This window comes from Tunturibacter empetritectus (assembly GCF_040358985.1).
Lineage (GTDB): Bacteria > Acidobacteriota > Terriglobia > Terriglobales > Acidobacteriaceae > Edaphobacter > Edaphobacter empetritectus.
In genome coordinates this window covers 2,989,948-3,101,828 of record NZ_CP132932.1, presented here as the reverse complement: position 1 = coordinate 3,101,828, position 111,881 = coordinate 2,989,948, and the positions used below count along the sequence as shown (strand labels likewise).

113 protein-coding genes (1 of these 113 running past the window's edge) are annotated in these 111,881 nt (G+C 57.9%); 53 read left to right on the top strand and 60 right to left on the bottom strand.

All coding sequences use genetic code 11. The annotated features are described in order from the left end of the window. On the top strand, positions 1 to 1,462 hold the 3' portion of the coding sequence (locus RBB75_RS12845; RefSeq protein ID WP_353068295.1) for a M13 family metallopeptidase. The gene continues 656 nt to the left of window position 1, outside the view; only the last 1,462 of its 2,118 coding nucleotides appear in the window; its start codon lies off the left edge, out of view; it ends in the stop codon at positions 1,460 to 1,462. A 93-nt stretch (positions 1,463 to 1,555) separates the two neighbouring features. Continuing rightward, positions 1,556 to 2,479, top strand: a complete 924-nt coding sequence (locus tag RBB75_RS12840; RefSeq protein ID WP_179637149.1) for a DMT family transporter — start codon at positions 1,556 to 1,558, stop codon at positions 2,477 to 2,479. Here RBB75_RS12840 and RBB75_RS12835 read toward each other — a convergent pair. Continuing rightward, positions 2,476 to 3,855, bottom strand: coding sequence for an MATE family efflux transporter (locus RBB75_RS12835; protein WP_179637148.1), 1,380 nt, complete (start codon positions 3,853 to 3,855; stop codon positions 2,476 to 2,478). The genes RBB75_RS12840 and RBB75_RS12835 overlap by 4 nt on opposite strands. Before the next feature lie 137 nt (positions 3,856 to 3,992). Here RBB75_RS12835 and RBB75_RS12830 point away from each other — a divergent pair, with 137 nt between their 5' ends. The 4 genes from RBB75_RS12830 to RBB75_RS12815 all read left to right on the top strand — a co-directional run bounded on the left by RBB75_RS12830 (position 3,993) and on the right by RBB75_RS12815 (position 8,203). Further along, positions 3,993 to 4,970, top strand: coding sequence for an IS1595 family transposase (locus RBB75_RS12830; protein WP_353068294.1), 978 nt, complete (start codon positions 3,993 to 3,995; stop codon positions 4,968 to 4,970). A gap of 189 nt (positions 4,971 to 5,159) precedes the next feature. After that, positions 5,160 to 5,993, top strand: coding sequence for a hypothetical protein (locus RBB75_RS12825; protein WP_353068293.1), 834 nt, complete (start codon positions 5,160 to 5,162; stop codon positions 5,991 to 5,993). A 753-nt stretch (positions 5,994 to 6,746) separates the two neighbouring features. Beyond that, positions 6,747 to 7,640, top strand: coding sequence for a zinc-dependent alcohol dehydrogenase family protein (locus tag RBB75_RS12820; RefSeq protein ID WP_353068292.1), 894 nt, complete (start codon positions 6,747 to 6,749; stop codon positions 7,638 to 7,640). Positions 7,641 to 7,801: 161 nt separating this feature from the next. After that, positions 7,802 to 8,203, top strand: coding sequence for an STAS domain-containing protein (locus RBB75_RS12815; protein WP_257030853.1), 402 nt, complete (start codon positions 7,802 to 7,804; stop codon positions 8,201 to 8,203). Positions 8,204 to 8,347: 144 nt separating this feature from the next. Here RBB75_RS12815 and RBB75_RS12810 read toward each other — a convergent pair whose 3' ends face one another. Both RBB75_RS12810 and RBB75_RS12805 read right to left on the bottom strand, forming a co-directional pair. Continuing rightward, the gene (locus RBB75_RS12810; protein ID WP_353068291.1) at positions 8,348 to 9,616 is read right to left on the bottom strand and encodes a threonine synthase; all 1,269 of its coding nucleotides are present in this window, start codon (positions 9,614 to 9,616) and stop codon (positions 8,348 to 8,350) included. 248 nt (positions 9,617 to 9,864) lie between these two features. Continuing rightward, entirely contained in the window at positions 9,865 to 10,218 is a 354-nt protein-coding gene (locus RBB75_RS12805; protein WP_353068290.1) for a hypothetical protein, read from the bottom strand. Positions 10,219 to 10,365: 147 nt separating this feature from the next. Here RBB75_RS12805 and RBB75_RS12800 point away from each other — a divergent pair, with 147 nt between their 5' ends. From RBB75_RS12800 to RBB75_RS12750, 11 genes are all read left to right on the top strand, one after another. Beyond that, entirely contained in the window at positions 10,366 to 11,349 is a 984-nt protein-coding gene (locus RBB75_RS12800; protein ID WP_353068289.1) for an HAD family hydrolase, read from the top strand. A gap of 50 nt (positions 11,350 to 11,399) precedes the next feature. Further along, entirely contained in the window at positions 11,400 to 12,125 is a 726-nt protein-coding gene (locus RBB75_RS12795) for a lytic transglycosylase domain-containing protein (RefSeq protein ID WP_353068288.1), read from the top strand. Positions 12,126 to 12,155: 30 nt separating this feature from the next. Continuing rightward, positions 12,156 to 13,199 (top strand): lysylphosphatidylglycerol synthase transmembrane domain-containing protein, encoded by a 1,044-nt coding sequence (locus RBB75_RS12790; RefSeq protein WP_179637089.1) that lies wholly within the window; start codon positions 12,156 to 12,158, stop codon positions 13,197 to 13,199. 231 nt (positions 13,200 to 13,430) lie between these two features. After that, positions 13,431 to 13,910: a transcriptional regulator NrdR gene (gene nrdR, locus RBB75_RS12785; protein ID WP_179637087.1), complete on the top strand. Its 480-nt coding sequence runs from the start codon at positions 13,431 to 13,433 to the stop codon at positions 13,908 to 13,910. A gap of 160 nt (positions 13,911 to 14,070) precedes the next feature. Beyond that, positions 14,071 to 15,117 (top strand): isocitrate/isopropylmalate dehydrogenase family protein, encoded by a 1,047-nt coding sequence (locus tag RBB75_RS12780; RefSeq protein ID WP_353068287.1) that lies wholly within the window; start codon positions 14,071 to 14,073, stop codon positions 15,115 to 15,117. A 61-nt stretch (positions 15,118 to 15,178) separates the two neighbouring features. Continuing rightward, positions 15,179 to 15,988, top strand: a complete 810-nt coding sequence (locus tag RBB75_RS12775) for a carboxypeptidase regulatory-like domain-containing protein (protein ID WP_353068286.1) — start codon at positions 15,179 to 15,181, stop codon at positions 15,986 to 15,988. Between the two features lie 40 nt (positions 15,989 to 16,028). Continuing rightward, complete coding sequence (locus RBB75_RS12770) at positions 16,029 to 16,388, top strand: hypothetical protein (RefSeq protein ID WP_353068285.1); 360 nt, start codon at positions 16,029 to 16,031, stop codon at positions 16,386 to 16,388. A 181-nt stretch (positions 16,389 to 16,569) separates the two neighbouring features. Then, on the top strand, positions 16,570 to 17,691 hold the full coding sequence (asd, locus tag RBB75_RS12765) for an aspartate-semialdehyde dehydrogenase (RefSeq protein ID WP_353068284.1): 1,122 nt from the start codon (positions 16,570 to 16,572) through the stop codon (positions 17,689 to 17,691). 26 nt (positions 17,692 to 17,717) lie between these two features. After that, a complete protein-coding gene (gene lysC / locus RBB75_RS12760) occupies positions 17,718 to 19,124 on the top strand; it encodes a lysine-sensitive aspartokinase 3 (RefSeq protein ID WP_353070391.1) in 1,407 nt (468 codons plus the stop codon). Between the two features lie 21 nt (positions 19,125 to 19,145). Beyond that, positions 19,146 to 19,832 carry a 4-hydroxy-tetrahydrodipicolinate reductase gene (locus tag RBB75_RS12755; RefSeq protein ID WP_353068283.1) on the top strand — a complete coding sequence of 229 codons (687 nt, stop codon included), beginning with the start codon at positions 19,146 to 19,148 and terminating at the stop codon, positions 19,830 to 19,832. A 100-nt stretch (positions 19,833 to 19,932) separates the two neighbouring features. Further along, the gene (locus RBB75_RS12750; protein ID WP_353068282.1) at positions 19,933 to 21,207 is read left to right on the top strand and encodes an aminopeptidase; all 1,275 of its coding nucleotides are present in this window, start codon (positions 19,933 to 19,935) and stop codon (positions 21,205 to 21,207) included. 29 nt (positions 21,208 to 21,236) lie between these two features. Here RBB75_RS12750 and RBB75_RS12745 read toward each other — a convergent pair whose 3' ends face one another. Both RBB75_RS12745 and RBB75_RS12740 read right to left on the bottom strand, forming a co-directional pair. Then, a complete protein-coding gene (locus RBB75_RS12745; RefSeq protein WP_353068281.1) occupies positions 21,237 to 21,677 on the bottom strand; it encodes a hypothetical protein in 441 nt (146 codons plus the stop codon). Positions 21,678 to 21,715: 38 nt separating this feature from the next. Then, on the bottom strand, positions 21,716 to 22,129 hold the full coding sequence (locus RBB75_RS12740) for a hypothetical protein (protein ID WP_353068280.1): 414 nt from the start codon (positions 22,127 to 22,129) through the stop codon (positions 21,716 to 21,718). Positions 22,130 to 22,458: 329 nt separating this feature from the next. On the opposite strand from RBB75_RS12740, the gene RBB75_RS12735 reads away from it, so the two are divergent. The 4 genes from RBB75_RS12735 (at position 22,459) to RBB75_RS12720 (ending at position 26,211) form a co-directional block, all read left to right on the top strand. Beyond that, on the top strand, positions 22,459 to 23,709 hold the full coding sequence (locus RBB75_RS12735) for a pyridoxal phosphate-dependent aminotransferase (protein ID WP_353068279.1): 1,251 nt from the start codon (positions 22,459 to 22,461) through the stop codon (positions 23,707 to 23,709). A gap of 119 nt (positions 23,710 to 23,828) precedes the next feature. Further along, on the top strand, positions 23,829 to 24,749 hold the full coding sequence (gene dapA / locus RBB75_RS12730) for a 4-hydroxy-tetrahydrodipicolinate synthase (RefSeq protein WP_353068278.1): 921 nt from the start codon (positions 23,829 to 23,831) through the stop codon (positions 24,747 to 24,749). Continuing rightward, on the top strand, positions 24,746 to 25,345 hold the full coding sequence (locus tag RBB75_RS12725; RefSeq protein ID WP_353068277.1) for a hypothetical protein: 600 nt from the start codon (positions 24,746 to 24,748) through the stop codon (positions 25,343 to 25,345). The genes dapA and RBB75_RS12725 overlap by 4 nt, the downstream gene beginning before the upstream one ends. 23 nt (positions 25,346 to 25,368) lie before the next feature. Continuing rightward, the gene (locus RBB75_RS12720) at positions 25,369 to 26,211 is read left to right on the top strand and encodes a 2,3,4,5-tetrahydropyridine-2,6-dicarboxylate N-succinyltransferase (protein ID WP_353068276.1); all 843 of its coding nucleotides are present in this window, start codon (positions 25,369 to 25,371) and stop codon (positions 26,209 to 26,211) included. 245 nt (positions 26,212 to 26,456) lie between these two features. Here RBB75_RS12720 and RBB75_RS12715 read toward each other — a convergent pair whose 3' ends face one another. Beyond that, a complete protein-coding gene (locus RBB75_RS12715) occupies positions 26,457 to 27,857 on the bottom strand; it encodes a dihydrolipoyl dehydrogenase family protein (RefSeq protein ID WP_353068275.1) in 1,401 nt (466 codons plus the stop codon). 269 nt (positions 27,858 to 28,126) lie between these two features. Here RBB75_RS12715 and RBB75_RS12710 point away from each other — a divergent pair, with 269 nt between their 5' ends. The 4 genes from RBB75_RS12710 to rpiA all read left to right on the top strand — a co-directional run bounded on the left by RBB75_RS12710 (position 28,127) and on the right by rpiA (position 31,596). Beyond that, positions 28,127 to 29,380 carry an RNA polymerase sigma factor gene (locus RBB75_RS12710; protein ID WP_353068274.1) on the top strand — a complete coding sequence of 418 codons (1,254 nt, stop codon included), beginning with the start codon at positions 28,127 to 28,129 and terminating at the stop codon, positions 29,378 to 29,380. Positions 29,381 to 29,477: 97 nt separating this feature from the next. Then, positions 29,478 to 29,879 (top strand): YciI family protein, encoded by a 402-nt coding sequence (locus tag RBB75_RS12705; protein WP_353068273.1) that lies wholly within the window; start codon positions 29,478 to 29,480, stop codon positions 29,877 to 29,879. Between the two features lie 191 nt (positions 29,880 to 30,070). Beyond that, positions 30,071 to 30,721, top strand: a complete 651-nt coding sequence (locus RBB75_RS12700; RefSeq protein ID WP_179637058.1) for a dihydrofolate reductase family protein — start codon at positions 30,071 to 30,073, stop codon at positions 30,719 to 30,721. A 176-nt stretch (positions 30,722 to 30,897) separates the two neighbouring features. Next, complete coding sequence (gene rpiA / locus RBB75_RS12695; protein ID WP_353068271.1) at positions 30,898 to 31,596, top strand: ribose 5-phosphate isomerase A; 699 nt, start codon at positions 30,898 to 30,900, stop codon at positions 31,594 to 31,596. Positions 31,597 to 31,613: 17 nt separating this feature from the next. On the opposite strand, the gene RBB75_RS12690 is transcribed toward rpiA, so the two are convergent. Beyond that, positions 31,614 to 31,997, bottom strand: a complete 384-nt coding sequence (locus RBB75_RS12690; RefSeq protein WP_179637054.1) for a hypothetical protein — start codon at positions 31,995 to 31,997, stop codon at positions 31,614 to 31,616. Positions 31,998 to 32,402: 405 nt separating this feature from the next. Here RBB75_RS12690 and RBB75_RS12685 point away from each other — a divergent pair, with 405 nt between their 5' ends. From RBB75_RS12685 to RBB75_RS12675, 3 genes are all read left to right on the top strand, one after another. Then, positions 32,403 to 34,070, top strand: a complete 1,668-nt coding sequence (locus RBB75_RS12685; protein WP_179637052.1) for a ribonuclease J — start codon at positions 32,403 to 32,405, stop codon at positions 34,068 to 34,070. Between the two features lie 229 nt (positions 34,071 to 34,299). Continuing rightward, positions 34,300 to 36,543 (top strand): patatin-like phospholipase family protein, encoded by a 2,244-nt coding sequence (locus RBB75_RS12680; protein WP_353068270.1) that lies wholly within the window; start codon positions 34,300 to 34,302, stop codon positions 36,541 to 36,543. A gap of 90 nt (positions 36,544 to 36,633) precedes the next feature. Next, positions 36,634 to 37,656, top strand: a complete 1,023-nt coding sequence (locus RBB75_RS12675) for a threonine ammonia-lyase (protein ID WP_353068269.1) — start codon at positions 36,634 to 36,636, stop codon at positions 37,654 to 37,656. Positions 37,657 to 37,889: 233 nt separating this feature from the next. Here the strand turns inward: RBB75_RS12675 and RBB75_RS12670 are convergent, their stop codons facing one another. After that, positions 37,890 to 39,683 carry a chloride channel protein gene (locus tag RBB75_RS12670; protein ID WP_353068268.1) on the bottom strand — a complete coding sequence of 598 codons (1,794 nt, stop codon included), beginning with the start codon at positions 39,681 to 39,683 and terminating at the stop codon, positions 37,890 to 37,892. A 6-nt stretch (positions 39,684 to 39,689) separates the two neighbouring features. Further along, a complete protein-coding gene (locus RBB75_RS12665) occupies positions 39,690 to 40,877 on the bottom strand; it encodes a tetratricopeptide repeat protein (RefSeq protein WP_353068267.1) in 1,188 nt (395 codons plus the stop codon). A 199-nt stretch (positions 40,878 to 41,076) separates the two neighbouring features. Between RBB75_RS12665 and RBB75_RS12660 the strand changes: the two genes are divergently transcribed. After that, complete coding sequence (locus tag RBB75_RS12660; RefSeq protein WP_353068266.1) at positions 41,077 to 42,099, top strand: SH3 domain-containing protein; 1,023 nt, start codon at positions 41,077 to 41,079, stop codon at positions 42,097 to 42,099. A gap of 231 nt (positions 42,100 to 42,330) precedes the next feature. Then, complete coding sequence (locus RBB75_RS12655; protein ID WP_179637042.1) at positions 42,331 to 43,215, top strand: undecaprenyl-diphosphate phosphatase; 885 nt, start codon at positions 42,331 to 42,333, stop codon at positions 43,213 to 43,215. 13 nt (positions 43,216 to 43,228) lie between these two features. On the opposite strand, the gene RBB75_RS12650 is transcribed toward RBB75_RS12655, so the two are convergent. Both RBB75_RS12650 and RBB75_RS12645 read right to left on the bottom strand, forming a co-directional pair. Then, positions 43,229 to 43,585, bottom strand: coding sequence for a DoxX family protein (locus tag RBB75_RS12650; RefSeq protein WP_179637040.1), 357 nt, complete (start codon positions 43,583 to 43,585; stop codon positions 43,229 to 43,231). Positions 43,586 to 43,694: 109 nt separating this feature from the next. Further along, a complete protein-coding gene (locus RBB75_RS12645) occupies positions 43,695 to 44,159 on the bottom strand; it encodes a PA2169 family four-helix-bundle protein (RefSeq protein ID WP_179637038.1) in 465 nt (154 codons plus the stop codon). A gap of 372 nt (positions 44,160 to 44,531) precedes the next feature. Here RBB75_RS12645 and RBB75_RS12640 point away from each other — a divergent pair, with 372 nt between their 5' ends. Next, on the top strand, positions 44,532 to 47,213 hold the full coding sequence (locus tag RBB75_RS12640) for a DNA translocase FtsK (RefSeq protein WP_179637037.1): 2,682 nt from the start codon (positions 44,532 to 44,534) through the stop codon (positions 47,211 to 47,213). Positions 47,214 to 47,339: 126 nt separating this feature from the next. Here the strand turns inward: RBB75_RS12640 and RBB75_RS12635 are convergent, their stop codons facing one another. Then, entirely contained in the window at positions 47,340 to 48,632 is a 1,293-nt protein-coding gene (locus tag RBB75_RS12635; RefSeq protein WP_179637035.1) for a DUF3999 family protein, read from the bottom strand. Further along, positions 48,629 to 50,536, bottom strand: a complete 1,908-nt coding sequence (locus tag RBB75_RS12630; protein WP_218884482.1) for a DUF2339 domain-containing protein — start codon at positions 50,534 to 50,536, stop codon at positions 48,629 to 48,631. Before RBB75_RS12630 ends, RBB75_RS12635 begins: the two co-directional genes overlap by 4 nt. Positions 50,537 to 50,621: 85 nt before the next feature. On the opposite strand from RBB75_RS12630, the gene RBB75_RS12625 reads away from it, so the two are divergent. The 6 genes from RBB75_RS12625 (at position 50,622) to RBB75_RS12600 (ending at position 57,471) form a co-directional block, all read left to right on the top strand. Next, positions 50,622 to 51,338: a response regulator gene (locus tag RBB75_RS12625; protein ID WP_179637031.1), complete on the top strand. Its 717-nt coding sequence runs from the start codon at positions 50,622 to 50,624 to the stop codon at positions 51,336 to 51,338. A gap of 35 nt (positions 51,339 to 51,373) precedes the next feature. After that, the gene (locus RBB75_RS12620) at positions 51,374 to 52,081 is read left to right on the top strand and encodes a response regulator (RefSeq protein WP_179637029.1); all 708 of its coding nucleotides are present in this window, start codon (positions 51,374 to 51,376) and stop codon (positions 52,079 to 52,081) included. A gap of 42 nt (positions 52,082 to 52,123) precedes the next feature. Beyond that, the gene (locus RBB75_RS12615; protein ID WP_353068265.1) at positions 52,124 to 53,131 is read left to right on the top strand and encodes a YpdA family putative bacillithiol disulfide reductase; all 1,008 of its coding nucleotides are present in this window, start codon (positions 52,124 to 52,126) and stop codon (positions 53,129 to 53,131) included. A 206-nt stretch (positions 53,132 to 53,337) separates the two neighbouring features. After that, a complete protein-coding gene (locus RBB75_RS12610) occupies positions 53,338 to 54,642 on the top strand; it encodes an NAD(P)/FAD-dependent oxidoreductase (protein ID WP_179638747.1) in 1,305 nt (434 codons plus the stop codon). A gap of 126 nt (positions 54,643 to 54,768) precedes the next feature. Next, entirely contained in the window at positions 54,769 to 55,815 is a 1,047-nt protein-coding gene (locus RBB75_RS12605; RefSeq protein ID WP_179637025.1) for an acyltransferase family protein, read from the top strand. A 27-nt stretch (positions 55,816 to 55,842) separates the two neighbouring features. Continuing rightward, on the top strand, positions 55,843 to 57,471 hold the full coding sequence (locus RBB75_RS12600; RefSeq protein WP_179637023.1) for a glycosyltransferase family 39 protein: 1,629 nt from the start codon (positions 55,843 to 55,845) through the stop codon (positions 57,469 to 57,471). On the opposite strand, the gene RBB75_RS12595 is transcribed toward RBB75_RS12600, so the two are convergent. The 3 genes from RBB75_RS12595 to RBB75_RS12585 all read right to left on the bottom strand — a co-directional run bounded on the left by RBB75_RS12595 (position 57,468) and on the right by RBB75_RS12585 (position 60,490). Further along, positions 57,468 to 58,352 carry an ABC transporter permease gene (locus RBB75_RS12595; RefSeq protein WP_179637021.1) on the bottom strand — a complete coding sequence of 295 codons (885 nt, stop codon included), beginning with the start codon at positions 58,350 to 58,352 and terminating at the stop codon, positions 57,468 to 57,470. The genes RBB75_RS12600 and RBB75_RS12595 overlap by 4 nt on opposite strands. Before the next feature lie 44 nt (positions 58,353 to 58,396). Beyond that, positions 58,397 to 59,338, bottom strand: coding sequence for an ABC transporter ATP-binding protein (locus RBB75_RS12590; protein ID WP_179637019.1), 942 nt, complete (start codon positions 59,336 to 59,338; stop codon positions 58,397 to 58,399). Between the two features lie 123 nt (positions 59,339 to 59,461). Continuing rightward, on the bottom strand, positions 59,462 to 60,490 hold the full coding sequence (locus RBB75_RS12585; protein ID WP_353068264.1) for a zinc-dependent alcohol dehydrogenase family protein: 1,029 nt from the start codon (positions 60,488 to 60,490) through the stop codon (positions 59,462 to 59,464). Positions 60,491 to 60,531: 41 nt separating this feature from the next. Between RBB75_RS12585 and RBB75_RS12580 the strand changes: the two genes are divergently transcribed. Further along, positions 60,532 to 60,846 (top strand): hypothetical protein, encoded by a 315-nt coding sequence (locus tag RBB75_RS12580; protein ID WP_257030851.1) that lies wholly within the window; start codon positions 60,532 to 60,534, stop codon positions 60,844 to 60,846. Positions 60,847 to 61,046: 200 nt separating this feature from the next. Here RBB75_RS12580 and RBB75_RS12575 read toward each other — a convergent pair whose 3' ends face one another. Both RBB75_RS12575 and RBB75_RS12570 read right to left on the bottom strand, forming a co-directional pair. Then, positions 61,047 to 62,639 (bottom strand): OmpA family protein, encoded by a 1,593-nt coding sequence (locus RBB75_RS12575; RefSeq protein WP_353068263.1) that lies wholly within the window; start codon positions 62,637 to 62,639, stop codon positions 61,047 to 61,049. Between the two features lie 249 nt (positions 62,640 to 62,888). Further along, on the bottom strand, positions 62,889 to 63,626 hold the full coding sequence (locus tag RBB75_RS12570; protein ID WP_179637013.1) for a GvpL/GvpF family gas vesicle protein: 738 nt from the start codon (positions 63,624 to 63,626) through the stop codon (positions 62,889 to 62,891). A gap of 528 nt (positions 63,627 to 64,154) precedes the next feature. Between RBB75_RS12570 and RBB75_RS12565 the strand changes: the two genes are divergently transcribed. Beyond that, positions 64,155 to 65,351, top strand: coding sequence for a DUF481 domain-containing protein (locus RBB75_RS12565; RefSeq protein ID WP_179637011.1), 1,197 nt, complete (start codon positions 64,155 to 64,157; stop codon positions 65,349 to 65,351). Between the two features lie 73 nt (positions 65,352 to 65,424). On the opposite strand, the gene RBB75_RS12560 is transcribed toward RBB75_RS12565, so the two are convergent. Beyond that, positions 65,425 to 65,982, bottom strand: a complete 558-nt coding sequence (locus tag RBB75_RS12560; protein ID WP_179637009.1) for a c-type cytochrome — start codon at positions 65,980 to 65,982, stop codon at positions 65,425 to 65,427. Positions 65,983 to 66,122: 140 nt separating this feature from the next. On the opposite strand from RBB75_RS12560, the gene RBB75_RS12555 reads away from it, so the two are divergent. Continuing rightward, positions 66,123 to 66,854: an outer membrane beta-barrel protein gene (locus RBB75_RS12555; RefSeq protein ID WP_179637007.1), complete on the top strand. Its 732-nt coding sequence runs from the start codon at positions 66,123 to 66,125 to the stop codon at positions 66,852 to 66,854. 167 nt (positions 66,855 to 67,021) lie between these two features. Next, positions 67,022 to 68,545 carry a fumarate hydratase gene (locus RBB75_RS12550; protein WP_179637005.1) on the top strand — a complete coding sequence of 508 codons (1,524 nt, stop codon included), beginning with the start codon at positions 67,022 to 67,024 and terminating at the stop codon, positions 68,543 to 68,545. Between the two features lie 7 nt (positions 68,546 to 68,552). On the opposite strand, the gene RBB75_RS12545 is transcribed toward RBB75_RS12550, so the two are convergent. Further along, positions 68,553 to 69,083, bottom strand: a complete 531-nt coding sequence (locus RBB75_RS12545; RefSeq protein WP_353068262.1) for an FkbM family methyltransferase — start codon at positions 69,081 to 69,083, stop codon at positions 68,553 to 68,555. A 401-nt stretch (positions 69,084 to 69,484) separates the two neighbouring features. Between RBB75_RS12545 and RBB75_RS12540 the strand changes: the two genes are divergently transcribed. After that, positions 69,485 to 70,198, top strand: a complete 714-nt coding sequence (locus RBB75_RS12540; RefSeq protein ID WP_179637001.1) for an energy transducer TonB — start codon at positions 69,485 to 69,487, stop codon at positions 70,196 to 70,198. Positions 70,199 to 70,222: 24 nt separating this feature from the next. Here RBB75_RS12540 and pgsA read toward each other — a convergent pair whose 3' ends face one another. Continuing rightward, positions 70,223 to 70,930, bottom strand: coding sequence for a CDP-diacylglycerol--glycerol-3-phosphate 3-phosphatidyltransferase (gene pgsA / locus RBB75_RS12535; protein ID WP_353070390.1), 708 nt, complete (start codon positions 70,928 to 70,930; stop codon positions 70,223 to 70,225). A 282-nt stretch (positions 70,931 to 71,212) separates the two neighbouring features. On the opposite strand from pgsA, the gene RBB75_RS12530 reads away from it, so the two are divergent. Beyond that, entirely contained in the window at positions 71,213 to 73,921 is a 2,709-nt protein-coding gene (locus RBB75_RS12530) for an FG-GAP-like repeat-containing protein (RefSeq protein WP_353068261.1), read from the top strand. 82 nt (positions 73,922 to 74,003) lie between these two features. Here the strand turns inward: RBB75_RS12530 and RBB75_RS12525 are convergent, their stop codons facing one another. Beyond that, the gene (locus tag RBB75_RS12525; RefSeq protein WP_353068260.1) at positions 74,004 to 75,269 is read right to left on the bottom strand and encodes a Glu/Leu/Phe/Val family dehydrogenase; all 1,266 of its coding nucleotides are present in this window, start codon (positions 75,267 to 75,269) and stop codon (positions 74,004 to 74,006) included. A gap of 213 nt (positions 75,270 to 75,482) precedes the next feature. Between RBB75_RS12525 and trpE the strand changes: the two genes are divergently transcribed. The 8 genes from trpE to RBB75_RS12485 all read left to right on the top strand — a co-directional run bounded on the left by trpE (position 75,483) and on the right by RBB75_RS12485 (position 82,834). Continuing rightward, the gene (gene trpE, locus RBB75_RS12520) at positions 75,483 to 77,069 is read left to right on the top strand and encodes an anthranilate synthase component I (protein WP_434557134.1); all 1,587 of its coding nucleotides are present in this window, start codon (positions 75,483 to 75,485) and stop codon (positions 77,067 to 77,069) included. Between the two features lie 109 nt (positions 77,070 to 77,178). Next, entirely contained in the window at positions 77,179 to 78,015 is an 837-nt protein-coding gene (lepB, locus tag RBB75_RS12515) for a signal peptidase I (protein ID WP_373563108.1), read from the top strand. A gap of 507 nt (positions 78,016 to 78,522) precedes the next feature. Next, positions 78,523 to 79,122: an anthranilate synthase component II gene (locus RBB75_RS12510; protein WP_179636992.1), complete on the top strand. Its 600-nt coding sequence runs from the start codon at positions 78,523 to 78,525 to the stop codon at positions 79,120 to 79,122. Position 79,123: 1 nt separating this feature from the next. Then, positions 79,124 to 80,086, top strand: coding sequence for a nuclease (locus RBB75_RS12505; protein WP_179636990.1), 963 nt, complete (start codon positions 79,124 to 79,126; stop codon positions 80,084 to 80,086). A gap of 150 nt (positions 80,087 to 80,236) precedes the next feature. Further along, positions 80,237 to 80,794, top strand: coding sequence for an elongation factor P (gene efp / locus RBB75_RS12500; protein WP_179636988.1), 558 nt, complete (start codon positions 80,237 to 80,239; stop codon positions 80,792 to 80,794). Between the two features lie 99 nt (positions 80,795 to 80,893). Then, the gene (locus tag RBB75_RS12495; RefSeq protein ID WP_179585594.1) at positions 80,894 to 81,175 is read left to right on the top strand and encodes an acylphosphatase; all 282 of its coding nucleotides are present in this window, start codon (positions 80,894 to 80,896) and stop codon (positions 81,173 to 81,175) included. Positions 81,176 to 81,181: 6 nt separating this feature from the next. Next, the gene (locus tag RBB75_RS12490) at positions 81,182 to 81,721 is read left to right on the top strand and encodes an adenine phosphoribosyltransferase (RefSeq protein ID WP_179636986.1); all 540 of its coding nucleotides are present in this window, start codon (positions 81,182 to 81,184) and stop codon (positions 81,719 to 81,721) included. Between the two features lie 66 nt (positions 81,722 to 81,787). Then, positions 81,788 to 82,834 (top strand): NAD(P)-dependent alcohol dehydrogenase, encoded by a 1,047-nt coding sequence (locus tag RBB75_RS12485; RefSeq protein ID WP_179636984.1) that lies wholly within the window; start codon positions 81,788 to 81,790, stop codon positions 82,832 to 82,834. 21 nt (positions 82,835 to 82,855) lie between these two features. Here RBB75_RS12485 and RBB75_RS12480 read toward each other — a convergent pair whose 3' ends face one another. Then, complete coding sequence (locus RBB75_RS12480; protein ID WP_179636982.1) at positions 82,856 to 84,061, bottom strand: lactonase family protein; 1,206 nt, start codon at positions 84,059 to 84,061, stop codon at positions 82,856 to 82,858. Between the two features lie 19 nt (positions 84,062 to 84,080). After that, positions 84,081 to 84,512: a hypothetical protein gene (locus tag RBB75_RS12475; protein ID WP_179636980.1), complete on the bottom strand. Its 432-nt coding sequence runs from the start codon at positions 84,510 to 84,512 to the stop codon at positions 84,081 to 84,083. Positions 84,513 to 84,725: 213 nt separating this feature from the next. On the opposite strand from RBB75_RS12475, the gene RBB75_RS12470 reads away from it, so the two are divergent. Beyond that, on the top strand, positions 84,726 to 86,174 hold the full coding sequence (locus RBB75_RS12470) for a GGDEF domain-containing protein (protein ID WP_179636978.1): 1,449 nt from the start codon (positions 84,726 to 84,728) through the stop codon (positions 86,172 to 86,174). Positions 86,175 to 86,249: 75 nt separating this feature from the next. On the opposite strand, the gene rplQ is transcribed toward RBB75_RS12470, so the two are convergent. The 36 genes from rplQ to rpsL all read right to left on the bottom strand — a co-directional run bounded on the left by rplQ (position 86,250) and on the right by rpsL (position 109,142). Continuing rightward, positions 86,250 to 86,729, bottom strand: coding sequence for a 50S ribosomal protein L17 (gene rplQ, locus RBB75_RS12465; protein ID WP_020715205.1), 480 nt, complete (start codon positions 86,727 to 86,729; stop codon positions 86,250 to 86,252). Between the two features lie 181 nt (positions 86,730 to 86,910). Then, positions 86,911 to 88,014, bottom strand: a complete 1,104-nt coding sequence (locus RBB75_RS12460; RefSeq protein ID WP_179585606.1) for a DNA-directed RNA polymerase subunit alpha — start codon at positions 88,012 to 88,014, stop codon at positions 86,911 to 86,913. Between the two features lie 166 nt (positions 88,015 to 88,180). Further along, positions 88,181 to 88,813, bottom strand: coding sequence for a 30S ribosomal protein S4 (gene rpsD / locus RBB75_RS12455; protein WP_179585608.1), 633 nt, complete (start codon positions 88,811 to 88,813; stop codon positions 88,181 to 88,183). Between the two features lie 54 nt (positions 88,814 to 88,867). After that, complete coding sequence (locus tag RBB75_RS12450) at positions 88,868 to 89,053, bottom strand: DUF1272 domain-containing protein (protein WP_353070388.1); 186 nt, start codon at positions 89,051 to 89,053, stop codon at positions 88,868 to 88,870. Positions 89,054 to 89,068: 15 nt separating this feature from the next. Beyond that, a complete protein-coding gene (gene rpsK / locus RBB75_RS12445) occupies positions 89,069 to 89,491 on the bottom strand; it encodes a 30S ribosomal protein S11 (protein WP_179585612.1) in 423 nt (140 codons plus the stop codon). A gap of 3 nt (positions 89,492 to 89,494) precedes the next feature. Next, positions 89,495 to 89,875, bottom strand: a complete 381-nt coding sequence (gene rpsM / locus RBB75_RS12440; protein ID WP_179636974.1) for a 30S ribosomal protein S13 — start codon at positions 89,873 to 89,875, stop codon at positions 89,495 to 89,497. A 137-nt stretch (positions 89,876 to 90,012) separates the two neighbouring features. Continuing rightward, a complete protein-coding gene (gene rpmJ, locus RBB75_RS12435; RefSeq protein ID WP_158790629.1) occupies positions 90,013 to 90,126 on the bottom strand; it encodes a 50S ribosomal protein L36 in 114 nt (37 codons plus the stop codon). Between the two features lie 180 nt (positions 90,127 to 90,306). Then, positions 90,307 to 90,525, bottom strand: a complete 219-nt coding sequence (gene infA / locus RBB75_RS12430) for a translation initiation factor IF-1 (RefSeq protein ID WP_013581270.1) — start codon at positions 90,523 to 90,525, stop codon at positions 90,307 to 90,309. A gap of 146 nt (positions 90,526 to 90,671) precedes the next feature. Beyond that, on the bottom strand, positions 90,672 to 91,421 hold the full coding sequence (map, locus tag RBB75_RS12425) for a type I methionyl aminopeptidase (RefSeq protein WP_179636972.1): 750 nt from the start codon (positions 91,419 to 91,421) through the stop codon (positions 90,672 to 90,674). A gap of 9 nt (positions 91,422 to 91,430) precedes the next feature. Beyond that, on the bottom strand, positions 91,431 to 92,138 hold the full coding sequence (locus RBB75_RS12420) for an adenylate kinase (RefSeq protein ID WP_179636971.1): 708 nt from the start codon (positions 92,136 to 92,138) through the stop codon (positions 91,431 to 91,433). Positions 92,139 to 92,165: 27 nt separating this feature from the next. Continuing rightward, positions 92,166 to 93,575 (bottom strand): preprotein translocase subunit SecY, encoded by a 1,410-nt coding sequence (secY, locus tag RBB75_RS12415; RefSeq protein WP_179636970.1) that lies wholly within the window; start codon positions 93,573 to 93,575, stop codon positions 92,166 to 92,168. A gap of 92 nt (positions 93,576 to 93,667) precedes the next feature. After that, positions 93,668 to 94,129 (bottom strand): 50S ribosomal protein L15, encoded by a 462-nt coding sequence (gene rplO, locus RBB75_RS12410; RefSeq protein WP_179585620.1) that lies wholly within the window; start codon positions 94,127 to 94,129, stop codon positions 93,668 to 93,670. A 98-nt stretch (positions 94,130 to 94,227) separates the two neighbouring features. Continuing rightward, a complete protein-coding gene (gene rpmD, locus RBB75_RS12405) occupies positions 94,228 to 94,422 on the bottom strand; it encodes a 50S ribosomal protein L30 (protein WP_158943424.1) in 195 nt (64 codons plus the stop codon). A 40-nt stretch (positions 94,423 to 94,462) separates the two neighbouring features. Continuing rightward, the gene (gene rpsE, locus RBB75_RS12400; protein WP_218884479.1) at positions 94,463 to 94,969 is read right to left on the bottom strand and encodes a 30S ribosomal protein S5; all 507 of its coding nucleotides are present in this window, start codon (positions 94,967 to 94,969) and stop codon (positions 94,463 to 94,465) included. Positions 94,970 to 95,033: 64 nt separating this feature from the next. Further along, complete coding sequence (gene rplR, locus RBB75_RS12395; protein WP_179636966.1) at positions 95,034 to 95,399, bottom strand: 50S ribosomal protein L18; 366 nt, start codon at positions 95,397 to 95,399, stop codon at positions 95,034 to 95,036. A gap of 117 nt (positions 95,400 to 95,516) precedes the next feature. Next, positions 95,517 to 96,062, bottom strand: a complete 546-nt coding sequence (rplF, locus tag RBB75_RS12390; RefSeq protein WP_183768697.1) for a 50S ribosomal protein L6 — start codon at positions 96,060 to 96,062, stop codon at positions 95,517 to 95,519. A 125-nt stretch (positions 96,063 to 96,187) separates the two neighbouring features. Continuing rightward, complete coding sequence (rpsH, locus tag RBB75_RS12385) at positions 96,188 to 96,586, bottom strand: 30S ribosomal protein S8 (RefSeq protein WP_158790620.1); 399 nt, start codon at positions 96,584 to 96,586, stop codon at positions 96,188 to 96,190. A gap of 156 nt (positions 96,587 to 96,742) precedes the next feature. Further along, positions 96,743 to 96,928 carry a type Z 30S ribosomal protein S14 gene (locus tag RBB75_RS12380; protein WP_020715220.1) on the bottom strand — a complete coding sequence of 62 codons (186 nt, stop codon included), beginning with the start codon at positions 96,926 to 96,928 and terminating at the stop codon, positions 96,743 to 96,745. Positions 96,929 to 96,985: 57 nt separating this feature from the next. Further along, a complete protein-coding gene (rplE, locus tag RBB75_RS12375; RefSeq protein ID WP_179636962.1) occupies positions 96,986 to 97,534 on the bottom strand; it encodes a 50S ribosomal protein L5 in 549 nt (182 codons plus the stop codon). A 120-nt stretch (positions 97,535 to 97,654) separates the two neighbouring features. After that, a complete protein-coding gene (rplX, locus tag RBB75_RS12370) occupies positions 97,655 to 97,984 on the bottom strand; it encodes a 50S ribosomal protein L24 (RefSeq protein WP_353068259.1) in 330 nt (109 codons plus the stop codon). Positions 97,985 to 98,073: 89 nt separating this feature from the next. After that, positions 98,074 to 98,445, bottom strand: a complete 372-nt coding sequence (gene rplN, locus RBB75_RS12365) for a 50S ribosomal protein L14 (protein ID WP_158790617.1) — start codon at positions 98,443 to 98,445, stop codon at positions 98,074 to 98,076. A gap of 76 nt (positions 98,446 to 98,521) precedes the next feature. Then, positions 98,522 to 98,881 (bottom strand): 30S ribosomal protein S17, encoded by a 360-nt coding sequence (gene rpsQ, locus RBB75_RS12360; RefSeq protein ID WP_353068258.1) that lies wholly within the window; start codon positions 98,879 to 98,881, stop codon positions 98,522 to 98,524. 2 nt (positions 98,882 to 98,883) lie between these two features. Next, entirely contained in the window at positions 98,884 to 99,159 is a 276-nt protein-coding gene (gene rpmC, locus RBB75_RS12355; protein WP_179636958.1) for a 50S ribosomal protein L29, read from the bottom strand. A 23-nt stretch (positions 99,160 to 99,182) separates the two neighbouring features. Further along, positions 99,183 to 99,617, bottom strand: a complete 435-nt coding sequence (rplP, locus tag RBB75_RS12350; RefSeq protein ID WP_179636956.1) for a 50S ribosomal protein L16 — start codon at positions 99,615 to 99,617, stop codon at positions 99,183 to 99,185. Between the two features lie 72 nt (positions 99,618 to 99,689). Beyond that, on the bottom strand, positions 99,690 to 100,364 hold the full coding sequence (rpsC, locus tag RBB75_RS12345; protein ID WP_158943402.1) for a 30S ribosomal protein S3: 675 nt from the start codon (positions 100,362 to 100,364) through the stop codon (positions 99,690 to 99,692). A 79-nt stretch (positions 100,365 to 100,443) separates the two neighbouring features. After that, positions 100,444 to 100,968, bottom strand: coding sequence for a 50S ribosomal protein L22 (gene rplV, locus RBB75_RS12340; RefSeq protein WP_353068257.1), 525 nt, complete (start codon positions 100,966 to 100,968; stop codon positions 100,444 to 100,446). Positions 100,969 to 101,058: 90 nt separating this feature from the next. Continuing rightward, the gene (gene rpsS, locus RBB75_RS12335; RefSeq protein ID WP_158943398.1) at positions 101,059 to 101,346 is read right to left on the bottom strand and encodes a 30S ribosomal protein S19; all 288 of its coding nucleotides are present in this window, start codon (positions 101,344 to 101,346) and stop codon (positions 101,059 to 101,061) included. A gap of 129 nt (positions 101,347 to 101,475) precedes the next feature. Continuing rightward, positions 101,476 to 102,300, bottom strand: coding sequence for a 50S ribosomal protein L2 (gene rplB, locus RBB75_RS12330; RefSeq protein ID WP_353068256.1), 825 nt, complete (start codon positions 102,298 to 102,300; stop codon positions 101,476 to 101,478). Between the two features lie 81 nt (positions 102,301 to 102,381). Continuing rightward, on the bottom strand, positions 102,382 to 102,675 hold the full coding sequence (locus RBB75_RS12325; protein WP_179636950.1) for a 50S ribosomal protein L23: 294 nt from the start codon (positions 102,673 to 102,675) through the stop codon (positions 102,382 to 102,384). Then, entirely contained in the window at positions 102,675 to 103,370 is a 696-nt protein-coding gene (rplD, locus tag RBB75_RS12320; RefSeq protein WP_179636948.1) for a 50S ribosomal protein L4, read from the bottom strand. Before rplD ends, RBB75_RS12325 begins: the two co-directional genes overlap by 1 nt. Positions 103,371 to 103,457: 87 nt before the next feature. Then, on the bottom strand, positions 103,458 to 104,198 hold the full coding sequence (gene rplC, locus RBB75_RS12315; protein WP_179636946.1) for a 50S ribosomal protein L3: 741 nt from the start codon (positions 104,196 to 104,198) through the stop codon (positions 103,458 to 103,460). A 97-nt stretch (positions 104,199 to 104,295) separates the two neighbouring features. Next, on the bottom strand, positions 104,296 to 104,613 hold the full coding sequence (gene rpsJ, locus RBB75_RS12310) for a 30S ribosomal protein S10 (protein WP_013581294.1): 318 nt from the start codon (positions 104,611 to 104,613) through the stop codon (positions 104,296 to 104,298). A gap of 119 nt (positions 104,614 to 104,732) precedes the next feature. After that, entirely contained in the window at positions 104,733 to 105,920 is a 1,188-nt protein-coding gene (gene tuf / locus RBB75_RS12305) for an elongation factor Tu (protein WP_179636944.1), read from the bottom strand. Between the two features lie 64 nt (positions 105,921 to 105,984). Further along, positions 105,985 to 108,084: an elongation factor G gene (gene fusA, locus RBB75_RS12300; RefSeq protein ID WP_353068255.1), complete on the bottom strand. Its 2,100-nt coding sequence runs from the start codon at positions 108,082 to 108,084 to the stop codon at positions 105,985 to 105,987. A gap of 83 nt (positions 108,085 to 108,167) precedes the next feature. Next, on the bottom strand, positions 108,168 to 108,638 hold the full coding sequence (rpsG, locus tag RBB75_RS12295; protein ID WP_158943903.1) for a 30S ribosomal protein S7: 471 nt from the start codon (positions 108,636 to 108,638) through the stop codon (positions 108,168 to 108,170). A 117-nt stretch (positions 108,639 to 108,755) separates the two neighbouring features. Next, positions 108,756 to 109,142 carry a 30S ribosomal protein S12 gene (rpsL, locus tag RBB75_RS12290; protein WP_123489299.1) on the bottom strand — a complete coding sequence of 129 codons (387 nt, stop codon included), beginning with the start codon at positions 109,140 to 109,142 and terminating at the stop codon, positions 108,756 to 108,758. A 2,215-nt stretch (positions 109,143 to 111,357) separates the two neighbouring features. On the opposite strand from rpsL, the gene RBB75_RS12285 reads away from it, so the two are divergent. Further along, on the top strand, positions 111,358 to 111,837 hold the full coding sequence (locus RBB75_RS12285; protein ID WP_353068254.1) for an alpha/beta hydrolase family protein: 480 nt from the start codon (positions 111,358 to 111,360) through the stop codon (positions 111,835 to 111,837). Positions 111,838 to 111,881: the final 44 nt, after the last annotated feature.

Here is a 111,881-nt window from a genome sequence, read left to right as displayed (position 1 = left end):
AGATGTTGAGCTTCGGGATCAGTATGTCGCACACGTCGCGAAGATGCTTGAGCTGGCGGGGAGCTCGCCGGAAAAGGCGACAAAGGATGCTCATTCGATTCTGACGTTCGAGACGGCACTGGCCAAGGCATCAATGGGTGTGACCGAGATGCGCGACCCGGAGAAGACTTATCATCTACAACCTATTGCCAAGTTTGAAGCGACAGTGCCGGGGCTGAACTTTGGAGAGTTTCAAGACGCAATCCATTCGCCGAGGGTGAGCGAGATCAATAATGCGACGCCGGAGTTCTTCCCTGCGCTGACTAAGGAGATTGATGCGACGAACCTGGAGACGCTGAAGGCTTACCTGCGATACCAGGTGTTGACGACTTATGCGGGCAGATTGCCGAAGAGATTCGATGCCGAGAATTTTGACTTTTACGGACGCAAGTTGAACGGGCAGCCGGAGCAGGCCGCGCGTTGGAAGCGTTGTTCGAACTCGGTGAATGGCGCGCTGGGAGAGGCTTTGGGTAAGGTGTATGTGGAGCAGTACTTCGCCGGAGACAGTAAGGCGAAGATGATGGAGATGGTCGCTGACATTGAAACGGCCATGGGACACGATATCGATCAACTCGACTGGATGTCGGCTACGACGAAGACGCGGGCGAAAGAGAAGCTGCACCAGGTTACAAATAAGATCGGCTATCCGGATAAGTGGCGAGACTACACCAAGCTGGAGATCAAGCCGGACGATGCGCTGGGGAATGCACGACGTGCGGATGCATTCGAGAATGATCGGCAACTGGCGAAGATCGGGCAGCCTGTCAACATCTTCGAATGGGATATGACGCCACCGACGGTGAATGCGGACTACGACGATAGCCAGAATACGATCAACTTTCCTGCAGGAATTCTGCAGCCTTCGTTCTACGACCCGAAGCAGGATGACGCCGTGAACTATGGGCATATTGGCGCAGTGATTGGTCATGAACTAACGCATGGGTTCGATGATCAAGGCAAGAAGTTTGATGGGAAAGGCAACCTGAGCGACTGGTGGACGGCGGAGGATACGAAGAACTTCGTGGCTCGGACGGACTGCCTGGCGGATGAGTATGGCAGCTTCGTTGCCGTCGATGATGTGAAGGTGAATGGCAGGCTGACGCTAGGCGAAAATACCGCGGACAACGGCGGTTTGCTGCTGGCTTATATGGCTTACCTCGATCGCGCAAAGAAGGAGGGCGTCGATCTGACAGCGAAGAAGGACGGATACACGGCCCCGCAGAGGTTCTACATCGGTTACGCGCAGAACTGGTGCGAGAATCCGCGGCCGGAGCAGGTGCGGACGCAGGTGCTGACCGATCCTCACTCGCCGGACCACTTCCGTGCGAATGGTGCGATTGTGAATCAGCCTGGATTTGCGGCGGCGTTTGGCTGCAAGAAGGGCGCGCCAATGGTGCCGGTGAAGAGTTGCCGCGTCTGGTAAGCAAGTTGGCATAACCTTTCCGGTTCGGATTGCTGCGGGAGAGAGGCTTCGGCTTTCTCTCCCGTTCGCTTTTAATTGTGCGAGAGTGGAAGGATGGTGGTTTTAGAGAAACGACGGGCACTGGGGTTTGCGGCTTGTGCGCTGGCTAGTTCGCTGTGGGGGTGCGGGTTCTTCTTCGGGAAGATTGCGCTGGCGGAGATGAGCTTCGCGCATATGGTGCTGTACCGGTTTCTGTTTGCGATGGTGGTGCTGCTGCCGTTGCTGGTGACCCATCGCCCGGGGTTGAACCGGCGGGAGTGGGGAATGCTGCTGGCTGCCTCGTTTCTTGGGGTGCCGCTGCAGTTTCTGATTCAGTTCTATGGGTTGTCGATTACTACGGTGAGCCATGCCTCGCTGATGGTGGGGACGATGCCGGTGATTCTTGCGGTAGGGGCGGCGGCGTATGCGCATGAGCGGATGGACTGGGTGGGGTGGGTGGCTCTGGCGGGATCTACCTGCGGGGCGGCTCTGATTGCGCTGGGTGGTGGATTGCACGCCAAGGGGGGCGCTACGCTGGCTGGGGATGCGCTGGTGGTGGTGTCGTTGCTGATTGCGCTGTTCTGGATTCTCTTCAACAAGCAGTTGATGGGGCGGCACTCGCATATTGTGGTGACGGCGTATGGGTTGCTGCTTGGGACCTTGATGCTGATGGTGTGGGTCCCGGTGCGGTATGGGATGCCGCCGATGGCGGGGGTGTCGGTGAAGGCTTGGCTGGCGCTGGCTGCGAGTGGGGTGCTGTGTACGGCTACGACTACCCTGTTGTGGAACTGGGGGATGACGCAGGTTCCGGCTTCGCAGGCGGGGGTGTTGCTGAATATGGAGCCGCTGATTGGGAGTTTGTTGGGAGTGATTGTGCTGGGGGAGCGGCTGGGGCCGAGCGCCTGGGTTGGGGGCGGGTTGATTCTTGCTTCGGCGGTTACGTTGACGACGCGGTCGAAGACCAGGGTGCGCGAGGAGACGGTGGCTTTTAGCCTTTAGCTTCTAGCTAAAGGCTGAGAGCTAAGGGCTAAAAGCTGTTTTTTGGTGGTGTGGCGCCAGATGAGGGTGAGGGTGGTGCCCGCTACGATGAGGCCCGCACACAGGCCCATCCAGAGGCCGACGGCTCCGTAGTGGAGGCGGAAGCCGAAGAGGTAGCCGATGGGGAGACCGATGATCCAGTAGCCGACGATCTGGACGATGAGGCCGGCGTGGGTGTTCCCTGCGCCGCGGAGCGAACCGGTGGCGGTGATCTGGAGGCCGTCGAAGAACTGGAAGATAGCGGCTACGAAGAGCAGGGGGATGGTGGCAGCGATGACGTCGCGATCGGCGGTGAAGCTGCTCGCGATTGCGTGGGGCATAAGAAGCAGAACAGCGGAGAAGCAGGCCATGACGCCTGCGCCGAGTAGGATTGCGGCCCAACCTGCGGAGGCCGCTTCGCTGGGAGCTTTGCGGCCGATGGCCTGGCCGACGCGCACTGCGGCTGCGGCGGAGATGGCGAAGGGGACCATGAAGGTGAAGCTGGCGCAGTTGAGGGCGATCTCGTGTCCAGCGAGGGGAAGCCGCCCCATGACTCCGATTAGAAAGGTGACCATGCCGAAGATGGAGATTTCGACGAAGATCTGACCGCCGGCGGGTGCTCCGAGGAGGGCGAGGCGGCGGAGGCGGCGGGGCTCGAAGTGGCGGGCCATGCTGCGGAGGCCGTAGTGGTGGCGGCGTTCGATGCGCCAGAGGGCGATGACCATGAAGAGGGCGAGATAGCAGCGGGAAAAGGAGGTCGCGAGGCCTGAGCCCGTGACCCCGAGGGCCGGGATGTGGAGGGGACCGAAGGAGTGCCCGTAGATAAGGAACCAGTTGCCGACGACGTTGACGAGGTTTGCGGTGACCAGAGCTGCGGCGATGGGCCGGACGTGGTTGAAGGCCTGAAGGTAGCGGCGGAGGGTGAAGTAGAGGAAGAGGGCCGGGGTGCCGTAGTTGAGCGCGTCGAGGAAGGCGACTGAGCCGGTGAGGACGGCGTGGTCGATGGGGAGGCGGAGCATGAAGGACGGTGCGCAGAGGATGATGAGGATGAGCGTGAGGGCGAGGCCGGCGGCGAGGAGGAGGCCGTGGAGGAGCCAGCGGTTGGCCTCGTCGAAGCGGCCGGCCCCGTGAGACTGGGAGAGGTAGGTGTCGAGGCCGAGGAGGACTCCGGCGATGCCGAAGGCGATGGTGTTGTAGAGGACCTGGCCGAGAGCGGCAGCGGAGATGGCGAGTGCCGGATTGGCCATGTGGCCGACCATGATGGTGTCGACGATGCCCATGGACATCCAGCCGAGTTCGGCAAGGATGAGTGGGAGGGCTAGGGTGAGCACGGGCTGGATCTGCTGGCGGATGGACATCGTGCTATCTGGTACCCCCCTCCCCCCTCTCGGGGTATCTTGTACGCAAGTTCAATCGAATCTGCGGGTTAGAAGGACAATTATCCACTTGACACAGAAAAGCTTTAGGCGAATACTCTTTTCAGCGAGGTAAGTGTATGAACCTAATAGACATTACCAAGAAATTCCAGTCCGATGTTGAATGCTTTGAATTCCTCGAACAGCAGCGTTGGCCTGATGGAGTCGTTAGGTGCGTAACTTGTGGCAATGACAAGATCAGCCGCATTACCCGTAAGACCTCAGCTACCACTAAGAACAAACGCGCTCAGATATTCCAATGCCTAGAGAAGACCTGCAAGCAACAGTTCTCTTGCACCTCTGGCACCCTCTACAACGACACTCGCCTACCTATTCTGACTTGGTTCATGGCTGTAGAGATGGTTATGACCGCAAAGAAAGGCATGAGTGCAGTACAGGTACAGCGTCATCTAGGTATTAAGTCTTACCAGACGGCGTGGCACATGGTTCACCGCATCCGTGAGGCTATGGATATGAAGGGTAGCTCTCCCATGACCGGAATCGTGGAGATTGACGAAACCTATATCGGGGGCAGAACAAAGCGCAGATTCAATCGGGCAAGTGAGCCTAAAGCACCGAAGGACGTTGTTGTGGCGATGCGTGAGCGCACCTATAAGAGCACCAAGACCACTGGTCGCGTTCGCTACTTTCATGTCAAGGATGCCAAAGCAAGTTCGATTGGTCCGATTCTAGAGGCCAACCTTGCCGACAACGTAGCTCGTATCTACACAGACAATGCGGCGGTCTATGACTTCGCAATGAATGAAACCTTGAGCAAGAAACACCGCTCGGTCAATCACTCTATCCAGTGGGTTGTTCCCGGATCACGCATCCACACTAATACGGTAGAGTCATCATTCTCGCTATTGAAGCGTGGTTTGATTGGTAGCTTCCACCGTGTTTCTACCAAACATCTACAACGCTACCTCAATGAGTTTGAGTATCGCTTCAATGAGCGCAACTCTACCCAACAGTTTGAGAACTGTGTAGCTGAGATGTGTGCAACCAAGCCACTCACTTTTCGCAAACTGGTTTCGAAGCCTGATCTACCTTTTTAGGAGGTATGATCTTGCCTGTCGTCTTTTTCTTACCCAGTTTTGAATCAGCGTGCTTCTTGGGTGGCATCTTCAGCATGTTGCCGATGACACGTTTAAATTCATCTTCATCTACTGGCATCAAGACTCCCTAGTACAGAAAATTTTATATTGATATCAAGGTCTAAAACGTGGCGTCGCATAGCGGAGATATTGATCTCTTTGGTGGTGGTGTTTGGCATTGGCTTTGTAGTGGGCATTCAATACTCAAACTCCCTTCCAGAACTCACCCCACAGACCAGCAGCGCGAACGAGAATGGAACAGTAACAAATGAAAAAGAGAATGAGTCCTATTGGGACAAGATAGGCAAACCCGAAGTTCTTCCTGTTTGGCTTGCCATGCTTATCACGGGGGCAGTCGGGTACATAGCTCTGCGTACTTTGGGAGACATCAAGAAGCAAACTAGGATAGGTTTGAGGTCTTCCAAAGCAGCCACAATCGCTGCTAATGCTTCCCTGAAGAGTGTCGATATCGCCGCTGTGAGTGGTCGCGCTTGGGTTGCCGATGCCATCAGAGACATGGAATGTCTCCCCGAAGTAAACGGAAAAATCAGAACGTATATCACCCTGAAAAACTGGGGGAAGGTTCCTGCTCTCGTGGTTGATTTGAAAATTAGGTTCCACACTTTCGGAATTGAGGGTCTGTCCCCTAACCCAGTTGTCCTTTTGCCAGCCAATCCGACGTATGACGCAAAGCAGGTAATCCTTGAGTTGGGGAGTCACGGTGTCATATTGGCTCCCGATCAGGAGGTTACCGTTGCCCAAGATTTTGAAGAGGACTCGGGAAAACTGACAGTCGGTAATGCGCTTCTTATCAACTCCAATCTGAAGCGTTTGGTTTGTTATGGTCTCGTCACATATGAAGACGGATTTGGGCAGACTAGATTCACGCAGTTTTGCCACATGTGGGATAAGGGATACGACCCTGAAGGCGTAATCCCGAACTTCCGCAGACTCGGGCCGGACTATTACAATCAAGCAACATAACAAGAAGACTGTAATGTGGGTTTTTCTCATCTCAGACCATCCAATTTCTGGACAAATCTGAAGTCCTTAGTATTTCTGTGTGAACTGTATAGTTGTCGTTAGAAGCCTATGGTGTCTGCAAAATATTCATTTCAAATGGCTTACGGCTAAAATACTTGTTTTGTGCAGTTTAGCGTGTGATTACATGGAAAAGATAAAACCCCGGAGTTGCGCCGGGGTCTTTTTGAAGCCTGTTACCAGTATAGCTGGTTGAGTGAAACTAATACGCCACGCGAATCTCCTTGTCTGGCGCGGGGATTAGTGAGTTTGGGGGTTGACAAAGAAAGAGCGGTACTGCCAGCTCAGGGCTATATAGATTCTTGTAAGGGGAATGGGCTGAAAGGGACGAGCCCGGTTAAGATGGTTTCGAGTTTGTCGGGATCCTTCGCTCCGCTCAGGATGACGGCAGAGGCTTGAGCGTTTAGGGTGATGGCAGGCTTGAGGCTCAGGATGACGGCAAAGCTTGAGCGCTCGGGATAATGGCGATGGCTTGAGACTAGACATGACGGCAAAGGATTGAAAGCTCGGGATGACGTTGGTGGACGCATTTTGGAAGCGGGGAATCAAACGTTTGTGAGCTTCCGATGGTTGGGACAGGTCAGCTGCAAAATTGCTTACAGGATAGGGAACTGAATGCGCGCTTATGTTGTGGAAGGTCCCGATGCAGGGTTTACGTAGGGCGAGCTTCCCCGCCCTGTTCCGTTGGCAGGCCAGGTGTTGGTTCGGGTGCATGCGAGCGGGGTGAATCCGCTGGATACCAAGGTTCGGGCTGGGAAGGCGGCTCATGCGAAGCAGCCGCTGCCTGCGGTGCTGGGACTTGATATGGCTGGCGTGGTGGAAGAGGCCGGTGAGGGCGTGACGACGCTGCGGTCCGGCGATGAGGTGTATGGCATGGTGGGCGGCGTGGGGGGATTGCAGGGGACACTGGCGGAGTTTGTGGTCGCCAGCGCGGATCTGGTCGCACTGAAGCCGAAGTTGCTCTCGATGCGCGAGGCTGCGGCGCTTCCGCTGATAACGATCACGGCGTGGGAGGGGATGGTCGATCGCGCGAAGGTGCATGAGGGCCAGAGGGTGCTGGTGCACGCCGGGGCGGGCGGAGTGGGGCATATTGCAGTGCAGCTGGCAAAGGCGTTTGGGGCGGAGGCCTTCGCTACGGTCTCGGCGGAGAAGCAACACTACGTGGAGGAGTTTGGTGCAGTGCCTATCGACTACCGCACGCTTTCAACTGAGCAGTATGTCGCGCAGTACTCCGATGGGGAGGGCTTCGATGTGGTGTATGACACGGTGGGAGGAGCGACGATTGACGCATCTTTCGTTGCGGTGAAGCGGTATACCGGCCATGTGGTGAGTTGCCTGGGGTGGAGTACGCACTCACTGGCTCCGCTCTCGTTTCGCGGGGCGACGTACTCTGGTGTGTTTACGCTGATGCCTCTGCTGACCGGGCGAGGACAGGCGCATCATGGGGAGATTCTTCGCGAGGCGGCGGCGCTGGTGGATAGCGGCAAGCTGCGGCCGTTGATGAATGAACGGCGCTTTAGTGGGGCAGATCTAGATGCTGCGTATGCGCTGGTGGAGTCTGGTGCTGTGGGCAAGGTGGTGGAGCTTTAGTGCAGTATTTGCTGCTGGTGTGGTGAAAGGCAAACCGCAGATTCCCTTCGGGAATGACAACCAAAAGGACACGCAGACTCTACGCCAACTGCTCTTTTGCTTTAGTTTCTTCTGGCGTCGCGCCGTGGGTGCATTTGGGCAGGTGAGGATCGGCAGGAGGGATGCAGGATTTACATGCTTGTAATCTTCAGCGTTGGGGGCTTGCTACACTTTCAAATATGCTCGAGCAACCTTTGACTCATAGCTTTACGGATGGAAAGAGCGCGGGAACGACGATCCTGAAGCTCGTTGGGCCGCTGACTTTATCTACGATGTTCGGGTTTCAGAATGAGTTTCGCGCGAAGACGCCGCAGGTGATGATCGTGGATCTGAGCGAGTCGCCGTATATGGATTCTGCCGGGCTGGGGCTGCTGATGAACTACTACGTGTCGGCGGAGAGCCATGGGCGGAAGCTGCTGCTGGCGGGTGCGAATGAACGGATTACGGCGGTGATGCAGATGACCAAGGTCGATAAGATCTTGAAGAACTTTCCTGCTGTGGATGCGGCTGAGGCTAGTTTGTAAACTCCGCTTCGCTGCTCGTGAAAGGCTAACAAACAACTGTCCTGCCGGACGGGCTCCCTGCGCGGGAGGCGGTCACTTCGTGACTTGTATACCTTGTCTTGGTTGGTCAGATGCCTGGGGCCTCCCTTCGGTCGGCGTGTGGGCTTATTGTGGCGTGATGATGCCTCCTACTGGCATGCTCTTTGGGAGAGCGGCTTTCTTCTCGTTTGGTCGCTTCAGATGCATGGCTTCGGCGGTCATGTCGGTGTACTTTAGGCCGGCGCCGGTGTTGAAGAGGACGACCTTGTCGGTTGGCTTGAGCTCGCCGGTGGCGAGAAGCGCGTCGTAGGCTGCGGTGGCGGCGGCGCCTTCGGGCGAGAGGAAGATCCCTTCGTGTTTGGCCCAGTCTAAAATGCTGCTTAATATCTCCTCGTCTGAAAAAGCCAAGGCTTTGCCTCCGGATTGGCGGACGATGTCGAGGATGATGGCGTCGCCGTAGGGCTTGGGAACGCGGAGGCCGGCGGCGAAGGTGGCGGCGTTCTGAAAGAACTCGCTGGCGGGCTTGTTCTCTGCGAAAGCTTTAGCTACGGGGGCGCAGCCGGAGGCCTGGAGGGCGTACATCTTTGGTCTTTTTCCTGACACCCACCCCAGGGCTTCCATCTCTTCGAAGGCCTTCCACATGCCGATGAGGCCTACGCCGCCGCCCGTGGGATAGAAGACGGCGTCGGGATACTGCCAGCCTAGCTGCTCAACTAGTTCGTAGCCCATGGTTTTTTTGCCTTCGACGCGGAAGGGCTCCTTGAGGGTGGAGATGTCGAACCAGACCTGGTGGGCGGGGGTGTTGGCTTCGCGCTGAGCCTTGATGTTTTCGGCAACCATGCGGGCGCAGTCGGAGATGAGGCCGTCGACCATGGTGACGTCGGCTCCGTAGAGAATGCCTTCGAGGTAGTTGGCGAAGGGGACGTCCTGAGGCATGAAGATGTGCGAGGCGATGTCGGCGGCGGCGGCGTAGGCTGCGAGTGCTCCGGCGGCGTTGCCTGCGGAGGGGACGGCGAGGTGCTGGAGGCCGTAGTGTTTGGCCATGGTGACGGCGAGCGAGAGGCCACGGGCTTTGAAGGTGCCGGTGGGATTTGCTCCCTCTTCTTTGATGTAGAGGCCGGGGTAGCGCTTGCTGTGGAGCATGGGGGTCCAGCCCTCGCCGAGGGTGACGGGGGTTACGTCGGGCAGGACGCTCGAGTAGCGCCACATGCCGAGGCTGGCTGGGGAGGCTGCGGCGCGGGTGGCGATGTCATCGCGGCTGGCGGTCTGGCGGAGCTTGTCCATGTCGTAGCGGACGTAGAGAGAGCCGGCGCAGAGGGGGCATAGAGTTTGCGGCGTTTCAGCGGAGACGTGGTGGTGGCAGCGGGAACACTCGAGCGATGCAATGACGGCCATATATTAGATGCTAACGGATTTTGGTTACAAATAGGGTGGCGCTATCTGCTGGCGAGCGCTGCGCGGTTGGCCTTCCGGCCGGGATCGCTACGCGCGGCGCGGTCACTTCGTGACAGGTATACCCCTTTGGGTGGCGCTCCCGTTGGTCGCGAGGAATATCTTTGCTCCGACCCTCGGGAGGCTTTGCGAAGCCGGTATGTCACGAAGTGACCGCTGCCCGCGTAGGGCGAGCCTGAGGCAGTTCAGCGTCAATGGCGCTGGAGCCAGCGGCGGGAGGTGAACTCCGTGACGATGCTGGCGACCAGAAGCGCGATGCTGATGGCGAAGGCGCTGATGACCCAGTTGAGCTCCATGCGGCCCTTGAGCATGAACCTGTCGAGCAGGGCCAGGACCAGGACGAGGACCGCCGCCTCTGCGAAGAACGACGAACAGCGCGGTGCTGCGATGGCGATCAGGTCGAGGATCGGGGAGGGTCTCTTGTGGGGCGGAGCTTCGCCTCCAGGTGGAACCAGCGCGATTCGGTGGGTGGACTGAGGACTAGAAGCTGGAATTTGCTGCGGTGAGATGCTCCCGAGGGAGGTTAGTACATTTTTGTGAAACATAAACAAGCCTTTGTGGTGCCTAATTCAAGTGTCTCCCGGGTGGTGCGTGAATGTCACGTGAATTTCCGGTAAATCAAAGAAAATGAACGGTTTATGGATATATATGCGTTGCAGATGAGAGAATATGCAGGGAAATCGAGGTTTGGAATGCGTTTGATCGCGGTGGATATGGACGGGACGCTGGTGGGGCCGGATGGGCGGGTGAGTGTGCGGAATCTGGCTGCGATGAAGTCGGCTGAGGCGGCCGGGTTGACGGTGGTGGTGGCAACGGGGCGGCGGCACTCGTATGCGATGAAGGTGTTGCGGGGGTTAGGGCTGCGGGAGGAGGATGCGCTGATCAGCTCGAATGGGACGGTGACACGGACGATTGGGGCGCAGTTGCTGGAGAGGACGTTGCTTCCGGTGGAGACGGCGCGGTGGCTTTGTGGTCATGTGGCGGAGTTTCGCGATGCGCTGGTGGTGACCTTCGATAAGGTGGGGGAGGATGGGGAGGATGTGCGCGGGGCGCTGGTGGTGGAGCATCTGGCGGAGCTGAACGCGAGTATCGGCAGGTGGGTGGCGGCGAATGAGCCCTATATCGAGTGCGTGGTGCCGATTGAGAAGGCACTGGAAGGAGACGCGCCGATCCAGATGATGCTGTGCGGGACGGTGGAGAGGATGCGGAGGGCAGAGGCGCGGCTGCTGGAGCATCCGGGGGTGTCGGCTGTGGGGATGACGCCGCTGCGGAGGGATGAGGTGCGGCGGCTGGAGAATATTGGGTTGGCGAAGGGCGGGATTGCGCCTCAGGAGAGGGCCGCAGGAGCGGAGGCGGCGCTGCATCGGACGGAGTATCCGGAGCGAGATTTGAGCATCGTGGACATTCTGCCGGCGGGGTGCAGCAAGGGGTCGGCGCTGCTGCGGCTGGCGGAGACGCATGGAGTGAAGGCGGAGGATATTCTGGCGATCGGGGATAACTGGAATGACGTTTCGATGCTGGAGGTTGCGGGGCAGGCGGTGTTGATGGGGAACGCTCCGGAGGATTTGAAGTCGATGGCTGCGGAGAGAGGGTGGGTGATGGGGCGGCGTCATGATGAGGATGGGGTGGCGGAGGCGATTGAAGCGGTGTTGAACGGTCTGCCAGTGACACGATAGTGGGAGTTTTGACTGAGCGGACAGCGGGCGGGGGATGGTAGGCTTTAGGGGTGGCATTCTGTCTTAAAGCGTTGGCGTTTGGGCTGGCGGTAGTGGCGGTGTGTCCGCTAGCGCGTGCGGCCGAGCATGTGACGCTGAAGAACGGGTTTGAGGTGGACTGCGTTCGGCGGGAGGCGGTTGGGGATAAGGTACGTCTCTACTTCGTTGAAAAGGGTAAGCCGGCTTCCGATGAGAACTATATGGAGGTTGCGGCGGACGCGGTGGTTCGGGTTGAGACTGTGGCCGATGTGCCGGAGCCGGTTGCCGAGGTGAAGGTGCCGGATGTGAAGGCACCGACTGCAGTCACCCTGATGACTGCGCCGACGAAGGAAGAGATGCATGAGATGTTGTCGCATGCGGGTACAGCGCACAATATCGATGAGGATCTGCTGGCGAGCGTGGTGCGGGCGGAGAGCGGTGGGCAGGTGCGAGCAGTTTCGCGGACGGGCGCGCAGGGGCTGATGCAGCTGATGCCGGGCACTGCGAGTGCGATGGGGGTTGAGGATTCGTTTCGTCCGGAGCAGAACATCTCGGGCGGAACGGCTTATTTGGATATGCTGCTGACGCGATACCACGACAATGTGGCGCTGGCGTTGGCGGCCTACAACGCTGGACCTGGCGCGGTGGATCGGTATCATGGGGTGCCTCCGTATCGCGAGACCCGGGCGTATGTGGCGCGGGTGATCCGCGAGTTCAATCGGCGGAAGCAGATAGCAATGGTCGCGCAGGCCCGATAGAGCACGATCTACAGACCAAGAGAGAGATGAATGACCAAGCGTAATGGAGTGGTGTGGGGAGTGGGCGCGGTTGCGCTGGTGTTGCTGGTCTGGTTGTTTCGGACGAAGGTGCAATTTGACTGGGCCAACTTCTGGCAACAGCTTCGGTATGTGAGCCTGGGGCATATTGCTGCGGGAATTGTGCTGATCTACGTTACGTTCTATCTGCGGTCGGTGCGGTGGGCGGTATTTCTGTCGCCAACGAAGAAGGTTGCGGCCACTTCCCTGCTGGGTTCGCAGTTCATCGGGTTTACCGCGGTGGCATTATTTGGGCGGCTGGCCGACTTCACACGGCCTTACCTGATCTCGCGGCGAGTCAACCTGTCGTTGAGCTCCCAGATAGCGGTGTGGACGATTGAACGGATGTTCGATCTGGGAGCGGCAGCGCTGATCTTTTCCAGTGCGCTGGCGTTTACTCCAAGGGGGCTTCCTCACCACGAGGTGTTTGTGAAGGCGGGCGTTTTGAGTATGGGAGCTACGCTGGCGATTGCGATCTTTGCTGGTGTGGTGCGGGCGGCGGGTGGTACGGTGGCCTCGTTTGCGCGAGGGACGGTGGGGCTGGTTTCGAAGGCCGCTGGCGAGAGCATTGCGACGAAGATTCTTGGGTTTCGCGATGGGTTGAATGCGTTGTCATCTGCACGGGACTTTGGTGTGGTGACGGTGCTTTCGCTGACGATGTGGGTGATGATCGGGTTTGCGTATCTGGAGACGGCGCATGCGTTTGTGCATACGCCTGAGTTGGCCGGGGTGACCTTCTCCAGGACGATGCTGCTGATGGCGGCTAGTATTGGCGGGTCGTTGCTGCAGCTTCCGATTATTGGATGGTTTACGCAGATTGCGATTACGGCTGCGGCGATGCATACGTTTTATGGTGCGCCGCTTGAGGCTGCTACGGCTTGCGGGGCTTTGTTGCTGGTGGTGACTTTTCTCTGCATCATTCCTGCTGGATTGATCTACTCGCGGGTAGAGCATGTTAGCTTGAAGAAGGTCGCCGAGGAGAGCGAGGCGGCTGGGGCGGCGGTGGATTTGGGGTAAGGATGGATGTCCTGCCGGACGGGCCTCCTACGCGGAGGGCGGTCACTTCGTGACTTGTGTACCTTGTTTCGGCGAGAGAGAGGGTATGGGTCCTCGCGATGCTCGGGCCGACCAGCGGGAGGACCTTGGTTGATGACGATGCCACGACCGGTAGACGCGTCACGAAGTGACCGCCCTCCGCGTAGGAGGCCCGTCCGGCAGGACACGCGCTGCTAGAATCGATGTATTCCGATGAAGTGCCCCTACTGTGGTTTTGCCCAAGACCGAGTTGTCGATTCACGCGAGAGCAAAGACGCAGACTCGATACGCCGGCGACGGGAGTGCGAAGGCTGTAACAAGCGATTTACGACGTATGAGCGGATCGACGAGATCCCCTACATGGTGGTGAAAAAAGATGGACGACGGGAGAAGTTCGACCGGCAGAAAGTGCTGAGCGGGCTGCTGCATGCGTGCGAGAAGAGGCCTGTTGCCGCGGTGAATCTGGAAAAGATTGTGGATGAGACCGAGGCGTATGTGGTCGACTCGCCAGAGCGCGAACGGACGACCAACGAGGTTGGCGAGCTGATTATGTCGCGGCTGAAAGATATCGATACGGTTGCATATATTCGGTTTGCTAGTGTGTATCGGGACTTCAAGGATGTGCGGGAGTTCAAAGAAGAGCTGGAAGAGTTGTTGAATGGAAAAGATGCGAGGAGAGTGTCGAAGCGCTGAGATGACCGCGGATCTTCGCGGATAGGACGGATCTTTGCAGAACAGACAACGACGAATATGGGGATTCTTCACTGCGTTCAGGATGACAACCAAAACAAACCAATCTGAAGACAATCTTTCAATGACGGTCTTTGAGGTACTCCAGAAAAGGCGGTAGTGGATGATGGCAGCGAAGAAGACGCACAGGATTACTTTGATTCCGGGGGATGGGATTGGCCCGGAGGTCTCTGGCGCGGTGGTGAAGATTCTCGAGGCGGCGGGTGCGGCGACGGGTGTGGCGTTTGACTGGCATCCCTATGATGCGGGGGCGAATGCGTTCGAGAAGACGGGCGAGTACATTCCGAAGGCGCTGTATGACTCGATCGAGAAGAATCGTGTTGCGTTGAAGGGTCCGGTGACGACGCCGGTTGGCGGAGGGTTCACTTCGATCAACGTTACGCTGCGAAAGAAGTTTGAGCTGTTTGCGAACTTTCGCCCAGTGAAGAATCTGCCGGGTTTGAAGACGAAGTATCCGGGGCTCGATCTCGTGATTGTGCGCGAGAACATGGAGGATCTGTACGCCGGGCTGGAGCATGAGGTGGTGCCGGGGGTGGTGCAGGCTCTGAAGATTATTACCGAGAAGGGTTCGACGCGGATCGCGAAGTTCGCGTTCGACTATGCGCGGAAGCATGGGCGGAAGAAGATTCATGCTATCCATAAAGCGAACATCATGAAACTGTCGGATGGTTTGTTTTTGCGCTGTTGCCAGACGGTGGGGAAGGATTTTCCGGAGATCGCGTATCACGAGCACATCGTGGATAACACCTGCATGCAGCTGGTGATGAATCCTTATCAGTACGATATTTTGCTGACTGAGAATTTGTATGGGGATATTCTGAGCGACCTTTGCAGTGCGTTTGTGGGTGGGCTGGGATTGGTTCCGGGGGCGAACCTTGGGACCGAGTGCGCGATCTTCGAGGCGGTGCATGGGTCAGCGCCTGACATCGCCGGGAAGGATATGGCGAATCCTACTGCGTTGCTGCAGAGTGCGGTGCTGATGCTGCATCACATTGATGAACCGGCGACGGCGGAGCGCGTGCAGGCCGGGCTGGAGCAGGTCTATCGCGAAGGTAAGACGCTGACGAAGGATGTCGGCGGTACCAGTGGAACGAAGGCGTTTGCGGATGCGGTGGTGGCGGCGATGGAAGCTCCGTTGGCAGCGGCTTAGCGCATGTTTTGTTTTGTGCAATGCTGAAGTTATCAGTCGATGGTTCGTTGTGTGAGGTGGTATGAGGCGGATTTGTGGTTGGTTGATGGCGGCGATTGCCAGTGCGGCGTTGAGCGGGCTGAGCGGATGTAAGCCGAGCGATGCAGTGAAGCATAGCGATGATGCGAGTACGGCGACGGTGCCGGCGGCTCCGCCGGCTTCGACGGTGCAGCTGGATAAGGCGACGCTGGGGATGGTGACGGGGACGATCCGTTTTGTGGGGAAGGCGCCGGAGCCGGTGAAGATCGATATGTCGATGGATCCGGTCTGCTCGATGATGGCGGGAGACAACTTTGCCGAGCAGTATGCGGTGAAAGATGGGAAGCTTGGGAATGTGTATGTGTATCTCAAGAGCGGGCCACCGGCGGCGATGTTGTCGGGTGGGCCGACGCCTGCTCCGGTGGTTCTGGACCAGGTGGGATGCAGGTATGTGCCGCATGTGATTGCGTTGGTGCGGGGAGGAGCGGTGGAGTTCAGGAACTCGGACTCGACGATGCACAACATCCATACGATGCCGACGGTGGCGGGGAGTCAGGCAATCGATATCTCGCAGGGACCGAAGGGCGCGGCGCAGGTGAAGCAGTTCAATCAGCCGGAGGTGATGATTCCGGTGCGGTGTAACAACCATCCGTGGATGAATGCGTTTATTAACGTGTCGGCTACGCCGTTCTTTGCGGTGACGGATGCGGATGGGCATTTTGGGATTAGCGGATTGCCGGCGGGGACGTATACTTTGGCGGCAGTGCACGAGAAGCTTGGCGAGCAGACGATGACGGTGACGGTTGAGCCGAAGGGAACGTCGAAGGTGGACTTCAGCTTCAGCGTGAAGTAGATTCGTCGCGAGACAAATACAGGGCAGCCACGGAGGCGGGATGATTGCAGGATTGGCAATGTTGCAGCATACGGCGCAGTTCACGGTGGATTTGGCGTTTGTGGTTCATGCGCTGCCGCTTTGGTTCCTGGTGTTTGCTTTGTTTCTGCCGCGGATAGCGATGCTGGTGGCGTGGTTTCAGGGTTTGCTGGGGCCGTTTCACTTCGATCTGACGCCGCCGCACTTTCAGGGTGTGCTTCCGCTGCTGTTCTGGCTGCTGCTGCCGCGGGCGCTGGTGCTTTATCTGATCTATCAGGATCAGGGGATTCACTTCTGGTTTCTGCTTCATCTGCTGGTGGCGTTGCTGGTGTGGGCGGGCGGTGGGCACCGGATGACGCGGTCACGGCGGCGGGATAACTAGTAGCGTCCTGCCGGACGGGCCCACTACGCGTGGGGCGGTCACTTCGTGACGCGTATACCTTCTAGTAGTTAGTGAACGATACTGGTCCTCCCGTTGGTCGGCGTTGAGGTGCGTCGCCTTTTTAGGCACTTCTCGTTTGTCTGGACGTGCGGGTGTTCGGCTGGCGCGTTATTCTTAGTGGATGGAACGACGCAGGGTTGGCATTCTTGGCGCGACCGGGATGGTCGGGCAGCGATTCATTCAACTTTTGAGCAATCATCCGTGGTTTGAGATTGCGTGGCTGGCAGCGAGCGATCGCAGCGCCGGGAAGACGTACGCCGAGGCTTGCAGGTGGAAGCTGGATACTCCGCTGCCGAAGCGGATTGCGGCGATGACGTTGCAGCCGAATGTTCCTGAGGGGTCGGCGATTGAGTTGCCGAAGATTATTTTTGCGGCACTGGATGCGGATATCGCTCGAGAGCTGGAGCCGAAGTTTGCGGCGGCGGGATGCGCGGTGATCTCGAATTCGAGTGCGTTCCGTATGACGGCGAACGTGCCGCTGGTGGTGCCGGAGGTGAATGCCGATCATCTTGCGCTGCTGGAGACGCAGAGCTCGAGGAAAGAGCATGGCGGGCGCGGCGGATATATCGTCACGAATCCGAACTGCAGCGCCATTGGGCTGGTGCTGGCGCTGAAGCCGTTGGAAGAGAAGTTTGGGATTGAGAGCCTGTTCGTGTCGACGATGCAGGCGGTGAGCGGCGCGGGGTATCCGGGGGTGGCATCGCTCGACATTCTGGGGAACGTGGTGCCGTTCATCAAGAATGAAGAGGAGAAGCTGCAGGAGGAGGTCGGCAAGCTGCTCGGACGCCTTAGCGGCGCGAAGGTCGAGATTTTAGATGCGAAGGTGAGTGCGCATTGCAACCGGGTCGCGGTGGAGGATGGGCATACGGAGTGCGTGAGTATCAAGCTGAAGAAGAAAGCTACGCGCGAGGAGATTCTGGCGGCTTGGAGAGAGTTTCTCCCGTTGGAGGGACAGCATCTGCCGACGGCTCCCGAGCAGCCTGTCGAGTATGACGAGGGAGTGGATCGGCCGCAGCCCCGGCTGGACAGGATGCGCGGGCATGGGATGGCGGCGACGGTGGGGCGGCTGCGCGAGTGCCCGCTGCTGGACTGGAAGTTTGTAGTGCTATCGCACAATACGATTCGCGGCGCGGCTGGAGCGGCGGTGTTGAATGCGGAGGTGCTGGCGCTGCTGGGCAAGCTCGATAAGCTGGGTGTGCCGCTGGAGAAGTTTTCGGCCAGGGCTGTGGCGGTGACGGCTTGAGTGTAGCGCGAGAGAAGCTGGTAGTGATGAAGTTTGGCGGCACGTCGGTGGAGGATGCGCCGGCGATGAAGCGGACTGCGTCGATCGTTCGGGGACGACGGGAGAAGGGTCTGGAGGCTGTCGTTGTGGTGTCGGCGATGGCGAAGGTGACGGATCTGTTGTTGTCGGCTGCGGCTGCGGCTGGGCGCGGGGATAAGGCTGGGTCGCTGGCGATTGGTGCTCGGCTGAGACATCGGCATATCGATACGTCGACCGCGTTGCTTGAGGGGGAGCGGTGCGTTCGAGTTCAGCAGGTGTTGCATCAGGAGTTCGATGCGCTGGATGATCTGCTGCGCGGGATTGCGGCTGTGGGCGAGTTGACTCCGCGTACAAATGATCTGGTGGTGAGCTTTGGCGAGAGGCTGTCGAGCAAGATGATGGCTGAGGCGCTGGAGCAGCATGGCTTGCAGGGTGCGCATGTGGATGCTCGAAGCTGCATCATTACGGATGCGAGCTACGGCAAGGCGGTGCCGCAGGATGCTGCGATTGAAGCGAAGCTGGCGGAGATTGTGCTGCCACTGATTGAAGCTGGGAAGACGCCGGTGATGGGCGGGTTTATTGGATCGTCGACGGAGGGTGTGACGACTACGCTGGGGCGCGGTGGCAGCGACTTTACCGCTGCGCTGGTGGGCGGCGGGATGCATGCGGGCGCGATTGAGATCTGGACGGACGTGAATGGGATTATGACGACCGATCCGCGGATATGCCCGGATGCACTGCGGGTGAAGACGATCAGCTTTGAAGAGGCTGCGGAGTTGGCTTACTTCGGCGCGAAGGTGCTGCATCCGGCAACGATATTGCCTGCAGTGCAAAAGAGCATTCCAGTGTGGGTGCTGAACTCGCGCAATGCGGAGAATGAAGGCACGAAGATTACGGCGATGGCGGCGAAGTGCGCTAGTCCATTCAAGAGCATCGCGGCGAAGAAGCGGTTGACGATTATTGACGTGGTTGCAAGCCGGATGCTGATGTCGCATGGGTATCTGAAGGCGGTGTTCGATGTCTTTGACAAGTGGAAGTGCGCCATTGATATGGTTTCGACGAGTGAGGTGAGTATCTCGCTGACGGTGGACAGCAATCAGCAGTTGCCGGAGATCTGTGCGGAACTGGCGAAGATTGCGGATGTGAAGATGGAGGGGCATAAGGCTCTGGTATGCCTGGTGGGCGAGGATATCCGTGGACACAACGGCATTGCGGGACAGGTGTTTTCGGCGATCAGCCATGTGAATGTGCGGATGATCTCGCAGGGGGCGAGCGAGATCAATATGAGCTTCATGATTGATGAAGAGGATGTAGAGGAGGCGGTGCGCAGTCTGCACAACCACTTCTTTGCGAACCCGGATGAGACGGTGTTCGATGTTGCGAACCGGGTTCAGCTCGAGAGCAAGGCTGGATAGTAGAGGCGGAGAAAGGGAGACATGCGGGTTCTGGTTTTGGGGATGGGGAAGACGGGCAAGCTGGTGGCATCGGTTGCAGCGGAGCATGGGCATAGCGTTCATGTGCTGGATGCGAAGGAGAATGCGGGGGCTTCGGCGCTGACGCCGCCGTTTGTCTCGGGGTTCGATGTGGTGATTGATTTCACTACGCCAGAGGCGGCGGTTCAGAATATGCGGGCGTGCCTGGCGACGGGCGCGAAGATGGTGATTGGTACGACGGGGTGGTATGACAAGCTGCCCGATATGCGGGCACTGGCTGAGCGGAGGCAGGCAGGGTTGTTGTATGGGACGAACTTTTCGGTGGGTGTGCAGGTGATGCTGAAGCTGGCTGCGGCGATGGGGAGCGAGTTGAAGAAGGCCGGGTATGCGTTTTCGATTGCGGAGACGCATCATGCGAGTAAGCTGGATTCGCCCTCCGGCACCGCGATAAGTCTGGCTAAAGTTGTGGAGGCGGCAGCTGGTGCGACTGCGGTGCCGGTTGAGTCGAAGCGTGACGGGGATGTGATGGGAGTGCATTCGCTGACCGCTGCGAGCAACGCGGACCAGCTGGTGCTGACGCATGAGGCGTTTTCGCGGAGAGGGTTTGCCGAAGGCGCGGTGAGGGCGGCGGAGTGGTTGTCGTCGCGGACGGGATGCTACGACTTTCAGAGTGTTTACACCGAGGTTTAGCGAACGGAACCAACGAAATATGGGGTCTCTCCACTGCGGCGGCAAAAGCGCCGCCTTCGGTCGAGATGACACTTCTTAGTGAAAGCATGAGGAATCGACAATGAGCGTTGCGGAAGCAGTAGCGAAGACAAAGTTTGCGGATCTTACGTTTGAGGAGAAGCTGGACCGACTGGCTGAGGTTGCGGTGAAGGTTGGGCTGGGGTTGCGTGCTGGACAGGAGCTGATCATGTCCGCTCCGATGGAGGCGTTGCCGCTGGTGCGGCGGATCACGGAGCACGCGTACAAGGCGGGGGCGTTGCTGGTGACGACATTCTACGCGGACGATCCGAGCGTGCTGGCGCGGTTTGAGTATGGAGCGGATGCAAGCTTCGACTATGCGCCGAAGTGGCTTCAGGATGGGATTGCAGAGGGTTTCCGGAGTGGCGCGGCGAGACTGGCGATTGCGGGGACGAATCCTGCGCTGCTGGCGAAGCAGGATCCGGCGAAGGTGGCGCGGGCCAATGTTGCGGCGTCGAAGGCGGGGAAACCGGCGATGGAGTTGATTACGCGGCATGAGATCAACTGGACGATTGTGGCGTGCGCGACGCCGGAGTGGGCGAAGCTGGTGTTCCCGGGAGAGCCGGTGGAGATCGCGGTAGCGAAGCTCTGGGAGGCGATCTTTGTGGCGTCGCGGGTTGCGGTGGACGATCCGGTGGTCGAGTGGCAGGAGCATGGAGCGCGGCTGAAGAAGCGAGTGGACATGTTGAATGCGAAGCGGTTTTCGGCGCTGCACTTCAAATCGCAGGATGGGGCTACAGATTTGAAGGTGGGATTGGCGGATGATCATCTGTGGGCCGGTGGTGGGACGACTGCGGGGAATGGAGTGTATTGCCAGCCGAATATTCCGACCGAGGAGTGCTTTACGACTCCGCATAAGGACCGCGTGGATGGGACGGTGAGGGCGTCGAAGCCGCTGTCGCACCAGGGGACGCTGATTGAGAATATTGCGGTGCGGTTTGAAGGCGGGAAGATCGTTGAGGCTACGGCGACGGCTGGAGAGGATGTGCTGAATCGGTTGATCAGCACGGATGATGGGGCGCGGCGGTTGGGGGAGGTGGCGCTGGTGCCGCACTCGTCGCCGATTGCGCAGAGTGGGGTGCTGTTCTGGAGTACGCTGTTCGATGAGAATGCGGCGAGCCATATTGCGCTGGGGCAGGCTTATTCGACGTGTCTAATTGGCGGCGAGAAGATGGATGCGGAGCAACTTGCGGCTTTGGGTGCGAATACGAGTTTGATCCATGTAGACTGGATGATTGGGTCGGGCGAGATGGATGTGGATGGCGTGGCTGCGGATGGGACTGCTGAGCCGTTGATGCGTAGGGGTGAGTGGGTCTAGGGGGATTGCCCGGTGATCGGCTCGATGGCTCACCGGGCTACTCGGCGGCCTGATTGCACTGCTTTCGTATCAAGCCGCATAAGGTAGGCTCCGCGTCCTGCATAGGCTGAAAGCGATAGAACCGCATACGATAGCCAGATCCATGGCGACTGGTCTAGAAAGAAGGTCCAATTCAAAGCTCTATGGCTCGTCATCGGAATCACCACGATGTAGGTTATGGCATCGAGGGAGAAGGAGAGGACGATCCACACTGCAACGAGAATAGATGCCTCGCGAAACGTGGCGTCGCGGCTGACTTTCAGCCTCTGTAAATAGGCGTAGATCAAGCCAGCACTAACGATCGGCATGAGAGTGAAGACACAGATCCACATAGCACGAACGCTCAGAAGGAAATAAGTGGCGAAGCCCACTATGGTCGCTATGAGATACATCGCCGCGAAAGTTCCGACCATCCACATGATTCTCTTCATAGAATTTTTCTCATTTTGGCGACGAGCTAGAGGTTGGGTTAGTGGTTTTTGCCAATTAGAAACTCCGCTAGAGACGGGATGTAGAAGGGGAATGGCATGTAGTCGTGCCATCTGACGAGCAGCGAGAAGACGATGTGAATTGCCGGCGCCATGAGGAATGCCATGGGAATGTATTGGGCAAGCTCGGTGCGGGACATTCGTAAGACGAGCGGCGCCAGTGTGAGTGTGAGCAGGGCTGGGAGGCCGTAGTAGATCTGCCAGGGAAGTGTGGGAATCCAGAGGTGGGAGTATCTCGCGAAGATCATTCCTACTATTACGACGATGGTCGCAAGGACCAGAAGTAATGCAGGGTTAGGGATTGCCGTTCGTTTGCGCGTGACGAACAGCAGGACGGCGATAAAGAGAAGAAATGCCGCAATCATGAAGACAAAGAACCGGGCGATGTCTGGCATCTAAACTCCAAATTTCAATTTACGAACCTTCGAAGGGCGCAGCTCGACTGTTGGTCGTGCAGGATTACGAAGGAGACAGTGGAGAAGTTCCTCACAGTTTTTTTGTATCGATCTCGGAAATTTTCCTCGCATTTGCAGGAAATTCGCTGTAGATTGATGTTCAACCGTACTGCGGTTCGTTCAAACATCCAAGTTCTCAAGAGTAGTTCCAGCAAGGCGATCTGGTTTTGCAGGAAACCTTTAGCTGATCTTCCCTTCCCTCAGTGGGCTTATTCCTTCTGTTGCCGCGGCGTTGCATCTCTACTAATCGACTTTCGAGGAGAACTTCTATGAATTCCGATATGACGCAAAGCGTTTCCCGCAGATCGTTTCTGCGCATTGTTGGCGCGGCCTCGGCGGCAGCCACCACGTTTCCGGCGTTGGCTGCGATGACACCAGCTGCTGCTCCTGCTGGACAGGCTGGACGACGAAGCGGAACGCGTACGATGCATCCGCTGTCGGCTGACACGGTGGTGATCAGCTCGAATGAGAATCCGCTGGGGCCGGCGCAGTCTGCACTGACGGCGATATGTAGCATGGGCGTGCAGGGCGGCCGGTATCACTGGGATGAGTATGTGAAGACGATCGATGTCTTCAATGGGGAGTTTGGGTTGAAGAAGGACTACTCGGCTTTATTCCCTGGGTCGAGCGGGCCGCTGGATCTGGCGCTGATGTCGAACCTTGGCCCGGATAAGCCGCTGGTGTATGGCGACCCTAGCTATGAACAGGGGCCTCGCGCGGCGGAGGTGATGAAGGCTCCGAAGTATCCTGTGCCGCTGACTGCGACCTATGCGCATGATGTGAAGGCTATGTTGAAGGCGCATCCTTCGCCGGGGGCTTACTACATTGTGAATCCGAATAACCCTACGGGGACGATTACTCCCAAGGAAGACATTGTCTGGCTGGTAAAGAACAAGCCCGCGGGTTCGGTTGTGATCATCGATGAGGCGTACACCCATTTTTCCGACAATGAGTCGTGCATCGATCTGGTGAACCAGGATAAAGATGTGATTGTGATGCGGACGTTCTCGAAGATCTATGGGATGGCTGGGTTGCGTGCTGGATTCGCTGTGGCGCGGCCGGATCTGATTGAGCGGTTCAACAATGTCGGTGGCCCTAGTCAGAGCCTGGCGAGCATCTCGATTACGAGCGCTGCTGCTGCTCGTGCGAGTCTACAGGATAAGGATCTGGTGCCTCTGCGCAAGAAGATCAATGCAGATATTCGGACGGAGACTGTGGAGTTTCTGACTAAGAATGGCTACAAGGTCATTCCGGGATCGCAGGGCAATATGTTCATGGTGGATGTGAAGCGGCCTGGGAAGGAGTTTCAGAACGCCATGCTGAAGGAGAACGTTGCGATTGGCCGGACGTGGTCGGCGATGCCGAACTATGTGCGCGTGACGGTGGGGACGAAGGGAGAGATGGAGAAGTTCCAGACGGCCTTTGTGAAGTGCATGGATATGCCGGCGGGGTCGGCGAATGGGGCCGCGGAGCTGCATATGCCGGAGTTCCATGTGCCGTCGGAGCTCTATCGAGGCTAGCGGAGCAAAGTGCTTTTGAGGCCCTGGCGAGAGATCGCTGGGGCTTTTTTTGTTTTGCGGAGTTGCGGGGACGGTTGTTCTGAAATCAAGGCCGCCGGCGCGGTAAACTTGCAGACACTATGGAATTGATGGGTTGTGGAACGGCGCTGGTGACTCCCTTTCGCAGGGACGGCAGCGTTGACGAGCCTGCGCTGCGTGCGTTGGTGTTGTGGCAGATCGAGAGCGGCATCGATTTTCTTGTGCCTTGCGGGACTACTGGCGAGGCTTCGACTCTGACGGAAGTCGAGTGGCTGCGGGCGATTGAGGTGGTGGTTGCTGCTGCTTCGGGACGGGTGCCGGTGTTTGCGGGGTGCACGCATAACTCGACGCATAAGGGGGTGGCGCGGGTGCAGAAGCTGTCGCAGGTGCATGGGCTGACGGGCGTTCTGTCGGCGAATCCTTACTACAATCGGCCGGGGCAGGAGGGGCAGTATCAGCACTTTCGCGCGATCGCCGAGGCGACGGAGCTGCCTGTGCTGCTGTACAACATTCCTTCGCGGACGGGGGTGAACCTGGAGCCGGCGACGGTGCTTCGGCTGGCGGAGCTGAAGAATGTTATTGGAGTGAAGGAGTCGAGCGGGAATATCGCTCAGATTACCGAACTGCTGACGACGGCGCCGCGGAGTTTCAAGGTGTTTGCCGGAGACGACGGGCTGGCGTTGCCGGTGCTGGCGCTGGGCGGGGCTGGGTTGGTTTCGGTGGCTTCGAATGTGATTCCGGGGCAGATGGCGCGGATGGTGGGGGCTGCGCTCGAGAACGACTGGGTGCATGCGAGGCGGATCAACCGGCAGTTCTTCCGGCTGATGCAGGCGCACTTCTGGGAGGCTAGTCCTGCTCCGGTGAAGGCGGTGCTGCATATGCTGGGGAGGGGCGAGGACGTGCTGCGGCTGCCGATGGTGCCGGTGTCGGATGCGACGCGGAGGCGGCTGGAGCGGATGGTGGGGGAGTTGGGGATGCTGGTGGGGGTTCCGTCTAAGGGCGAAGATATGAGGATGTTTTGAGTAAAGATTATTTTCGTCCCGGATGCGGTTGGTTGTTTGTATTGATCGTTTGCTGCGTGACCGCGCTACATGCCCAAGATGAGGGGTTGTGGCGAGATTTTCGGTTCGATGATCTTCACGCCAAAACAAACGCTGCGCGGCTGGGAAAAAGTCAGATCAACTCGATATGGAGACTTTTGCGCGAACAGATCAAAAATGACACTTGCACTCCGGAGGATACTCAGGCGGTACTGAAGGGATTGACCTTTGATGAAGTTCCTTTGAAGGAGAACTCACATGTAGTGAGGGCAACTGCCGGGATCGGGTGTGAACGCGGTGGGCAGGGTGCGAATGGTGGAATGTGGCTCTTCCAAGTTGAAGGCGGAAAGGTTCAATTCCTTGGTGGATTGAGTGGATGGGGAATGGCCGTTCAGCGAGCAGAGATAAGCGGATTTCATGACTTTGTGACGGGATGGCATATGTCTGGGCGTGAGACTGGTCTTAGCTACTATCGCTTTGATGGCAAAGTTTACAAGTCGATTGGGGGAACGTCCGCCTTCGGAGACGATAATGGCGTGTGGCGTTTGGAGACGCAGGAGAAAAGCACCCCGAAGTAGTAACTACAAAATTGGAGAGAAGATTGAATACGTTAGAAACAGCGATTGAGCATTGGTTTGCGCAGGGTGCTGCGGCGATTGGTGATGCTGAGGCGGAGGCTTGTTTTCTTGAGCTGCGCGGAAAGCTGGAGGTGGGCGAGTTGCGGGCTGCGGAGCCGGATGCTTCGGTGGCGCTGGGCTGGCGCGTGAATGGGTGGGTGAAACGCGGGATTCTGCTGGGGTTTCGCATTGGGACGATGATGGAGATGGGCGGGGAGACCCTGCGGTTTATTGATAAACATACCTATCCGGTGCGGCGATTTGTGGTTGCCGATGGGGTGCGCGTGGTGCCGGGTGGGGTGAGTGCGCGGAGTGGGGCGTATGTGGCTAAGGGAGTTGCGTTGATTCCGCCTTCTTATGTGAATGTTGGGGCCTATGTGGAGGAGGGGACGATGGTGGACTCGCATGCGCTGGTGGGGAGTTGCGCGCAGGTGGGGAAGCGGGTGCATCTGAGTGCGGCAGCGCAGATTGGCGGGGTGCTGGAGCCGGTGAATGCCTCGCCTGTGATTATTGAAGATGATTGTTTAATTGGCGGAAACACTGGAGTTTATGAGGGGACCGTGGTGCGAAGGCGCGCGGTGTTGGCGGCTGGAACCGTGTTGACGCGAGGGACGCCGGTGTATGACCTGGTGAAAGGCGAGATCTACAAAGCTACGGCGGAGATGCCACTGGTGATTCCTGAGGGTGCGGTGGTGGTGCCGGGGTCTCGGGCGGTTTCCAAAGGCAAGGGCGCGGAGTGGGGGCTAAGTTTGGCGGCTCCGGTGATCGTTAAATATCGGGACGAGAAAACTGAGCTTTCTTTGGTGTTAGAGGAGATTTTGCGCTGATTTGTGGTGGTAGATCGTGGTGAGTTTGTGGTTAGTTGTGTGGCTGATGTGGTGTTTTAGATGCTGCTTTTTGGGTGTCTAAAAATACGCCACGATTTTGAAGTTTATTTTTGAGGGCCTTGTCCTGCCGGACGGGCCCACTGCGCGTGGGGCGGTCACTTCGTGACTTGTATACCTTTTTTCGTGACAACTTTCTGCGGAGGCCCTCCCGTTGGTTGGGATGGGCTACGACTGCGGCTTCGTGTTTATGCTTGCTGCTTTGGGATGGTGTTGAAGAGGTTGATGAAGCCCTCGGAGAGGGTGGGGTGGGTGAGGATGAGGTTGTGGACAGCGGTGTAGGGCAGGTTGGCGGACATGGCTAGCTGGATGACGGGGAGGAGTTCGCCAACGCCAGGGCCGATGGCGGTGAAGCCGAGGATGCGATCGCCGGAGCCGATCAGGACTTTCATGAAGCCGCGGGTTTCATCGAGGGTGCGGGTGCGGAGCGCGGCGGCCATGGGGATTTTGCCGAGACGGTAGGCGATTCCCTGCTTCTTCGCGTCGTTTTCGGTGAGGCCTACGTGGGCTAGCTCGGGATCGGTGAAGGTAACGGAGGGGATCTGTCGGTTCGTCGTGGTGCGGCTGGCTCCGGCCGCGTTGGGTTCGGCTAGGTTGTCGCGGATGATGCGGAAGTCGTCGAAGGAGATGTGGGTGAAGTGGGGGGAGCCGGCGCAGTCGCCCATGGCCCAGACCCCGGGGGCGGTGGTTTCGAGGCGATCGTTGACCTGGAAGTGTCCGGAGGGGGTGGTCTTGATGCCGGCGAGATCGAGGCCCATATTTTGCGTATTGGGGGTACGGCCAGTGGCGACGAGGAGATGAGTGCCTTCGAGGCTGGCTCCGTCGCTCAGGTGCACGATGACGGATTTTCCGGACGTGCCTTCGACGTGGGTGACGCTGGCGTTCGTAACGATGTCGATGCCTTCATCTGTGAAGAGTTGATGAAGGGCTTCGGTGACGTCGGAATCTTCGCGGTGGACGAGGGTGGGGTTGCGCTCGATGATGGTGACGTTGGAGCCGAAGCGGCGCATGGCCTGGGCTAGCTCGAGACCGATGAAGCCGCCGCCGAGGATGAGGAGATGCTCGGGGAGGGTGGGGAGCTCGAGGAGTTCGATGTGGGTCATTGGGGCGGATTCGGCCAAGCCGGGGACGGGGTCGATGGTGGCGCGGGAGCCGGTGTCGAGGAAGATGTAGTCGGAGCGGAGGGTGCGGGTGCCACCGGCGTTGAGGGCGACTTCGACGGTCTGGGGGGCGACGAAGCGGCCGAAGCCCATTACGACCTCGGCTTTGGATTTGGCGTAGTTGGCGAGGTGCGTGTCGCGGAGGCCGTCGATCATGCGCTGGCGGCGGGCGCTGACGGCTTCCATGTTGACGTGCCAGTCGCCGTGGACGATGCCGAACTCGGCTCCGCGTTGGAAGAAGGAGGCGACCTTGGCGGAGTGGATGACGTTTTTGCTGGGGAGGCAGGCGACGTTGGGGCAGGCTCCGCCTAACCGCTTGTCTTCGATGTTGGCGACCTTCTTGCCTTGCGCGCCGAGGTGCCAGGCTAGATATTTGCCAGCTTCTCCGCTGCCGATGATGATTGCGTCGTACTGTTCGGGGGTGGACATAGGAGTTCTCCGTGGCGAGTGGACTATGCGAGTGGGTTTTCAAGGCCCACGTCTCAGATGCCGTGACGGGCAAAGATGGCTCATGGTTATCGCCGCTTATATAAGCCGACTGTCGGCACCTCTCTACGATCGATGAGTGCTTTGGAGATTTGCGGGAACCGAGGAAGCAGTCTTGTGCGCCAATTTCCAGAGGTCACGACCTGAGTTCTTGCGTTGATCTGCTGGTTGCCAAATTGATTCGGGCTAACTGGTTTGCTAAAGTCGTCGTCATGTCTGAGCGTTCTTCGGAGCCAATACGCGAACTGCTCGACGCCCTTTATCGCGCGGATTCGCGACAGATACTGGCAACCCTGATCCGCTTGCTCGGTGATTTTGATCTTGCCGAGGAGGCGATGCACGAAGCCTTTGCGGCGGCGTTGAGCGGGTGGCCGAGCAGCGGAGTACCCGATAACCCGCGACCATGGTTGATCTCAACAGCCCGATTCAAAGCCATTGATACTTTGCGTCGACGGGCACGATTTGATGCGTCTCAAGACGAGCTCGTGCGATATCTCGAAGCACAAGGGAGCGCGGCGGAAATATCCGATGAAGAGGATAGCTTTGAGGATGATCGTCTACGCCTGATCTTTACCTGCTGTCATCCTTCTCTGCCGTCGGAGGCGCACGTTGCGCTCACCTTGCGTGAGGTGTGCGGGCTGACCACCGAGGAGATTGCCAAGGCCTTCCTTATCACTCCGAGTTCTCTGGCGCAGCGCATTGTGCGCGCAAAGGCAAAGATCCGAGACGCACGGATTCCATACCAGGTGCCATCGCCGCAGGAACTGCCAAGGCGACTGGACGCGGTGCTTCAGGTCATCTATCTCGTCTTTAACGAGGGCTATTCGGCTGCGGCAGGGGCGGAGGTAATGCGTGCCGAGCTAACCGCCGAGGCGATTCGACTGGGCCGCTTGCTAAGCGAACTCCTGCCAGAGCCGGAGGTCCTTGGGCTGCTTTCCCTGATGCTGCTTCAGGAATCTCGTCACGCCGCGAGAACATCGCCGATCGGAGAGCTGGTTTTGCTGGAGAATCAAGACCGCTCGCTCTGGAACCGAGAGCAGATCGCGGAGGGAGTGGCCTTGGTGGAGAGAGCCCTGAAGTCTCACCGCTTTGGGTCTTACACACTGCAGGCTGCGATTGCGGCCGTTCATGCGGAGGCGGAATCGGCCGCTGCGACCGACTGGCGGCAGATTGTTGCGCTTTATAACCGGCTGGTACGAATTCAACCTTCGCCAGTTGTAGAGCTAAATCGTGCCGTAGCAATTGCAATGCGCGATGGTCCAGAGGTTGGGCTGACGCATATCGACGCGGTTTTGGAAGATGGCGAATTGGAAGATTATTACCTGGCGCATTCAGCCCGAGCGGATATGTACCGCAGGCTCGGCAGGACATCTGAGGCGCGGTCCTCCTATGAGAAAGCCCTTGCGCTGACCCAACAGGAACCGGAACGGCATTTCCTACAGGAGCGGATTCGCCAGTTGAAATAAAGATTGTAGTGGCTGTCGATTTTCGGTCTCTCGAACGACTATCTAATAACAGAACAATGAGCTACGGCTCTTTGAGTACAGAAATGAGGAGAAATTTATGAAATACATCTGTTTTGGCTACTACGACAAAAGCAAATTCGATGGGATGCCGGAGAGCGAGCGAAACGCCATGTTCGACAAATGCTTTGACTATGACGACCATCTTCGCGCCAGCGGGCACTGGGCCGGTGGAGAAGCGCTCCAGGGTACGGAGACCGCCCTGACCCTATATTGGAAGAACGGCAAAGTAGCAACGACCGACGGCCCCTATGCCGAAACCAAAGAACAACTCGGCGGCATTCTCATCCTTGAGGCGCGGGATATGAATCAAGCTGCACAGCTCATGGCGCAGCATCCGGCGATGACGTATGGCAACATCTTCGAGATTCGGCCAGCCGGAGACATGAACGAAATCATCAAGGCAAGTGAGCAGCGACGGCGAAAGGACACCGCGCGATGAGGTCAGCCCCGGCCATGATCTTGATGGTGGGGGGCTGACGTGGTGGTAATCATGCTTTTCAGCTGGCTTGGGCAAATCACGCTGGTGCAGCCGTGAGGTCAATGGATAATTCCGTCAGGTCAACGTTCGCTCAAAACCTGATGGCGTCACCGAGCGCGGGGCTAATTGAATTTCGAAAGCGAGGAGCATACATGTCAAAGGTTCGTGTCGCGGGATTTGGTATTTCGTTGGACGGTTTTAGCGCAGGGATAGAACAGAGACTGGACGACCCGCTGGGCAAGCGCGGTCCAGAGCTCTTTCAGTGGTTCTTTCATACCAAAACATTCTGTGCCATGCACGGTAAAGAGGGCGGATCTATCGATGTGGACGACGCGTTCGCACGGCAGGCGATGGAAAACTTCGGCGCCTTCATCCTTGGCCGCAACATGTTTGGTCCGGTCCGTGGCCCGTGGCAGGACGACTCGTGGAAGGGATGGTGGGGTCCCAATCCGCCATACCATGCTCCGACCTTCGTTCTGACGCACTACGAGCGTGAGCCGCTCGTGATGGAAGGCGGGACGACCTTCTACTTTGTCAGCGGCGGAATCGAAGAGGCGCTGAGGCTCGCGAAAAAAGCAGCGAGTGATAAGGACGTCAAGATTGGAGGCGGTGTTTCCACCGTGCGGCAGTATCTGCAGGCTGGGTTGATCGATTCCCTCCACTTTGCACTTGCACCTGTTGCCCTCGGTCAAGGTGAGGCATTGCTTGCCGGTCTTGACCTGCCCGCGATGGGGTTCTCTGTGGCAGAGCATAAGGCTACGGAGCACGCGACACACGTTGTGCTGGAAAAGCTGCGAATTTGAACGCGATGATAGAGGAGAGCGAGCAGCGGCGGCGAAAGGACATCCTGAGGTAAGGCGATGGTGATTGGCACGCTCTCAGTTAGCGGTAACAGGCCAATGCGCTCGTCCAACTGGCCTAAGCCTGATCGCGTGGCGGTGTCGTGCAGATTTTTGCTTCCCGTGATATCAAGGAAGGCATGAGTTCTCCTGAGAGCAATGCAACCGATGCAGCCAAGCGCCTGGCTGCGGTGTGGGCGGCAGCGCAGATTGAAGATGGGATGGCGGTGGGCCTGGGGTCGGGGTCTACTTCGGCGCTGGTGATTGAAGAGGTGGGGCGAAGGGTGGCGGAGGGGTTGCGGATCAAGGCGATCGCGACGTCTGAGGCCTCGCAGAAGCTGGCGCTGGAGTTGAAGATTCCGATGAGCGACTTTGCGCATCTGACGCACCTGGATCTGACGATCGATGGCGCGGATGAGGTGCAGGAGGGAACGCTTTATCTGATCAAGGGGCATGGCGGGGCACTGCTGCGGGAGAAGATTGTGGCGATGGCGAGTGGGAGGCTGCTGATTGCGGTGGACCCACGGAAGCTGGTGAAGACGTTGGGGTCGGTGTTTACGCTGCCGGTGGAGGTTGTGCCGTTTGGCTTTGAGACGACGGTGAAGCGGCTGCGGGATCTGGGGTTTGAGTCGGAGCTGCGGATGACGGATGACGGCAAGCCTTATGTGACCGATGGGCAGCACTATATTGTGCATTGCAAGCTGCCGCAGGTTGGGTTTGATGCGGTTGCGGGGGGGGAGGAGTTGAAAGGGACAGTGGGGGTGGTGGAGCATGGGCTGTTTCTGGGGATGACGAGTAAGGTTGTGATTGGCAGGCCTGAGGGGATCGAGGTTTTGTAGGCGGCGGGGTAGTCAAACTAAATTTCGCGCTTTTCACGCCGAACACTACGTAGCAGCAAGATACCTAAGAGACCAGGAATTGCAGCCATGAAAAGTGCGAACCCTAAATCTCGCGGCAGCGATCGGTACTCTTTTGCCGGGCCAGCTTCCTCAAGTATTTGGTAGATAAATCCAAATACGCTGATAAAAGCTAAAGCGATAAGCCATATGGCTGTCGGCTTTCTATACCAAATTGCCAAAATGCACGCGGGTAGAAGAGTGAATCCATACAGAACGAGCCCTACGATCTCGGGAGCGGTGTCATTGGCTCCAATCGTGAACGAACCGATGACGGTTGCTCCGAGGGCATAAAGCCCCCAAATAGAGCCGAGACCTATAATCACTTTGGTCGAGTCACGCATACGCCAGAGTCTACATTGTGCTTAGTCGACGCCGGAGAGTGTCGCATTTCGTGGAAAGAGCTGTTTGCCATGAGAATAGGCAAAGGCAAAGGCGGGGGCCTCTCCGCTGCGGCGGCAAAAGCGCCGTCTTCGGTCGAGATGACGCTTTTTTGGCTTGAGGAACGAACGACAGTAAAGGCAACGACGAAATAGGGGGATCCTTCGCTGCGCTCAGGATGACAGCAGTGGGGAGGCAATGACGATGGCAGTGGGGGGCAATGACGATAGCCCTGGGTGGATGACAGTAGGGTGTGGATGACGGCAGATGGTGAGGCAGCGACAACGCAGCGACATTCTCGTGCCGAGGACGCTGTGTTTGCCTCGTTCCAAGGGCAGTTGGGCTTGCGATGGTAAACTTAAGAGTTGATGGCACAAGATAAATTGAAGATGATTCCGCTGGGTGGCCTTGGTGAGTTCGGTATGAACTGCATGGCGATCCGCTGGCAGGATGACATTATTGTCATCGACGCCGGTCTGATGTTTCCTGAAGAAGAGTTGCTGGGTGTGGACATTGTTGTCCCTGATATCAGCTATTTGACTGAAAACCGCGAGAAGGTTCGCGCGATCCTTTTGACGCATGGGCATGAAGACCACATTGGCGGACTGCCGTGGATTCTGTCTGAGTTGAACGTTCCGGTATATGGGACGGAGTTTACGCTGGCGTATGTTGAGGGCAAGCTGGAAGAGCACCGGCTGCTGGATGACGCGGATTTGAACGAGATGATTCCCGGGCATCGGATTACGCTGGGGCCGTTTTCGATCATGCCGATCCGGGTGACGCACTCGCTGGTGGACTGCGTGGCACTGGCGATTCATACGCCGGTGGGCGTGGTGCTGCATACGGGCGACTTCAAGATTGATCTTTCGCCACCGGATAACAAGCCGTTCGATCTGCATGCGTTTGCCGAGCTGGGCAAGCAGGGCGTGCTGGCGCTGTTGCAGGACTCGACCAACGTGGACCGCAATGGGTATACGCCGAGTGAGCGGGCTGTGCGGCCGAAGCTGGATGAGATTTTTTCGCAGACGAAGAAGAAGCTTTTCTTCAGCTGCTTTTCGTCTTCGATTCATCGGATTCGGCTGGCGATGGAGCTGGCGCATGAGCATGGGCGCAAGGTTGCGGTGATAGGGCGGTCGCTGGATAACTCGACTGAGATTGCGCAGGATCTTGGGTATCTCGATCTGCCGCAGGGTCTGGTGATCAATCCAGGGCAGATTCGTGATTTTCCTGCGAATAAATTGCTGATCATGATCAGCGGCACGCAGGGTGAGCCGATGAGTGCGTTGAGCCGGGCGGCGGTAAATAATCACAAGTTCGCGCATATCGATGCGGGTGATACGGTGCTGCTGAGTTCGCGGGTGATTCCGGGGAATGAGAAGTCTATCTACCGGATGATCGATCACCTGGAGCGGCGCGATGCGAAGGTGATTCATGACGATGGGCAGTCGGGTCTGATCCACGTGAGCGGACATGGGAGCCAGGAGGAGCTGAGGTTGATGATTAATCTCGTTCGTCCGAAATTCTTCATTCCGATCCATGGAGACTATCGCCATCTGAAGCGTCATGCGGAGCTGGCAGGGTCGATGGGCGTGGTGGAGAAGACGATTCTGATGGAGGACGGCGACGTTCTGGAGCTGGATAAGGGCTCGGCTACGAAGACCGGGAAGGTTACGGTTGGGCGAGTTTGCATCGATTCGGGTGGAACCTCGACCGACGTGGTGGAAGACATCGTCATTCGCGACCGGAAACATTTGAGCGAGGATGGGATTGTGCTGCCGATTATCGCGATCAACAAGCAGACGGGATTGCTCGAGAATCCGCCTGAGATTGTGATTCGCGGTATGGCGATCGCGACCGAAGAGGGTTTGATCACTGAAGCGCGACAGGTGGTGCAGCGGACTCTTGAGGGATCTTCCGCGGAAGAGAAGGCCGACTACGGCGTGATCAAGGAGAAGATTCGCAACGATCTGAAGCGGTATATCCAGAAGAGCACGAGTCGGCGGCCTTTGATCATGCCGGTGATTCTGGAGATTTGACGAACGAACGAGAAGAAGAAAGAGCGCTCCTGATGGGGCGCTCTTTTTTTTTGCTCTGGAGTTGAGGGTGTCGGAAGAGCTGCTGCTACTGCCTGGGACCTACTTTTAGGGATTTGATTCTGCGCTGTTGATGCGGGTTAGGGAGGTGGTTACCCCTTTGAGTTAGCGGTCGAGATGAGGGTATGGGGATAGTAGGCTGGAGATTGAGCGAAGCCTCTCAGGGAGTGGTATGCGCAGTTTCGGGCCGGCGGTTTTTTTGCTGGAAGTCGCTTTTTCTCGACGTGCTGTTGCGGCGGTGTCGATCGCGATGGTGTGGGCAGCGGGGGCGGCTTGCGCCCAGAAGCCGGTGATTGCGCCTCCGACCCGGCAGAGGATTGGGTTGGTGCTGGAGGGTGGCGGGGCGCTGGGGTTTGCGCATGTCGGCGTGATTGAGTGGATGGAAGATCACCACATTCCGGTCGATGAGGTTGCCGGGACGAGCATGGGCGGCCTGATCGGCGGGCTGTATGCGTCTGGGAACAGCCCGCAGGATATCGAGGAGTTTGTCGGTGGGATTAATTGGTCGTCGGTGTTGAGCGGGCAGGTGCCGTTTCCTGCGTTGAGTTATCGCCGGAAGGAAGACAAGGTGGCGTTTCCGAATCGGCTGGAGTTTGGGTTGAAGCATGGGCTGAGTCTGCCGAATGGGTTGAACTCGGGGTCGGCGGTGGGGTTGCTGCTGGATAGGGAGATGCTTCCTTACTACGATTTGAAGAACTTCGACGATCTGCCGATTCCCTTCCGATGCGTGGCGACCGATATAACGACGGGAAGGGAGCATGTGTTCAAGGACGGATCGCTGGCCCGGGCGATGCGATCGACGATGTCGATTCCGGGTGTCTTTGCGCCGGTGGTGTATGGGGATCAGATCTACTCGGATGGCGGTGCGGTGAATAATCTGCCGGTAGATGTGGCGCGGGGGATGGGCGCGGATATTGTGATTGCGGTGTACCTGGATACGGGGCCGGTGGATAAGATGAGCTTGAACTCGCTGGTGGGCGTGGCGGGGAGGAATGTTGCGATCATGGTCTCGGCGAATGAACTGCTGAGCATGAAGAACGCCAATATTCTGCTCAAAGCAGATGTGAGCAAGTTCAGCTCGAGCGAGTTTGAAAAGAGCGCGGAGATTATTCCGCAGGGTGTGAAGGTGGCAGAGGAGCACTCGGCTGAGCTGATGAAGTATGCCTTGAACGATGCGGACTGGCAGGCGTATGTAGCGCAGCGAGATGCGCGGCGAAGGACACAGATTCCAAATCCACAGTTTGTGAGTGTGCGCGGGGTGAAGGGCGCGCAGCGTGCAGAGATTGCGAATGAGTTTACGAAGTATGTCGGTAAGCCGGTGGATTCGAAGAAGATTGAGGAGACGATTGCGGATCTACAGGGCACGGGAACTTACTCGAGCATCGGCTATAACCTGGTCGATGAGAAGGACAAGACCGGGTTGCTGGTGCGACCGCAGATCAAAGACTATGGGCCGCCGTTTTTGGATGTTGGACTGACGCTTGCTTCGAATGATTCGAACGATATTCAACTGGGACTGGGCGGACGGGTGACGTTCTTTGGGCTGACGGGGCCGGCGTCTGAGGTAAGGGTCGATGCCTCGGTGGGGCAGGTAGCTGGGATTACTGGGGAGTTGTATCAGCCGCTGGTTGCGGCGAAGCGGTACTTTGCTGCGCCGCGAGCTTACTACACTCATACGATTACGTCGTTCTATTCGGGAAGTCAGGAGCTCTCGCAGTACACGGAGGAGCGTAATGGATTTGGGTTGGATCTGGGGTATCGGTTCAGCTCAAAGGCGGAGTTGAGAGTGGGCGAGGACTACCAGTGGTATGGCGAGACGCTGCGCGTGGGACAGCCGATTGAACAGATCTTTCACCTGACGCCTTTTGTGAGCAATGTGCGGTTTCAGTACCTGGGACAGGACAATGTACAGGTGCCGACGAAGGGTTCGGAGCTGCTGACGAAGTTTACGCATTCGACGCAGAGCCCGTTTGAGCAGGGAGGGTATTCGCAGTGGGATACGCGCGTGGCGCACTTTCTTCCGACGGGGCAGAAGGGGATTATCTTCGGCACGATGGAGGGAGGAACGAGCTTTGGAGCGAAGAACCTTGGGCTGGCGGGATTTTCGCTGGGAGGCGCGCTGCGATTGAGTGCTTACGATCGTGGAGAGCTGCTGGGAAGTGATTATTTTCTGGGGCAGGTGGGTTATCTTTACCGGCTGACGAAGCTGAATCCTGTGATCGGGGATTCAATCTATGCGGCTGGATTTTATGAGATTGGGAAGGTTTGGAATGCGGCTGCGGGGACGCCGACGTTGCCGAACGATATCTCGGGTGCGGTGGTGGTGAAGACTATCTTTGGGCCGTTTTATGGTGGGGGAAGTATCGGGGATAGCGACCACCGGAAATGGTTCTTTGGGTTGGGGCGGGTGTTTTAGTGGCGTTGCTTAGGGTGATTCTGATTTAGCTGACGTGTGGGTGGACGGATACTATTATCTCTGCGGCGATCGGTCTAGGAGATGAAGTAGATGAGTGAGTTTGTGACGTTGGAGGAGATTCGGGCGGCGAAGGAGCGGATCGCCGGGGTTGCGGTGAGGACGCCGCTTTATCGAGTGGAACGGGCTCGTTTGCGGATGGGGAAGTTTCCGGAGCCTGAGTTCGATCTCTACGTCAAAGCGGAGAGTGAGCAGCCGATTGGGAGCTTCAAGCTGCGCGGAGCTTACAACATGGTGGCGCAGTTGCGACCGGAGGCGCTGCGGCGTGGGGTGATTACGTATTCGAGTGGAAACCATGCGCAGGGTGTGGCGTATGCGGCGCGGGCGCTGGGGGCGAAGGCGGTTATTGTGATGCCTTCGAATGCTCCTGAGGTGAAGAAGGCGGCTACGAGGGCGCTGGGCGCTGAGATTGTGGAGGTGGGGCCGGCTTCGTCGGAACGGAGGCTGAAGGCTGAGGAGCTTGTAGCGGAGTTTGGGTATGCGATGATTCCGCCTTATGACGCTCCGGAGATTATTGCCGGGCAGGCTACTTGTGGATTGGAGATTGTGGAACAGCTGCCGGGAGTGGAGATGGTGATCTCGCCGGTGAGCGGCGGTGGGTTGCTGAGTGGAACGGCTACGTCGGTGAAGCTGGCAGCGCAGGCTGGGCTGGTGAGTGCCGGGGTGCAGGTGTGGGGCGCGGAGCCGGAGCTGGCGGCAGATGCGAAGGAGAGCTTTTACTCGAAGACGCTGGTGGAGTGGCCTGCGGCGAAGACTACGCGGACGATTGGGGATGGGCTGCGGACGCAGAGCATGGGCGTGTTGAACTTTGCGCATGTTATGAAGTTTGTGGATGGGATTGTTACGGTGTCGGAGGAGGAGATACTGGCGGCGATGCGAGTGATGTTGCGCGCAACGACGCTGGTGCCGGAGCCTAGTGGGGCGGTGACGCTGGCGGCGGCGCTGTTTCATGCGGAGGAGCTGCCTAAGGTGAAAAAGGTAGCGGTGATTTTGAGTGGGGGAAATCTGGAGCCGGCGCTGCGAGAGCAGTTGGAGGGGGAGTTGGCTGCGCGGTAGCGGGTAGGAACACAAAGACTGGCTGGAGATTTGTACATTCCCACTCATCGCATACGACAAAGACGCGATGAATGGGGCACCCAATCATCTGTGGCTGGGTAGGTAGAACAAGCAGCGGCAGAGACAAATGCGGGGGTTTCTTCACTACGCGGCCCACGATGAAACCGTGGGCCGCTTCGGTCGAAATGACGAGTCCTTTATCTTGGTTAAGAGAAACGAAACAGCTCGTCTGTTTAGTGTTTTTGGTAGCGGGCCAGGACGTCATGAAGGGAGACTACGCCTTCCAGGGAGCCTCGCATGGCTCGGTTGGTGATGGGGAGCAGAGGCCAGCGCTGGAAGTGCGGGAGGGCACTGGAGAGGGGCTGATCCGGAAACAGAATCGGTGTGCGCTCGGGACCTAGATGCTCGGCTAGTGTTGCGGCTGGGTGCGAAGGTACGCTTGCGTTTTGACCTTCTGGCTGATTTGCAGTTAGGGCTTCGAGCTCTTCTCTTCTGGCGGCGTACCAGAGGCCGTCGCTGCAGTGGATGAGGAAGACTGGGATGGATTTTAAATCTTCGTATTGGGTTAGGGATCGGAGAGTGTCGGGGATGGTTTCGCTGCCTTGCAGGACGGGGACGGTGACGGGCTGCATGGCGTCTTCGAGGTGGAGGTTGCTCTCTTCGCGGAGTTCTTCCATGGAGGGGAGGTCGAGGCCGTCCTGGTGGGTGAACTGCTCGAGGATGGGGACGGGCTGGAGGACGCGGGAGATGAGGTAGGCGATGGTGTTGGAGAGGATGACGGGCAGGACGATGGAGTAGTTGCCGCTGACCTCGAGCACCATGAAGACGGATGTGAGCGGGGCGCGGAGGAAGGCGGCGAAGAGGACGCCCATGCCGACCAGCGCGTAGGAGCCGATGGAGCCGGTGAGGTGGGGGAAGTAGATTTTTTCGAAGGTGCCTACGGCGGCGCCGAGCATGGCTCCGATGAAGAGGGTGGGCGCGAACATTCCACCGGGGGTGCCGCTGGAGAAGGAGAGCGTGGTGGCGATGATCTTGAAGAGGGCGAGGAGGAGGAGCATCTTCCAGGCGAACTGCGCGTGCATGGCCTGGTCGATGGCCTGGTAGCCAGCGCCCATGACCTGGACGAGGCCGAAGTAGCCGATGGCTCCTACGAGAAGGCCCGCGGCGGCGGGTTGGAGGAGTTGCGACCACTGGGGTTGGCTACGGAGTTTTGGGCGGAGGTAGCTGAGGGCTTTTGCGAAGACGAGAGAGGCAAAACCGCCGGTGACTCCGAGTGCGGCGTAGGCTAGGAGCTCGCGGGAGTCGCGTAGGTCGATGACCGGGATGCGGAACATCGGCTGCGCTCCCCAGAAGGAGCGGGCGACGACAACGCTGGCGATTGCGGAGAGGACGATGGAGCCGAGGACGGCGGCGCTCCACTGGCCGATGACCTCTTCAATGACGAAGAGGATGGCGGAGATGGGTGCGTTGAAGGCTGCGGCGAGGCCTGCGGCGGCTCCGATGGGAGCGAAGATGCGGAGTTTTTCCTTCGACATGCCGAAGCGGCGGCTGATGAGGGAGGCTACTCCGGCGCCGATCTGGAGGGATGGGTCTTCGGGGCCGAGGGAGTGGCCGCTGCCGATGGCGAGTGCGGAGAGAAGAAATTTTCCGATGACGGTGCGGAAGGAGATGTAGCCGTTGCTGATGTAGAGGGCGGCTTTGGTCTGGTTGATTCCGCTGCCGCGGACCTTGGGGAAGACGTAGCGGGTGAGGACGGCGATGACTAGGCCTGCCGCGGCGGGAATGTAGAGCAGGCGCGGCTGGTGCGGGTTTGGCGAGGAGCCGAGGAGGAGGACGCTGAGCCACTCGATCGCCATGCGGAAGGAGACGACGAGAAGGCCGGAGACGACGCCGATGAAGATGGAGAGGAGAAGAAAGACGCGCTCTTCGCGGCCGGGGGCGATGCGGGCGATCATGTCGTCGCGCAGAGTACTCGGTGTACTCGGTGCGACTGGCTCCGTCTCCGCCATTGCTGTTTGATCTTTCATTCTGGCTTAGGGCTCCATCGCTTTGGGAAACTTGGCGAGCTGCAGGAGGAGGGCGTCGTCGCCTGTGGGAGGGCCGCAGATCTTGCTGGTCTGGGTCTCGGTGTCGAAGACGAGCTGCATGGTGGCGTCCTGCTGGGTGGGATCGTTGAGGAGAGCGGCGCGGTTGCTGGTTGCGTCTTGGGTCAACCATTTTGCGGCGAGATCCTGAAGCGGAGAAGACATGCCACTGGCGACGGGGAGTTGTGTGCTGCAGGCGTCAAAGCGCTTCTTTGCCAGGGTGCGAGCTTCGAGGATGCGGGTTACGCGTTCGTTGTTCGGGAGTTTTTTGAGGGGAGCGAGCTCGAGGATGCGCGCGGAGTCTTCGAGCATCTCTTTGTCGCTGGGCGTGATTGTCTCGTGCGTGGCTGCGGAGGCTTCCTGCTGGTGTATGGACTGCTCCATGAGCCGGTGGGCTTCGTCGAAGTGGCCGGAGTCGTATTCGAGGCGGGCAGCGGATTGGAGGGCGAGCTGGTTTTTTGGCTCGTGCGCGAGAACTTTGCGGTAGTAGGTCAAGGCGTCGCGAGGAGCCTGGGCCTGCTCGAGAAGCTGCGCAAGGGTGAGAGAGAGGGGAATGTCTTCGGGTGCGTTGCCACCGGCGATGAGGAGTTCGGTGCGGGCGATGCTGAGGTCTTGATGCGCGATGAGGTACTGCGAGAGCTCGAGGCGAACCTCGCGGCGGCGAAGAGTTCCATCTCCCTCCCATGTGCCGTAGATGGAGGCGCGGTAGTAGTTGATCGCGGCCTGCACATCGTTCTTCTTTGCGGCGAGGCGGGCGAGGCTTAGGTTGATGAAGCCGTCGCCGGGTTGGGTCTCCCAGAGGCCGAGGAAGTAGTTGAAAGACTCCTCGGTGTGGCCGGCGTCGCCGAGGGCCTGGGCGAGGAGAAGCTCATAGGAGCGCTGGCCGGGGGCGTAGGAGAGGGCGGTGCGGAGGGCGACGATGGCCTGGTCGGGGTGACCAGCGTTGATGGCGGCCTGGCCTCGGGCGGACCAGCGCTGGGCAAGCTCTTCGCGGTGGGAGGTGAAGGAGCGAAAGAGGAAGAACGTCATGAGGAACAGCACGATGGTGACGAGCAGCAGACTGAAAAAGGTCAGGGAGTCGCGGAGGATCAACTTCCGCTTGAGGCTCGAATAGTCTTCTGTTTGCAGGGTCATCATGCGATTTTGTGCGTTTTTATCTTGCCGCAGGGTCTTTCTCTAGTCTATGGATTTGATGCGCTTAGAGATAGTGGCGGAAGTCTGAGGAGTCATATGGGGAGTCGTGGATGATATTGGTTCGTTTCGTTGAGGAGCGAAAGTTTAGACTGGACGCTATCTTTGCTGCCGCGCGGATTGTGGCGGCGTCTAAATGAGGTCTATGCGGATTTTTTCTATGCGGAATGCGGCGATGGGTGTTGGGGCGGTGCTGCTGGTAGCGAGCGTCGCTGCGATGGGGCAGAAGAAGGGAAAGGACTACGACAGGACGGCCATTGCGACGGTGCTGCATGATGCGAATGTGTATGTGGCGTCGGATGCGGATGCGCAGAAGATCTCGCTGGTTACGCCGGGACATGAGGTGCAAATTGTTGAGCGGAGTGGGCCCTGGGTGAAGGTGTTTGCGAATACCGATATCAACGATGATGCGAATGAGGACGATCGCAATAAGCCTGAGTTTGGCGAGGACGCTAATGTGACTCCGGCTTCGGGGTGGATTCGGGATAAGGGAATTCTGGGGCCGGCGACGGCTGGTGGGGATGTGATTCTGTTTGGGTCGGCGGCGAACTTTGAGGATGAGGCGGAGCGGCCGCATGCGCCTAAGGGTGCGGCGGGAGAGGCTCATCTGCTTTATAAGCGCGTGGCAGAGTATTTTCCGGATTCGCCGCTGGCGGCTGAGGCGGCGTGGAGGGCGGCGGATATTCGCTGGCAACTGGATAAGGTCGATATCAGTACGCTGCCGAGTGCTAAAGAGCAGGAGGCTTATTTGCGGCCTCAGATCTACGAGGGCGAGCTAAAGAAAGTGATGAAGACGTATCCGGGGAGTGAGTTTGCGGCGCGGGCTGCGTTCGATCTGCTGGACAACAAGATGTGCGGGGACTGGCAAGGGTTGCCGAAGTGTCCGGAGATGGAGACTGGGCTGTATGTGAAATATGCGCAGCAGTATGGGGATGGGCCTAAGGCCGCGGAGGCGCTTTACAACGCGGTGTATCGGCAGGGCGTGGTGGTGACGATGTACCTGGTGCAGGAGGATAAGAAGCGGTCGGAGGAGGCGGCGAAGAGGACGCAGGCGCTGGCGATGGATTTGAAGGCACGGTATCCGAAGTCGGAGTTTGCGGCGCGGGGGGCTAGTATTGCGTTTCGAGTTTCGCAGGGGATTGCGATCTATGGGAGTGATCGGGATTAGGGGCAATGTCCTGCCGGACGGGCCCACTACGCGTGGGGCGGGCGTTCGCACGCCTTTTTAGAGCTTCGCGTGGTCCTCCCGTTGGTCGGGATAATCATAATTCGCGACCATCGGGAGCGCCATGCGAAGCGGTATACACGTCACGAAGTGACCGGCGCCCGCGTAGGGCGCCCGTCCGGCAGGACATATCTTGTTTACCGATTACACATACGGACGCTTTAGGATAGAAGCATGTCGATTCTTCATGTCATCATCCTTGCCATTGTGCAGGGTCTTGCTGAGCTGTTGCCTGTCTCAAGTTCCGCTCACGTTGTAGTCGCCGAAAAGCTGTTGGGGCTGGACCCGACGACGCCGCAGATGACGCTGCTGCTGGTGATGCTGCATACAGGCACAATGTTCGCCGTGATTGTCTACTTCTGGAATCAGTGGAAGAAGACCTATTTTTCCAGCGGCGATGCGTTCAAACGATTTTTGATCCGGGTCGTATGGGCTTCACTGCTGACGGCTGTGATTGGCGAAGTGATCATCAAGCTGATCGAGAAGACAGCGTTCAAAGGGGCTTCGAAGGGTGAGATTGAGCTGCTGTTTGGGCGGCTGGATCTGATTGCTCCTGCGTTGTTCGCTGCCGGTCTGTTGATTCTGCTTGCGGGGCTGATGGAGAAGCGGCGCATGGGCGCGCATGAGCAAGTCTATGGCGACAGCGTGACGATGCGGCAGGCGGGTTGGATCGGCGCGATTCAGGGACTGTGTCTGCCGTTCCGCGGATTTTCGCGGTCCGGCGCTACGATCTCGACGGGAATGTTGGCAGGTGCGAGCAAGGAGCGGGCTGAGCGGTTCAGCTTTGCGCTGGCCGTGGTGCTGACACCTCCGGCGGTTGGGCGCGAGGTGATGCGGCTGGTGAAGGCATCCCATGAGGCGACGGCGGCGGGTGTGCCGATTGATCTGCACGGAAGCGTGGTGATGGGGTTGCTGGGTGCGGTGTTTGCGTTTCTGGCAGGACTGTTGGCTTTGAGGTGGTTGAGCAGCTGGCTGGAGGAGGGACGCTGGTATCTGTTTGGGATCTATTGCCTGGTGGCCTCGGTGGTGGTGTTTGGGCTGTATCACGCGGGGTACTAGATTGCGCAGTTAGTTATCGGTGGGTGTAGAGCCAGGCCCAGTAGATAAGTGGGATCTGCAGGGGGACGCGCAGCCACTGCGCCCAGCTTTGTCCCATGATGCCGGGCAGGCGCAGATGTGACGTTGCCATGTAGATGTTGGCCGGCAGAACGGCGATCAGCAGAAGGACCAGACCCCAGGCCGCAGCTTGGCGCGTGGTGGGGATTAGCAGGCCGATGGCGCCGAGTAGCTCTGCTGCGCCGCTGATGTGGACGAGGAGTGTGTGTGCAGGGAGGTAAGGCGGCATGATGCGGAGGTAGACGCCTGGAGCGAGAAAGTGAAGGACACCAGAGATGAGGAAGATTGCGGCGAGAAGAATGCGTCCGATCATACTGAATCACTTCCTTGTTTTCGCATGCTTCACGCTAACAAAAAAAATCGGGCAGCGAGGTCAAACTCGCTGCCCGTCGTCGAATTGGTACGCCCTTGGTTACTTCTGACTATTTGGATACGAGTGCGTCGCGGTGGCTCTTCACGTAGTCGTGGGAGGTGATGACGTGGGCCTGTTGCTCTGCGACGAGCTGGCGAACGGGAAGCGGAAGATCCTGGTTGAGGGCGTCTGCGTAGGCCTTCTTGGCCTCGTCTTCACCTTGTTCGGCAGTCTCGAGAAGAGTGTGGTCTCCGCCGCCTAGCTTCGCTTTCAGGTCTCCCCATACGCGGTGGATAGCGCCGGCGGTCGTGCCGGACTCTTTGATGTCGTGTACGCCATTCTGGTGGAGGATCTCTTCTAGGTCGCCGCGGAAGCTGGCGCGCTTGAGAGATTCGGCGAGGAAGTAGCGCTTCAGGGTGTCGTCTTTCAGATGTTCGCCGATGTCGGCAAAGCCTTTCTGGCTGTCGAGAAGGGTGCTGATGAGGGAATTTAGAGCGCGCTGCATTTCGTTCTGCTTACCTGTATCTGTTGGCATGATGACCTCAATCCTGGGTAAAGTGTGGGTCCGGTTGGAGCAGGGTCCGTCGGCTGTGCGCGATTCTCCTCTGCCGACGGCAAGCAGGAGAAATCGCGAAAATCCCGCTCCCCTGCCAACCGGTTCTAAGGACCGCCGAGTGAAATTTGGCTCGGCGGTGAATATGAAAGAGTAGATGCGGAGAGTGCCCGTGGGTTTGTATGTGGGTACCCCGAAGTGAGGTTTTTCGACATTTGTGCAGGGGGGAGGGAAGGGTCTGGGATAATCGAAGGTGCTCTGGTGATTTGCGGGCTCGGTTTGGATCGGACGGCGTGAGGTTGTGCGCACCGTGACGAATGGGCCCGCGCGTCCCCCTCACATGAAGGCTCCCCAATGAAAACTCTGAGACTTGTTTCGACCCCGACGCGCAACCGCCGCCTGAATGAGATTCTTGGGATGGTCGTACTGGTGAGCGCGGGCCTGCTGATGCTGGCGCTGGCGAGTTACACGCCGACCGATCCGTCGTTCGATACGGTGGGACAGTACGTGAAGGGGCGGCCGGCGCATAATTGGACGGGGATGGTTGGGGCTTATCTCGCGGATGCGATGCTGCAGCTGATTGGGGTGGCTGCGTTCTTTTTGCCGCTGGTGTTGGGACGGCTTGGAATCTGCTGGATGCGTTCGCGGCCGGCTGGGTCTCCGCTGGCAAAGATGATTGGGCTGGGGATGTGGGTGGTGTTTGGGCCGGCGGCGATTGCTTTGTTGCCGGGGGAGATGATGTGGCGTGGTTCGCTGCCTATCGAGGGGACGACGGGGCGACTGCTGACGGATCTGCTGGTGCACTATTTGAATTTGCCGGGCGCGGCCATTGTGCTGTCGCTGATGGTGGCGGTGTCGCTGTATCTGGCGACGACGTTTACCTTTAATACGGCGCGTGAGTGGGCGACGATCCGGTTTGGATTCTTGCAGCGGCTGTGGGAGTGGTGGTCGCAGCGGCGAAGTCGTCGTGCTGGCGCCGAGGTTGATCTTGAGGAAGGCTATGGAAGCAAGCGGGAGCAGGCTGATGCGAGGGCGCGGCGTGCTCGTGAGCTTGCGGAGGCGGCAGAGCGTAGAAGGCTAGAGCCTGAGCCGGAACCAACGACACTGCTGGGTGGTTTGTTCGGCTGGTTAAGTAAGAAGAAGAAGGTGCAGCCTATCTCGATTGTGCCTGAGGAGGTTGTTGCGGGTGGCCATCATTCTTCGATCTTCGAGGCGATGCCGCGGACTCTGGTGGATGCTCCTCCGGTGACGGCGTTTGGCACAGCGGCTGCGGCGGTTGCGCCGTTTGCTGAGGTGCTGGCGAAGGCTGCGGCCCCGGTGCATGGGCTGGATGATGAGTCGAATTTTAGAGAGTTTGGCGGTGCTGAGGAGTGGCGTGAGCCGGCTTCGATGAAGGCTGCGGCTCCAACACGTGCGCCGAAGAAGGTGATGGAAGAGCCGCGAGCTTCGTATGCTGCTCCGGGCGCTCCGGCATCGCAGCAGTCGCATACGCTGCCGGATGGCATCTCGTTCGGTAAACGTGCGGATGCGGATATCAAACCTGTGACGATTGTGCCGAAGAGTGTGCGGGGGTATAAGCTTCCGCCTTCGTCGCTGCTTTATCGGAGTGAAGAGCATGCTGTGGTTCGCGAGGATGCGCTGCGTGAAGAGGCGCGCGTACTGGTGGAGAAGTCAGCTGAGTTTGGCGTCGATGGGCAGGTGACCCAGATCAATCCCGGGCCTGTGGTGACGACGTTCGAGTTCAAGCCGGAGGCTGGCGTGAAGGTCGCCCGGATCACGGGGCTGGCAGATGATCTTTGCCTGGCGATGGCGGCTGAGTCGATCTTGATTGAGCGGATGCCGGGCAAGAGCACGGTTGGGATTCAGGTGCCGAACCATGAGCGGGAGACGATCTGGCTGAGGGATGTGGTCGAGTGTGAGAGCTTTGCGCAGAGTAAGAGCAGGCTGGCGATTGCACTTGGCAAGGACATCAACGGGCGCATCGTCACTGCGGATCTGGCGAGTATGCCGCACGTTCTGATTGCGGGTTCGACTGGCTCGGGTAAATCGGTTGCGATCAACGCGATGATCATGAGTGTGCTGTTCAAGTCGACTCCGGAGCAGGTTCGCATGATACTTGTGGACCCGAAGCGGGTGGAGCTTGGGATGTATGAGGGAATCCCGCATCTGTTTACGCCGATCATCACGGAGGCGAAGCTGGCGGCGAATGCACTGCGGAATGCTGTGCGTGAGATGGAACGAAGGCTGAAGCTGCTGGCTGCGAATCATGTGAGGAATATCGATCAGTTCAACAAGCTGTTCGACCATGGCAGCGAGTACTTGTTTGAGGATGTGAACCAGGAGCCGCTGCCTTACATCATCATCATCATTGATGAGTTGGCTGACTTGATGATGCTGGATCGGGCGAATGTCGAGGAGTCGATTACGCGGCTGGCGCAGATGGCGCGCGCGGTGGGCATTCATCTTGTGCTGGCGACGCAACGGCCTTCGGTGGATGTGATTACGGGATTGATCAAGGCGAATGTGCCGACTCGTATGAGCTTCCGGTTGGCGACGAAGGTGGACTCGCGGACGATCATCGATTCGAATGGCGCGGAGAGTTTGTTGGGGCGCGGCGATATGCTGTATCTGCCGCCGGGGACCAGCCGGGTGCAGCGGGTGCATGCGCCGTTTGTGACGGAGAAAGAGATCTCGGCTGTGACTGAGTTCTGGAAGGCGCAGGGCGAGGCTGAGTATGTGCATGGCTTCCTGGAAGGACCGAAGGAAGATACCGGTACCGGCAAGGATGGCGATGGCGGCGTCGATGGGGACAATAACGACGAGCTGTATGACGATGCGGTTCGGCTGGTGTTTGAGTTTGGGAAGGCGAGCACTTCCCTGCTGCAGCGCAGGCTTCGGATCGGTTATGGACGGGCCGCTCACCTGATCGACATGATGTACAACGATGGTCTGGTGGGGCCTGCGGATGGGTCGAAGCCGCGTGAGATTCTGAAGTCGGCGAATTGGATCAGTGAAGTGGATGCGGCGATTCGGTAAGCTCAAAACCTTCTGTCCTGCCGGACGGGCCCACTGCGCGTGGGGCGGTCACTTCGTGACGCGTATACCTTTTCCGGGTGGGATGAGCGGCGTTGATCCTCCCTTTGGTCGGAAGATATGCGACAGCTAGTGGTGGACTGTCTTCGACGAGCGGATGGCAACGATCGCTAGGATGCAGATCACGATCAGAAGAGCGATCCAGAGCAGATGGGGATGGCGGTCTGTGAGTGGGCGCGCATCGGGGCGGTCGCGATAGGCGGGATTGAACTGCTCTGGGCCTAAGTTTGCTGCGTGGAACTCGGCTGAAGAGAAGAAGAGGCGCGTGTAGTCATACTGCGGCGCGGTGAGGGCGGCGTCTCCATAGAAGAGGGTGAGAGGCTGAGCCGTGGGGGCGTCGAAGCAGATCTTGCGCTGACGCATCTCGAGGCGAATGGCGGTGATGGGAAGCGGGGCGTCGTCCCCGTTGTTGACTGCGACTTCGACTGTAGCTGCGCTCTGCATGTTGGAGCCGAGCGTGGCGGGAACGCTGAGTTGCTCCTGACGGATCTCGCGGCCAGCCTGGGTGAGGTGGACGCGGAGAATGGTGCCGGCGAGGGTTTCGCTGAGTGCGTCGGCCGGGTTGGGGGCGGTGGGGTGGTCCGTAATGCTGATGTCGCGGCTGAAGTTCGCTTTGAAGGTGGGCGAGATGGAGAAGGAGACACGCTCGATAGGGATGCGTTGCGGCAGGGCGAAGGTCGCGACGGTTTTGCGGCCGCGCGGAGTGATCGTGGCAGTCTGGACTGCTGTGGTGTAGAGGGACTGAGCTTCACGGCTGGGAGGGACCGTGATGCCCTGCACCATCTTTTGCAGGGCCTGGGGAGAGGTGTCTAAAGTGTGCGTGCCGGTGGCCGGGGAGACGGCTAGTTCGATGTGGAGATAGGGGAGGCTGGTCTCCTGCAGGTGGATCGTCGTGCTGCGCGAGAGATGCTGGCTGGTGAGGTCGAAGATCGTGAACTCGCCGAGATCGGTCTGGTTTGCGTAGTTGGGGTCGCGGGTGCCGGAGACGGTGGCGGTGGCGATGAAGTCGTGTCCAGCCAGATCGAGGGTAAGCTCGGTGTAGGGCCGGTTCGGCATCTCGAGATCGAAGACGATGTTGCGACCGCGGAGGCCGAGGTTGCGGATGGTGGCAGAATCGCTGTCAGGCTGCTGCGGCTCGCTCAGCGTGATGGCGTAGGGAATCTCGCGGTTGTCCTGGAAGAGGCGGAGATCTTTGAGCGATGGGCCGGCGTGCGGAAAGAGGGATGGGTCGATGATGGCGCAGCTTTGACCTGCACCTGACGCAGTGATGGTTCGTTCATAGCGTAGGTAATGCGGGTCGGTGGGCTCCGGAGTTGCGGCTGCCTGCCAGAGAATAAGGGTCAGAAGGATCGCAGACTTCACTGATCGCCTCCGTCGTGTTTAGGCAGTTGAGGTTCGGATGTTGGGTTGGGGAGGCGGAGGGCCAGCCAGTCTTTCTGGTAGGCGAAGCTGATGGCCATCAGCAGGGCTCCTAGTCCGAGAAAGCTTAGAACTCGGTAGCCCTGGCTAAGGTTGCGCAGGTCGTAAAGGAAGGCCTTGCCGATGGTGAAGACCAACAGCAAGAGCGCCTGCCAGCGGATGAAGGCGGAACGCTTCCAGAACCCGATGGCGAGCAGGCCGGCGCCGTAGAGCATGAGGAAGGCGGAGATGGCGAGAGCCTTTTGCAGGTCGGCTTCGGGATTGCCCGCATTGACGCTCCATGCGGAGTCAAGCTCGCGGAGGCAGGCGAGGATGGCTATGAAGTTGAACGCGACGATGGAGGATCCCGCGATGGTGAGCCAGTTGGGGAAGGCTTTGTTCTGCTGACCGGAGTAGCGAATGGGGCCATGCGCGAAGAACGCGGAGAGGCCTAGAGCGGCGAGTCCGAAGAGGGCGGTGGCGAAGCGGAGATTGAGGAATGCGGTGTCGATTCGTTCGTTGAGCCAGAAGGGTTCGACCAGGAGGCCGCAGATGCCAAGGATGAGAGCAGCGGCGGCGAGGCGGCGAAGGATGAGCGGGGCTGGCTCAGGAGTTTTATCAGGTGCGGGGCTGGACAGACGGGCTGCGATCCATAGCAGGGCTGCGCCCTCAGCGAGCCAGCCGACGATGATCCAGCGGCCACTGGCCTTGAGGGGGATGGCGATGGTGAGGAAGACGATTGCGAGAGAGAGATGAACGGCGGAGGTGACGCGGGGTTGGGGCAGGCGCATGAGGCCTAGATAGAGTGCGGCAAATAAGACCGCGAGCCATGGGAGCAGATCGTGATTGCCGGTGTCCTGGAGGACGGAGTAAAACGCGAGTGCCGCGAAGGCTGCGTTCGCTAGCGGGAGGAGGATTTCGGTAATTGGAGTCGATGGGTGCTCTTCGTTTTGCCGAGTGCGAAGGGATGGGGCCAGGAACGTCAGGAAGAAGAGGCCGATAAAGATTTCGGTGACTACAAGAGGTTTCGCGGTGTTGTAGACATCGAACCATTCGATGTACCAGCCGATGAAGAAGGCTACGGTGAGGGGGAAGGCTCCGAAGAGGAGGCGCGGCCAGGGCTTGAGGCGGACGAGTAGGACGGTTGCTACATCGATTGCGAGGATGTAGGTGAAGAGAAAGACTTCATGGTTGCCGCCGGTGGAGAGGAGCAGAGGAGTTGCAAAGGCTCCGGCGAGGGCGTAGGCGGCGAGGATCTGGCTGTTCTGCGACCAGGCCATGTAGGCGTTCCACGCAGTGACCAGGATCATGGCAGAGAGAGCGACGCCGGCGGGTAGCAGATGGTAGAGCTGGAAGGCCGCCCAAAGGGACAGGTAAAGTGTTCCGCTGCCGATGGCCTTGAGGGCGTAGGAAAAGGCGTTGAAGCCCTGGCGGCGAAAGCGCTCGGACCAGACGACGACTGCGACTCCTGCGATCAGGCCTGCGAGGATGCGGCCTGTGGGGCCGATCCAATGGTTGTCGATGGCCCACTTGAGAAAGAGAGTGGTGGCAATGAGAAGCGCGACGATCCCGATACGGCTGAAGAGTTGGGAGCCGATGCGGTCTTCGAGTGAACCGCTGGCTTTGGGAAGATTGCGGGATAGGTTTGGTGGGGTGGGCTCTGGAAATGGGGGTGGCGGAGGGGAGGAGAGTTTGCGTGCTCGCAAGGATGGGGTGGAGCGCAGCTCTGCCAGTTGCTGCTCGAGGCTTTCGATACGGGCGGAGAAGGCTGCGAGGGTCGCGGCCAGCTGGGCTTGCTCGTTGGGCTTCGGCCGGTCCTGATTCTGCTCGTCCTGATTCTGCCCGTCCTGCAGATCCCCTGAAGCCATGGCAACTACTTTACCGCTATCGTGCGTCGGAGTGGTACTGAAGACTGTCAGTTGATAGTCTTTGCGGTAAGGATGAGTGAAATACATGCCGGTTCGGGTTTTGATTGTGGATGACGATGAGTTGAGCCGCGAGGTGCTTACGCTGCTGGCAGAGGGGGCAGGATACGAGGTGGAGGCGGCGGAGTCAGGCGATGCGGCGTTGGTGCATGTGCAGCGAGTACGTCCGTTGCCAGAGGTGGTGTTGACGGATATGCAGATGCCCGGGATTGCGGGGGATGAGCTTGCCCGGCGGCTGCGCGGATTGTGCAGGGCGGAGACTTTGCTGCTGGCGATGAGCGGGAGCGAGTTAGAGGATGGGATGGGGCGGGAGTTCGATGGGTTCCTGTTAAAACCGTTTACGATGGAGGCCCTGGCGCGCGCGATTTCTGGGGGTTCGGCTCGGGGTGAAGGGAGAGCAAGCGGCGCGAGTGGAGCGGTGTTGGATGAGGTCGTGTACGCGAAACTGCAGGAGTCGATGCGGCACTCGCGTTTAGAGGAGCTGTATGCGCTCTGCCTGAAGGATACGGAGGCGAGGGTCGTGAGGATGCGGCGAGCAACATCCGAGGGCGACGATGCAGCGTATACAAAGGAGGCCCATGCGATCAAGGGAGGATGCGGGATGGTGGGTGCTGTTGAGCTGCAAAGACTTGCAACGTCAATGGAGGAGCGGGGTTTGTGTGATGACGATGTAGCTACACTGAATGAATTCATGGTGGCGTGCGAACGGCTGCGGCGTATTCTGGTCGCACGCGAAAGCAACTAGTGTCGGATCAACGAGTTGTCGGGAGATGAGGCACGATGAAGGAATCGATAAAGAAATCTAACGATGCAGTTGTTGCGGCGACACCGATCCGTATCGTTGTTGCCGATGATCATCCTGTGGTGCGCTTCGGCGTGAAGAACATGCTGGAGAATGAGGCCGGCTTCGAAGTGGTAGGCGAGGCCGAAGACGGCGATGTGGCGATTACGCAGACGCTGGAGCTGGAGCCAGATATTCTACTGCTCGACCTGCAGATGCCGCGCCTGCCTGGGCTTGAGGCTCTGCGTGCAATTATGAGCAAGTCGCCACGCGTGAAGATCATCATGCTGACGAGTACGATCTCGACGCAGCAGATTATCGAAGCGCTGCAGATCGGAGCTCGCGGCATTGTGCTGAAGGATGCTGTTGCTGGCGATCTCTCACGTTCGCTGCGGGCTGTGCTCTCCGGGGACTACTGGATCGGCGGCGAGCGTGTCGTAAATCTGGTGACGGCGCTGAATGAGTTGATGAAGAAGGCTGCGGCGGTGCCGGAGCGGAAGACCTATGGGTTGACACCGCGTGAGCTCGAAGTTGTGACCTGCATTGTGGAAGGGTGCAGCAATAAGGATGTAGCGAAGCAGTTCACCATCAGTGAGGAGACGGTGAAGCGGCATCTTTCAAATATCTTCGATAAGACCGGCGTTTCGACGCGACTGGAGCTGGCGCTGTTTGCGATTGCCCATAAGCTGGTGGCGCTGGATAACTAACTGTTGGAATCTGACGCTCCGAACCTTCAGTAGAATGAAGGGATGAGTGAGGGTGCGACTTCAGAGATTGTAGATTTACTGGTGATTGGCGCGGGCCCGACCGGCATGGCCTGCGCGATTGAGGCCCAACGGGCTGGCTTTAGCACGATGCTGGTCGATAAAGGCTGCCTTTGCAATTCGCTGTTTCATTATCCGGCACATATGACGTTTTTTACGACGCCGGAGCTGCTGGAGATCGGGGACATGCCCTTCTCCAGTCCGAATCAAAAGCCCAATCGAAGCGAGGCGCTTGAGTACTATCGCAAGGTAGCGGAGTTCTACAGGCTCGACGTTCGACAGTATGAGAATGTCGAGCGGGTGGATGGCGGGGACGGAAACTTTACCGTTCATACGATGGATCGCTTTGGGCGGGCGGTTCAGCATCGTGCGCGGAAGCTGGTGATCGCCACCGGGTACTACGACCTGCCGAACTACCTTGGAATTCCGGGGGAAGATCTCAGCAAGGTGAAGCACTACTATCATGAGCCGCATCCGTATTATGGGCTCGAGGTGCTTGTGATCGGAGGCAAGAACTCCGCGGCGATTGCTGCGTTGGACCTTTGGCGGCATGGGGCGAAGGTAACGCTGGTGCATCGCGGTAAAGAGATTCAGAAGAGCGTGAAGTACTGGATTCTTCCCGACATCAATAACCGGATCAAGAACCATGAGATCGAAGCCTACTTCGATAGCGTCGTCACAAATATTACGGAGGACAATGTGACGCTCGCGACTCGGAGAGGAAAGGTGACGATTGCGAACCAGTTTGTCTTTGCGCTGACGGGATATCATCCGGACTTTGAGTTCATTGAACGGCTGGGGGTGAAGCTGGATAAGGCGAATGACCGCTGCCCAGTATGCAATCCGGCTACGCTTGAGAGCAATGTGCCAGGGATCTATGCGGCTGGGGTTATTGTTGCGGGCGAACGGACAAGTGAGATTTTTATTGAAAATGGGCGCTTCCATGGGAAGTTGATTGCGGAAGACCTGCGGAGGAAGGGAGTTGCGGCTTAAGCATTGCGGGAATCGGCCGGAGCAACAACTCCGCGCAGCCTGTCCTATTGTTTGACTCGTGACGGATGGTAGTCTGGAACCGACATTAGGCGATTCAGGGAACGCGTGCTAAGCCCGGAAGTTCACAGCTCCCTGTTGTTGCGAACTGTCCGTAGCAAAATCATTTCGACTTCGCGCTTTGCGCAGACTTCAGGAGAAGGTGCCTTATCGCTCACGTTGTAGTCATTGGATCAGGGGCAATGGGTCTTTCCGCAGCGTTCCACGCCACTAAGGCAGGACACACAGTGGAAGTGCTGGAGGTGGCGCCGGAGCCCGGTGGCATGGCGGCTCACTTTGACATGGGAGGGCTTTCAATTGAGCGCTTTTACCACTTCGTCTGTAAGAGCGATGTGCCGACGATGGAACTACTGGAAGAACTTGGCCTCCGCGATCAGTTGAAATGGAGGACAACCACCATGGGCATCTTTACTGGCAACAGGATGCACGAGTGGGGAACTCCCTTTGCGCTGCTGAAATTTCCCGAGATCAGCCTACTCTCCCGGCTTAGATATGGCCTGTTTGCGTTCTTGTCTGTGCGCAGGGAACGGTGGGACGCGATTGAGACTGAGGCAGCACACTCCTGGATTACACGATGGTGTGGACCGGAGGTGTTTGATCGCCTCTGGAGGCCGCTGTTCGCGCTGAAATTTTATCAATATGCGGATAACGTTTCGGCGGCCTGGATATGGACTCGGATCAAGCGGATTGGTCGCTCCCGCAAGTCATTCCTGCAGGAGGAACTCGGCTACATTGAAGGCGGAAGCCAGACACTGGTGAATGCTCTGTGCTCGTCGATTGAGAAGAGCGGTGGCAGTATTCACACGCGTTGCGGCGCGAAGAAAGTAGTAGTGGAAGGCGGGAGGGTAACGGGTGTAATGACGCCTGATAAGTTCGTGCGGGCGGATGCGGTTATTTGTACGGTTCCAACACCGCTGGTTGCAACGATGATCCCCGACCTTCCCGACGATTGGAAGGCGCGTTACGAATCGATCATAAATATGGGCATCTGTTGTCTAGTCTTCAAACTCAGGCGATCGGTAAGTCCGCACTTCTGGGTCAATATCAGTGAACCCGACATCTCGGTTCCAGGGATCATTGAGTTTTCAAATCTTAGACCTGTCGGCGGCGACACTGTAGTGTATGTGCCTTATTACATGCCAAACGACAATATCAAATTTACCTGGACCGACGAAGAGCTCCTTAACGAGTCCTTTGGCTATCTCCAGAGGTTGAATCCGCAGCTTACACGAGACGACATCATCTCTCAGCATGTGGCCCGTCTTCGTTATGCGCAGCCTGTCTGCGAACCTGGATTCGCAGCGAAGATTCCACCGATTCAAACCCCGATTCGAGGGCTTCAGGTTGCCGACACTTGTTTTTACTATCCCGAAGACAGAGGAATCTCCGAGAGCGTTCGACTCGGCCGTCAAATGGCGGAGCATCTTTCGACGGTTGAATCGCCATCAGCCTGATCGAGATGAACGTCCTTTTGTCACAATTTTATTTCAGGTGCAGGCAACGCTCTTCCTGGTTTATGTCGGTGACCGGTGCCGCGGTCGGCACGGAATAACGCCCTTTTGATAATAGAATAGATCCTCATGCGGATTCACAGTCTTGATGGTCTTCGGGCAGTCGCAGTGCTGGCGGTGATCCTGCATCATCATGAGATTCTGCGAGGCGGATGGGTTGGAGTCGATCTTTTCTTTGTGCTCTCTGGTTATCTGATCACACAGATCCTTCGCCGAGACCGGCTGTTGCCCCATTACTGGAAGCGTTTTTACATTAAACGCGCGACACGAATTCTTCCGCCAGTCCTGCTTCTGATTGCGTATGTTGCGATGGCCTTCAAACCGCGAACGCTTTCCGTTCTGGCGTACCTGGGGTTTATGGGCAATTTTGCCAGCGCTTCCAACTGGGTCATCCCAAACCTGATTATGTTGTGGTCGCTGGCGGTGGAGGAGCATTTTTACCTAATGTTTCCAATAGCGGTTCGCTACATGCAGCGGAGACATCTGAAGATTTTGTTACTGGGACTGCTACTGATTGAGCCGATGCTGCGGTTTCTTGCAACTCCTCACGTACGGGATTACGAGCAAATTTATTTCTTGACTCCATTTCACCTTGATGGCTTGGCTATGGGCTGCCTGCTGGCGATCTGGAGCGAGACGGAACGGGGAAAAGCGCTTCTGACTCGATGGTCAGGTACTACCCTTCTTGTCTCGTGGGCTTGGTTCACGTTGATGTCGCGGGCGTGGCCCCATGTCTTTGATCGCGAAGCGAATACGCAGATCTTCAATACCCTTGGCTACAGCCTTCTCGGTGTTTGTTGCGCCAGCCTGGTGGCTTACGTCCTGACGCATCCTGATGGCGCACTAAACCGCGCGCTATCGTGGAAGCCGCTCACCTTTATCGGCATCATCAGCTACGGCTTGTACCTCTGCCATCAGCCCGTCCGAAGCGCTTTTACAGGAGCGACCGGGTTGAGTTCCAGAGTGGCGTTCCCTATTACGCTATCACTCGCTATTCTCGTAAGTTGGATATCGTTCCGGTGGTTTGAAGCCCCTCTGATACGATGGGGCCACAAGCTTGCATCGGTATGGCGTGCCGACAGACTGGACACAACGGTGACGGTTGTGGATGCGTAGACGCGCAGCTATTTCCTAGATCGCACGATGATCATGCAGCGGGGGACTGCTTTCTTGCCAAAGAGAGAAGACGGATTTCTGAAACGAACTAACTGGCGTTGGGTGGTGTTAGTGGCTGTGCTGCTGAGTGGTGTAGTAGCGCGTACTTATCGACCCATTGCTGTTCCTGCCGGCTTTGATCAGGACGAAATATCAGAAGCGTACGAAAGCTATTCTCTGCTTAAGACGGGCGCCGACCGTTGGGGGTACCATCTTCCCGTTTATTTTGTTGGCTGGGGCTCAGGTCAAAACGTGCTTCAGGCCTACGCCACGGTGCCAGTCATTGCGCTTTTTGGGCTCTCGGGGTTTTCCGTACGCTTTTTCGATCTAGCGTGCGGACTTCTGACACTGCCTCTTTTCTACGCTGTGTGCCGCAGGAACTTTGGAGCACCATCCGCATTGCTAAGCACTATTTTCTTAGCGCTGTCCCCATGGCACATCATGGTTTCGAGGTGGGCGGTCGAATGTAACAGCTTGCCTTTCTTTGTTTTGCTCGGGATTTTCTGTTTTCAGGAGGCCCTTGAAAGAAGATCTGCCCTGCTGACCGCTATCTGTCTAATTCCGTTCGCGATTGCGTTCTACGTTTATGGAATCTCGCTAGTGGTTGTGCCAACTCTAATGCTCTTACTACTGGCTAAAGAGTTTCGACGAATAAAGGCTGATTGGCATATTTGGACAATTGGAGCTGCGGTGTTCCTCGCAATCTCTAGCCCTTTTATCTTCTTCGTGTGGAAAAACTATCTGGTAAAGAGAAGCTACGACTTTGAGAGGTATCTTCCGGTCTCCGTTCCATTAATTCCTGTGAATCGGTTGCATCAGTTATTGAAGCAGGAGAGCGTCATCTCCACTAATATTCACTTCCTGACGCATGCGTTGCAGGATCACACGACATGGAGCCAGGTGAAGCTGTCCCCTCCGATTCCTTTGACTGTGCTGGCGATGGCAGCAATTGGGATCCTCTTGACGATATCGCGGGCGATCCGATCGCGAAGAATCCCAAACCCGCTCGTTCTCTGGTTGGTGGCCGCTCTTCCTGTTTTCTTGATTGTGCCAATACAGATTAATGAAGCGATCAATGTTTACGCTCCGCTGCTTGCTCTTGCCGGCGCAGGGGCCATGGCTCTTTGGTACAAGCTGCGGCACGTGCGCCTGCGGCCGGTAATGGTGACCGTTTTCTGGTGTCTCTTCGCGTTCGAGTCAGGTTGGTTTCTGACCAGTTACTTTGGAAAGAGATACGCTGCGCAGAGTGCTCCTGACTTTCACCCCGAGATGAAGGAGGTTCTCGTAAGACTGCAGAACATCGCTCATCCAGAGGACACGGTTTTTCTTTGTAACCTTCTGCGGCTGAACTATGTGTATGTGCTCTATTACAACCGTATCGATCCAAAGCAGCTTCAAAATGCACACGCGACGTATGCGAACCCTGATTTTGCGCAGTATGTCTTTACCCGAATGAGGCTCGCACAACGAAGCGGACCGGTTACCTATGCCATCTATCTAGGTGAGACTCCCATTTGCGAGAACCCGTCGGAGGTTAGCGTGATTGGGATGTTCGAGACAGGTCGGTGCCTTGAGCCTTTACCGTTTATCGGTCCCGAAAATTCCCCCCTCTATTAGCCGATGACGCGGCGGAGGAAGCCCTTGATGCCTAGCCAGGTGAGGAGACAGAGAGAGGCTATCAGCATCCCTACGATTAGATAAGGGTTCATGTGTGGCAGCGTGGGGGTGAGGGCGGCGCGTAGTCCCTCGCTCATGTAGACGATGGGATTGATGAGAACGCCGATCTGAAGCCAGCGGATGTGAGTGAGCGCGGCCCAGGGATAGTAGACGCAGCCCAGGAACGTGATTGGGATGACGACCACGCCGAAGATGAGGCCGATCTGTTGCGGTTTGACGCTGGTGCCGATGGTGAGGCCGAGTGCGCCCGCTGTGAGGCTGGCAAGGGCTACAACAAGGATGAGGAATGGCCAGTTGCTGATATGGGTCGTAGGATGCGTCGCTGGGACGTAGTAGGCGAGCGGGTAGACGATGCAGGCGGCGATGACGCTCTGGACCGCGGAGAAGCAGATCTTTTCGATGGCGACGAAAGGCACCGGTAATGGACACATGACCCGGTCGTCGATCTCTCGGGTGATGCCGAACTCCTGCGCGAGAGGCAGCGCGACAGCGGCGATACCGGAGAACATGATGGCAACTGCCATGAGACCAGGCAGCAAAACTGTAGAGAAGGCGTTGCCGGCCATGGATGCTGTTGGATTCATGGCGGCGCCGGCGTTCATGTGTGGAATGACGTAGGTGAATACGAAGAGAAAGAGCAGCGGGTTCATGCAGACGCGGATGACGAAGGGGAAGAGTTCGCGACGTAGAACATGCAGATCACGGCGGAAGAGACCGACGAAGGCGCGAGTGTACTGCGTGAGCTTTGGGCTTTGAGTGCCTCTGGCGGATTGGCGATTCTGCGGCGTTCTCGGTTTTGCGGCTTCTGCCAGTTGGGTCATAGATATCTCAATCTTGGTACGGTGCTCCTAGGAAGCGCTCCTGGCTACTCGCGAAGGTCGCGGCCCGTGAGACGAATGAAGACGGTCTCGAGGCTGGTTTCAGTGATGGTGAGGTCGCGGAGTCCGTACGGGTTTGCCTCGCGAACAACGTCGGAGAGCAGGCCTTCGGCTCCGTGGGCAAGAACGCGAACGCCCTTGGGAGTGGGTTCTGCGCTGGCTACTCCGGTGAGTTGCTGGAGCTGTTGCACTAGGGTTGGGATGTTGTCCTGACTGCGTAGGTAGAGCTCGTAGACCTTCTGCGCGCCGACGGAGCCTTTGAGCGCTGTGGGGGTGTCCTGCACGAGGATCTTTCCATGGTCGATGATGGCAACGCGATCGCAGAGTTCGTCGGCCTCCTCCATGTAGTGGGTGGTGAGGACGACGGTAATTCCCTCTTCGCGGAGGTTGCGGACGGCGTCCCACATGGCGATACGGCTTTGCGGGTCGAGGCCGGCGCTGGGCTCATCGAGGAAGAGAACCTTGGGGCGGTGTGCGATGGCCCGGGCGATCTGGACGCGTTGAGCGAGACCTCCGGAGAGTTGCGCGGGATAGGCGCCGGCACGCTCGATGAGGTGGAACTGGGCGAGGAGTTGATTGGTGCGCTCTGTGGCCTCGGGGCCGGAGAAGCCAAAGTAGAGACAGTGGAAGTTGATGTTCTCGTAGATGGTGCAGGCTCGGTCGAGCGTGTTGTACTGGGGTACAACTCCGATGAAACGACGGGCCACCGCGGGGGTTTTGACGACATCGATTCCTGCGATGCGGACACACCCCGAGGTAGGCAGGGCGCGGGTTGTGCAGATGCTGATGGTGGTGGTCTTGCCCGCACCGTTCGGGCCGAGAAGTCCGAAGAGTTCGCCCTCGTGGACGCTGAGATCGATGCCGTCGACGGCGACGACTCGTTGCTTGCCTTCATAAATCTTCTGGAGGGCTTCGATCTCGACTATCACTTTGGCTTAGCTCCTTGTAGCTGCGATTATATGCAACGTGATGAAGCGCTCTGGGCGGGAAGTGATGGACTGTTTGCAACGTGAACAACTCACGCCCTCCGGTTGTTAGCGCTTTTAACCCTGCTACGTAACGCGAATGACAATCTTTCCGAAGTGCGAGGCCGACTCCATGTGAGCGAAGGCCTCGGCGGCATGAGAGAAGTGGAAGACCTTGTCGATGACAGGACGAAGTCCGGCTTTGGAGATGGCGGCGTTCATCTGCTCGAACATTACGCGGGAGCCTACGTAGATGCCCTGCACGCGAAGCTGCTTGTGAAGGATGGGCGTGAGGGCGACAGGATCCGGGGTGGCAGCGCCGGACAGTACGCCTATCTGCGCGATCGTGCCGCCAACGCGGGCTGCTCGCAGGGATTGACCGAAGGTGCCGCCGCCGCCGACTTCGATGATACGATCCGCTCCTTTGTTTGCGGTCGCCTCAGTGACCCATTTGGACCAATCGGGGCGCAGTTTGTAGTTATATCCTTCTTCCAGACCAAGGCTCCGGGCGCGGGATAGTTTTTCCTCACTCGAGGAGGTGCCGAGGACTCGGGCTCCGAGGAGCTTTGCGAATTGCAGCGCGAAGATTGAGACGCCGCCTGTGCCCTGGATGACTACGGTCTCTCCTGGATGTGTTGGATTGGTTGGGTCGCCGGCATGATGGAGGGCGTTCCACGCCGTGACGCCGGCGCAAGGCAGAGTGGAGGCTTCTTCGTAGGTTAAGTGCTCGGGGAAGCGAACGACTCCCTCATGGTCGAGGAGAGCGTACTCGGTGAGCATGCCGTCTACGTCTCCGCCAAGGGCAGCCTTTGATTTGTCGGCGGTGAGCGGCCCGTCGAGCCAACGCTGCATGAAGATGCCGCAGACGCGGTCGCCGGCTTCGACGTGAGTGACCCCTTCGCCCGTGGCAACCACCTCTCCCGCTCCATCGGAACAGGGAATGCGCGGGAGGGCCATCTTCGGGTTGTAAAGACCCTTGACCATCATGAGATCGCGGTAGTTAAGAGAGACGGCGTGAACTTTGATCAAAACCGTACCCGGGGTTGTTTGGGGAGTGGGTAGATCAATCTGCCGAAGTTTATCGATGCCAAATTGCTGGACCGGGAATGCGTACATTTGGAGCCTCTGGACAATGTTAGTTGTTGGTCAAAATTGGGATGCTGAAGGAAGAGGAAGTGGCAAACTATTTATATATTGATATGTCGCAGCGTAGAATTGGCAGTATGTCGCGAGGATGGGAGAGTAAATCCGTGGAAGAACAGCAAAATCAGGCTGCCGCTCCGAAACCTGTCACCGCAAACGATAATGCCGAGGTGGCAGAACGCAAACGTAGACGGCAGGCGTTGGAGTTGCAGCGAGAACGCATTCTGTCGGAGCGAACCTCAAGCCCGCATCGTCGGTCCGCGCTTACGATCGCGTTGGCGGATATCGAAGAAAAGCTCTCGGAGCTTGGGTGGTCGATCCACCTGTAGGCTTCGACTGCTGGCTGTGGCAGTTGTGCTCAGAGGGGCAGCGTCCTTCGCTGATTTGATCGGTCGCCGACCTTACAGTCTGGCCGACGTTTGACCGCTGGCGTGCAGAAGACCTCCATACTTGAAGAAGTTCATCGTTAGTGTTTCAGGAAATGAGAAAGGGCCGCGGTTGGCGGCCCTTTGGTTTTGTGCGAAACGAATTACTGTGGTGTTGCGGAGGGAGCGGGATCGGCGTCGGGGTTGCTCTGCTGAACCCCGATGGCGTCGCCTGAGACGACGAGATTGACGCGCCGGTTTTGGGCTCGGCCCTGCGAGGTAGCGTTGTCGGCTACAGGCTTGGCTTTGCCGTAACCGGTGGCCGTGATGTTATCCGGCTGGACGCCTTGAGTTTCCAGGAAGTCGCGAACGGCGTCGGCACGGTTCTCCGAAAGCTTCTGGTTGTACTGGTCGCTTCCCACGCTGTCGGTGTAGCCCTCGACCTGAAGCTTCAATCCAGGATAGGCCTGTAGAATTCCAGCCACCTTGGCCAGACTGATCTGGGTGTTGGTCTTGAGGGTATAGCGACCGGTGTCGAAGAGCACATCGGACATGTTGACGATGAGACCGCGGGCCGATTCGCTGGTGGCGAGGACGCTGTTCAGCTGAGCGCGAAGCCTCTCGCGAACGGCGTTGGCGTCGGTTGCGCTCTTGTTGGCAGCGGCGGCACGAGCCTGGGCTTCGGCAGCGGCGGCTTCGGCACGGGCGCGATCGGCATCGGCTTCCGCCTGGGCGGCGCGGGCGCGCTCGGCTTCAAGCTGAGACTGTTGAGCCTGAAGCTGCGACTGCTGGGCCTGCGCCTCTGCATCTCGCTTGGCGTTGTCAGCGTTCAGTTGGCGCTCAGCCGCTTGCTTGCGCAGAGTGACGAGACGGGCATCTTCAGCACGCTGTACAGCCTGGCGCGCGAAGGTGATCTCCATTTTGCGATCACCCTTCTTGTTCTGATCGATGTCGGTAGCGTTGCGAAGGTCCTGCATCGCCTCGGCCATAATGTCGGGAGCGTATTTGTCGGCTCCCGCGGCCTGCGCTATGCGGATGGCGTTGTTGGCCTGATAGAGCTCAAGCGGTGATCGTTCATCCCTGGTAATTGGGTTCAGGTTCGACCTGGAACCATCCGTCTGGGCATATGCGCCGCGCGCCAGCAGGGAGTAGTGCGCATTCACTTTTTCGAGAACACCGGTGGTTTTATCGTTGAGGATCACGTTCTGCAGCACGACGACGTCGCTTGGCTGCGTTACCGAGAAGTAAGGCTCGGCGGTGACGATCATGCCAAAGGACTGCAGGGCGGTAGTCACTTCAATGTTGTTCTTGTTGTTCGCAGGAAGCACCTCGCCCAGGTTGTTGGGGCGGCCATCCGGGGTGATCGCCCACAAGACGTAGGTCAGGTACTCGGGTCCAAAGCCATTGGCTGGGGTTAGCCCCTGGAACCGGGCTGAGATGTGAATTCCACCACGCTCACTGGTGACTTTGGCCTCTCCCTTGGCGAACGGAAGAAGGGGCGTTCCCTTGAAGCCAATATTGGTCGAACCGCTGCGATGGAGATAGTTCACCGCATCGAGGTCGCGCTGGACGACCTTCACGCGGTAGAGATAGATCCCGTTATCCTGCTTCTTGATGTCATTCGCGTCCTGTGGGGGATTTGTCTGGGAGGTCGGGTTAGGTTCCTGCGCGTCAAGCTTTGCAGATCCAGCTGCGAAATATCCGAGAATCCCAGCAGAAAACACCAGGGCAGTAAAGACGTTCTTGGTGCGATTCATTCACGATCTCCTTGCCAAATACTAGTTAGTGGCACAGGCGCAGAACTTCTCTTGCGTCTGGCGGCTTTACATATGCGATGCGCAGGACTGGGTAAAGGGTGTCCGGCAGCGCGTTCCCCGAGGCACTCCTCAAAAGAATACACAAACACAACACTCAGAAAACAGGCAAGTTGCAGACACCCGGCTACGCATGACCTGCCGGACGAACGACGGCCCCCCACGAAGGAGGGCCGCTGGTATCGTCTGGTGCTATGCGCTGTGCTGATGTTGTGGCGTGGTCTTATGCACGAAGTGATAGGGAGGCCAGGGGCCGGAGAGCTGCATGCGGCAGTCTTTGAGCTCGAGCGTGGCGGAGGTGTACTTGTTCTGATAGCGCTCCACGGTCTTGTTGTCGATCAGGTGGGCGATATCGAGAAGCATCTTTCCGGTGTCCATGCGTTTGCAGGTGATCTCTTCGGCCAGCGGCAGGAACATGCGGTGCATCTGGATGGAGAGGGCGCGAGCCTTCGACTGACGCTCGCGTTGGCGGCTGGCGCTCTCGCGCAGGCTGGTCAGATACTGCTGGCCGACGGTCATGTCGCGAGCTGAGTTGCCGGGGCAGATGTCGTCGACGAGGACTTTGAGATGCATCTCGGCCTTACCACGGAGGCGTTCGACATTGGCCTGGAAGTGTCGCTGATTGGAGCGGACAGAGCGGCGCAGGGCGTCGTCATCCTGGAAGGTGGTGCCGAAGCGGAAGGGCAGAACGGTGGAGAGCTTGAAGCAGTCTGCGACGACACGTGCATGGTCTTTGGCGGCCTGCTGGTCGAGTCGGGCGGTGTCTTCGGGGCTATGCTCGGAGACAATCACTGCTAAATCACTGGCGGGAAACAAGAACGTCTGGTTCCCGAAGAGTCCCGAGACATTCGTCAGGGGCATCGGGCGGCGGTGGCGACAAAGCTCCGGAAATGCTTGTCTCTCTGCGACGCAATACGCGTACCATGCCATAGCTTTTATCCTTCCGAGCGCGCTGAGGGGTCTAACTGCCCCATCAGGAAGTTGGTTATGTAACTCAAACCGATACGGAAATTTTGGAGGAACTCTTCATTTCAATAGGTTTTTGGTTCTGAGAAGCAGGCGATTTTACCGCGAACTCCGCCGAACCGAAACGGATAGTATGCCTATTGAAGTACGGTTGGCAACACTTTCTTCGCCGAAAAGATGCACTATTTCATGGGCACGTCATCTTCTGGTCAGGAGATCGGATGAGAGGTCGGACCAACGAACATAGCCCTCGACTGGCTGAGGCCAGAGACACGAAATCTACACCTCTGGGGAAGTCCTGTCCCGGTTTGGTGGGGGAGGTGCCGAGGTCGGCCAGGACGGAGGATCCGATGGACTTATCGGCCTCGGAGCAGATCTTCAGGGCTGGAGATGCCTACCAGACGCAATACTTTTCCAATGACACGAACAACGGGTAGCACATTTACCTCATGGCTGTCTCGACTTGCGTCTACGCTACGCTATTTTTAAGGGATGAGCTCAAACTACCAATTGAATCCCGGCAAATGGCGCGGTAAGTGGTACAGCCTGTTTGCCTTGAGCCTGATTACAGGCGTCGTGTTTCAGCAGACAGCGATGGTATGGGCCCAGAGTGCACCGGCAAAACCGGCACCTGACGTAATCGTATTTACCAATGGCGATCAGCTGACGGGAACCCTTGAGCGGGCGACAGGCGACTCTTTTGTCTTCAAGAGCGATGTGGTCGGCGAGATTACGGTTACGGCGGACAAGATCAAAGAGCTGCACACCGGGGGTAAGTTCGTGGCCCTCAAGAACGGCGAAAAGGTGACGCGTACCTCGAAGACGCCCGCAGGGATCACGTATCAGGACAGCGTCATCACCTTGGCGGATGAGTCCTCCTCGCGCGTGGTGGATACGGTGCCGGTGAAGGATCTTGCAGTCCTGATCGATGGAGCGACCTACTCCAAAGAGGTGACTGGCAATCCGGGCATCTTCCAAGATTGGACCGGGGGAGTGTCCGGCGGAGTGACGCTGATCGAATCCACACAGATTGGGCGGACATTCACTGCGGCAGTCAACCTGATACGCCTGGTCCCTTCAGTCGAGTTTTTGCCGGCCCGGACGCGTGACACGATCAACCTGCTCGAGACTTATGGCAAGTTGACCCAACCCGTGATTCCCCAGACCACGCCTCCTACCCCTGATTCGGTGGCGAAGACGAATATCTTTCATGCGGACGCAGAGCACGACAAGTACCTCACGCCTCGACTCTTTGGTCTGGTTGGCTTGTCCTACGACCATAACTATGCGCAAGGCCTGAACCTGCAGCAGATCTATGGTGCTGGTATCGGCTACACCGTGTTTAAAACGCCAGTTCAGGAGTTCGACGTCAAGGCAGATTTGCACTATGAGAGGCAAAACTTTGTGCCGCCGAGTGTGAGTACAGATCTGATCGGATCAAGCTTTACTGAGCTGTATCATCGCGTCCTGCCGAGGAAGATCCTCTTCACGGAGAGCGGAACGTTTATTCCGTCGTGGAACGATCCGAGCATCTACTCAGCGATCTTCGAAGCTGGTTTGCAGATGCCTACCTACAAACGGCTAAGCGTCAGTCTCAGCCTGCAGGATAACTATCTGAGCAATCCGGCGTTTGGCTATAAAGACAATAGCTTCCAGTTTGTGACTGGCGTTACCTACTCGCTGAAGTAGCCATCGTTCACGATCACGGCCTCGACGTAGCTGCTGCGTCGAGGCCGTTCCTTTTTAATTCTTCGAGGACTGCTTATGGCGCTGGCGCGTCAAGGATCTGGGTGACGGGGCCGGGGAGCTCCTTGTCGGCGTTCTTTAGAAGCAGGCTAACCTGCCACATCTGGGTATCGGAGAGGACATGCTTATAGGAGGGCATACCGGAGAGGCGGATGCCGTTGGCGACCTTCCAGTAGGTCTCACCGGCCTCATCGTCGCTGACGCCGACTACTTCGCTATTCGAGTGCTTCTTCCAGAGCTGGGGAGCTGAGGGAAACATGGATTTAGCAAAGGGCACATCTCGACCGGGAGTGCCGTGACAGCTCGCACACTCCGTCCGATAGACGTGTGCTCCGGACTCGAAGACATCCTCGCTGGTGCCGAAGGGAGGGGTCTTGGACTCGCGTTCGATGCGGGCGTTGAGGGGAACCTTGACGATCTGTTTTTCGAACGGCAGGGGTGCGTCAGCCACCGCGACGGGCAGCGGTCCGAACTTGAGGTAAGCGAAGAGTCCCAAGGCAACGGCGACGATACCGATCAGAAAACCGAGAACGACTTTGCCAAAACCTCCGTTGCTGCTGCCTTTTTTCGCCATCTTGAGCAAACTCCTTTAGGGTGAAGGCCGCTTTGAGGGGCGGCGGATGTTCTAATAAGGGATGGCCGCAGTTGGGGTTCCAGCCAGCGGATCTTGAGTTCCACAATAGCAAAGCCAAGCTTGTGCAGGAGTAATCGTTGATGTTCGGTTTTCGTTCGAGTGTAAAGAAGGTAGCAGGATTGTTGCTGGTGGGGCTGATGGCCAGCGGAGTTGCAGCACAGGCGCAAGTGACGCGCAGGACGCGGCGAGAGTCGAGCGCAAACCGCAAGGCTCGCATTGCGAGGACGACGGCAGAGACCTACGACCACCGGTATGAAGTTGCGGGTGGTGGAGGGTACATGCGGTTCAAAGCCGGATCTTCGCTGCAGAAGAGCAATGAAGTGACGTTCTGGGGGTCGGGAACGTACTTCCTGAATCCGAAGCTGGGAATCATCGGTGAAGTTCGCGGGGCGTATGGGAATGCGAAGATCGGGAACAACCTTGGTTCGCCCGTGACCCTGCCCTTCAATCCGCAGATCTCGGAGTATCCGTTCCTGGGCGGAGTGGCGTACAGGGTGTATGCGAAGGAGAAGGTTGCGGTGACGGTGACGGGCGAGGGCGGAGCAGCGCTGGGCAAGTTCGACGGCGGCGCCAAGGGCTTTCAGTCGAAGGACATTGGGGTGTGGCAGGATGCGACCAAGCCGGCCTTTGCTCTGGGCGCCAACTTCGATTACAACTTCTATCCGAACATCGCGTTCAGGGTCTCGCCAACCTACGTGGGTACATTCTTCCGGCTGGATCCGCTGGATCTGACGCATGGGCCGCAGAGCACGATCCAGAACAACTTCGGGGTGAACGTTGGCCTGGTGTACAGGTTCGGAAAGATCAAGTGAGCGTTGGGCAATTTTGAACGGGTGCGGCAAAAGACTTCGCTGCACCCGTTTTGCTTTGCGATGATTTGATTCCGAGTGTGGGTGAAGACAAGACGCATTCGGCCAGAGATGCCGCAGCGCAAGTAAAATGCGGTAGCAGCGGAATGATCCGTAGGAGGCAGTTCGTAATGGCGACGATCAGGCAGGACGACTTTATCCGGAGTGTGGCGGACGCGCTGCAGTACATCAGCTTCTACCATCCGGTGGACTACATTACGAACTTGGCACGAGCCTACGAGATGGAGCAGAGCCACGCCGCGAAGGATGCGATGGCGCAGATTCTTATCAACTCGCGCATGTGCGCGGAGGGACATCGGCCGATCTGCCAGGACACGGGAATTGTGACAGCGTTCGTGAAGGTCGGGATGGAGGTTCGTTGGGAGCCCGGCATCGGCGGCATGATGTCGATGCAGGAGATGGTCGATGAAGGCGTGCGCGAGGCATGGCGGAATGCCGATAACGTGTTGCGGCCGAGCATTCTGGAAGACCCTGCGTTTACGCGGAGAAACACAGGCGACAATACTCCGGCGATGGTGGTCGTCGAGTTGGTGGAGGGCGGCGAGGTTGACGTTACGGTGGCGTCGAAGGGAGGAGGATCGGAGGCGAAGAGCAGGTTTGCGATGCTGAATCCTTCTGACTCGGTGGTGGACTGGGTGCTGAAGACGGTGCCGGGGATGGGCGCGGGGTGGTGCCCTCCTGGGATGCTGGGGATTGGGATCGGAGGAACTGCGGAGAAGGCGATGGTGATGGCGAAGGAGTCGCTAATGGACCCGATCGATATGCAGGAGCTGATCGCACGGGGAGCAAAGACGAAGATCGAAGAGCTGCGGATCGAGCTATATCACAAGGTCAATCGACTGGGCATTGGGGCGCAGGGGCTGGGCGGATTGACGACTGTGCTTGATGTTAAGATCATGGACTTCCCGACGCATGCGGCTAATCTGCCGGTCGCGATGATTCCGAACTGCGCGGCGACGCGGCATCTGCACTTCCATCTTGATGGCAGCGGGCCGGTGATGGTCGATCCGCCGAAGCTGGATGCGTGGCCGAAGCTGGAGTACGACGTACACACGGCGCGACGGGTTGATCTGAATACTGTGACGCACGAGGACGTGAAGACGTGGAAACCGGGTGAGGTACTTCTGCTCTCGGGCAAACTGCTGACCGGGCGCGACGCGGCACACAAGCGAATGACTGACATGCTGACGCGGGGCGAGAAGCTTCCGGTCGACTTCAAGAACCGTTTTATCTACTACGTTGGGCCGGTGGAGGCGGTGCGCGACGAGGCCGTAGGACCTGCCGGGCCGACGACCGCAACGCGCATGGACAAGTTCACGCGGCAGATGCTGGCTGAGACCGGCCTGCTGGGAATGATCGGCAAGGCGGAGCGCGGGCCTGCCGGGATCGATGCCATTCGCGAGTTCGAGGCGGTGTATCTGATCGCGATTGGGGGTGCCGCTTACCTAGTCTCGAAAGCGATCAAGAGCTCCAAGATCTTGGCGTTCGCGGACCTCGGGATGGAGGCGATCTACGAGTTCGAGGTCCAGGATATGCCGGTGACCGTCGCGGTCGATACCAAAGGCACCAGCGTGCATACGACAGGACCGGAGGAGTGGTCGCGCAGGATCGCTGGGATTCCGATCCTGCAGTAGATTTTAGCTACGCCGGTTGCTGAGTGTAGCTGCGTTGCAGTTCGGCGTAACGTGATCTATCGAGGAGAAAGGTGTAATCGCCTCGCTTTTTATGAATGAGCCGGTAGCCCGCACGATGGAGCCTTACTATCGTCTTGTACGTCTGGCCAGGCCTGAGCCACGAGTGAAATTCGACGCATAACTGCCGGATCGGGATGCGTTGATCGAGGATCTGATGGACGATATCGAACTCAAATCCTTCGATATCCATCTTCAGCAGGTCGATGTAGGAGTCGTCGTTTGTACTCATGATCGTGCCAAGGTCATAACAGTCAAACCGGATAGTTTCGACGCCCTCCTGGACCACGGAATATGACCCTTCGGCAGCGTCTTTCGGCAGCGAAAACTCGATGGACCCGCTGTGAGCTGCAAGCCCGATGGGGAAGAACTTGATGTTCGTGATGTCAGACTTCTCCACGGTGGCTATGCCGGTTGGAGAAGGATCGAAGACAAGAACTGGCTCAGCCGCCATCTTTGCCAACGCCACTTCGAAGCTCATATCGAGACCGACGCCTGCACAGTAGATGACTCTAAGTGGCTCGCTGACGTTTATATACCAACCTCCACTATCTATATCGCCAACCGGACGAACGTCAGGAGAAGATGAGCAAAAGAGGCCGTCCGCGGTGGCGCGCGCTTTATTTCGAAGCTTCTCTACAAGTGTCATTGCATTGATTCTAGACGCTTCGGAAGACCGGAGGAAGTATTTAGGAGAGGCACCATGACGGTTTGTCTATGTTCTTAGGACATGCGTTCAAGGAAGAATTTTGCGACGTTTGAAGATCTGCCGTTTGTTTAGAAGATGCGAGACCATTGTTCATATAGCCGGCTTAGAGGGATGGTCGCGTAGAATTACTGGAATTCCAATTCCAGCAATGATTGAAGTGAAAGGCGTATTGGATGAGTGTTAGTTTTCGGGTAATTCCCCATTTTCTTTTATCGGCGGTAGCATTCCTTATATGTATGGCTTCCCCTTTAAGCGCACAACAAGCTGAGAAAGGTGCAGCAGGCTTACAGGACGTTGGCGCTCAGGCGATCCGCGCGATGCTGAAGCAAAGCCTTCTTGACTCTACAGTCGTCGTAGAGAAAACGGGCAAATCCTTGCCATCCAATGGAGCGTGGTCGGTTGGCAAAGATGCCCCCTCTTCTTGCCCGCAAACGTCAGATGCCTGCGTGCGGATTCTTTATCAAGTTTCAGAAGATGGGGTTTCCTGTAACTGGGTTGTACAGCTGATCGGCGACGGAAATGATGGCGTTATTTTGGAGCAAAATAAGGATGCGACGCGTTATTTCCTGCGGAGGCTCACTACCAGCCAGGCCGCCGATATAGTCCTAACACGAAAGCAGCCTATTTATCCCCCTCTCGCAGCGGCTGCTCATTTAAACGGATCCGTCGTTGTAAGAGCGGTTGTTTCAAGTTCAGGAGCGATCGAGAAAGCTCTTATAGTGAGTGGGCCTGAGATGTTGCGAACTAGCTCAATCGATGCGATACGCGGTTGGAGCTTCAAGCCGCTGATGGTTGGCACGGAGCCCGTTCGCTTCGAAACAGACGTTACCTTCGACTATAAGACGATGGGGCCATCGTCTTCCGGCAGGGTAACGAGTAACCCGTAGTCGCTTTGAACCCAGGGCCGGGACTTAGGAGATGCGGGACGGATGCTCTGCCGGAGGCATCGGCTTGGGCTTGCGGGTGAGGACAAAGCTGCGACGCTTGCGGCGTTTGTCGGAGGCGTGGTCGATCTTCTTCCAGAAGCCGATGAAGTAATCGACCGCGGAGATGATCGACACGATGGTCATCCAATAGATGGCAGTGACGGCGATGAAGTGAACGCCGACGATGTAACCGCCGCCCAGGTTTGGAAACCAGACCCAATAGTCCCAGCGGTGCGCAAGGATGGCCGCGACGACGGAGACGATCTGAATGACGGTCTTGAGCTTTCCGATCTCGCTGGCTTCGATGGTGAAGCCTTCGGCGGCGGCGATGCTGCGGAGACCCGAGACAAGGAACTCGCGGCCGATGACCAGGACCGCGATCCAGGGCGGCACCACGCGGGGGTTATAGGCCACGAGAATGATGTAGGCGGCGGTGACCATGAGCTTGTCCGCGAGTGGGTCGAGCAACATGCCCATTGTCGTGATCTGTTTGCGGCGGCGGGCGAGGTAACCGTCGAGTCCGTCGGTGATGGCGGCAAGGATGAAGACGATGCTGGCGATGATCTCCTGTTCGCCGCCGCGCAGACCCACGGCTCCGTGTCCGCCGGTGAAGGGGAAGGCGGCCGAGAGGATCCAGATGAGCAGAGGGACGCATGCGATACGGCTCATCGTGATGGAGTTGGGCAGGTTCATCGAGAGGTTACAGTGCGCATCGAGAGTACGCGACACAATAGCATTCTGCCACAGTAAGACGCGTGAAAGTGGGAAAGGCCAACGGCAGCCTGAGGTTGCGGGGCTACTCCTTGGCGGCTATCGACAAGATAGCGGAGGACTTTAGCGACCTACGCTGGCGTTTCGACGCCTCGGAGACCGCTATTCTTAACTCCCAAAATGGAGTTCTAAGTGCTTGAGTTTCAGATGCACCTCTAAGTTCCTTCGAAAACGCCGATAGAGAAATAGTTCGAGCGTTTCGATATGCCGATTCTTAGTGTCTTGCCGAGGACGATAGCCTTCTGCTCGCTAAGCCTAATGGCTGTGGCTGGGACGGCGCAGCAGTTTCAACAACCCCTGATGATTGCTACGGGGAGTTGGCCGTCTGGAGTTGTGGCCGCCGATGTGAACGGAGATGGCCGGGCTGACCTGATCTACACCGACTATGGCGCGACGGCGACCTCGTCAACGACTCATATCCTGCTGAGTAACGGGGATGGAACCTTCGCGCCCGGCCAGACACTGGCTACCGCGGGAGCTTCGATTGCGGTCGCAGACTTCAATCACGACGGGCATGTGGACCTTGCGTGGGTCTGGGGCGAGGTTGGGCTCGGAAAGGCTTATCTGGCGCTGGGGAATGGCGATGGAACCTTTAGGCCGGCGCAGGAGCTTGGGACCTTCGCCATTCTAGGAACGAATGCTCCTCAGTTCCGTTACGTGATGGGGGCGCAGCTCCACGATACGGCGTACCTGGACCTGTTGGTGGAGGATGCCTCGAACCCTTCGTTGATTACGCTGACGAGCGATGAGAGCGGAGTTCTGGTAAGGATCGTCGGAACGCGGCTGCCGGGCGGCGTTGGCCCGATGGCTACAGCGGATCTGAATGAAGACGGTCACACCGATCTGTTGATTCAGTCTGTCGTCGGTGGCGCGGTGGATGTCTTTCTTGGATCGACCGCTGGGCTGCTGACCCCTTTCGCGAGCTTTACCGGCTCAAGCGCGACGCGGAGCATGCTGCTGCATGACGTCGACGATGATGGACATCCCGACCTCGTGTTGGAGGGCGCCGATGGACGGATCGAGATCTTTCATGGACACGCCGATGGAAGTTTCTCGACCAGCCCTGAGGGCGGAAGTGGTAGCGCAGATGCGACGGCAGGTTTGGGGGGACACCTGGTCGCGGTGACGGATACCGCAGGGCGCCACAATTTTTATACGGCGACTCCTGCTGGCGTGAGTGTTCTGGTTGAGCAGAGCGATTTGAGTCTGACGCTGAAGGGGATCTACAACGCGGGGCCGGGACGGGCGAGCTTCGCAGCCGCGGACTTCAACGGCGACGGCGTGCTGGATTTGGCGGTGGATTCGCCTGAGGGAATCGCAGTTCTGTTGGGGAGTTCGGACGGAGGACTCGGGAGTTCCCGTGCGTTTTCGGCAGGACGACCGGCGCTGAGCGGGGCTTTGGGGGAGTTTAGCGGATCGGGCAATCTGGATGCGGTGGTAAATGTTTCGGCTTCGCAGGCGCTGTTGCTGCATGGGAGTGGAGACGGATCGTTCTCCTCAGCGACATCGACGAACGCGCCGGTGAGTGCGACCGCGGGGGGGCAGGTTGATGGCTTGCCGGGAGCTCCGCAGGGAGTGGGACTTGTTCAGACCGCATCAGTCGCGGTCGATCTCGACGGAGATGGCAATCAGGATGTGATCGCAGCGTACGACAACACGAGCGCTGATCACGCTCACCCGACGGCAGCCGTAGCAAACGCAATTTATCTCTGGTATGGAAACGCCGATGGAAGCTTCTCGACGCCTGTGGTGATGACGCCTTCACGAAACTTCTACCAGTTGGCTGCGATCGATTTAGACGGCGATGGGTGGCCGGACCTGGTGATGAGCGACGGGTACGTGGTGAGCGTGCAGGGAAATCTTGGACGGCGAATCTTTGGGGCGGAAGCGCACTTCCTTGCCGGTATGGGGATCAACTCAATCTCTGCCGGGGATGTGAACAAGGATGGATTTACGGATCTGGTTGTTGCCAACGGCGGAACGGTGATTGCGAACTCGGCGGTGGGGCCAACAACGCCTGCGAGCGACGATGTCGTTACCGGCGGGATCACGGTGCTGCTCAACACGATCAAAACAAACCCTACACACGCGGTGACGAGCATCCCGACCATGGTGGTCTTTACGATTTCGACGCCGTCGACGATCTACTTTGGGCAGACGGTCAGTGGGTCTGCAATAGTGACCGCGAGCGATGGCAGCACACCGACCGGGACGATCTCTTTTTTCGACGACACGACGAACATCTGCACGATCGCGGTTACCCAGGCAGCAAGCTGCCCCGCGAGTGCAGGCTCCGGATTCGCGATAGGGAGACATACGCTGTCGGCGGTGTACTCGGGCGATTCAACGCATCAGGGATCGACGTCCGCACCAGTGACGGTGACGGTGCTGCCACTGGCGCCGACAACGAATGCGTTCATTATTTCGGTGACCGGATCCCCGACGACGACGGTTGGCGGCACGATCAGCCTGCAGGTGACAGTGACTCCTCCGGCCGGGTATCTGCAGCCGGTGCAGTTGTCGTGCAGCGATCTGCCCTCGGAGGCGACCTGTGTCTTCGCTGCGTCAACGATTCCTGGAGGTGGCGGAACCACTACGCTGCACGTGAGCATGATGGCTCCCCGGTCCTGCGAGGTCGCGGACTCCCAGTCGCGGACGGCTGGTCTGCCGTTTGCGAGTACGACTCTGGCGACGCTGGTTGTTCTGCTCTTGCCGGGTACGCGGCGGCGGACGATTCGAAACTTGCTGGCGGCGGTGCTTGCAATCTGCGGAGCGGCTTCCCTGGCCGGATGCTCGGCCTGCACCGACCTCGGGACCAAGCCGGGCAGTTATACGATTCGAATTATTGGAACCGCTATAGGGCAGTCTGTTCAAGACGTATCCACCGAAGTGAAAGTGACAGTGCAAGAGTAGCTGTTCAGACCGGAGCCGTAGCAAGAGACAGCAAAAAGAGGCAGCCTTGTGAGCTGCCTCTCTCTTTGCCGTTGCAGGAACGTCAGGCGTAGATGCCGCGCTGCTTGGTGGTGTAGGCTACGCGATCGATTGCCAGCATGTAGGCCGCGATGCGGTTGTTGACGTTGTGGGTCTGGGCATAGGTGACGACGTCGTGGAAGCTCTCGGTCATGATGTTGTCGAGGCGCTGGTTGACCTCGGCCTCGGTCCAGAAGTAGCCCATGCGATCCTGCACCCACTCGAAGTAGCTGGTGGTGACGCCGCCGGCGTTGGCGAGGATGTCGGGAATGATGAAGACGCGCTTGTCGGCGAGGATCTCGTCGGCAATGGTGGTCGTGGGGCCATTGGCGCCTTCACAGAGAATCTTGCAGCGGATGCGGTCGGCGTTGCGGCTGGTGATGACGTTTTCGGTTGCTGCGGGAATAAGGATCTCGCAGTTGTAGGTAAGCAGATCGTGCTTGTCGACAGCCTCGGCCTCGGTAAAGCCTGTGATGGTGCCGGCGCGCTTGCGGTGCTCGATGAGGGCGTGGATGTCGATGCCGTTCGGGTTGTAAAGTGCGCCGTCATACTCGGCGATCCCGATGACGGTGTAACCCTTCTGTGCGAGCAGCTTCGCGGAGTTCGAGCCGACGTTGCCGAAGCCCTGAACGATGACTCGGCAGCCGTCGATGGACATGCCGAGATGCTTGATGGCCTCATCGCAGACGACGGAGACGCCGCGGCCAGTGGCCTCTTTGCGTCCACGCGAGCCGCCGAGGTTGACGGGCTTGCCGGTGACGACGGCGTTGACGGTCTGCCGCATGTGCATGGAGTAGGTGTCCATGATCCAGGCCATGGTCTGCTCGTCGGTGCCCATGTCTGGCGCGGGAACGTCTTTTTCGGGTCCAATGAACTCGATGAGTTCGGCGGTGTAGCGACGGGTCATGCGTTCGAGCTCACCCTGGGACATCTTTTTGGGATCGCAGATGACCCCGCCCTTGGCTCCGCCGAAGGGAATGTTGACGACGGCGCACTTCCAGGTCATCCAGGAGGCGAGGGCGCGGACTTCGTCGAGAGAGACGTCGGGGGAGTAGCGGATGCCGCCTTTGGCGGGGCCACGGGCAACGGAGTGCTGCACACGATAGCCGGTGAAGACTTCAATGGAGCCGTCGTCCATGCCGACAGGGATGTGGACGATGAGTTCACGGGAGGGGTAGCGGAGGACCTTCCAGATGCCTTGATCGAGATTGAGTTTTTTTGCGGCGAAGTCGAATCGAGCGGCCTGGGCTTCCCAGGGGTTAGTCTCCTGCTCGAGCGTAAGGGTCTGCATTTTTACGTTCCTTTGTTCTGTTGCTGGTATCAGCGATTCTCCGGCCATCTTTTGCCTCACAAGAAGCAGGATACAGCTTGTGCCAGACCGGTCTGTGGCCAAACTCGAGGAGTATAGGCTCGCGAAACGACGATGTGCAATGAAACCAATGGGGGAGGACCGCCGTAGTCAAGGTTAGCCGATTCGACCTAAAACCTGCATAAAGACGCATTTATGATGGAGGAAGCCATGCCTTCCTTCAACTCCAACTCCCTCCCCTCTGCTAGTGAATTTCTGAAATTAAGCCGCAAACACTCGCTCGTGCCCGTTTATCGCACGGTGACGGCAGATCTCGAGACTCCCGTCTCGGCATTTCTGCGGATTGCCTCCGAGGAGCCAGAGGCGTTTCTGCTGGAATCGGTCGAAGGTGGCGAACATGTTGGGCGTTACACCTTCATCGGCATTCAACCTTATAAAAAGATGGTGGCCCGGGGGACGCACATTACCGTTCGCGAGGGGCGACGGGAGAGCGCGTTCGAGGGGGATATCTTCGAGGAGCTGAAGCGGGCGCTGAGTGGGCATACTCCGGTGCGGTTGCCGGGACTGCCTCCGTTTACGGCTGGGGCGGTGGGGTTCTTTGCGTATGACGTCGTGCGGCAGATTGAGAAGCTGCCCTCGCTGGCGAAGGATGAGTTGGGGGTGCCGGATGCCTGCCTGATGTTCTTTGATCAGGTGCTGGCCTTCGACCATGTGAAGAAGGAGATTCACCTGATGGTGACGGCGGACCTGACGCGTGAGGCCCGCGAGGGTGCGTATGAACGGGCGGTTCAAAGGCTGAACAAGATGGAGAGGCGACTGGCGGAGGCACTGCCGGTGCTTCGGAAGAAGAAGCCTGAGGGGAAGTTGAAGATTACTTCGCGGACTCCTCGGCTGAAGTTTCTAAAAGCGGTGGAGAAGGTAAAGGAATACATCGCTTCGGGGGATGTGTTTCAGTGTGTGCTGTCGCAGCGATTTGATTGTGTGCCGGGGGTGGATGCGTTTGAGATTTATCGGGCGCTGCGGATTGTGAATCCTTCGCCGTATATGTATTTTTTGCGGTTTGGGTTGGATGACGCCGCTGGGGCTGGGTTGAAACCCACGTCTGCAAAAGCGAGACGTGGGGCATCCGGTTCTGTGCCGCCACAATCTTCTGTGGCGCATATTGTAGGGTCTTCGCCGGAGCTGCTGGTGAGGGTGCATGGGCGCGAGGTGGAGTATCGGCCGATTGCCGGGACGCGGCCGCGGGGTGTGGATGAGGTGAAGGATCGGGCGATGGAGGCGGATCTTCGCGCAGATGAGAAGGAGGTGGCCGAGCACATTATGCTGGTCGACCTGGGGCGGAACGATGTGGGGCGAGTGAGTGAGTTTGGGTCGGTGAAGGTGAAGGATCTGATGTTTGTGGAGCGGTACAGCCACGTGATGCATATGGTGAGTTCGCTGGAGGGTAGGCTAAAGGCGGGGTTGGGGGCGCTGGATGCGTTTCGTGCGTGCTTCCCTGCCGGGACGCTGAGCGGTGCGCCGAAGATTCGGGCGATGGAGATTATTGAGGAGTTGGAGCCGGCTCGGCGTGGGGTTTATGGGGGGAGTGTGCTGTATGCGGACTTCAGCGGGAATCTGGATTCTTGCATTGCGATTCGAACGCTGTATATGAATGGAGAGCAGGGACACTTTCAGGCGGGGGCGGGGATTGTGGCGGATTCGGTGCCGGAGAAGGAGTTTGAAGAGTGTGGGAATAAGGCGCGGGCGGTGGTAAGGGCGATTGAGCGGGCAAGAGGTGTTTAGGGGTATGTGGTTGAGTCGCGTCGTTCACTACTAGAGTCGATTGTCAAGGTTGCCGATAACCCCGTTTGTTGGGTGGCTATGAGAAACTGGTTTTCGGAACGAGGAACTCGTGAGCGAACAAAATAGGGACGGCTCTCTGCAGACTGAGGAAGCACTGACTAGCTCACTACATACAAGCGCAGGCACAAGAGAGAGAGCTGAGACACCATTGGAGGCGCTGTCCTCTATCTGTGTAGTTCTGGTTGCGGGGCTCTTTGTTATGAACTTCGTCTTCCAGAACTTCGTGATCCCTTCCGGCTCGATGGAGAAAACGCTTCTGATCGGCGATCACGTTCTCGTAGATCGAATCACCTTCGCGCCGCCTATCGGGTGGGCTCCCTTTGTCCACTATCGCGAGCCGCAGCGCGGTGACGTGATCGTCTTTTACAAGCCGAATCCTGAGACGCCTGACCTCATCTTGGTAAAACGCCTCATTGGGGTTCCTGGTGACCGCATTCACCTTATACATGGGGTCGTTTACCTTAACGGAGTCGCTCAAAACGAGTCTTACGCGGCAATGCCGAAATTTTCGGCCGATCCAGATGACGAATACAGTCCTGCGCGTGATGATTTTCCAACACGGGGCACGCCACCTGGCTCCTTTGAAGTCTGGTCCCAGGCATTACCTTCGCATGTACAAGGCGGTGATCTGGTAGTGCCACCGGGGAATTTCTTTGCCATGGGCGATAACCGCGAGCATAGCGCAGATGGGCGCTTCTGGGGCTTCGTTCCACGAGGCAATATCCTCGGGCGACCACTCTTCAACTATTGGTCTTTCGAAGCGACTGCAGCCCAGATGGACGCACAAGGGGCCAGCTTGGGCGCTCGTGCCAGCTCATTTTTCACGACCGCTTTGCACATATTGAATAAGACCCGATGGAGCAGAACTGGTCATCTGATACGCTAGGCTCCCGCAAAGTCGCGTCGTCGGCAATCTCGCCGATGAAGCTGCCGACAACCCCGTTTTAAGGATGCCTCTACATAGCCACGAAAGCTGACAGCAGACTGCCATACCAACCGGCTAAAACTAGATGTTTATCCGCTGCAAAGCCCACCGAGGCGAGACCGAACTGCTTTGCATCATCCCGCATGACAATCTTGTATCCGTCTGCGCTGTCCTCTGCCCGACAAGCCAAGCATCCAGGACCACATCCTTTAGGCTCCCGTCGGAAACTGTTCTGGAGATTAATAAGATTCTCTTGGGTCGCATGACAGCTTGCTCCAGCGTGATTTTGTGGGCATTTGTGACTGAAAGGACCTTGGCTTCCTCGCGTACCAATGATTGAACTTCACTAGATGTCATAGATTCGATTTTGCCGGACGACCGAGGCTCCCGGAAAGTCGGGTTATCGGCAAGTTCCTACTAAGCATCGACAATAGCGCACTGTCTGGAGCGTAGAATTTAAGGATTGCTATGGTCTTTGTTCTGGATAACTACGATTCGTTTACTTACAACCTGGTGCAGTATATGGGTGAGCTTGGGGCCGAGATGATGATTCGGCGCAACGATGAGCTGACGCCGGAGGAGGTTGAGGCGCTGCGGCCGGAGAGGATTTTGATCTCGCCGGGGCCTTGTACGCCGCAGGATGCGGGGATCTCGATGGAACTGATCAAGCGCTTTGCCGCGCTCGGGGAGGTGGGTGGGCGGAGGGTGCCGATTCTTGGGGTGTGCTTGGGGCATCAGGCGATTGGGGCGGCGTTTGGGGGCAATGTGATTCGCGCGCCGAAGCTGATGCACGGCAAGACGAGCGAAGTGGAGCATGATGGGAAGACGATCTTTGCGGGGATACCGTCGGCGATGACGTGTACGCGGTACCACTCGCTGATTGTGTCGGAGGAGGGGCTGCCGGAGGAGCTGGAGGTGTCGGCGCGGACGGCTGATGGGGAGACGGGCGTGAGCACGATCATGGCGCTTCGGCATCGCGAGTTGCCGATTGAAGGCGTGCAGTTTCATCCGGAGAGCGTGCTGACGGTGCATGGGAAGCAGATCATTCAAAATTTTCTGAAGATGTAGGGTGGGTGCGATGGTGTGTCGGCTGATGGTTGTGTTCGCGATGGGGTGTGGAGTGGCGCGAGCGCAACAGCCGATCGGGGTGGTTGGGATTCAGAACGCCAACGTTGCGGGGGCACTTGAGGTCAGCAACGGTCAGGCGATTCTGGTGGGGAATACAACCGTCACGGCGAGAGATCACACGGCTGAGATTGAGTTGAAGCGAGGCGGCACAGTGCGGGTGTGCGCGACCAGTGGGCTGCATGTGACCGCTGGTCAGGGAATGGCGGGTCAAGGAGCGACTGGCCAGCAGCCGTTGATGCTTGCGCTGGATCGTGGGGCGATTGAGGTGCAGATGGCCGCGACGACGCACGATATGGTGTTAACGCCGGACCTGCGTTTTACGATGCGGGGAGACGGGCCGCTCGACCTGCAGCTACGCGTGACGAGGAACGGCGATACGTGCGTTGAAAATCGTGGGACGCAAGCGCCCGTACTAAACATCGCAGACCAGTTTGGTGAGACAAGTTACGTACTGAACCCCGGGCAGCATGTACTCTTCGAACATGGCAGCTTGAAAGAGGTGGTTGACCACGAGAGTTCGTCGTGTGGCTGCCCTCCAGAGCCTGCTCCGGCACCTGCGATGACGGTTGCCGACGCACTTTTGAACCCAGGTGACGCTTCAAAGACTACAGCGGAACAGCATCCCTTCCCTGCCGCCGTGAGCGCCGGATTGGCTCCAGTCGCGGTGCCGCAGGCTCCTACAGGAGATCTGCATGAGCAGGTTGCCGCGACCCTCAGCTCTGGTGAGGGAGCGGATAGCCTGACATCGGCTGCTTCGCCGGATCCAAAGGGAAAGACCGGCGAAGCAACTACGAAGGCGTCCGCGCAGACTCCACCCCCGCCCAATTCACCACCGCCAACGTCTCCTCGTCACGGTTTCGCGCACACTCTGGGCCGGTTCTTTCGCAAGATCTTTGGCGACTGATCAGAAGCCCGCGTCAATAGGCGCAACGAAGCAGGAAACATGCTCTCTGAGCTACAATTATAGGGTTGTGGGGCTGACGGCAGAGATGCCGATGCCTCCACAAAAATTCTCAGTACAGCTGAATTCAGCACAGATCAGGGGTTTTCTTTTATGTCGATTCCCGCAACGCAGATGCGCCCGGGCATGATTATCAAGTACAGGGACGATCTTCACCTGGTGTTCTCGGTAGAACATCGCACCCCCGGCAACCTCCGCGCGTTCATCCAGGCAAAGCTTCGCAATGTGCGCACTGGCGCGATGTTCACGGAACGCTTTCGCTCGCCTGACCCGATTGAACGCGTCTACGTGGACGAGGTGAAGATGGAGTTTCTGTACAACGACGGCGATGAGTACTACTTTATGGATGACAAGTTTGAGCAGACCATGTTGAAGCGCGAGACCCTGGGCGATGCCGTAGATTATCTGCTGCCGAATCTCTCGATCAGTGTCAGCTTTCATGATGGCAAGGCAGTCGGCATCGAGCTTCCGGGAGTCGTCGAGATGACCGTGATGGAAACCGAGCCGGGAATCAAGTCGGCGACAGCGTCGTCGGTCTCCAAGCCAGCAAAGCTCGAAACAGGGCTCGTCGTGCAGGTGCCCGCTTTCATTAATGAAGGCGAAAAGATTCGCGTGGACACCGCAGAAGGCGCCTATATGAGCCGGGCGTAATAACTTCATTCCTGGAGATGGCGGAGTCACCAGCTCCGCCTTTACTTTCGTCTGCTGCGCCTTGCATGGGGGTAGCTGCTCTGCGAAACTGGAGGCTGCATGGTGTGCCATTACCTCGTAAAAGGTCGCGTGCAGGGCGTCGGATTCCGCTGGTTCGTACACCAGGAGGCGGCCGAGATTGGCCTGCGCGGATGGGTCCGCAACACCGACCAGGGCCACGTCGAGATCGTTGCGGCGGGGAAACCAGAAGAGCTTGCCGAGTTGAAGGATGCGCTGCGGAAGGGTTCGCGCGGCAGCCGCGTCGACGCTGTAGAGGAACAGGAACTGGTCGAGAGCGAAGGCGCGCAGCTCGGACCATTTGAGATTGAAGGAGCCTGGTAAGAACTGATGACACTACCGATTAATTGTGAACCCCTGAAGACTCTGATCCGCACCGTGCCGGACTTTCCCAAACCTGGGATTCTGTTCTACGACATTACGACGGTCTTGAAAGATAAGGCGGGGTTCGCCACGCTGATCGACGCCTTCGCACAGTACTACATTGGGAAAGAGATCGACCTGGTGCTGGGCATCGAAGCTCGCGGCTTCATCTTCGGACCAGCGCTGGCGTATCGCTTGAACGCGGGATTTGTGCCGGTGCGCAAGCCAAGGAAGCTGCCCGCACCTACTGCTCGAGTGAATTACGATCTCGAGTACGGGACCGATGCTCTGGAGATTCATCTCGATGCCATCCAGCCGGGCGAGCGCGTAGTCATCGTGGATGATCTGCTCGCGACCGGGGGGACCATGCAGGCGACAGTGCAACTGGTGCGGCAACTCGGCGGCGAGATTGCGGGGCTTGGGTTTGCGATTGAACTTGATTTTCTGAAGGGCCGCGAAAAGTTTCAGGAGTACGACGTATTGAGCCTGCTCCACTATGACGAATAACTGAATCGAGCCAAAGCAACGTCTCTTAATTGCTGGCCGTCATACTGCAACGACAAAGGGGAAAAGATGAAGTCACATGGATATGCGGTGCACGATAAGAAGTCGCCTCTGGTTCCTTTCAGCTTTGAGCGACGTGAGCCAGGCGCGAACGATGTCGTCGTTGAGATCGCTTACTCCGGTGTGTGCCACTCGGATATCCACCAGGTTCGTGACGAGTGGGGTGGTTCAATCTATCCGATGGTGCCAGGGCATGAGATCGTCGGGCATGTGACCGCGGTCGGTGGTGCGGTAAAGAAGTTCAAGGTGGGGGATCTTGCCGCCGTTGGAGTGATCGTCGACTCCTGCCGAGTGTGCGAAAACTGCAAGGCCGACGAACAGCAGTACTGCCTGAAGGGTGCAGTCGAGACCTACAACAAGCGCGACTACGCGGGCGAAGTCACCTACGGTGGCTACGCCAACAATATCGTTGTGAACGAGAACTACGTCCACACGATCTCACCGAAGCTGAACCTCGCCGCAGTAGCGCCGTTGCTGTGCGCAGGGATTACAACCTACTCCCCGCTACGCCACTGGAAGGTTGGGAAGAACAGTAAAGTGGGCGTTGTTGGACTTGGCGGCCTGGGTCACATGGGTTTGAAGTTTGCCCATTCTTTCGGCGCGCATGTGGTGCAGTTCACCACTTCCGAAAACAAGATTGATGACGCGAAGAAGCTGGGTGCCGATGAGGTGGTTGTCACCAAAGACGCCGCAGCTCTAGCCAAACATACCGGAAGCTTTGACTTTATTCTCGACTGCGTTTCGGCGCCCCACGATATAAACCAGTACCTGAATCTGCTGCGATTGAATGGAACCCTGTGCCTTGTGGGTCTTCCTGAAACCCCGTTGTCGGTAGCTCCATTTTCCGTGGTGGCCAATCGGCGCTCGCTGGCAGGATCGGGGATCGGCGGGATGAACCAGACGCAGGAGATGCTGGACTACTGTGCAGAGCACAACATCGTCTCCGACATTGAGCTGACCTCAGTCGACAGGCTGAACGAAGCCTATGAGCGGGTCTTGAAGGCTGATGTGAAGTATCGCTTCGTCATCGACATGGCAACGTTGCCTAAGGGTTAGTCGGCCGCTTGTCTTCGCGGCTTAGGCGATGAGGGTAAACAGCGGCGAATCCAAAGCGACGGTCTGCGCAGGGCCAGCGAGCTTTCCCGTAGCGGCATCGCGGCGAAAGACCGTGACATTCGCGGAGTCCTGATTCGCGCAGAGCAGCCATTGCGCCGTCGTGTCCAGTGTGAAGTGGCGAGGCGTTTTACCACCGCAGGAGATCCGCTGAAGCACCGCAAGGTCGCCGTTTCTTGCAATGGAGAAGACGACCAGAGAGTCTTCCCCACGATTGCTGGCGTAGAGAAAGTTTCCGTCAGGAGAGATAGTGAGCTCCGCAGCGGTATTCTTCTCAGCGGGAAAGTCCGCCGCGATCGTCTTGATTGAGAAGGTGGAATTAACCAACAGGCCCTGCGGCGCATTGCTGAATCGGGTAGCCGTCCACAGACAACGATCAATGCTGGAGTCGATCTCATTGATGACATAGACCCAGCGGCCGTTGGGATGGAAGACGACGTGGCGCGGTCCTGAACCTGGACGCTCGTTGGTGAATAGATGTGGGTCGGAGAGTTGGCCTGTCTCAGGATGAATGTAAAAGACTGAGATATGGTCGGTACCGAGATCGCAGACCAGCAGGAAGCGGTCATCGGGCGAGATGGTAACGCAATGCGGGTGCGAGTTGTCCTGACGAGCAGAGTTAGGACCGAGTGCTCCGAACTTCTGATGATCCTTGAAGTCGAGGCATTCGACCGGATGGCTGAGCGTTCCATCTGATTGGACGCGATAGGAGGCGACAGAACCGCCGAAGTAGTTGGCCACGAAGGCGGCGTGACCGGTAGAGTCTACCGAAATATAAGCCGGCCCGGCACCACCAGAGGGAACCTCCCCGGTCTGCTGAAGATTGCCACTCCCCGAATCCAGCATGAAACTTGTAACGGTGGCTCCAGGATCGTTGATGGCGTTGACCGCATAAAGCGAGCGGCGTCCGGCTCCAGGTGGAGTGACCGCAAGATAAGAGGGCCGGACCGTGGCGGCAATCAGCGTAGGCGGAGTCAGTTGACCAAGAGCAGGATCAAAGGTCGACCGGTAGATACCTTTGCTGACTCCCTTGTTCGTGTCGGTTCCGAAGAAGACATGAATCGGCGGCGGCAAGGCCACTTTCTTCTTTCGAGTGGGCCATGCGGCAAAGGCGCGCGCAGTGGCTGCGAAGGCAGGAAACAAGACAAGGAATCGGCGTCGCGAGAACATAAACCAACCTCCCGTGAGGTTATGCTGGTTCGCCTGGAAGGTGGATGCCCAACTCGTCTTCGGCCCGAAGATTGTCGTTGATGACGGGAAGGCTGGGAAGATTGTCGGTACGGCCAGCCTCTTTGACAACAGCGCTAGCGTGTTCGAGGACCTCATCGACCGTCATGGTGTACATCTCGCGCCCATTGTCGTAGCCGGACTTGACAGCGTGCTGAAGATATCGGCCGGCGGTCTGCGCGGCAAGATAATCCGTAATGACATGCCCCGTGCGTCGCTTCTGCTCGACCCATGCCAGGTTCGGCATGGCGATCCAGACTGGCCTGCCATTGACGGCAAAGCGGATGTCGGTGGCATCGGCATGACGCGTCGCGATGGCCACTATGGTGCCCTTCCATACGCAGTGAAGGTCTTCTCCGGTCCAGCGGTCGGTTACTTTGAAGTCTTCATACATGATTGTCTCTAGATTAGAGCAGGGGGAAAGGATGAGCAAGGCAGAGGCCGAAAACCATTGAAATTTGTGTGGATCTGCTTTTAATTGGGCTAATTTGTTGCAGGTATTCCCACAATAGGAATAAAGCACGAGGTTACTTTCGTAAGCACTTGAAATTGTCTCTGGCTTATGCTGGTGACGGCAGCTATTCTTGTCTTGATTTTACGGTGATTGATGAGCGTGCGTCGAACAGAAGCTGAAGCCGCTACCTTAAGGGCGATCTGGACACGTGATTTGTTGGACTCCCAGCCAGAGCTTGAATGTGATGAACTGGTTAGGCTTGCTGCCTGTCTTTGCGGAACTCCACTTGGCCTGGTGACGCTGCTCGATGAGCGGCACCAATGGTATCGTGCGTCTGAAATACTTAAGATGGGCGAGACTCCGCGGGAGGTGGCTTTTTGTGCCCACGCGGTACGGCAGACTGGGCTCTTCATGGTGAAGGATGCCCTGCTGGATAGCCGTTTTTCCAGTAATCCCCTAGTTACTCTTGATCCGGCGATCCGCTTCTTTGCCGGGGTGGGTTTGCATGACTCCGATGGCGAGCCGATCGGGACCTTCTGCGTGGTCGATATGTCACCTCGCATCCTTAGCGAGGATCAGTCCGAGGCTATCGAGATCTTCGGACGACAGATAAGTCTTCGACTGCAAGCGATCGTTCAGCGCCGGGCACTAGAACAGGCACTGGCGGAAAAAGAAAGAGCGAGCGCAGGGCTCCGGGCAAGCGAGGAGCTCTTTCGCGCGTTCATGAATGCCAGTCCGTTTCTGAGCTATATCAAAGATGCTGCCGGGCGACTACTCTTCTACAATCGCAGCTTCGCGCAGCGGTTTGGGGTAAGCGAGTATGCGTGGCTCGGACGAACCGACGAGCAGCTATGGTCGAGAAAGCTGACCAAATCCGTACGAACTCATGATCTCGAAGTGATGGCAGGCGGAAAGATGGTCGAAACCGAGGAGCACATTCGAAACTCTGACGGATCGGTCAGTTCGCTGCGGTCGTTCAAGTTTCCCTGCCATGACTCTGCGGGGAACGTACTGCTGGCCGGGGTGGCCGTCGATGTGTCAGAGGAGGTAGCGCATCAGGCTGAGCTGGAACGCTATCATCGCGAACTCGAAGATGCCAACGACCAGCTGCGCAAGCTCGCTGTCACCGACGAACTTACGGGATTGCGCAATCGCAGATCTTTCGAGGAGCGGCTGGTGATGGAGTTCTCGCTGGCGCGACGGAGGAAGCGGGAGCTTTCCGTACTTCTGATCGACGTTGACGACTTCAAAACGATCAACGACCGCTGGGGTCACGCGGCCGGTGACGAGGTGTTGCGACGACTGGGCATGATTCTGCGAACGACAGTACGGTTGCCCGATCTGCCTGCGCGGTACGGAGGGGAGGAGTTTGTGGTCCTGCTACCAGAGAGCGGCGAAGAGAGCGCCATGGGTCTCGCGCGACGGGTTATGCAGCGGGTCGCGACGGAGGACTGGGAGAATCAGCCGTTGACCATCAGCGTAGGAATGGCTTCGATGAACGAGTCGCTTGAGAATGGATTTCAACTGGTAGAACTGGCGGATGAAGCGTTATATGCAGCCAAGCGTGCGGGAAAGAATCGCGTCGTGGTGCACAGCGGCTAGATTATTGCGTTCTTACAAACACAAAAGAGGCGCATCCATAAGGTGCGCCTCTTTATGTTGCTATCTGTCTGAAGTTTACGCTTCGGCGTTCGGATCGCCGGCTTCGCCTTCGCCGCGCTCTTCCATCTGCTTGGCGAGTTCCTCGCGCTTCTTGGTGCGAGCTTCGGCGCGCTTCTGAGCCTTCTCGTTGAGCTCATGCTCTGCACCGAGAAGTTCGATGTAGGCCATCTCGGCGGCGTCACCTTTACGGGCTCCGAGGCGAGTGATGCGGAGATAGCCGCCCTGGCGTGCAGCGTAACGCGGGGCCACGGTGGCGAAGAGGCGGTCGACCGACTCAGGCGTCATCAGGTAAGCAGCAGCCTGACGGCGGGCATGAACGGTGCCGCGCTTGCCGAGGGTGATCATCTTCTCGATGAGAGGACGAGTCGCCTTGCACTTGGTGATGGTGGTCTCGACGCGGTCCATCAGGATGACAGAGGTGACGAGGTTGCGCAGCATGGCGCGGCGATGGCTGGTGTTGCGGCCTAGTTTGTATCCTGCATTACGGTGACGCATCGGTGATCTCCTTCGACTCGGCTCTGGCCGTGAGTCGGTGGTGCTTAGAATGTGCGCTCGGTGGAGGCTGGCGCGGGTGAAGCGGCCTCAAGTGATTCAGGAGGCTTGTTGCAACGCGGCTTGCATTGCGCTTTCAGGTAAGACTGCGGCGGCAGATTGGACTCCACCGCCGCAAGCCTGGTTAGAAGTTCTCTGGCTCACTGCCGACGAGGTCAAGGTCTTCGTCTTCATCTTCATCTTCATCATCGTCGTCATCAAAGTTGCCGAAGCTGGCGGCGAGGGTGGCTGCGGGCAGAACGGAGGTGGGTCCGGGCTGCGGGTTACCGTTCTCGTCGATCTTCATGCCGAGGGATAGGCCCATCTGCGCGAGAATCTCTTTGATCTCATTCAGGGACTTACGGCCGAAGTTCTTAGTCTTTAGCATCTCGGCTTCGGTCTTCTGGATGAGTTCGCCGATGGTGGCGATGTTGGCGTTCTTGAGGCAGTTGTAGCTGCGGACGGAGAGCTCGAGCTCTTCGACCGAGCGGTTGAGGTTCTCGTTGCGCAGGGCCGGGCCGTCGTGGCTGCCGTCGTGACCGGCTTCCATCTCCTCTTCAAAGTTGATGAAAATGGTCATGTGGTCCTTCAGCAGCTTGGCGGAGAGGCCGAGAGCGTCTGCAGGAAGTACAGTCCCGTTCGTCCAGATCTCGATCGTGAGCTTGTCGTAGTCTGTGATCTGACCGAGACGTGCTGCCTCGACGAGGTAGTTGACCTTGCGAACGGGCGAGTGAACGGAGTCGACCGGAATGAAGCCGAGGCCAAGGTCGCCGTCGAAGTTTTTGTCGGCAGAGATGTAGCCACGGCCGCGCTTGAGGCGCATCTCCATGTCGATCTTGCCGCCTTCGGAGACGGTGCAGATGTAGACGTTTTTGTCGAGGATCTCGACGTCACCATCAGCTTCGATCATGCCGGAGGTGATGACGCCGGCCTGGTCGGCGCGGAGGTAGAGAGCCTTGGGGCCTTCGCCGGCAAGCTTGAACGGAATCTGCTTGAGGTTCAGGATGATGTCGGTCGCATCTTCTACAACACCAGTGATGGACTGGAACTCGTGCAGGACACCTTCAATGCGAACGGCGGTTACTGCGGCGCCCTCGATAGAGGAAAGTAACGTCCGGCGAAGGGCGTTGCCGATAGTGGTACCGAAGCCGCGCTCAAAAGGCTGCGCGGAGAACTTGCCGTACTTTTCGGTGAGTGTTTCGGTGTCGACTGCGAGGCGCTTGGGCTTTTGAAAACCTCTCCAAAGCATGTGTTTCTCCTTTTCCGGCCTAGCCGCGATGCATTCTGCGGACTGACGGGGTGTTGCTATTACGGGTTAGGTTTTGTATTGCTTTCGCATTTGTAGCGCGACAAGGAACAAATGAATGTTCCCCGTCGCGCTGCAAGATGACGAATCTTATCTGTAACTACAGCAGTTACTTGCTGTAGAGTTCGACGATCAGCTGCTCGTTGACCGGCAGGTTGACGTCCTCACGCTTCGGCAGGGCGATGACTTTGCCGGAGAGATTGTCGCGATTAATGTCGAGCCACTGAACTTGATTTTGACCGGCGGCAAAGTTCTTCGCCTCTTCGAGCATAACCAGAGCCTTCGAACCCTCGCGGATCGCGATCTCATCGCCAACCTTCACCTGGAAAGACGGGATGTTGACCTTGCGGCCGTTGACCTGGAGGTGGCCGTGACGGACGACCTGACGGGCCTGGCGGCGGCTCATTGCGAAGCCGAGGCGGTAAGCCACGTTGTCCAGACGGGTCTCGAGCTGCTGGAGCAGGAGTTCGCCGGTGACGCCCGTCTTGTTGGAAGCCTTCTGGTAGTAGGCGCGGAACTGGGTCTCGAGGGTGAAGTAGATGCGCTTGGCCTTCTGCTTCTCGCGGAGCTGCAGACCGTAGCCGACGACCTTCTTAACCTTGCGGGACTGCCCGTGTTGGCCTGGGGGGAAGTTGCGCTTCTCGACGGGGCACTTTTCAGAGAAGCACTTGGTTCCCTTGAGGAAGAGCTTGGTGCCGTCGCGGCGGCAGAGGCGGCAGACGGGTCCGGTGTAACGTGCCATTTTTATAACTCCTGACTTCGGGTGACGATCGCTTTACGCGCGGGCAGCGCTTCTTCACGATCCAGTTGTCGTAATGTCTTGCCTGCGGCGGGGCCTGAGAACAAGCTCACCGCCGCAGTTAGGACAGGTTGCATTCATTGCTTGAGTGCATGTTGTACAGAAGCTGCACTCATAACTGCAGATGAAGGCTACTCCGCATGCATTGAGAGCCGTATTACAGCGCTCGCATTCGGCCTTCATCAAAAGTGCCACAGATCAAACGCGGCGACGCTTCGGCGGACGGCAGCCGTTGTGCGGCATCGGCGTAACGTCGCGGATGCTGCGCACCTCGATGCCAGTGGTGGCGAGAGCGCGGATCGCGGACTCACGGCCGGAGCCGGGACCCGAGACGCGCACATCGACCGAGCGGACACCGTGGTCGCGAGCTGCGTTGGCTGCACCAACGGCGGCCTGCTGTGCGGCGAACGGAGTTCCCTTACGGGAGCCACGGAAGCCAAGCGAACCGGACGACTTCCAGCTCAGCGTGTTGCCAACCTGGTCGGTGATGGTGACGATCGTGTTATTGAACGACGCCTGAATAAAGACGAGGCCAAATGGAACATTCTTGCGCTCGCGCTTCTTGAACTTCTTATTCTTGCCGGGCTTTGCTGCGCCCTTCGTATTCTGTGTCTTCGCCATGTCTTATTTCGTCGCTTTCTTCTTACCGGCAACGGTTCCCTTGCGTGGGCCTTTGCGGGTGCGAGCGTTGGTGTGAGTGCGCTGGCCACGGACAGGAAGGCTGCGGCGATGGCGGAGGCCACGGTAGGACTGAATTTCGATGAGGCGCTTGATGTTCAGCGAGATGTCCTTGCGGAGATCGCCTTCGATCTGGCCCTCGGCTTCAATAACCTGACGGATGCGGTTCAGCGCGTCCTCATCGAGCGTGCCGACCTTCGCGACCGGATCGACGTCCGCCTTCACGAGGATCTTGGCGGCGCGAGAGTCGCCGATTCCGAAGATGTAGGTGAGACCGATGCGCGCCTGTTTGTTATTAGGGACATCGACTCCAGCAATACGTGCCATGGGGTTCCTTTTCGGTTGAGCTGCGCGGGCTTTGCCACGAGAGCGGGTTTCTTGTTTACGGCAGGTCCGTCGGGTTCAACGCAAGCCTTGACTTCGGCTAACTAGCCCGGCGGGGCCGGTGGTGCTGGAAAAGCGATTTACCCCTGACGCTGCTTGTGCTTTGCGTTCTCGCAGATAACACGCACAACACCGCGACGGTGGATAACCTTGCACTTATCACACATCTTCTTTACTGAGGCACGAACCTTCATTGTGATTCCCTTCTTTTGCTGCAACATAAAACCGGAAAACCAAAATTACGCGTTTCAAGGAAACAAATCTCCTTTTTGACGTGCAGTATGAACGCCAGGGTCAAGACCCTGAACTATCCCAAGTGCAAATGCGCTTGAGCAACCCATGATGGAGACGGGATGGGCTCCCGTAGCCGTTGTCTACTTGTAGCGATAGACAATGCGGCCGCGGTTGAGATCGTATGGGCTGAGCTCAATCGCGACGCGATCGCCGGGGAGGATACGAATGAAGTTTTTGCGCATACGTCCGGAGACGTGTGCAAGGGCCTGGTGCTTGTTCTCAAGCTCGACCTTGAACATCGCATTCGGCAGGGTCTCGACAACCACCGCCATCACTTCAATTGCATCTTCCTTCGACAAACGATCTCCTTTGGAAGGTCAGGGGCGAACCCCTTTCGTTTCCACAACTTCTTGTATAAGTTGAGAGTTTTCCTCAACCAGAGTTACCATGCGACACACTTGCGCGCACCGCATCTCTTATAGTAACCCAAAATGGGTCGATTTTCCTAGCGGGTAAGCACCAAGGGGCCATCTTTCGTGAGGGCGACGGTGTGTTCAAAGTGGGCGCTGTAGCTGCCGTCAACCGTCACCGCCGTCCAGCCATCCTTCAAAACCCGCACTTCTGGGCCGCCGGCGTTGATCATAGGCTCGATGGCGAGCACCATGCCCGCCTTCAGCCTTGGTCCCTTGCCGGCAGCCCCAAAGTTCGGAACCTGGGGGTCTTCGTGCATCGCGCGGCCAATCCCATGACCCACAAACTCGCGGACAACCCCAAACCCTTCCGCCTCACAGAGTTCCTGAACAGCGGCGGAGATGTCGCCCAAACGCCCGCCAATCTGACATTGCTCGATCGCCTTCTCGAGCGAGGCCTTGGTCACTTCGAGAAGCTTTGTCGTCCCAGCACTCACCTTGCCGATTGGGTAGGTCACGGCGGCGTCCGAGTAAAAGCCGTCGATAATGACCCCGCAGTCGATGGAGAGAATATCGCCTTCAGCGAGGATGCGCTTCGCGTTTGGCATGCCGTGGACAACTTCATTGTTGACCGAGGTGCACAGAGCCGCGGGGAAGCCGTGGTATCCCTTGAAGGCCGCAATAGCACCCAGCTCAGCGATCTTTTTGACAGCAATCTCTTCTAGGTCCATCGTCGACGCGCCGGGGACAACATGGGGCGCAATTGCGTTATGAACCTGACGGAGAGCCTTGCCGGAGATCCGCATCTTCTCGATCTCCTGCGCCGTTTTGATCATGATGGCCATAGTGTGGACTTAGGAGTTCGGATACTGGCGAAGGCGAATCAGGGCTGCTTCGATGTCGGCGGTAACCTGTTCGACGGATTGGTCGCCGTTGATCTCTTCGAAACGGCTCTGGTTGCGATAGTGCTCGATGACCGGGGCCGTTTGAGCTTGGAAGGTCTTCATGCGTTCGGTGAAGACGGCCTCAGAGTCGTCTGGGCGCTGGACGAGGGTGGAACCATCTACGTCACAGATGCCGGGAGTCCTGGGCGGGTTCGAGTAGATGTTGTAGATGCGGCCAGCGGGTGAGATGCGGCGGCCAGTGATGCGGTGTAGGAGCTGCTCGTAGTCAACTGAGATGCTGATGGCGACAACAGGAAGGGTGTTGGGATCGTCGGAGAGCTGGGCATCGAGCCAGGTGGCCTGGTTGAGAGTGCGGGGAAAGCCGTCGAGGATGAAGCCCCGTGCGGTGTCAGGCTGCTTGAGGCGGTCGGCGACCATCTCGTTGACGAGGTCGTCGGAGACGAGAGTTCCCTGGTCGACCAGAGTCTTCGCCGCTTTGCCGAGTGGCGTACCGTTGGAGATGTTCGAGCGGAGGATGTCGCCGGTGGATATTTGCGGGATGCCATAGGCGGCCATAAGCGCCTTCGCCTGCGTGCCTTTGCCAACGCCGGGAGCGCCTAAAAGGAGCACCGGCCCGGGCAGGAAGTTAGCTGCCTGGGCCGTCACGGGTTCAGTCATAGTGCTTGTCGTCAACGGGATCAGTTCCTACCAGCTCTTGCGGCCACGGATGCGGCCACTCTTGGGAGTGAAGCCGTCGTAATGGCGCATGATGAGCTGCGATTCGATCTGCTGGACCGTGTCCATGGCTACGCCGACGACGATCAGCAGGCTGGTGCCGCCAAAGTAAAAGTTGACGCCGAGGCCGTTGGTCATCCAGGTCGGCAGCCGATCGAAGACCGAGCCGATGAGCCAGAGATGGTTGAAGTGGATTCCGCTGATGAGCAGCTGCGGAATGATGGTGATGATGATGAGATAGAGCGCGCCGACAAGGGTGATGCGTGTCAGCACATCATTGATGAAGTCAGCCGTGCGCTTGCCAGGACGGATGCCGGGGATAAAGCCTCCGTACTTGCGCATGTTGTCGGCAATATCGTCCGGGCGGAAGACGATCGAGATGTAGAAGTAGGCGAAGAAGATGATCGCGACCATCTGCAGGAGTTCGTACCAGGGCTCACCTGGGGCCAGAGCACGCAGGATCGGTCCAAAGAAGGAAGAGTCCTGCAGCGAATAGCCGAAGATATGCGCGCCGGAGAAGAGCAGAGGAGCGGACAGGATGGAGCTGGCGAAGATGACCGGCATCACGCCGCCGGAGTTGACCTTGAGAGGGAGGTGCGTGGACTGCCCACCCATCATCTTGCGGCCAACGATGCGCTTGGCGTACTGGACCGGAATGCGACGCTCCGAGCGCTCCACGAAGACGATGAAGGCGACGACGGCAATCATGCCTACGATCAGGAAAGCGACAGCGATGGGAGTCAGTGCTCCCCATGCGTTGTCGCGTACCTTCTCATAGAGATTCTCAATGCCTTTGGGCAGGCCGACGACGATACCAGCGAAGATGAGCAGGCTCATCCCGTTGCCGATACCGCGCTCGGTGATCTGCTCGCCCAGCCACATGATGAACGCAGTGCCGGCTGTGAGAGTAATGACGCAAAGCGGGATGAAAGCGGCGCGGGAGATGGTGACCATCGTCTGCCCGGTGCTGGTGTTCGTCAGCGTTAGCGCGATGGCAAACGACTGAACGATGCCAAGCAGAACCGTAACGTAACGCGTCCACTGGGTGATCTTGCGGCGGCCCAGTTCGCCTTCCTTCTGCAGCTTGGCCAGCGGCTCATAGATGACCGTGAGCAGTTGGAAGATGATCGACGCCGTAATGTAAGGCATGATGCCGAGCGCGAAGACGGTGAGCTTGCGGAGGTTTCCACCGGAGAAGAGGTCGACCAGGCCGAGTGCCGAGCCGGAGTTCTGATTGAAGAACTGGGCGAGCATGTCGGCGTTGATGCCGGGGGTGGGGATGTGCGAGCCGAGGCGGTATACGGCCAACATGCCAAGCGTGAACAACACGCGCTTGCGGAGGTCGGGAATTTTGAAGATGTTTGCGATTTTCTCGAACATCGGGAGCTGAAACCTCGGGGGTAAGACTGACGTTCTGGTGAAACGGCGATGCGAGGCGGTTGCCCTCGCCTGCCAATCATTCTAAATGCTGCCTAGCCGATCAGGATGGCCTTGCCGCCGGCCTTTTCGATCGCCTCCTGGGCGGTCTTCGAGAACTTGTGCGCGTGAACCGTTACGGCAGTCTTGATCTCTCCGTTATTCAACACTTTGATCAAGGCGCCCTTCTTGCGGAGTAGGCCAAGCTCGATGATCTTGTCGAGGGTGAACTCGGTGACGTTCTCAGCGGCAACGATCTCGGCGACGCGGTCGAGGCCAAGGACCTGGTACTCAACGCGAAAGATGTTGGTGAAGCCGCGCTTGGGCAGACGGCGATGAAGGGGCATCTGGCCGCCTTCAAAACCACGCATCAGTGACGAACCCGAGCGGGAGCCCTGACCCTTGTGTCCGCGGGTAGAGGTCTTACCCATGCCCGAACCCATACCGCGGCCGACACGCTTCTTGTTTTCGTTAGCCCGCTTGGGGGCGCGTAGATTGGAGAGATTGCGGATTGCCATTGTTTCCTCGCTTAACGCCGATGAAGCAGCTTCTGCTCTTCGCCGACTCGCATATGAATTTACCCTGATGGGTTTGGTGCGGTTATGCCGGATCGCGATTAGTCGACGACGCGGACGAGATGGGGAACCTTTGCGACCATGCCACGAATGGATGGCGTGTCTTCACGCTCGACGATCTGGTTGAGACGGGTGAAGCCGAGGCCCTTGATGACGAGCTTATGCTTGACCGGGGTGCAGATCTTGGAACGGAAGTACTGCAGCTTGATTTTAGCGATTGCGTTGGTGTCAGCCATGAGAGAGCTCCTTGAATCTTGTTGGAGCAGAGGCAAGAGCTTAGAGCTCTTCCACTGCCTTACCGCGCAGGGCGGCGACTTCAGCCTTGTTGCGAAGCTGGATAAGAGCATCGAACGTAGCCTTGATGACGTTGTGCGGGTTGGCCGAGCCAAGGCTCTTGGTCAGCACGTTCTGCACGCCGGCGGCGGTCATCACAGCGCGAACCGTCTTGCCGGCGATGACGCCAGTACCTTCCGGGGCTGGCTTCAGCATCACCTGGCCTGCGCCGAAGTGGCCAAGAACCTGGTGAGGAATCGTGCTCTCGGTCAGGTTGACCTTGTGCAGATTCTTCTTGGCCGACTCGATCCCCTTACGGATGGCCTGGGGAACTTCTTTGGCCTTGCCGGAGCCGTAGCCGACGACACCTTCCGCCGGGTCGCCAATAACGACGAGGGCGGCGAAGGACATGTTCTTACCGCCTTTGACGACCTTGGTGACGCGGTTGATCGAAACGACCTCGTCCTTCAGGTTGAGGCGGTTCGCATCGATTTTTTTCTTCATTGCCATAATGTCTTGTCCAGCTTTCTGGCGGCCAATCAGGGCGCGCCTTGAACCTCAGAATCTGCAAACCTTAGAAATCAAGACCCGCTTCACGGGCTGCATCGGCGAGGGCCTTCACGCGGCCGTGATACAGGTAGCCGCCACGGTCAAACACAATCTTCTTGATGCCCTTCTCTTTGGCGCGCTCTGCAATCAGCTTGCCGACTTCGGCTGCCGCGGCGATGTTGCCGCCGTACTTCTTCTCTTCGGTCTTCTTGCCCATGGAAGAGGCAGAGGCAATGGTGACTCCGTTGAGATCGTCGATGAGCTGCGTGTAGATGTGGTTGAGCGAGCGATAGACGTTGAGGCGCGGACGCTCGGCGGTGCCAGACATCTTCTCGCGGATGCGGGTGTGAACGCGCTGGCGGATCACATTACGCTGACGTGGATTGATCATGATTGACTTTCCTTCCTAGTGGCGTCCCCAGAGTGCTGAGGACGTTCGGTTATTGAAACTAATGTTGAGTGGCTGTGTGAGGAGCAAGTCAAATCTCACTCCTCACACAGCGCAGAATTACTTCGCTCCGGTCTTACCGACCTTCTTCTTCAGCTTCTCGCCGGTGTAGCGAACGCCCTTGTTCTTGTACGGGTCGGGCTTGCGGAGAGAGCGCATATCGGCAGCGATCTGGCCCACCTTCTGCCGGTCGATGCCGGAGACGGTGAGGTGAGTCTGCTTGGGGTCGATCTCGACGGAGATGCCGGTGGGCAGAGGAAACTCGATAGGGTGAGAGTAGCCCAGGGTAAAGACCACCATGTTCTTCCCCTTCAGCTCAGCACGGTATCCGATGCCGACGATGTCGATCTCTTTGGTCCAGCCGGTAGTGACGCCGGTGACCGCGTTGAAGACCAGGGCGCGGGCGAGACCGTGGAAGGCTGCCTGCTTGTCGGTCTGACGCTCGGTGATCAAGTGGCCGTCCTTCTGGACGAGGGTGATTCCGCCAGGCAGCATCGCGCTGACCTTGCCCTTGGGCCCTTCGACCATTACGGTGTTGCCGTTCTCGCTGACCGTGTACTTTACGCCGGCAGGTAGAGCGATCGGCTTCTTACCAATACGTGACATAACGAATCCCTTTTGTGGCTTGCGAGTCGCTTAGAACCTCTAAGTTCCACTGCAGCCGATGAGCCGATGGCTCGAATACAATCTTTCCAGAGTTGAGATCCTGGAAAGACTTTATTTCTTTTTCTTTACCAGACTTCGCAGAGAATCTCGCCGCCAACACCTTCGCGACGCGCCTGGCGACCGGTCATAACACCCTTGGGGGTCGTCATGATGGAGATACCGAGACCACCCTGAACGCGACGGATCTCGTCGCGGCCAAGATACACACGGCAGCCGGGACGCGATACACGCTGCAGGTCGCGGATGACAGCCTCGTTGTTCGGGCCGTACTTCAGGTAAACGCGGATGACCTTCATGCCATTCTCTTCGGTCGGCTTGTAGTTCGCGATGTAACCCTCTTCTTTGAGGATGCGGGCGATCTCGGCCTTAAGCTTGGAGGCAGGGACGTCGAGCTTCTGGTGACGCGCACGGATGGAGTTACGGATACGAGTCAAAAAGTCTGCTACTGGATCGGTGAGGTTCATTCATTCTCCTTCATCCCCCGTTCGCTCACGAGTCTCGCAAGAACCTGCGGGGATGTCTGTTTCGGGTGATACGTCCAGACTTCTGCACCATAAGCTCGCGCCCTGATGAGGTCTCTGGAGTAAGTGCGCGACCTGCGCCGCACACGAGTCTTTATTCTACCAGCTCGACTTCACAACGCCCGGAATCTCTCCCTTGAGGGCGAGCGAGCGGAAGCAGAGACGGCATACGCCAAACTTCCGCAGGAAGGCGCGGGGACGACCGCAGAGCTGGCAGCGGTTGTGCTGGCGAGACTTGAACTTCGGTTTCCTTGCGTCTTTGACGCGCTTTGCTGTAGTTGCCATGTGTTTTGCTCTCTATCTATGCTGCAAGTTCAAAAAGAAAACTTGGTTGATCTTTCTTTATGCTCCAACGCGGAAGGGCATACCAAAGCTCTTCAGCAGGGCGCGGGCACCGTTGTCATCCTTCGCCGTCGTGACGATGGTGACGTTCATACCCTTTAATTTATCGACCTTGGCGTAGTCGATCTCAGCGAAGATCAGCTGATCGCGCAGGCCAAGGGTGTAGTTGCCGCGGCCATCGAAGCTCTTCGATGAGACACCGCGGAAGTCGCGGACGCGGGGAAGCGCAATCGAGATGAGGCGGTCAAGAAACTCATACATCGTGTCGCCCCGCAGGGTCACCATCGCGCCGATGGGCATGCCCTCGCGTACCTTGAAAGCTGCGATGGACTTCTTGGCCTTGGTGGTCACAGGCTTCTGGCCCGCGATGGAGGCAAGATCGGCCACCAGGGGATCCATAATCTTGACGTTCTGGGTGGCTTCGCCGAGACCCATGTTGATGACGATTTTTTCGAGCTTCGGGATCGCCATGGCGTTGGTGATGTTGAGCTCTTTGCCCAGCGCCTGCTTGATCTCGCTCTCGTACTTCTGCTTCAGACGTGCTGCCATGTTTTTCTTCGCTTTCTCCACGGTTGCCGGGTTGGGGATTAGCCCGTGTACCGATGCGTGGGGTGAACCGTTGAACCAGGATTTGAACTGCTGCTGCATGAAACAAACTTTGCGAACTTTCTACTTCTTCTTCTCAGCGATCGTGGCGCCGCTGGTCTTCGCGAAGCGTACCTTCGTGTCGCCTTCGAAGCGCGATCCAACGCGAGTCTTCTTCCCGTCGCCATCAAGCAACATCACGTTCGAGATGTGAATGGTGGACTCCTGCTCCGCGATGCCGCCCTTGATGTTCCGCTGAGGGTTCGGCTTCACGTGCTTCTTCACCATCATTACGCCCTCAACCAGAACGCGATTCTTTTCAGCGATGACGCGAAGGACGCGGCCTGACCTGCCCTTGTCCTTGCCTGCGATTACTTCGACTTTGTCATTCCGCTTGATCTTGATGCCTGCCATAACTCTCTCTCTTCTCGACGATCCTGAAACCTCGGAGCCGGACTCCGGTTAATACTTTATGGCGCCGCGCAAAGCTGTGCGGCGTGAAACTAGATGACCTCAGGTGCGAGCGAGACAATCTTCAGAAACTTTTTCTCGCGAAGCTCGCGGGCCACGGGTCCAAACACGCGGGTTCCGACCGGCTCATTGGCATCGTTGATGACGACAGCGGCGTTCTGGTCGAAGCGGATGTACGTCCCATCGCGGCGGCGATACTCCTTGCGCGTACGGACGATCACAGCCTTGACAACCTTCCCCTTCTTGACGGTGCCGTCGGGAGAGGCTTCCTTGACAGCTGCGGTGACGACATCGCCAAGGCCTGCCTTCTTGCCGAGACCACCACCGAGGGGCAGGATCACCTGCAACTTGCGCGCGCCGGAGTTGTCGGCTACGTCAAGCATTGTTCTCATTTGTACTGACATCGTTCTTCTCCTGGCTACCTACTGCGGTGACACGGCCGGGGCTTATGCCCAGGCTTGAACTTGATAAACGCTAAAACTACTTAGCTTCGGCAGCGACAGCAGCCGCAGACTTCTCTTCCGCCAGCGCGAGAGAGGAGCGGCGAACGATCTCCTCGAGCGACCAGCGCTTGAGCTTCGACAGAGGACGTGCCTCGCGGATGCGAACCACATCGCCGACGCGTGCGGAGTTCTGCTCGTCATGCGCGTAGAACTTCTTGTTCGACTTCATCACGCGCTTGTACTTGGGGTGCGCCTTGCGCATCTCGATCTCGACGACGATCGTCTTCTGCATCTTGGTCGAGACGACCAGACCAACCTTCTCATTGCGACGCGAGGTCTGGGTCTCAGGAGTCTGGGCTTCGGGAGTTGCGGCTGCGGTGTTGGTTGTATCTGCCATGATTAGTCCTTCTTCGCTTTCTTGCGGGCGGTGCGAGTGCTCTTGGCCGGCGCAACGTTGGCGACGACGGGGTTAGCGGCCTTCTCGGCGGCCAAGGTGCGCTGCCGTTCGACGGTCTTGATGCGGGCGACATCCAGCTTGAGCGTCCGCAGCTTCTTGATGCCCTCGTTGTTGCCGAGGCTCTTCTGGAAGCGGATGCGGAAGAGCTGCTCACCAGCCTTGGCCTGCTCGCTCTTGAGCTCATCGTCACTGAGATTACGAATTTTTTCGAATTCCATTGTCTTTTCCTTGACTACTAAAGCTACTTAGCGACTACGGTCGCCTTAACATCGTGGCGCTGGACGAAGCTGGTCTTGAGCGGAAGCTTGTGTGCCGCCAGGCGCATCGCCTCTTTGGCAAGCTCCGGGGTGACACCTTCCATCTCGAACAGAATGCGGCCGGGACGGACGACGCAGACCCAGTGATCCGGGGCACCCTTACCCTTACCCATACGGGTTTCGGCAGGCTTCTTCGTGATCGGCTTGTCCGGGAACAGACGGAGCCAAACCTTGCCGCCACGCTTGATGAAACGCGTCATCGCGATACGGCTGGCTTCGATCTGGCGGTCGGTGATGTAACCGCACTCCATCACCTTCAGGCCGAAGTCGCCGAAGGAGAGATCGGAGCCGCGCCACGCTTTGCCCTTCATTCGTCCGCGCTGCTGCTTGCGGAACTTGACCTTCTTTGGCATCAACATAAGAAAACCTCTTTACTCTTTCAGGGATACGTTCAACACGCTCCCCGGAAACTCCGGCCAGGCCGGGAAAACTTAGCTTGCGAATGCGCCAGTCGTAACGCCCTGGTCGCGACGCTTCTTCTGCTCGTAGATATCGCCGCGATAGACCCAGGTCTTGACGCCGATGATGCCGTAGGTGGTGTGCGCCTCGGCGAAACCGTAGTCGATATCGGCGCGCAGTGTGTGCAGCGGCAGACGGCCTTGGAGATACCACTCGGAGCGGGCGATCTCGTTTCCGTTCAGACGGCCGGAGACGCGGACCTTGATACCCTTGCAACCGAAGCGGAGCGCCGAGTCAACCGACTTGCGCATCGCGCGGCGGAAGCTGACGCGCTTCTCGAGCTGCAACGCGATGTTCTCGGCAACCAGCTGAGCATCGAGCTCGGGCTTGTTGACCTCGAGAATGTCAATAAACACTTCACGCGACGTCCGCTTCTGAATGTCGGCCTTGAGCTTGTCGATCTCGGCGCCTTTGCGGCCGATGATGATGCCGGGACGTGCAGTGCGGATGATCAGGCGCAGCTTGTTGCCTGGGCGCTCAACCTCGACCGAGCTGACACCGGCAGCCTTCAGCTTCTCGCGCAGCTCAGCCTTCAGCTTGACGTCTTCGACCAGCAGCTTGTCATAGCCGCGTTCCACGAACCAGCGTGACTTCCACGGCTTGTTGATGCCGAGGCGCAATCCATACGGATGGACTTTCTGTCCCATAGCTTCCCTTTACTCCGTGCCCTCTCCGGTTGAGCCGGTGGGCGGTAGTGCAAAACTTTAAGTTTACAAGAAAACCCGCTTACTTCGCGGCCTTTTTCACTGCGGGTTTCTTGGCGGCTGCCTTCTTGGCTGCGGGCTTCTTCGCCGCAGTCTTGGTGGCTGCCTTCTTCTTGCTCTTCTTCGCGGCTGGAGCCGGAGTCGCATCAGCAGCTGCGCTGATCGCAGTGGCCGACTTCTTCTCCGCAACCGTAACGATGATGTGTGCGAGTCTGCGCTGATAGCGGAACGCGCGGCCCATTGGGGCAGGGCGGATGCGCTTCATGCGCGGACCTTCGTTCGCGATCGCGGTGCGAACGTAGAGGTTATCGACATCCACGTCGAGCCCCTGCTCCTGCGAGACGTAGGTTGCGTTCTGGATCGCCGAACGCAGAACCTTCTCAACCACGGGTGCCATGCGCTTCGTGCTGAAGTGAACGGTATTGAGCGCCTGCTCGACGCGTAGTCCCTTGATCAGATCCAGGACAAGCTTCGCCTTCTGCGGGCTGGTGCGCTGAAACTTCGCTTCTGCGCGGAACTCTCTGATTTTTTCTGCTGCCTTAGCCATAATCTTCGTCCTTCAAACTTCTGCTTCGCTGCCCGTTATCCGTTCCCGCGGGCTCGCGGTCTTACCTAACTGCAAACGCCTCAGCCCGATTTATTTAGGCTTCGCGGAGGTCTCAGCGGCGCGCGCGGAGTGGCCCTTAAAGGTGCGGGTGGCCGAAAACTCTCCGAGCTTGTGGCCCACCATGTTCTCTGTCACGTAAACCGGAATGAACTTGCGGCCGTTGTGTACAGCGATGGTGTGACCTACGAAGTCCGGGTGAATCGTGGACCGGCGCGACCAGGTGCGCAGTACCTTTTTGTCGTTGACCTGGTTCATCCCCACAATCTTCTTCATAAGGTGATCGTCGATGAAAGGACCTTTTTTGGCTGAACGTGACATTTTACTAAGCTCCGACTTTCTTGTTGCGATGCTGGATACGACGAATCTCTTGCTTGCGAGACTTGGTGTTGCCCTTTGCTGCGGAACCAAAAACCTAAAACAAAAACTATTTGCTGAGAGGCTTTTTCTTTACTTCGTACGACGCTTCACGATGAATACATCGGTCCGCTTGTTGTTGCGGGTCTTGTATCCACGAGTAGGCTGGCCCCAGGGAGTTACTGGGTGACGGCCGCCTGAAGTCTTACCTTCACCACCACCGTGCGGGTGATCGACGGGGTTCATCGAGACACCACGGTTCGAGGGGCGAATCCCCTTCCAGCGATTGCGTCCAGCCTTACCGATCGTGACGTTCTCGTGATCAGTATTGCCAACCTGTCCGATGGTCGCCATGCACTCGACAAGAACCTTGCGGGTCTCGCCCGAAGGCAGCTTGAGCAGAGCGTAGTCGCCTTCTTTGGCGATTAGGTTGACCTGGGCTCCAGCGGAACGGGCCATCTGTGCACCCTTGCCCGGACGAAGCTCGATGTTATGCACAATCGTTCCAGTCGGGATGAACTTCAACGGCAGAGCGTTGCCGACGAGGATATCGGCCTCCGGGCCGCTCATGATCGACTGACCAACCGTGAGGCCGATCGGCTGGATGATGTAGCGCTTCTCGCCGTCCGCGTAGTGGATCAACGCGATGCGGGAGCTACGGTTCGGGTCATACTCAACCGTCGCAACCGTGCCGGGGATCCCGAACTTGTCGCGCTTGAAGTCGATAAGGCGCAGCTTCTGCTTATGACCACCACCGTGGTGACGCATCGTGAGACCGCCGTTGTTATTGCGGCCACCGGTGCGCGGCTTGACTCCGAGCAACGGCTTGTGCGGCTTGTCCGTCGTAATGTCATCGTTGACAAGCTTCGTCGCGAAGCGGAGTGATGGGGTAATCGGTCGAAATGATTTGATCGGCATCGTCTTTATTCCCTTGCCCGCGCTGCTAATCGCTTAGCGGCGCATCGGTCCTGAATTCTGTTACTAGCGAAACAATTTCGCTTAGAGGCTATTGAGGTACTCCGGCATCTTTTCGCCATCCTTCAGGCGAACATAAGCCTTCTTCCAGTCGGGGCGGTAGCCGGCGAACTTACCCCGGCGGCGCTCCTTACCCTCAACGGTCGCGGTGCGCACGCCGTTAACTTTGACCTTGAAGAGTGTTTCAACAGCTTGCTTAACTTCGGTCTTGGTAGCCTTCAGGGCGACTTCAAACACCAGGGTGTTCTGCGTCTCCTTGACGGTCATGCCCTTCTCGGTGATGAGGGGGCGGCGAATGACGGTATAGAGAGTTGGCATTACGCAACCTCCTTCTGCGCGACCTTGCTGCGCTCCGCAGTTGACTTACTGCGTTTCGATACAAACTTCTTGAGAGTCTCCTGAAGAGCCTCGATGGCATCCTTCGAGAAGACGGCGTGCTCATAACGGAGCAGGTCGTAGGGATGAACCTCAGAGCTGAGAACCAGTTCAACACCGGCCAGATTGCGCGAGCCGAGGTAGAGTTTCTCATCGAGCTTGCGGCTGCTCTCAACCAGAAGAGTCGTCTTGCCCGCTTCGAGCTTGTCGAGCGCAGTGCGGAAGAGCTTGGTCTTCGCCTCAGCAACCTCAAACGAGTCGACGATGGTGAACTTGCCATCGTTGATCTTCGCGGAGATCGCGGAGCGGAGTGCGCCCATCAGCTTCTTCTGCGGGAAGGCATATTCATAACTACGCGGCTTCGGTCCATGAACCGTACCACCACCACGCCAGAGCGGAGTGCGAATCGAACCAACACGCGCGCGGCCCGTTCCCTTCTGTTTCCAAAGCTTCTTGCCTGCACCGGAGACCTGATTGCGGTTCTTGGTAGCAGCTGTTCCCTGCCGAAGAGCCGCACGGTAGTGCTTCACCGACTCCCAAAGGAGGCCGTCGTTGATCTCTGCCCCGAAGACCTCGTCGACGAGTTCGAACTCTCCGACCTTGGCTCCAGCGAGATTTACTACGTTGATGTTTGCCATCGTTCTTCTCTCTCTTTGCTCGCCATCGATGCGGCGAACCATAACTTTGTTTGCGGCTTCATGTTGCAAGCCTTTTTAATCGACTACTTATTTCTTCTTGGACGGTGCAGCCTTCTTGGAAGCCTTCAAGGCGTCCTTCGTTGCGGCGCCGGCAAAACCACGACGCTCACGCGGCGGAGCCTTTGCCTTTGAGATCAGCACGAAGCCATCACGCGGGCCGGGTACAGCGCCCTCAACCAGCAGAAGGTTATCTTCAAGATCGATACCGCGAATACGCAGGTTGCGAACCGTGATCTGAGCGTGACCCATATGACCCGGCATACGCTGACCAGGAAATACGCGCGAGGGGAACGACGAAGCACCGATCGAACCCTGCACCTGGAACATGTGGCCGTGCGACTTGGGACCGCCGCCGAAGCCGTGGCGGCGAATGACGCCAGCAAAACCGCGACCCTTGGAGGTGCCGATGACGTCGACGAAACGTTCGTCGTTGAAGATGTCGACCAGGATGCGATCGCCAGCCTTAGCCGTGACCTTCTCTTCGCCTTCAACAGTCTTCACTGCTTCGAGCTCGACTTCCTTGATCATCCTGACCGGAGGAACGTTCGACTTTGCGAAGTGGCCAGTCATCGCCTTGTTGATCTTCGAAGCCTTCACGAAGTCAACATAGCCAATCTGAGCGGCTTCGTATCCGTCCTTTACGAGCGTCTTCAACTGAGTGATCACGCACGGACCAGCCTTCAGGACGGTCACAGGGTGAATATCACCGCGCTCGTCGAAGATCTGCGTCATGCCGACTTTTTTCCCGAGAATTCCTACTACTGACATTGGAGCTTCCTTTCCTCATCATGCTGATGCTTCAGCTCAGCACTGCCGGGTTGATGCATCTAAACCGAAAACAAAGAAACTTTTACCGAAAGCCTCTTTACTTCTGAACCGTCTTGATCTCTACATCCACGCCCGCAGGCAGATCGAGCTTCATCAGCGCATCCACAGTCTGCTGGGTCGGCTCGAGGATGTCGATCAACCGCTTGTGCGTGCGAATCTCAAAGGCCTCGCGCGACTTCTTGTCGACGTGGGGCGAGCGAAGAACGCAGTACTTGTTCTTCATCGTCGGCAGCGGAATGGGACCCGCAACCTGGGCTCCGGTACGCTTGGCCGTCTCGACGATCTCGCCGGTCGACGTATCCAGTACGCGGTAGTCATATGCCTTCAAACGAATTCTGATTCTTTGTCCAGCCATGGTGTGTCTCTTTCACGCTTCAAAGATCGTTTGGAGTCGCTGCCGGTGATGAACTTCTGCACCTGCCGACAGCCCTCGTTATTCTTGAACAACTAAAACTAACTGATGAAGCATTTTCTTTACTTGATGATCTCGCTGATGGTGCCGGCTCCGACGGTGCGTCCGCCTTCGCGGATAGCGAAGCGCAGACCCTTCTCCATCGCGACTGGCGTGTGCAGCGTGATCTCCAGCTGGATGTTGTCGCCGGGCATGCACATCTCAGTTCCCGCAGGCAGCTTCGCCGAACCCGTCACGTCCGTGGTGCGGAAGTAAAACTGGGGACGGTAGCCGTTGAAGAACGGAGTGTGACGTCCGCCCTCTTCCTTCGATAACACGTAGACCTCGCCCTTGAAGTCGGTGTGGGGCTTGATCGAACCAGGCTTGGCCAACACCATCCCGCGCTCCACATCTTCCTTCGCGATACCGCGCAGCAGAAGACCAGCGTTATCGCCAGCCAGACCCTCGTCCAGCTGCTTCTTGAACATCTCGACGCCGGTGCAGACCGTCTGACGGGTCTCGCGGAAGCCAACGATCTCGCAGGCCTCGCCAACCTTCACCTTGCCGCGCTCGATACGGCCCGTCACCACAGTGCCGCGACCCGAGATCGAGAAGATATCTTCGATCGGCATCAGGAACGGCTGGTCGACCGCGCGCTCAGGCTGCGGAATGTACTTGTCCACCGCCGCCATCAGCTCGTCGATCTTGGCCTCCCACTGGGCTTCGCCATTCAGCGCGCCCAACGCAGAGCCACGGATGATCGGAGTGTCGTCGCCAGGGTAGTCGTACTTCGACAACAGCTCGCGAACCTCCATCTCCACCAGTTCGATCAGCTCTTCGTCCTCAACCGCATCGCACTTGTTCAAAAACACCACGATGAAGGGAACGCCAACCTGGCGCGCCAGGAGCACGTGCTCCTTGGTCTGGGGCATCGGGCCGTCGGTGGCCGCGACCACCAGGATCGCGCCGTCCATCTGCGCCGCTCCGGTGATCATATTCTTGATGTAGTCCGCGTGACCCGGACAGTCGACGTGCGCATAGTGCCGGTTCGGGGTCTCGTACTCCACGTGCGAGGTGGCAATCGTAATACCGCGCTCGCGCTCCTCAGGAGCGTTGTCAATCGTATCGAACGAACGAAACTTGTTGTTTGGGTTGTGCTTCGACAACACCTTCGTAATCGCCGCCGTCAGCGTCGTCTTGCCATGATCGATGTGCCCGATCGTCCCGATGTTTACGTGCGGCTTTGACCGGTCAAACTTTTCCTTGCCCATGACTCTCTCCGTGTTTCTGTGTTTCGTTGACTTCTAAATTCCTGCGTGGACCAAAGTCCCGCGATTACTTTGCGTTTGCTTCTTTGCCCTGCACCTTGGCAATGATCTCTTCCGAGACCGAGCGAGGCGCCTCTTCGTACTGCTTGAACTGCATAGAGTAGTTCGCGCGACCCTGCGTGGACGACCGCATATGAGTGGCGTATCCAAACATCGTGCTCAGAGGAACAGTGGCCCGGATAGCCTGCGTGGTGCCAACCATCTCCATCCCCTCGATACGGCCGCGACGGCTGTTCAGGTCGCCGATGATCGTACCCATGTACTCCTCGGGGACAGTCACTTCGACCGACATCACCGGCTCCAACAGAACTGGCTTTGCCTTACGGGCAGCTTCCTTGAAGGCCATCGAACCGGCGATCTTGAATGCCATCTCGTTCGAGTCAACATCGTGATAGCTACCGTCGTAGAGCGAAACCTTCACGTCGACCATCTCGTAGCCGGCCAGAATGCCACGCTGCATCGCATCCTGAATCCCCTGATCGATCGGTTTGACGTACTCCTTCGGAATAGCGCCACCCTTCGTATCGTTGGTGAACTCATAGCCCTTGCCCGGCTCGTTGGGCGAGATACGGATCTTGCAATGACCGTAGTTACCCGAGCCGCCAGTCTGACGGATGTACTTGCCCTCAGCATCCGAGTTCGCGCGAATGGTCTCACGGTAGTTCACCTGCGGCTTACCGACATTGGCTTCGACCTTGTACTCGCGCATCATGCGATCGACGATGATCTCAAGGTGCAGCTCGCCCATTCCGGCGATGATGGTCTGGCCCGAATCGATGTCGGTGCGGACGCGGAACGTGGGGTCTTCCTGCGCCAGCTTGGCCAGCGCCATACCCATCTTTTCCTGGTCGGCCTTCGTCTTCGGCTCCACGGCAACTTCGATCACCGGCGCAGGGAAGTCGATCGACTCAAGCACAACAGGGTGCTTGTCCGTGGTGATCGTGTCACCAGTGACAAGATTCTTCAAACCAACCGCAGCGCAGATATCGCCCGCGAGGATCTCAGTAATCTCTTCGCGCTTGTTAGCGTGCATCTTCAGCAGACGGCCAATGCGCTCCGTCTTTCCGGTACGTGGATTCAGCACCGAGTCACCGGTCTTCAACTGACCTGAGTAGACACGAATGAAGATCAGTTGACCAACAAACGGGTCCGTCATGATCTTGAAACCAAGCGCCGAGAACGGCTCGTTGTCATCAGCCTTGCGGATGACTTCTTCTTCCATGTTGTCGGGGTTGTGTCCGATCATGGGAGGAATATCGAGCGGGCTGGGCAGGTAGTCGACCACTGCATCAAGCAGCGTCTGAACGCCCTTATTCTTGAATGACGAACCGCAGAGCACCGGGAAGATGTTCATCGCGATGGTCGCCTTACGAATGCCAGCCTTGAGCTGCGCTTCGGTCGGCTCCTGGCCCTCAAGGTAGAGGTGCATGATCTCGTCATCAGAGTCAGAGACAGCTTCGATCAGGGACGCACGCGCAGCCTTGGCCTTGTCGAGCAGGTCGGCTGGAATATCTTCCACCGAGTACTCAGCGCCCATGGTCTCGTCGTGCCAGTAGATCGCCTTCATCGTAACCAGATCGACCACACCAAGAAACTTCGCCTCTGCTCCAATCTGGATGTTGATCGGAACCGCGCGCGCACCCAGACGATCAACGATCGTCGAGGTCGCGTAAACAGCGTCCGCACCGGCTTTGTCCATCTTGTTGATGAAGCAGATCCGGGGAACCTTGTACTTATCAGCCTGGCGCCAGACAGTCTCAGACTGAGGCTGCACACCGGCAACCGCATCGAAACAAGCAACCGCGCCATCCAGCACGCGGAGCGAACGCTCCACCTCAGCCGTAAAGTCCACATGGCCAGGCGTGTCGATGATGTTGATGCGGATGTTCTTCCAGGTGCAGGTCGTCGCAGCAGACGTAATCGTGATGCCGCGCTCCTGCTCCTGCTCCATCCAGTCCATGGTCGCAGTTCCCTCGTGCACTTCGCCGATACGGTGCGTGATGCCCGTATAGAAGAGAATGCGCTCGGTCGTCGTCGTCTTGCCGGCGTCGATGTGCGCCATGATTCCGATGTTCCGGCAACGATTCAGAGGTGTAGTGCGTGCCACGGTCTATCTCTCATCTGCGAGCGTCTGCTCGCGGTATAAAAAGCGTTAAAACAAAAAACAAACATCCTACTGGAAAGCTTTCTTTACCAGCGGTAGTGCGCGAAGGCCTTATTCGCCTCGGCCATACGATGGACGTCTTCCTTCTTCTTCATCGCGGCGCCACGGCCATTGGCGGCATCGAGCAGCTCAGCGGTGAGCTTCTCAACCATGCCCTTCTCGCCACGTGCGCGGCCATAAGTCACAAGCCAGCGAATAGCGAGCGAGGTGCGGCGCTCCGGCAGAACTTCGATCGGCACCTGGTAGTTCGCACCACCAACTCGGCGGCTCTTCACTTCGAGAAGCGGCTTGCAGTTCTCGATCGCCTTCTTGAACAGCTTGAGGGCTTCGTCGCCACCCTTCTGCTCAAGGTTGGTCATGGCGGTGTAGAAGATCCCCTGCGCGGTCGACTTCTTGCCGCCCCACATCATGGAGTTGACAAACTTCGTGACCAGGGTGGAGTTATAGACCGGGTCTGCAGCAACTTCACGCTTAGCGATGTAACCTTTTCTCGGCATTGCTCTCTTCTCGTCTTCCTTCAGGGCCGTAGAACTCTCAAGCCCTGAACCTGATTTATTCAGCCAGCCAAATCCATCCAGCCAGCCGGGTTGATCTAAAAAACTTCAAACGGCAAACTACTTGGCCGCAGCAGCCTTGGGACGCTTCGCGCCGTACTTCGAGCGGCTCTGCTTCCGGTTGGCAACGCCGACCGAGTCGAGCGTTCCGCGAACGACGTGATACCGAACACCCGGCAGATCCTTCACACGGCCGCCGCGGATCAGCACAATCGAGTGCTCCTGCAGGTTGTGGCCGATGCCCGGGATATAGGTCGTAACTTCAATCCCGTTGGTGAGGCGAACACGCGCAACCTTGCGGAGAGCCGAGTTCGGCTTCTTGGGGGTCTGAGTGTAAACGCGGGTGCAGACGCCACGGCGCTGAGGCGAACCCTGAAGCGCGGGGCTGGCGGTCTTATAACGAGTGGGCGTGCGGCCCTGCTTGACGAGCTGATGGAACGTAGGCACTAGAACTCCTTGTTAACGCGCGCGAACTTACAACCAAACCTGTATGAAACGCGCAGGTAGGATTCAAGCTTCGCCTCTTGCGGTACAGGCTCCGTACACGCAAAAAAGTGAGAACGCTGAAGCGTCTCTGACGAAGATCTTCCCTGCTGCGTCTGTAAACCGATACAACAAACCAGACGTAAACAGTCGACGGTGGTCGAGCGTCTTTCCTCATTCAAGGATGAGCCGACTCCGTTTCGCTGTCCCGGCCCGCATAGCCCATCCAGGGTGGAGGGTGTCGCAGGCACGATTACGATAGGCCGCAGACGAACGACATTCTGATTCTATGAATCTAGCGAAACACAGATCGGGAATGTCCTGCGGTGAATCTCTTGTATCCAGTATAGCGCAATCGTTATCCACCAGTCCTTCGACTGGAAGCGAAACATAAGATTACGTGGGTTTTTCTCCACCCATCCGTGCGTCGAGCTTCCCCTACGACACGGTCCGGATACTCGCGGAACCCTCTTACAATATCAATATGACGGCGAAAGGTCAAATTTTTCGCCGATTTTCTTGACAAAAAGTCGCCGATTGCACAAGCCGGGATGCAGTCTCCGTCGCTGACCAAAGACCGCTCCTCCATGCTAGGCTTTTCGAATGGCTTTGGCAGATCTCCGCAAGTGTTCCTCCTCCTTTCATCTCATCGCCTTCACCGCGGTCCTTCTCCTTGGACCCATCTCCGCAGCACAAGCTGAGGCCGACGCATCCACCGCGAAAGACCCGCGTATTGGCTCGCTCATCGAGACACTCGGTCAAACAAAAATTCCCACTGAAGCGGCCATCTCCCCCGACGGAACTACCGTCGCCTGGTCCGTCCGATCTCACGGTAGTACGCAAATTCACCTGTCCGACGCAGTGAATCCAGACCCCGCCAAAGAAAAGATCGTGAGCACCGGATCGGGAGCAACCGACTGCAGCAGCTCCGATCCAAAGTGGTCACCCGACGGAGAGTCCTTGGCCTTCGTATCCGACTGCACCACCAAGACAGACCAGGCGGGACAGGATCAGGTCTTCCTCTGGTCGAAGAGCACCGGCGAATCAAAGCAGCTCACCCACCTCACCGGCAACATCGACTCCCTTGCCTGGTCGCACGACGGCAAATCGATAGGCTTTCTCTTTGTAGAAAACGCCACACGCAGTGCAGGTGCTCTCGCCGCTATGAAACCCTGGTCCGGCGTCATCGACGAAGACGGAGTTGAGATTCAGCGCGTCGGCGTCGTGCAGGTTGCCGATGGAGCTTTCACTCAGATAACGCCCGCCAATCTGCATGTCTACGAGTTCAACTGGTCGCCTGATTCGAAGAGCCTCGCCTTCATCGCCGCAACTCCCCCTGGCGAGAACAACTGGTGGGTCGCCCAGCTCTACACCCAGGACCTCGCCGCCGCCCAGCCCAAGTCGATCCTCGACACCACAAAGATCTCCGGCCCCCTCCACGGCCTGCAGATTGCCGTCCCCCGCTGGTCGCCCAACGGCAAGCAGATCGCCTTCATCGGCGGCATCATGAGCGACCAAGGATCCACCGGCGGCGATCTCTACCTGACCCCCTCTACAGGAGGCGAACCGAAGAATCTAACCCCGAGCCGCAACGCGTCGGTCGCCTACTTCGGCTGGGCCGGGCCCGAACTCATCGCCATCGCCGAACACGTAGGCGGCAACAGCCACCTCACCGCACTCGATCTCGCCACCGGGAAAGACATCCCGCAGGCCAGCGTCACCTTCCCCGAATCCATCGGAGCCGGCGGCCTGGTCATGAGCATCTCCCTCTCCCGTGACCACACGATCGCGCTGATTCGTAGCTCCTTCGAGCGCGCCCCTGAGGTATGGGCCGGCCCACTCCACGACCTGAAGCAGATCACCCATCTCAACGACGGCCTCAAGCCCACTTGGGGCAAGACCGAGAACATCGAATGGACCAACGGCGGCTTTAAAGTTCAGGGGTGGCTGCTCTACCCAGCGAACTACGATCCTCAAAAGAATTATCCGCTGCTTGTGGACGTTCACGGCGGACCCTCCGCTGTGGTCACCCCACGCTGGCCCGGCGTCGGCTACGGCGGCGTTCCGTTTTCCGCACTCGGATACTTCGTCTTCATGCCGAACCCGCGAGGCAGCTACGGGCACCCAGGCCAACATCAAGGACTTCGGCTACGGCGACCTCCACGACATCCTCACCGGCATGGACCTACTCGAAAAGCGCCTTCCCATCGACAGGAATCGCGAAGGCCTCACCGGCTGGAGCTACGGCGGCTTCATGACCATGTTCGGCGTCACCCAGACCACGCGCTTCAAGGCAGCGGTCGCCGGCGCAGGCATCAGTGACTGGAAGAGCTACTACGGCGAAAACTCCATCGACCAGTGGATGGTGCCCTTCTTCGGAAAAACCGTCTACGACGATGCCGACATCTACGCCAAAAGCTCGGCCATCGAATACATCAAGAAAGTAAAGACTCCAACCCTCGTCGTTGTCGGCGACCGCGACGGCGAATGCCCCGCCCCCCAGAGCTTCGAGTTCTGGCATGCCCTCCGTGCCGAAGGCGTAAAGACGCAGTTGGTGATATACCCGAACGAGGGACACGCCTTTCACGACCCCGCGCATCGCAGGGACGTTCTCGAGCGGGCTCTTGACTGGTTCGAGACGGAGATGCCCGCAAAGTAGAAGTCTTCAGGGTCTCTCTTCCGTCCGCAATCTCTCGCGAAAGG

Bases quoted from the DNA above. Each gene is read 5' to 3' on its own strand.
- RBB75_RS12645 (WP_179637038.1), bottom strand. From the start codon at position 44,159: ATGCCAACAGATACAGGTAAGCAGAACGAAATGCAGCGCGCTCTAAAT.
- RBB75_RS12575 (WP_353068263.1), bottom strand. From the start codon at position 62,639: ATGAATCGCACCAAGAACGTCTTTACTGCCCTGGTGTTTTCTGCTGGG.
- dapA (WP_353068278.1), top strand. From the start codon at position 23,829: ATGGAATTGATGGGTTGTGGAACGGCGCTGGTGACTCCCTTTCGCAGG.
- RBB75_RS12560 (WP_179637009.1), bottom strand. From the start codon at position 65,982: ATGGCGAAAAAAGGCAGCAGCAACGGAGGTTTTGGCAAAGTCGTTCTC.
- lysC (WP_353070391.1), top strand. From the start codon at position 17,718: ATGAAGTTTGGCGGCACGTCGGTGGAGGATGCGCCGGCGATGAAGCGG.
- RBB75_RS12470 (WP_179636978.1), top strand. From the start codon at position 84,726: ATGAGCGTGCGTCGAACAGAAGCTGAAGCCGCTACCTTAAGGGCGATC.
- pgsA (WP_353070390.1), bottom strand. From the start codon at position 70,930: ATGAACCTGCCCAACTCCATCACGATGAGCCGTATCGCATGCGTCCCT.
- RBB75_RS12810 (WP_353068291.1), bottom strand. From the start codon at position 9,616: ATGGCCGTCATTGCATCGCTCGAGTGTTCCCGCTGCCACCACCACGTC.
- RBB75_RS12570 (WP_179637013.1), bottom strand. From the start codon at position 63,626: ATGGCATGGTACGCGTATTGCGTCGCAGAGAGACAAGCATTTCCGGAG.
- RBB75_RS12675 (WP_353068269.1), top strand. From the start codon at position 36,634: ATGAGTGAGTTTGTGACGTTGGAGGAGATTCGGGCGGCGAAGGAGCGG.
- rplN (WP_158790617.1), bottom strand. From the start codon at position 98,445: ATGTCAGTACAAATGAGAACAATGCTTGACGTAGCCGACAACTCCGGC.
- RBB75_RS12630 (WP_218884482.1), bottom strand. From the start codon at position 50,536: ATGGCTTCAGGGGATCTGCAGGACGGGCAGAATCAGGACGAGCAGAAT.
- RBB75_RS12380 (WP_020715220.1), bottom strand. From the start codon at position 96,928: ATGGCAACTACAGCAAAGCGCGTCAAAGACGCAAGGAAACCGAAGTTC.
- tuf (WP_179636944.1), bottom strand. From the start codon at position 105,920: ATGGGCAAGGAAAAGTTTGACCGGTCAAAGCCGCACGTAAACATCGGG.
- RBB75_RS12585 (WP_353068264.1), bottom strand. From the start codon at position 60,490: ATGTACGCATTCCCGGTCCAGCAATTTGGCATCGATAAACTTCGGCAG.
- RBB75_RS12700 (WP_179637058.1), top strand. From the start codon at position 30,071: ATGTCAAAGGTTCGTGTCGCGGGATTTGGTATTTCGTTGGACGGTTTT.
- RBB75_RS12620 (WP_179637029.1), top strand. From the start codon at position 51,374: ATGAAGGAATCGATAAAGAAATCTAACGATGCAGTTGTTGCGGCGACA.
- RBB75_RS12805 (WP_353068290.1), bottom strand. From the start codon at position 10,218: ATGTTTCACAAAAATGTACTAACCTCCCTCGGGAGCATCTCACCGCAG.
- RBB75_RS12685 (WP_179637052.1), top strand. From the start codon at position 32,403: ATGGCACAAGATAAATTGAAGATGATTCCGCTGGGTGGCCTTGGTGAG.
- RBB75_RS12490 (WP_179636986.1), top strand. From the start codon at position 81,182: ATGACACTACCGATTAATTGTGAACCCCTGAAGACTCTGATCCGCACC.
- rplC (WP_179636946.1), bottom strand. From the start codon at position 104,198: ATGTCAGTAGTAGGAATTCTCGGGAAAAAAGTCGGCATGACGCAGATC.
- RBB75_RS12420 (WP_179636971.1), bottom strand. From the start codon at position 92,138: ATGACTGAACCCGTGACGGCCCAGGCAGCTAACTTCCTGCCCGGGCCG.
- rplP (WP_179636956.1), bottom strand. From the start codon at position 99,617: ATGTTGATGCCAAAGAAGGTCAAGTTCCGCAAGCAGCAGCGCGGACGA.
- rpsC (WP_158943402.1), bottom strand. From the start codon at position 100,364: ATGGGACAGAAAGTCCATCCGTATGGATTGCGCCTCGGCATCAACAAG.
- rpmD (WP_158943424.1), bottom strand. From the start codon at position 94,422: ATGGCTGACACCAACGCAATCGCTAAAATCAAGCTGCAGTACTTCCGT.
- rplD (WP_179636948.1), bottom strand. From the start codon at position 103,370: ATGGCAAACATCAACGTAGTAAATCTCGCTGGAGCCAAGGTCGGAGAG.
- RBB75_RS12755 (WP_353068283.1), top strand. From the start codon at position 19,146: ATGCGGGTTCTGGTTTTGGGGATGGGGAAGACGGGCAAGCTGGTGGCA.
- RBB75_RS12800 (WP_353068289.1), top strand. From the start codon at position 10,366: ATGCGTTTGATCGCGGTGGATATGGACGGGACGCTGGTGGGGCCGGAT.
- trpE (WP_434557134.1), top strand. From the start codon at position 75,483: ATGATGGAGGAAGCCATGCCTTCCTTCAACTCCAACTCCCTCCCCTCT.
- rplB (WP_353068256.1), bottom strand. From the start codon at position 102,300: ATGCCGATCAAATCATTTCGACCGATTACCCCATCACTCCGCTTCGCG.
- RBB75_RS12615 (WP_353068265.1), top strand. From the start codon at position 52,124: ATGAGTGAGGGTGCGACTTCAGAGATTGTAGATTTACTGGTGATTGGC.
- rpsD (WP_179585608.1), bottom strand. From the start codon at position 88,813: ATGGCACGTTACACCGGACCCGTCTGCCGCCTCTGCCGCCGCGACGGC.
- RBB75_RS12550 (WP_179637005.1), top strand. From the start codon at position 67,022: ATGGCGACGATCAGGCAGGACGACTTTATCCGGAGTGTGGCGGACGCG.
- RBB75_RS12600 (WP_179637023.1), top strand. From the start codon at position 55,843: ATGATCATGCAGCGGGGGACTGCTTTCTTGCCAAAGAGAGAAGACGGA.
- RBB75_RS12710 (WP_353068274.1), top strand. From the start codon at position 28,127: ATGTCTGAGCGTTCTTCGGAGCCAATACGCGAACTGCTCGACGCCCTT.
- asd (WP_353068284.1), top strand. From the start codon at position 16,570: ATGGAACGACGCAGGGTTGGCATTCTTGGCGCGACCGGGATGGTCGGG.
- RBB75_RS12285 (WP_353068254.1), top strand. From the start codon at position 111,358: ATGGACCTACTCGAAAAGCGCCTTCCCATCGACAGGAATCGCGAAGGC.
- RBB75_RS12665 (WP_353068267.1), bottom strand. From the start codon at position 40,877: ATGATGACCCTGCAAACAGAAGACTATTCGAGCCTCAAGCGGAAGTTG.
- rpsM (WP_179636974.1), bottom strand. From the start codon at position 89,875: ATGGCACGTATTGCTGGAGTCGATGTCCCTAATAACAAACAGGCGCGC.
- RBB75_RS12325 (WP_179636950.1), bottom strand. From the start codon at position 102,675: ATGCCAACTCTCTATACCGTCATTCGCCGCCCCCTCATCACCGAGAAG.
- rpsQ (WP_353068258.1), bottom strand. From the start codon at position 98,881: ATGGCAGATACAACCAACACCGCAGCCGCAACTCCCGAAGCCCAGACT.
- RBB75_RS12840 (WP_179637149.1), top strand. From the start codon at position 1,556: ATGGTGGTTTTAGAGAAACGACGGGCACTGGGGTTTGCGGCTTGTGCG.
- RBB75_RS12595 (WP_179637021.1), bottom strand. From the start codon at position 58,352: ATGACCCAACTGGCAGAAGCCGCAAAACCGAGAACGCCGCAGAATCGC.
- rpsJ (WP_013581294.1), bottom strand. From the start codon at position 104,613: ATGGCTGGACAAAGAATCAGAATTCGTTTGAAGGCATATGACTACCGC.
- RBB75_RS12565 (WP_179637011.1), top strand. From the start codon at position 64,155: ATGAGCTCAAACTACCAATTGAATCCCGGCAAATGGCGCGGTAAGTGG.
- RBB75_RS12580 (WP_257030851.1), top strand. From the start codon at position 60,532: ATGCTGAAGGAAGAGGAAGTGGCAAACTATTTATATATTGATATGTCG.
- RBB75_RS12705 (WP_353068273.1), top strand. From the start codon at position 29,478: ATGAAATACATCTGTTTTGGCTACTACGACAAAAGCAAATTCGATGGG.
- RBB75_RS12475 (WP_179636980.1), bottom strand. From the start codon at position 84,512: ATGTATGAAGACTTCAAAGTAACCGACCGCTGGACCGGAGAAGACCTT.
- RBB75_RS12790 (WP_179637089.1), top strand. From the start codon at position 12,156: ATGACCAAGCGTAATGGAGTGGTGTGGGGAGTGGGCGCGGTTGCGCTG.
- RBB75_RS12745 (WP_353068281.1), bottom strand. From the start codon at position 21,677: ATGAAGAGAATCATGTGGATGGTCGGAACTTTCGCGGCGATGTATCTC.
- rpmJ (WP_158790629.1), bottom strand. From the start codon at position 90,126: ATGAAGGTTCGTGCCTCAGTAAAGAAGATGTGTGATAAGTGCAAGGTT.
- rpsH (WP_158790620.1), bottom strand. From the start codon at position 96,586: ATGAACCTCACCGATCCAGTAGCAGACTTTTTGACTCGTATCCGTAAC.
- nrdR (WP_179637087.1), top strand. From the start codon at position 13,431: ATGAAGTGCCCCTACTGTGGTTTTGCCCAAGACCGAGTTGTCGATTCA.
- rpsK (WP_179585612.1), bottom strand. From the start codon at position 89,491: ATGGCGAAGACACAGAATACGAAGGGCGCAGCAAAGCCCGGCAAGAAT.
- secY (WP_179636970.1), bottom strand. From the start codon at position 93,575: ATGTTCGAGAAAATCGCAAACATCTTCAAAATTCCCGACCTCCGCAAG.
- RBB75_RS12485 (WP_179636984.1), top strand. From the start codon at position 81,788: ATGAAGTCACATGGATATGCGGTGCACGATAAGAAGTCGCCTCTGGTT.
- rplX (WP_353068259.1), bottom strand. From the start codon at position 97,984: ATGGCAGGCATCAAGATCAAGCGGAATGACAAAGTCGAAGTAATCGCA.
- RBB75_RS12460 (WP_179585606.1), bottom strand. From the start codon at position 88,014: ATGCTTTGGAGAGGTTTTCAAAAGCCCAAGCGCCTCGCAGTCGACACC.
- rpsG (WP_158943903.1), bottom strand. From the start codon at position 108,638: ATGCCGAGAAAAGGTTACATCGCTAAGCGTGAAGTTGCTGCAGACCCG.
- RBB75_RS12690 (WP_179637054.1), bottom strand. From the start codon at position 31,997: ATGCGTGACTCGACCAAAGTGATTATAGGTCTCGGCTCTATTTGGGGG.
- RBB75_RS12605 (WP_179637025.1), top strand. From the start codon at position 54,769: ATGCGGATTCACAGTCTTGATGGTCTTCGGGCAGTCGCAGTGCTGGCG.
- RBB75_RS12680 (WP_353068270.1), top strand. From the start codon at position 34,300: ATGCGCAGTTTCGGGCCGGCGGTTTTTTTGCTGGAAGTCGCTTTTTCT.
- RBB75_RS12525 (WP_353068260.1), bottom strand. From the start codon at position 75,269: ATGCAGACCCTTACGCTCGAGCAGGAGACTAACCCCTGGGAAGCCCAG.
- RBB75_RS12740 (WP_353068280.1), bottom strand. From the start codon at position 22,129: ATGCCAGACATCGCCCGGTTCTTTGTCTTCATGATTGCGGCATTTCTT.
- RBB75_RS12495 (WP_179585594.1), top strand. From the start codon at position 80,894: ATGGTGTGCCATTACCTCGTAAAAGGTCGCGTGCAGGGCGTCGGATTC.
- RBB75_RS12640 (WP_179637037.1), top strand. From the start codon at position 44,532: ATGAAAACTCTGAGACTTGTTTCGACCCCGACGCGCAACCGCCGCCTG.
- RBB75_RS12555 (WP_179637007.1), top strand. From the start codon at position 66,123: ATGTTCGGTTTTCGTTCGAGTGTAAAGAAGGTAGCAGGATTGTTGCTG.
- efp (WP_179636988.1), top strand. From the start codon at position 80,237: ATGTCGATTCCCGCAACGCAGATGCGCCCGGGCATGATTATCAAGTAC.
- rpiA (WP_353068271.1), top strand. From the start codon at position 30,898: ATGAGTTCTCCTGAGAGCAATGCAACCGATGCAGCCAAGCGCCTGGCT.
- rpsS (WP_158943398.1), bottom strand. From the start codon at position 101,346: ATGTCACGTTCAGCCAAAAAAGGTCCTTTCATCGACGATCACCTTATG.
- RBB75_RS12450 (WP_353070388.1), bottom strand. From the start codon at position 89,053: ATGAAGGCCGAATGCGAGCGCTGTAATACGGCTCTCAATGCATGCGGA.
- RBB75_RS12735 (WP_353068279.1), top strand. From the start codon at position 22,459: ATGAATTCCGATATGACGCAAAGCGTTTCCCGCAGATCGTTTCTGCGC.
- rplO (WP_179585620.1), bottom strand. From the start codon at position 94,129: ATGGCAATCCGCAATCTCTCCAATCTACGCGCCCCCAAGCGGGCTAAC.
- rplF (WP_183768697.1), bottom strand. From the start codon at position 96,062: ATGTCACGTATTGGTAAGAAGCCGATCGCTCTACCTGCCGGCGTAAAG.
- RBB75_RS12510 (WP_179636992.1), top strand. From the start codon at position 78,523: ATGGTCTTTGTTCTGGATAACTACGATTCGTTTACTTACAACCTGGTG.
- rplR (WP_179636966.1), bottom strand. From the start codon at position 95,399: ATGATCAATCCACGTCAGCGTAATGTGATCCGCCAGCGCGTTCACACC.
- RBB75_RS12770 (WP_353068285.1), top strand. From the start codon at position 16,029: ATGATTGCAGGATTGGCAATGTTGCAGCATACGGCGCAGTTCACGGTG.
- RBB75_RS12660 (WP_353068266.1), top strand. From the start codon at position 41,077: ATGCGGATTTTTTCTATGCGGAATGCGGCGATGGGTGTTGGGGCGGTG.
- RBB75_RS12830 (WP_353068294.1), top strand. From the start codon at position 3,993: ATGAACCTAATAGACATTACCAAGAAATTCCAGTCCGATGTTGAATGC.
- map (WP_179636972.1), bottom strand. From the start codon at position 91,421: ATGGCCATCATGATCAAAACGGCGCAGGAGATCGAGAAGATGCGGATC.
- RBB75_RS12545 (WP_353068262.1), bottom strand. From the start codon at position 69,083: ATGAGCTTCGAAGTGGCGTTGGCAAAGATGGCGGCTGAGCCAGTTCTT.
- RBB75_RS12715 (WP_353068275.1), bottom strand. From the start codon at position 27,857: ATGTCCACCCCCGAACAGTACGACGCAATCATCATCGGCAGCGGAGAA.
- RBB75_RS12750 (WP_353068282.1), top strand. From the start codon at position 19,933: ATGAGCGTTGCGGAAGCAGTAGCGAAGACAAAGTTTGCGGATCTTACG.
- RBB75_RS12780 (WP_353068287.1), top strand. From the start codon at position 14,071: ATGATGGCAGCGAAGAAGACGCACAGGATTACTTTGATTCCGGGGGAT.
- RBB75_RS12530 (WP_353068261.1), top strand. From the start codon at position 71,213: ATGCCGATTCTTAGTGTCTTGCCGAGGACGATAGCCTTCTGCTCGCTA.
- RBB75_RS12815 (WP_257030853.1), top strand. From the start codon at position 7,802: ATGCAGGATTTACATGCTTGTAATCTTCAGCGTTGGGGGCTTGCTACA.
- rplQ (WP_020715205.1), bottom strand. From the start codon at position 86,729: ATGCGTCACCGTAATGCAGGATACAAACTAGGCCGCAACACCAGCCAT.
- RBB75_RS12650 (WP_179637040.1), bottom strand. From the start codon at position 43,585: ATGATCGGACGCATTCTTCTCGCCGCAATCTTCCTCATCTCTGGTGTC.
- RBB75_RS12625 (WP_179637031.1), top strand. From the start codon at position 50,622: ATGCCGGTTCGGGTTTTGATTGTGGATGACGATGAGTTGAGCCGCGAG.
- rplV (WP_353068257.1), bottom strand. From the start codon at position 100,968: ATGGCTAAGGCAGCAGAAAAAATCAGAGAGTTCCGCGCAGAAGCGAAG.
- rpmC (WP_179636958.1), bottom strand. From the start codon at position 99,159: ATGGAATTCGAAAAAATTCGTAATCTCAGTGACGATGAGCTCAAGAGC.
- RBB75_RS12775 (WP_353068286.1), top strand. From the start codon at position 15,179: ATGAGGCGGATTTGTGGTTGGTTGATGGCGGCGATTGCCAGTGCGGCG.
- RBB75_RS12835 (WP_179637148.1), bottom strand. From the start codon at position 3,855: ATGTCCATCCGCCAGCAGATCCAGCCCGTGCTCACCCTAGCCCTCCCA.
- RBB75_RS12540 (WP_179637001.1), top strand. From the start codon at position 69,485: ATGAGTGTTAGTTTTCGGGTAATTCCCCATTTTCTTTTATCGGCGGTA.
- RBB75_RS12670 (WP_353068268.1), bottom strand. From the start codon at position 39,683: ATGAAAGATCAAACAGCAATGGCGGAGACGGAGCCAGTCGCACCGAGT.
- rpsE (WP_218884479.1), bottom strand. From the start codon at position 94,969: ATGGCAATGAAGAAAAAAATCGATGCGAACCGCCTCAACCTGAAGGAC.
- RBB75_RS12655 (WP_179637042.1), top strand. From the start codon at position 42,331: ATGTCGATTCTTCATGTCATCATCCTTGCCATTGTGCAGGGTCTTGCT.
- RBB75_RS12480 (WP_179636982.1), bottom strand. From the start codon at position 84,061: ATGTTCTCGCGACGCCGATTCCTTGTCTTGTTTCCTGCCTTCGCAGCC.
- rplE (WP_179636962.1), bottom strand. From the start codon at position 97,534: ATGGCAGCACGTCTGAAGCAGAAGTACGAGAGCGAGATCAAGCAGGCG.